The organism is Luteimonas sp. gir (genome assembly GCF_037198055.1).
Lineage (GTDB): Bacteria > Pseudomonadota > Gammaproteobacteria > Xanthomonadales > Xanthomonadaceae > Luteimonas > Luteimonas citri_A.
Window position 1 is genome coordinate 1 of sequence record NZ_JBBAXQ010000013.1, and the last position, 115,155, is coordinate 115,155.

General features: G+C 69.1%; 97 protein-coding genes, 2 tRNA genes, 1 other RNA gene and 1 riboswitch. Of the genes, 52 read left to right on the forward strand and 48 right to left on the reverse strand.

The window, feature by feature from the left end; translation table 11 throughout:
- Positions 1–151: 151 nt before the first annotated feature.
- The 9 genes from rlmD (at position 152) to WAF18_RS14745 (ending at position 7,580) form a co-directional block, all read left to right on the forward strand.
- Positions 152–1,489: a 23S rRNA (uracil(1939)-C(5))-methyltransferase RlmD gene (gene rlmD, locus WAF18_RS14705; RefSeq protein WP_337245768.1), complete on the forward strand. Its 1,338-nt coding sequence runs from the start codon at positions 152–154 to the stop codon at positions 1,487–1,489.
- Positions 1,490–1,493: 4 nt separating this feature from the next.
- Entirely contained in the window at positions 1,494–1,997 is a 504-nt protein-coding gene (locus tag WAF18_RS14710) for a CYTH domain-containing protein (RefSeq protein ID WP_337245769.1), read from the forward strand.
- A 38-nt stretch (positions 1,998–2,035) separates the two neighbouring features.
- Entirely contained in the window at positions 2,036–2,719 is a 684-nt protein-coding gene (locus tag WAF18_RS14715) for a DsbA family oxidoreductase (RefSeq protein WP_337245770.1), read from the forward strand.
- An 88-nt stretch (positions 2,720–2,807) separates the two neighbouring features.
- Positions 2,808–3,788, forward strand: coding sequence for a beta-N-acetylhexosaminidase (gene nagZ / locus WAF18_RS14720; RefSeq protein ID WP_337245844.1), 981 nt, complete (start codon positions 2,808–2,810; stop codon positions 3,786–3,788).
- Positions 3,785–4,345 (forward strand): hypoxanthine-guanine phosphoribosyltransferase, encoded by a 561-nt coding sequence (locus tag WAF18_RS14725; RefSeq protein WP_183426326.1) that lies wholly within the window; start codon positions 3,785–3,787, stop codon positions 4,343–4,345. The genes nagZ and WAF18_RS14725 overlap by 4 nt, the downstream gene beginning before the upstream one ends.
- A 111-nt stretch (positions 4,346–4,456) precedes the next feature.
- Positions 4,457–5,212 (forward strand): S-methyl-5'-thioinosine phosphorylase, encoded by a 756-nt coding sequence (locus WAF18_RS14730; protein ID WP_337245771.1) that lies wholly within the window; start codon positions 4,457–4,459, stop codon positions 5,210–5,212.
- Between the two features lie 93 nt (positions 5,213–5,305).
- On the forward strand, positions 5,306–5,512 hold the full coding sequence (locus WAF18_RS14735) for a cold-shock protein (RefSeq protein WP_241946029.1): 207 nt from the start codon (positions 5,306–5,308) through the stop codon (positions 5,510–5,512).
- Positions 5,513–5,690: 178 nt separating this feature from the next.
- Positions 5,691–6,614 carry a LysR substrate-binding domain-containing protein gene (locus WAF18_RS14740; RefSeq protein WP_337245772.1) on the forward strand — a complete coding sequence of 308 codons (924 nt, stop codon included), beginning with the start codon at positions 5,691–5,693 and terminating at the stop codon, positions 6,612–6,614.
- Between the two features lie 84 nt (positions 6,615–6,698).
- Positions 6,699–7,580: an SDR family NAD(P)-dependent oxidoreductase gene (locus WAF18_RS14745; protein WP_337245773.1), complete on the forward strand. Its 882-nt coding sequence runs from the start codon at positions 6,699–6,701 to the stop codon at positions 7,578–7,580.
- Positions 7,581–7,753: 173 nt separating this feature from the next.
- Here WAF18_RS14745 and lldD read toward each other — a convergent pair whose 3' ends face one another.
- From lldD to WAF18_RS14760, 3 genes are all read right to left on the reverse strand, one after another.
- Positions 7,754–8,896: an FMN-dependent L-lactate dehydrogenase LldD gene (gene lldD / locus WAF18_RS14750; RefSeq protein ID WP_337245774.1), complete on the reverse strand. Its 1,143-nt coding sequence runs from the start codon at positions 8,894–8,896 to the stop codon at positions 7,754–7,756.
- Between the two features lie 11 nt (positions 8,897–8,907).
- On the reverse strand, positions 8,908–9,711 hold the full coding sequence (gene lldR / locus WAF18_RS14755) for a transcriptional regulator LldR (protein WP_337245775.1): 804 nt from the start codon (positions 9,709–9,711) through the stop codon (positions 8,908–8,910).
- A 336-nt stretch (positions 9,712–10,047) separates the two neighbouring features.
- The gene (locus WAF18_RS14760; protein WP_337245776.1) at positions 10,048–10,944 is read right to left on the reverse strand and encodes a LysR family transcriptional regulator; all 897 of its coding nucleotides are present in this window, start codon (positions 10,942–10,944) and stop codon (positions 10,048–10,050) included.
- Between the two features lie 85 nt (positions 10,945–11,029).
- Between WAF18_RS14760 and WAF18_RS14765 the strand changes: the two genes are divergently transcribed.
- Entirely contained in the window at positions 11,030–11,833 is an 804-nt protein-coding gene (locus WAF18_RS14765) for an NAD(P)H-dependent oxidoreductase (protein ID WP_337245777.1), read from the forward strand.
- Between the two features lie 54 nt (positions 11,834–11,887).
- Here the strand turns inward: WAF18_RS14765 and WAF18_RS14770 are convergent, their stop codons facing one another.
- The 4 genes from WAF18_RS14770 to WAF18_RS14785 all read right to left on the reverse strand — a co-directional run bounded on the left by WAF18_RS14770 (position 11,888) and on the right by WAF18_RS14785 (position 15,704).
- A complete protein-coding gene (locus WAF18_RS14770) occupies positions 11,888–12,520 on the reverse strand; it encodes an NAD(P)H-binding protein (RefSeq protein ID WP_337245778.1) in 633 nt (210 codons plus the stop codon).
- 106 nt (positions 12,521–12,626) lie between these two features.
- Complete coding sequence (btuB, locus tag WAF18_RS14775; protein WP_337245779.1) at positions 12,627–14,498, reverse strand: TonB-dependent vitamin B12 receptor; 1,872 nt, start codon at positions 14,496–14,498, stop codon at positions 12,627–12,629.
- Between the two features lie 131 nt (positions 14,499–14,629).
- Positions 14,630–14,848, reverse strand: a riboswitch (cobalamin riboswitch).
- A 20-nt stretch (positions 14,849–14,868) separates the two neighbouring features.
- On the reverse strand, positions 14,869–15,225 hold the full coding sequence (locus WAF18_RS14780) for a TfoX/Sxy family protein (protein ID WP_337245780.1): 357 nt from the start codon (positions 15,223–15,225) through the stop codon (positions 14,869–14,871).
- Positions 15,222–15,704: a GAF domain-containing protein gene (locus tag WAF18_RS14785; protein ID WP_337245781.1), complete on the reverse strand. Its 483-nt coding sequence runs from the start codon at positions 15,702–15,704 to the stop codon at positions 15,222–15,224. The genes WAF18_RS14780 and WAF18_RS14785 overlap by 4 nt, the downstream gene beginning before the upstream one ends.
- A 72-nt stretch (positions 15,705–15,776) precedes the next feature.
- Between WAF18_RS14785 and bioD the strand changes: the two genes are divergently transcribed.
- Positions 15,777–16,478, forward strand: coding sequence for a dethiobiotin synthase (gene bioD, locus WAF18_RS14790; protein WP_337245782.1), 702 nt, complete (start codon positions 15,777–15,779; stop codon positions 16,476–16,478).
- Positions 16,479–16,524: 46 nt separating this feature from the next.
- Here bioD and WAF18_RS14795 read toward each other — a convergent pair whose 3' ends face one another.
- The 3 genes from WAF18_RS14795 to WAF18_RS14805 form a co-directional block, all read right to left on the reverse strand.
- Positions 16,525–19,704, reverse strand: a complete 3,180-nt coding sequence (locus WAF18_RS14795; protein WP_337245783.1) for an efflux RND transporter permease subunit — start codon at positions 19,702–19,704, stop codon at positions 16,525–16,527.
- A 64-nt stretch (positions 19,705–19,768) separates the two neighbouring features.
- Complete coding sequence (locus WAF18_RS14800; RefSeq protein WP_337245784.1) at positions 19,769–20,956, reverse strand: efflux RND transporter periplasmic adaptor subunit; 1,188 nt, start codon at positions 20,954–20,956, stop codon at positions 19,769–19,771.
- A gap of 11 nt (positions 20,957–20,967) precedes the next feature.
- Complete coding sequence (locus WAF18_RS14805) at positions 20,968–21,741, reverse strand: helix-turn-helix domain-containing protein (RefSeq protein ID WP_337245785.1); 774 nt, start codon at positions 21,739–21,741, stop codon at positions 20,968–20,970.
- 178 nt (positions 21,742–21,919) lie between these two features.
- Between WAF18_RS14805 and WAF18_RS14810 the strand changes: the two genes are divergently transcribed.
- From WAF18_RS14810 to WAF18_RS14835, 6 genes are all read left to right on the forward strand, one after another.
- Positions 21,920–23,128 carry an efflux RND transporter periplasmic adaptor subunit gene (locus WAF18_RS14810; RefSeq protein ID WP_337245786.1) on the forward strand — a complete coding sequence of 403 codons (1,209 nt, stop codon included), beginning with the start codon at positions 21,920–21,922 and terminating at the stop codon, positions 23,126–23,128.
- Positions 23,129–23,132: 4 nt separating this feature from the next.
- On the forward strand, positions 23,133–26,351 hold the full coding sequence (locus tag WAF18_RS14815; RefSeq protein WP_337245787.1) for a multidrug efflux RND transporter permease subunit: 3,219 nt from the start codon (positions 23,133–23,135) through the stop codon (positions 26,349–26,351).
- 633 nt (positions 26,352–26,984) lie between these two features.
- Positions 26,985–28,274 (forward strand): NAD(P)/FAD-dependent oxidoreductase, encoded by a 1,290-nt coding sequence (locus WAF18_RS14820; RefSeq protein ID WP_337245788.1) that lies wholly within the window; start codon positions 26,985–26,987, stop codon positions 28,272–28,274.
- A 57-nt stretch (positions 28,275–28,331) separates the two neighbouring features.
- Positions 28,332–29,972: an acyl-CoA dehydrogenase family protein gene (locus tag WAF18_RS14825; protein WP_337245789.1), complete on the forward strand. Its 1,641-nt coding sequence runs from the start codon at positions 28,332–28,334 to the stop codon at positions 29,970–29,972.
- Between the two features lie 186 nt (positions 29,973–30,158).
- Entirely contained in the window at positions 30,159–30,458 is a 300-nt protein-coding gene (locus WAF18_RS14830) for a metalloregulator ArsR/SmtB family transcription factor (protein WP_337245790.1), read from the forward strand.
- A gap of 26 nt (positions 30,459–30,484) precedes the next feature.
- Positions 30,485–31,960, forward strand: coding sequence for a DUF2867 domain-containing protein (locus WAF18_RS14835; protein WP_337245791.1), 1,476 nt, complete (start codon positions 30,485–30,487; stop codon positions 31,958–31,960).
- Here WAF18_RS14835 and WAF18_RS14840 read toward each other — a convergent pair.
- Genes WAF18_RS14840 through WAF18_RS14855 form a run of 4 tightly spaced genes read right to left on the reverse strand, consistent with a single transcriptional unit; the run spans position 31,924 to position 35,750 of the window.
- Complete coding sequence (locus WAF18_RS14840) at positions 31,924–33,678, reverse strand: ABC transporter transmembrane domain-containing protein (RefSeq protein ID WP_337245792.1); 1,755 nt, start codon at positions 33,676–33,678, stop codon at positions 31,924–31,926. The genes WAF18_RS14835 and WAF18_RS14840 overlap by 37 nt on opposite strands.
- 23 nt (positions 33,679–33,701) lie before the next feature.
- On the reverse strand, positions 33,702–34,292 hold the full coding sequence (locus WAF18_RS14845; protein WP_337245793.1) for a YigZ family protein: 591 nt from the start codon (positions 34,290–34,292) through the stop codon (positions 33,702–33,704).
- Positions 34,293–34,299: 7 nt separating this feature from the next.
- The gene (locus WAF18_RS14850; RefSeq protein WP_337245794.1) at positions 34,300–35,187 is read right to left on the reverse strand and encodes a hypothetical protein; all 888 of its coding nucleotides are present in this window, start codon (positions 35,185–35,187) and stop codon (positions 34,300–34,302) included.
- Positions 35,184–35,750, reverse strand: a complete 567-nt coding sequence (locus WAF18_RS14855; protein ID WP_337245795.1) for an RNA polymerase sigma factor — start codon at positions 35,748–35,750, stop codon at positions 35,184–35,186. The genes WAF18_RS14850 and WAF18_RS14855 overlap by 4 nt, the downstream gene beginning before the upstream one ends.
- Positions 35,751–35,943: 193 nt before the next feature.
- Between WAF18_RS14855 and WAF18_RS14860 the strand changes: the two genes are divergently transcribed.
- Entirely contained in the window at positions 35,944–38,823 is a 2,880-nt protein-coding gene (locus WAF18_RS14860) for an EAL domain-containing protein (RefSeq protein ID WP_337245796.1), read from the forward strand.
- A 16-nt stretch (positions 38,824–38,839) separates the two neighbouring features.
- Here WAF18_RS14860 and WAF18_RS14865 read toward each other — a convergent pair whose 3' ends face one another.
- Positions 38,840–40,093 (reverse strand): TIGR03862 family flavoprotein, encoded by a 1,254-nt coding sequence (locus WAF18_RS14865; protein WP_337245797.1) that lies wholly within the window; start codon positions 40,091–40,093, stop codon positions 38,840–38,842.
- A 92-nt stretch (positions 40,094–40,185) separates the two neighbouring features.
- Here WAF18_RS14865 and WAF18_RS14870 point away from each other — a divergent pair, with 92 nt between their 5' ends.
- Both WAF18_RS14870 and WAF18_RS14875 read left to right on the forward strand, forming a co-directional pair.
- Positions 40,186–40,449: a DksA/TraR family C4-type zinc finger protein gene (locus tag WAF18_RS14870; protein ID WP_337245798.1), complete on the forward strand. Its 264-nt coding sequence runs from the start codon at positions 40,186–40,188 to the stop codon at positions 40,447–40,449.
- Between the two features lie 80 nt (positions 40,450–40,529).
- Positions 40,530–40,877: a RidA family protein gene (locus WAF18_RS14875; RefSeq protein WP_183426299.1), complete on the forward strand. Its 348-nt coding sequence runs from the start codon at positions 40,530–40,532 to the stop codon at positions 40,875–40,877.
- A 100-nt stretch (positions 40,878–40,977) separates the two neighbouring features.
- On the opposite strand, the gene WAF18_RS14880 is transcribed toward WAF18_RS14875, so the two are convergent.
- The 3 genes from WAF18_RS14880 to WAF18_RS14890 form a co-directional block, all read right to left on the reverse strand.
- Positions 40,978–41,595 (reverse strand): mechanosensitive ion channel domain-containing protein, encoded by a 618-nt coding sequence (locus WAF18_RS14880; RefSeq protein ID WP_337245845.1) that lies wholly within the window; start codon positions 41,593–41,595, stop codon positions 40,978–40,980.
- 198 nt (positions 41,596–41,793) lie between these two features.
- A tRNA-Val gene (locus WAF18_RS14885) sits at positions 41,794–41,868 on the reverse strand.
- A gap of 156 nt (positions 41,869–42,024) precedes the next feature.
- Positions 42,025–42,297: a polyhydroxyalkanoic acid system family protein gene (locus WAF18_RS14890; protein WP_337245799.1), complete on the reverse strand. Its 273-nt coding sequence runs from the start codon at positions 42,295–42,297 to the stop codon at positions 42,025–42,027.
- A 104-nt stretch (positions 42,298–42,401) separates the two neighbouring features.
- Here WAF18_RS14890 and WAF18_RS14895 point away from each other — a divergent pair, with 104 nt between their 5' ends.
- Positions 42,402–43,205 (forward strand): FHA domain-containing protein, encoded by an 804-nt coding sequence (locus WAF18_RS14895; RefSeq protein WP_337245800.1) that lies wholly within the window; start codon positions 42,402–42,404, stop codon positions 43,203–43,205.
- Between the two features lie 32 nt (positions 43,206–43,237).
- Positions 43,238–43,471 carry a hypothetical protein gene (locus WAF18_RS14900; RefSeq protein ID WP_337245801.1) on the forward strand — a complete coding sequence of 78 codons (234 nt, stop codon included), beginning with the start codon at positions 43,238–43,240 and terminating at the stop codon, positions 43,469–43,471.
- Positions 43,472–43,493: 22 nt separating this feature from the next.
- Here WAF18_RS14900 and WAF18_RS14905 read toward each other — a convergent pair whose 3' ends face one another.
- Positions 43,494–44,099 carry a protein-methionine-sulfoxide reductase heme-binding subunit MsrQ gene (locus tag WAF18_RS14905; RefSeq protein ID WP_337245846.1) on the reverse strand — a complete coding sequence of 202 codons (606 nt, stop codon included), beginning with the start codon at positions 44,097–44,099 and terminating at the stop codon, positions 43,494–43,496.
- Positions 44,100–44,143: 44 nt separating this feature from the next.
- The gene (gene msrP, locus WAF18_RS14910; protein ID WP_337245802.1) at positions 44,144–45,109 is read right to left on the reverse strand and encodes a protein-methionine-sulfoxide reductase catalytic subunit MsrP; all 966 of its coding nucleotides are present in this window, start codon (positions 45,107–45,109) and stop codon (positions 44,144–44,146) included.
- Positions 45,110–45,240: 131 nt separating this feature from the next.
- On the opposite strand from msrP, the gene serC reads away from it, so the two are divergent.
- The 3 genes from serC (at position 45,241) to aroA (ending at position 48,953) form a co-directional block, all read left to right on the forward strand.
- Positions 45,241–46,341 (forward strand): phosphoserine transaminase, encoded by a 1,101-nt coding sequence (gene serC, locus WAF18_RS14915; RefSeq protein ID WP_337245803.1) that lies wholly within the window; start codon positions 45,241–45,243, stop codon positions 46,339–46,341.
- A gap of 171 nt (positions 46,342–46,512) precedes the next feature.
- On the forward strand, positions 46,513–47,634 hold the full coding sequence (gene pheA / locus WAF18_RS14920) for a prephenate dehydratase (protein ID WP_337245804.1): 1,122 nt from the start codon (positions 46,513–46,515) through the stop codon (positions 47,632–47,634).
- Complete coding sequence (aroA, locus tag WAF18_RS14925) at positions 47,631–48,953, forward strand: 3-phosphoshikimate 1-carboxyvinyltransferase (protein WP_337245805.1); 1,323 nt, start codon at positions 47,631–47,633, stop codon at positions 48,951–48,953. The genes pheA and aroA overlap by 4 nt, the downstream gene beginning before the upstream one ends.
- A 153-nt stretch (positions 48,954–49,106) precedes the next feature.
- On the opposite strand, the gene WAF18_RS14930 is transcribed toward aroA, so the two are convergent.
- Entirely contained in the window at positions 49,107–49,679 is a 573-nt protein-coding gene (locus WAF18_RS14930; RefSeq protein WP_337245806.1) for an energy transducer TonB, read from the reverse strand.
- A 76-nt stretch (positions 49,680–49,755) separates the two neighbouring features.
- Positions 49,756–50,406 (reverse strand): energy transducer TonB, encoded by a 651-nt coding sequence (locus WAF18_RS14935; RefSeq protein ID WP_337245807.1) that lies wholly within the window; start codon positions 50,404–50,406, stop codon positions 49,756–49,758.
- A gap of 118 nt (positions 50,407–50,524) precedes the next feature.
- Between WAF18_RS14935 and serS the strand changes: the two genes are divergently transcribed.
- From serS to WAF18_RS14950, 3 genes are all read left to right on the forward strand, one after another.
- On the forward strand, positions 50,525–51,805 hold the full coding sequence (gene serS, locus WAF18_RS14940; protein ID WP_337245808.1) for a serine--tRNA ligase: 1,281 nt from the start codon (positions 50,525–50,527) through the stop codon (positions 51,803–51,805).
- Between the two features lie 133 nt (positions 51,806–51,938).
- Positions 51,939–52,943, forward strand: coding sequence for a LysR family transcriptional regulator (locus WAF18_RS14945; protein WP_337245809.1), 1,005 nt, complete (start codon positions 51,939–51,941; stop codon positions 52,941–52,943).
- A gap of 505 nt (positions 52,944–53,448) precedes the next feature.
- Positions 53,449–53,538 (forward strand) — tRNA-Ser (locus WAF18_RS14950).
- A 10-nt stretch (positions 53,539–53,548) separates the two neighbouring features.
- Here WAF18_RS14950 and WAF18_RS14955 read toward each other — a convergent pair.
- Complete coding sequence (locus WAF18_RS14955; RefSeq protein ID WP_337245810.1) at positions 53,549–54,046, reverse strand: hypothetical protein; 498 nt, start codon at positions 54,044–54,046, stop codon at positions 53,549–53,551.
- Positions 54,047–54,153: 107 nt separating this feature from the next.
- Positions 54,154–54,741, reverse strand: a complete 588-nt coding sequence (gene mntP, locus WAF18_RS14960; RefSeq protein ID WP_337245811.1) for a manganese efflux pump MntP — start codon at positions 54,739–54,741, stop codon at positions 54,154–54,156.
- 380 nt (positions 54,742–55,121) lie between these two features.
- Between mntP and ssrA the strand changes: the two genes are divergently transcribed.
- Positions 55,122–55,474, forward strand: a transfer-messenger RNA (tmRNA) gene (ssrA, locus tag WAF18_RS14965).
- A 104-nt stretch (positions 55,475–55,578) separates the two neighbouring features.
- On the opposite strand, the gene WAF18_RS14970 is transcribed toward ssrA, so the two are convergent.
- A complete protein-coding gene (locus WAF18_RS14970) occupies positions 55,579–55,854 on the reverse strand; it encodes a hypothetical protein (protein ID WP_337245812.1) in 276 nt (91 codons plus the stop codon).
- A 283-nt stretch (positions 55,855–56,137) separates the two neighbouring features.
- Between WAF18_RS14970 and WAF18_RS14975 the strand changes: the two genes are divergently transcribed.
- Positions 56,138–58,291 carry a CHASE domain-containing protein gene (locus WAF18_RS14975; RefSeq protein WP_337245813.1) on the forward strand — a complete coding sequence of 718 codons (2,154 nt, stop codon included), beginning with the start codon at positions 56,138–56,140 and terminating at the stop codon, positions 58,289–58,291.
- A gap of 12 nt (positions 58,292–58,303) precedes the next feature.
- On the opposite strand, the gene smpB is transcribed toward WAF18_RS14975, so the two are convergent.
- On the reverse strand, positions 58,304–58,804 hold the full coding sequence (gene smpB / locus WAF18_RS14980) for an SsrA-binding protein SmpB (RefSeq protein ID WP_047135116.1): 501 nt from the start codon (positions 58,802–58,804) through the stop codon (positions 58,304–58,306).
- A gap of 38 nt (positions 58,805–58,842) precedes the next feature.
- Between smpB and WAF18_RS14985 the strand changes: the two genes are divergently transcribed.
- Both WAF18_RS14985 and WAF18_RS14990 read left to right on the forward strand, forming a co-directional pair.
- Entirely contained in the window at positions 58,843–59,277 is a 435-nt protein-coding gene (locus WAF18_RS14985) for an SRPBCC family protein (RefSeq protein ID WP_337245814.1), read from the forward strand.
- Positions 59,274–59,552: an RnfH family protein gene (locus WAF18_RS14990; RefSeq protein WP_337245847.1), complete on the forward strand. Its 279-nt coding sequence runs from the start codon at positions 59,274–59,276 to the stop codon at positions 59,550–59,552. The genes WAF18_RS14985 and WAF18_RS14990 overlap by 4 nt, the downstream gene beginning before the upstream one ends.
- A gap of 7 nt (positions 59,553–59,559) precedes the next feature.
- Here the strand turns inward: WAF18_RS14990 and bamE are convergent, their stop codons facing one another.
- Positions 59,560–59,943, reverse strand: a complete 384-nt coding sequence (gene bamE, locus WAF18_RS14995) for an outer membrane protein assembly factor BamE (RefSeq protein ID WP_183426828.1) — start codon at positions 59,941–59,943, stop codon at positions 59,560–59,562.
- A 128-nt stretch (positions 59,944–60,071) separates the two neighbouring features.
- Here bamE and fur point away from each other — a divergent pair, with 128 nt between their 5' ends.
- Positions 60,072–60,476, forward strand: a complete 405-nt coding sequence (fur, locus tag WAF18_RS15000) for a ferric iron uptake transcriptional regulator (protein WP_047135112.1) — start codon at positions 60,072–60,074, stop codon at positions 60,474–60,476.
- 60 nt (positions 60,477–60,536) lie between these two features.
- Here fur and recN read toward each other — a convergent pair whose 3' ends face one another.
- A complete protein-coding gene (recN, locus tag WAF18_RS15005) occupies positions 60,537–62,207 on the reverse strand; it encodes a DNA repair protein RecN (RefSeq protein ID WP_337245815.1) in 1,671 nt (556 codons plus the stop codon).
- Between the two features lie 117 nt (positions 62,208–62,324).
- Here recN and hrcA point away from each other — a divergent pair, with 117 nt between their 5' ends.
- The 16 genes from hrcA (at position 62,325) to WAF18_RS15085 (ending at position 85,903) form a co-directional block, all read left to right on the forward strand.
- On the forward strand, positions 62,325–63,410 hold the full coding sequence (gene hrcA, locus WAF18_RS15010) for a heat-inducible transcriptional repressor HrcA (protein ID WP_337245816.1): 1,086 nt from the start codon (positions 62,325–62,327) through the stop codon (positions 63,408–63,410).
- A 107-nt stretch (positions 63,411–63,517) separates the two neighbouring features.
- Entirely contained in the window at positions 63,518–64,048 is a 531-nt protein-coding gene (grpE, locus tag WAF18_RS15015) for a nucleotide exchange factor GrpE (RefSeq protein WP_337245817.1), read from the forward strand.
- A 132-nt stretch (positions 64,049–64,180) separates the two neighbouring features.
- Positions 64,181–66,106, forward strand: a complete 1,926-nt coding sequence (gene dnaK, locus WAF18_RS15020) for a molecular chaperone DnaK (RefSeq protein ID WP_183426832.1) — start codon at positions 64,181–64,183, stop codon at positions 66,104–66,106.
- A 114-nt stretch (positions 66,107–66,220) separates the two neighbouring features.
- Positions 66,221–67,348, forward strand: coding sequence for a molecular chaperone DnaJ (dnaJ, locus tag WAF18_RS15025; protein WP_337245818.1), 1,128 nt, complete (start codon positions 66,221–66,223; stop codon positions 67,346–67,348).
- A gap of 1,449 nt (positions 67,349–68,797) precedes the next feature.
- Positions 68,798–69,532, forward strand: coding sequence for a 4-hydroxy-tetrahydrodipicolinate reductase (gene dapB, locus WAF18_RS15030; protein ID WP_337245819.1), 735 nt, complete (start codon positions 68,798–68,800; stop codon positions 69,530–69,532).
- Positions 69,533–69,663: 131 nt separating this feature from the next.
- Positions 69,664–70,791 (forward strand): glutamine-hydrolyzing carbamoyl-phosphate synthase small subunit, encoded by a 1,128-nt coding sequence (gene carA / locus WAF18_RS15035; RefSeq protein ID WP_337245820.1) that lies wholly within the window; start codon positions 69,664–69,666, stop codon positions 70,789–70,791.
- Entirely contained in the window at positions 70,788–71,345 is a 558-nt protein-coding gene (locus tag WAF18_RS15040) for a hypothetical protein (RefSeq protein WP_337245821.1), read from the forward strand. Before carA ends, WAF18_RS15040 begins: the two co-directional genes overlap by 4 nt.
- Positions 71,346–71,525: 180 nt before the next feature.
- Positions 71,526–74,810 (forward strand): carbamoyl-phosphate synthase large subunit, encoded by a 3,285-nt coding sequence (gene carB, locus WAF18_RS15045; RefSeq protein ID WP_337245822.1) that lies wholly within the window; start codon positions 71,526–71,528, stop codon positions 74,808–74,810.
- On the forward strand, positions 74,807–75,283 hold the full coding sequence (greA, locus tag WAF18_RS15050) for a transcription elongation factor GreA (RefSeq protein WP_183426838.1): 477 nt from the start codon (positions 74,807–74,809) through the stop codon (positions 75,281–75,283). Before carB ends, greA begins: the two co-directional genes overlap by 4 nt.
- Positions 75,284–75,287: 4 nt before the next feature.
- A complete protein-coding gene (locus tag WAF18_RS15055) occupies positions 75,288–76,247 on the forward strand; it encodes a phosphoglycerate mutase (protein ID WP_337245823.1) in 960 nt (319 codons plus the stop codon).
- Positions 76,244–77,971, forward strand: a complete 1,728-nt coding sequence (gene recJ, locus WAF18_RS15060) for a single-stranded-DNA-specific exonuclease RecJ (protein ID WP_337245824.1) — start codon at positions 76,244–76,246, stop codon at positions 77,969–77,971. The genes WAF18_RS15055 and recJ overlap by 4 nt, the downstream gene beginning before the upstream one ends.
- A gap of 306 nt (positions 77,972–78,277) precedes the next feature.
- Complete coding sequence (locus WAF18_RS15065; RefSeq protein WP_337245825.1) at positions 78,278–79,612, forward strand: hypothetical protein; 1,335 nt, start codon at positions 78,278–78,280, stop codon at positions 79,610–79,612.
- 93 nt (positions 79,613–79,705) lie between these two features.
- Positions 79,706–80,834 (forward strand): peptide chain release factor 2 gene (prfB, locus tag WAF18_RS15070; protein WP_337245826.1). Its coding sequence is split into 2 segments (ribosomal slippage): positions 79,706–79,780 and positions 79,782–80,834, totalling 1,128 coding nucleotides; the frame shifts between segments, so codons are not numbered across the junction.
- 226 nt (positions 80,835–81,060) lie between these two features.
- Positions 81,061–82,581, forward strand: a complete 1,521-nt coding sequence (gene lysS / locus WAF18_RS15075) for a lysine--tRNA ligase (RefSeq protein ID WP_337245827.1) — start codon at positions 81,061–81,063, stop codon at positions 82,579–82,581.
- Between the two features lie 81 nt (positions 82,582–82,662).
- Entirely contained in the window at positions 82,663–83,769 is a 1,107-nt protein-coding gene (locus tag WAF18_RS15080) for a two-component system response regulator (RefSeq protein ID WP_337245848.1), read from the forward strand.
- Between the two features lies 1 nt (position 83,770).
- Positions 83,771–85,903, forward strand: a complete 2,133-nt coding sequence (locus WAF18_RS15085; RefSeq protein WP_337245828.1) for an ATP-binding protein — start codon at positions 83,771–83,773, stop codon at positions 85,901–85,903.
- 19 nt (positions 85,904–85,922) lie between these two features.
- Here the strand turns inward: WAF18_RS15085 and WAF18_RS15090 are convergent, their stop codons facing one another.
- The 3 genes from WAF18_RS15090 to acnA form a co-directional block, all read right to left on the reverse strand.
- Complete coding sequence (locus WAF18_RS15090) at positions 85,923–86,840, reverse strand: crotonase/enoyl-CoA hydratase family protein (protein ID WP_337245829.1); 918 nt, start codon at positions 86,838–86,840, stop codon at positions 85,923–85,925.
- A gap of 167 nt (positions 86,841–87,007) precedes the next feature.
- A complete protein-coding gene (locus WAF18_RS15095) occupies positions 87,008–88,687 on the reverse strand; it encodes a long-chain fatty acid--CoA ligase (protein WP_337245830.1) in 1,680 nt (559 codons plus the stop codon).
- A 189-nt stretch (positions 88,688–88,876) separates the two neighbouring features.
- The gene (gene acnA / locus WAF18_RS15100) at positions 88,877–91,636 is read right to left on the reverse strand and encodes an aconitate hydratase AcnA (protein WP_337245831.1); all 2,760 of its coding nucleotides are present in this window, start codon (positions 91,634–91,636) and stop codon (positions 88,877–88,879) included.
- A gap of 445 nt (positions 91,637–92,081) precedes the next feature.
- Between acnA and WAF18_RS15105 the strand changes: the two genes are divergently transcribed.
- The 3 genes from WAF18_RS15105 to acnB are packed head-to-tail and all read left to right on the forward strand — an operon-like array spanning position 92,082 to position 95,368.
- Entirely contained in the window at positions 92,082–92,336 is a 255-nt protein-coding gene (locus WAF18_RS15105) for an AbrB/MazE/SpoVT family DNA-binding domain-containing protein (protein ID WP_241946102.1), read from the forward strand.
- A complete protein-coding gene (locus WAF18_RS15110; RefSeq protein WP_047135088.1) occupies positions 92,333–92,734 on the forward strand; it encodes a type II toxin-antitoxin system VapC family toxin in 402 nt (133 codons plus the stop codon). The genes WAF18_RS15105 and WAF18_RS15110 overlap by 4 nt, the downstream gene beginning before the upstream one ends.
- Positions 92,735–92,776: 42 nt before the next feature.
- Positions 92,777–95,368 carry a bifunctional aconitate hydratase 2/2-methylisocitrate dehydratase gene (gene acnB / locus WAF18_RS15115; protein WP_337245832.1) on the forward strand — a complete coding sequence of 864 codons (2,592 nt, stop codon included), beginning with the start codon at positions 92,777–92,779 and terminating at the stop codon, positions 95,366–95,368.
- Between the two features lie 140 nt (positions 95,369–95,508).
- On the opposite strand, the gene WAF18_RS15120 is transcribed toward acnB, so the two are convergent.
- From WAF18_RS15120 to WAF18_RS15200, 17 genes are all read right to left on the reverse strand, one after another.
- Positions 95,509–96,588, reverse strand: a complete 1,080-nt coding sequence (locus WAF18_RS15120; protein WP_337245833.1) for a chemotaxis response regulator protein-glutamate methylesterase — start codon at positions 96,586–96,588, stop codon at positions 95,509–95,511.
- Entirely contained in the window at positions 96,585–97,178 is a 594-nt protein-coding gene (gene cheD / locus WAF18_RS15125) for a chemoreceptor glutamine deamidase CheD (protein WP_337245834.1), read from the reverse strand. The genes WAF18_RS15120 and cheD overlap by 4 nt, the downstream gene beginning before the upstream one ends.
- Positions 97,175–98,044 (reverse strand): CheR family methyltransferase, encoded by an 870-nt coding sequence (locus WAF18_RS15130; RefSeq protein ID WP_337245835.1) that lies wholly within the window; start codon positions 98,042–98,044, stop codon positions 97,175–97,177. The genes cheD and WAF18_RS15130 overlap by 4 nt, the downstream gene beginning before the upstream one ends.
- Positions 98,045–98,175: 131 nt before the next feature.
- Positions 98,176–100,539, reverse strand: a complete 2,364-nt coding sequence (locus WAF18_RS15135; RefSeq protein ID WP_337245836.1) for a methyl-accepting chemotaxis protein — start codon at positions 100,537–100,539, stop codon at positions 98,176–98,178.
- Between the two features lie 69 nt (positions 100,540–100,608).
- A complete protein-coding gene (locus WAF18_RS15140; protein ID WP_337245837.1) occupies positions 100,609–100,995 on the reverse strand; it encodes a hypothetical protein in 387 nt (128 codons plus the stop codon).
- Positions 100,996–101,110: 115 nt separating this feature from the next.
- The gene (locus WAF18_RS15145; RefSeq protein ID WP_183426863.1) at positions 101,111–101,578 is read right to left on the reverse strand and encodes a chemotaxis protein CheW; all 468 of its coding nucleotides are present in this window, start codon (positions 101,576–101,578) and stop codon (positions 101,111–101,113) included.
- A gap of 91 nt (positions 101,579–101,669) precedes the next feature.
- Positions 101,670–102,437, reverse strand: coding sequence for a flagellar regulator YcgR PilZN domain-containing protein (locus WAF18_RS15150; RefSeq protein WP_337245838.1), 768 nt, complete (start codon positions 102,435–102,437; stop codon positions 101,670–101,672).
- A gap of 36 nt (positions 102,438–102,473) precedes the next feature.
- Entirely contained in the window at positions 102,474–104,651 is a 2,178-nt protein-coding gene (locus WAF18_RS15155) for a methyl-accepting chemotaxis protein (protein ID WP_337245839.1), read from the reverse strand.
- A 130-nt stretch (positions 104,652–104,781) separates the two neighbouring features.
- A complete protein-coding gene (locus WAF18_RS15160) occupies positions 104,782–107,040 on the reverse strand; it encodes a methyl-accepting chemotaxis protein (RefSeq protein WP_337245840.1) in 2,259 nt (752 codons plus the stop codon).
- A gap of 242 nt (positions 107,041–107,282) precedes the next feature.
- Complete coding sequence (locus WAF18_RS15165; RefSeq protein ID WP_337245841.1) at positions 107,283–109,289, reverse strand: chemotaxis protein CheA; 2,007 nt, start codon at positions 109,287–109,289, stop codon at positions 107,283–107,285.
- 34 nt (positions 109,290–109,323) lie between these two features.
- Entirely contained in the window at positions 109,324–109,689 is a 366-nt protein-coding gene (locus WAF18_RS15170) for a response regulator (protein WP_183426868.1), read from the reverse strand.
- On the reverse strand, positions 109,686–110,003 hold the full coding sequence (locus WAF18_RS15175) for an STAS domain-containing protein (protein WP_183426869.1): 318 nt from the start codon (positions 110,001–110,003) through the stop codon (positions 109,686–109,688). The genes WAF18_RS15170 and WAF18_RS15175 overlap by 4 nt, the downstream gene beginning before the upstream one ends.
- Before the next feature lie 685 nt (positions 110,004–110,688).
- The gene (locus WAF18_RS15180) at positions 110,689–111,456 is read right to left on the reverse strand and encodes a chemotaxis protein CheW (RefSeq protein ID WP_183426870.1); all 768 of its coding nucleotides are present in this window, start codon (positions 111,454–111,456) and stop codon (positions 110,689–110,691) included.
- Positions 111,453–112,232 carry a ParA family protein gene (locus tag WAF18_RS15185; RefSeq protein WP_183426871.1) on the reverse strand — a complete coding sequence of 260 codons (780 nt, stop codon included), beginning with the start codon at positions 112,230–112,232 and terminating at the stop codon, positions 111,453–111,455. Before WAF18_RS15185 ends, WAF18_RS15180 begins: the two co-directional genes overlap by 4 nt.
- Complete coding sequence (gene motD, locus WAF18_RS15190) at positions 112,232–113,194, reverse strand: flagellar motor protein MotD (protein WP_337245842.1); 963 nt, start codon at positions 113,192–113,194, stop codon at positions 112,232–112,234. Before motD ends, WAF18_RS15185 begins: the two co-directional genes overlap by 1 nt.
- Positions 113,195–113,204: 10 nt before the next feature.
- Positions 113,205–113,945: a flagellar motor protein gene (locus WAF18_RS15195; protein ID WP_183426873.1), complete on the reverse strand. Its 741-nt coding sequence runs from the start codon at positions 113,943–113,945 to the stop codon at positions 113,205–113,207.
- Positions 113,946–113,995: 50 nt separating this feature from the next.
- The coding region (locus tag WAF18_RS15200) for a chemotaxis protein CheA (protein WP_337245843.1) at positions 113,996–115,155 on the reverse strand (1,160 nt) is incomplete at its 5' end.

Genomic DNA, 115,155 nt, shown 5'->3' on the forward strand with positions numbered 1-115,155 from the left:
TTCCGGCCGGCAGGCCGATGCCCCTCCGGAGTCCGACTCAACTCGTGAAAGTGGCTTGGACTTCTGCAGGCGATAAACGGTCCGGCTCCGCGACGATCTATCAGCCGCTTCTGCGACAATACGCGGCCTTTCCGCCCACAGCCTTCGCCACGTGGCCCGCAAACGCCTCGATCAGACTCCTTTCCAGGTCGACATCCTCGATCTGACCCACGATGGCCGCGGTGTCGCGCGGCTGCCCGACGGCAAGGCCGTATTCGTCGCCGGGGCGCTGCCGGGCGAGCAGGTCGTCGCCCAGCGCACCGCGCGCTCGCGCAGCTTTGACGAGGCGGTGACGCTCGAGGTGCTGCGGCCTTCCGAACACCGGATTGCGCCGCGCTGCGCGCATTTCGGCGTCTGCGGCGGCTGCGTATTGCAGCATCTCGACGCCGAGCAGCAGATCCAGGCCAAGCAACGCGTGCTGCGCGAGAACTTCGAGCGCATCGGTCACGTCACGCCGCAGCGCTGGATGGCACCGCTGGTCGACCGCGCCTGGGGCTACCGCCGCAAGGGCCGCTTCTCGGTGCGGCGTGTGGAGAAGAAGGACAAGACGTTGGTGGGCTTCCGCGAGCGCGATCCGCGCTTCGTCGCCGACCTGCACGAATGCCACACCGTGATCCCGCCGATCGGCGCCGCGATCCCGGCGCTGTGCGCGCTGGTCGACGGCCTCGATGGCCGCGGCGACATTCCGCAGATCGAATTCATCGCTGGCGACCCGACCCCGGAGTTCGACGGCGTGGCGCTGGTGTTCCGCCACCTTCAGCCGCTGGGCGAGCGCGATCTGGCGGCGCTGACCGACTTCGGCCAGCAGCAGCGGATGGCGATTTTCCTGCAGCCGGGCGGCAACGACAGCGTGCATCCGCTGTGGCCGCAGGCGCCGGCGCTGTCGTTCCGGCTCGAGGCCTGGGACGTGGAGCTGAAGTTCCGGCCGCTGGATTTCATCCAGGTCAACGCCGGCCTCAATGGCACGATGATCGCGCGCACGCTCGAACTGCTGGACGTGCAGCCCGACGACCGTGTGCTCGATCTGTTCTGCGGTCTGGGCAACTTCACGCTGCCGCTGGCGCGTCGCGTGCGCGAGGTCGTTGGTGTCGAGGGCGAAGCCGGGCTGGTTGCGCGCGCGCGGGAGAATGCCGCGCACAACGGCCTGGGCAACGCGCAGTTCCATGCCGCCGACCTGACCCAGGACCAGCGCGGCGCGCCGTGGATGCGCCAGGGCTTCGACAAGCTGCTGCTCGACCCGCCGCGCTCGGGTGCGATCGACGTGCTGCGCCAACTGCCGCTCGAACGTTTCGCCCGCATCGTGTACGTCAGCTGCCACCCCGCGTCGCTGGCGCGCGATGCCGGCTATCTGGTCAACGAGCGCGGCTGGCGGCTCATCGACGCCGGGGTGATGGACATGTTCCCGCAAACCGCGCATGTGGAATCGATCGCGGTGTTCGAGAAGACGTAGCGCCATGGCGGTCGAAATCGAACGCAAGTTCCTGGTGACGTCCGACGCGTGGCGAAATGCCGCGCACGCGGTTGTGCCGATGGCGCAGGGCTACCTCAATGACATGGCCGCGCTCGACAGTGGGGCGCAGAAGGCCTCGGTGCGGGTGCGCATCGAGGGCGAGGCGGCGTTCGTGAACATCAAGTCGCGCGCGATCGGCCATACCCGACAGGAGTTCGAGCTGCCGCTGCCGATCGCCGATGCGCACGCGCTGCTGACGCTATGCGTCGGCGGCCGGGTCGAGAAGCGCCGACATCTGGTGCAACACGGCGATCACCTGTGGGAGATCGACGAGTTCCTCGGCGACAACGCCGGGCTGGTCGTGGCCGAGATCGAGCTGGACGACGCCGACGAGGCCTTCGCGCGTCCCGACTGGCTGGGCGAGGAGGTCACCGACCACAGGCGTTACTACAACCTGGCGCTCGCCGCGCATCCGTTCTCCCGCTGGGACGCTGCGGAACGCGGTTGAGGCGCGCGCGCGGCCGGGGACCGGCGCATGATGCGCGCATGAGAATCGACATCTGGTCCGACGTGGTCTGTCCCTGGTGCTGGATCGGCAAGCGCCGCCTGCAACGCGCCATCGCGCTGCTCGGCGACGAGGCGCCGGCGATCGACATCCACTGGCATCCTTTCCTGCTCGACCCCGACGCGGACGCCACACCGGTGCCGCTGCGCGAGGCCTATGCCCGCAAGTTCGGCGGCGCCGAGCGCACGGCGCAGTTGCTGGCGCAGACGCAGGCCACTGCCCGCGCCGAGGGCCTGCCGTTCGATTTCGACCGCGGCCAGGTCCGGGTGACCACGTTGCCGGCGCACCGGCTGCTGGCGCTGGCCGCGCGCGAGGGCGACCCCGACGCCGTCGGCGAGGCGCTGTTCCATGCCCACTTTGCGCAAGGTCGCAACCTGGCCGATGTCGAGGTGCTGGTGGAGGCGGGCGCAGCGGGCGGGCTCGCCCCGGCGCGCGTGCGGGCGTTGCTAGCCGGCGATGAAGGCGAGGCGGAGGTGCGGGCGCAGATCGCTCAGGCCCAGGCGATGGGCATCCGCGCCGTCCCGACCTTCGTCATCGACGGGCGGTTGGCGGTGCAGGGCGCGCAGCCGCCCGAACAACTGGTCGAGATCTTGCGCCAGGCGCTGGCCGCCGCAGCACCTGCGTCGGCAACCGGTGCCGCTTGCGGGCCGGACGGCTGCGCCTGAACACCGCGCTGCGCACGCCCGGCGCGATGCGTGCATCTGCGACAATGCCCGTCTGCGCCGCCCGGCGCGCTCGATGGAGATGTCCGCAATGCTCGTGATCGGCGTGGCCGGCACCGAACTCACCGCGCAGGAGCGCGACTGGCTGCAGCACGATGCCTGCGCCGGCGTGATCCTGTTCAAGCGCAACGTTGCTTCGCGTGCGCAGATCGCCGAACTGGCCGCTGCGATCCGCGAGGCCGCGCCGCGGCCGCAGCTGGTCTGTGTCGACCAGGAGGGCGGCCGCGTGCAGCGCTTCGTGGACGGCTACACGGCGCTGCCGCCGCTGGCCGGTTTCGGTGTGCAGTATTTGAGCGACCCCGATGCGGCGCTCGCCCAGGCGCGCGCGCATGCGCGGCGGATGGCCGAGGAGGTGCGTGGTAGCGGCGTCGACCTGAGTTTCGCGCCGGTGGTCGATGTCGGCCACGGCAACCTCGCGATCGGCGACCGGGCCTTCTCGGACGACCCGCAGATCGTCGCTGCGCTGACGCGCGCCTACGTCGACGGCATGCACGAGGCGGGCATGGCGGCCACGCTTAAGCACTTCCCCGGCCACGGCTCGGTCCGTGAGGACACCCACTTCGACCAGGCGGTCGATCGTCGCAGCCTCGAGGAAATTCGCGCGCACGACCTGGTGCCGTTCGTCGCCGGCATCGACGCCGGTGCCGATGCGGTGATGCTCGCGCATGTGACCTATCCGCAGGTCGCACCGGAGCCGGCGGGCTACTCGCCGCGCTGGATCGAGACCATCCTGCGCGGTGAGCTGGGCTTCCGCGGGGTCGTGTTCTCCGACGACATCGGCATGGCCGCCGCATTCTCGGCCGGTGGCATCAAGGCGCGCGTCGATGCGCACCTCGATGCCGGATGCGACGTGGTGCTGGTCTGCCATCCCGAACTCGTCGCCGAATCGCTCGCCGCCGTCGAAGGCCGCGCGCTCAACACCATGGCGCTGACCGGCCTGATCGGTCGCGGCCCCCTCGGCTGGGACGGCGCGCTCGCCGCAACTGCCCATCGCAACGGAGACATCGCATGAACATCCCCCGGCTCGACGACGTGCTCGACAGCGCGGACCTGCTGTTCGACCGCGACGTGCTCGACGAGGCGATCGAGGCGATGGCCGACGGCATCGCCGACGACTACGGCGACGACGAGGTGCCGCCGCTGTTCATCACGGTGATGCACGGCGGCATGCCGTTCGCCGCGCAGCTGGCGTTCGCGCTGGGCGAGCGCGAACTGGACCTGCAGTTCGACTATCTGCACGCCACCCGCTACCGCGGCGCGACCACGGGCTCGGGTCTGGCCTGGCTGCACCGTCCGGCCACGCCGCTGCAGGGCCGGCGGGTGTTGCTGGTCGATGACATTCTCGACGAAGGCCATACGCTCAAGGCCGTGCGGCACTGGTGCGAGGACCAGGGGGCGAGCGAGGTCCGCGTCGCGGTGCTCGCGGTCAAGGTGCACGATCGCTGCGTCGAGGGTGTGGAAGCCGACTACGTCGGCGTCGAAGTGCCCGACCGCTACGTGTTCGGCTACGGCATGGATTTCCACGAGCAGGGACGCAACCTGCCGGGGATCTACGCGCTGGCCGACTGAACACGTCGGACTGGCGCGGTCGTGTCCGCACGCCTGTGCGGTAGCGGGACGACGGCGGCCAGGCGCTATCATCCCGGTCCCGCGTCGCCCGGCGCCTGACGAGATATCGCGATGACCGCATCCATCGACCTGGCCGTGATCGGCGGTACCGGGCTCTACGCGCTGGCCGAGCTGCAGGATGTCGAGGCGCACCAACCGGTGACGCGCTACGGCGGCCTGTCCGGTCCGGTGCGGATCGGCACCCTGGACGGCCGCCGCGTCGCATTCCTGGCGCGCCACGGTGAGGGCCACTCGCTGCCGCCGCACCGCATCAACTACCGCGCCAATCTCGCCGCGCTGCAGGCGCTGGGTGCCTCGCGCGTGCTCGCGCTCAATACCGTGGGCGGCATCACCGAGCGATTCGGACCGCGCGTGCTGGCCTGCCCCGACCAATTGATCGACTACACCTGGGGCCGGGTGTCGACCTACTGCGAGGAAGAGGGCAGCGAGGTGCTGCACGTCGATTTCGGCGATCCGTACACGCCGGCGCTGCGGCGGGCGGTCGTCGATGCGGCCGCGCGCGCCGGCGTGGCGCTGGTCGACGGCGGCTGCTATGGGGCCACCCAGGGCCCGCGACTGGAGACACGGGCCGAGATCGCGCGCATGCGCCGCGACGGCTGCGACCTGGTCGGCATGACCGGCATGCCCGAGGCGGGTCTGGCGCGCGAGCTCGGCCTGGACTATGCGTGCCTGGCCATCGTCGCCAACTGGGCGGCCGGCGCCGGCCCCGAAGTCGACGAGGTCATCACCTTCGAGGACGTGCTGGCCAACGTCGCTGCGGCCTCGTCCGGCATTCCGACCCTGTTGCGGGCGCTGCTCGCGCCCTGATTGCCACGGCGGTTGCATGCTTTGCATACTCGACCCGCCGGCCGCCCCTTGCAGGCAGGCCGGTATCACGTATCCAGACGAGGTCAGACGTTCATGCAATACGGCACAGTGAAGTGGTTCAACGATGCGAAGGGATTCGGGTTCATTGCGCCTGAGGACGGCAGTGCGGACGTGTTCGTCCATTTCTCGGCGATCAACTCGAGCGGCTTCCGCTCGCTGCAGGAGGGGCAGCGGGTGAGCTACGAGGTGACGCAGGGACCGAAGGGGGCGCAGGCCTCGGGTGTTGCGCCGGTCGCCTGACCGCGCTCGCACGCAGTCACAGAAAAGCCCCGCACCCGCGGGGCTTTTTTGTGGATCGCGCGCGGCGCACCGGCGCAGTCCCGGTCGGCAGTTGCGATCCTGCGTGGCCCAGACGGGGGCGCGATCGTGACCGGTCCCCTATCATGCGCACACTCCGCGCGAGGCTGGTGCTGTTGCCATGATCGAAACCCGGCTGCTTCGCCAATTCATCGCAGTGGCCGAGGAGTTGCACTTCAATCGCGCCGCGCAACGGCTCCACATGGCCCAGCCGCCGCTGAGCCAGGCCATTCGGCGGCTCGAGCAGGCGATTGGCGCGCCCTTGTTTGAACGCAACAACCGCAGTGTGTCGCTGACGCCGGCCGGGACCGCGTTTCTGGCATCGGCCCGGCAGATGCTGCATCTGATGGACGCGGGTGTCGAACAGGCCCGCCGCGTTGCGCAGGGCGTCGAGGGGCATCTGGTACTGACCTTCATCAACATCGCGCCCTATGGTGAATTGCTGCGTGCGCTGCGCCGATTTCGCCTGGCGTATCCGGGCGTTGCGTTCACGATGCACGAGGCCTCGACGCAGGACCAAGTCGAGGCATTGGAACAGGGGCGCGCGGACCTGGGCTTCATGCGCGCGCCGGGCCGCACCACGCCCGGCTTGCGATTGTTGCCCATTTGGCACGAGCCGCTCGTGGTGGCATTGCCGGCAAGGCACCCCTTGGCAGGCAGCGCGCGTATACCGCTGACTGCGCTTCGGGACGAGGCCTTCGTTTCGTCGCCTCGGTATCTGGGTCAAGGCTTCCACGATCAACTTGCGCAGCTGTGCCAAGTCGCGGGCTTCGCGCCGCGCATCGTGCAACAGGCGCGGCAACTGCAGACGCTGGTGGCCCTGGTGGCAAGTGACTTCGGCGTTGCGCTGCTGCCGGCCTCGTTGGCCGACGACAGGCGCTGCGACGTGACGTTCCGGCCGATCGAGGTGGCGGCGCCCGAGGCGCTGCGCCAGGTGACGCTGCTGATGGCGTGGCGGGAGCACGCGCCCTGTGCAATCCGGGATCGGCTGATCGACGAGGTCTGCCGGACGCTGGCATTGCCACGCCACAGTGAGACGTTCTGAGTCTCACTGTGCGCGCCATCGAGTATTTTACCGGCGGGCGCACCGCTTCCATCATCGTGGCATCCAGTTCGCGCGAGGTGCCAAGTGGGAGAAGACGAGAATCGCAATGCGGCATTGTTCCAGGGCAAGGTCGCCATCGTGACCGGCGCGGCCCAGGGGCTGGGCCGCGCCTATGTGCAGGCATTGCTCGATCGGGGGGCGTACGTGGTCGCCAGCGACCTGGGCACTGACCGGGTCGGCAGCGCCGCCGACGACAGCGTGATCGTCGAGGCCGCACGGACCTTGCGCGCCAGGGAGGGCCAACTGATCACGCACAGTGGCCGCCTGGATCATGAGGCCGGTTGCCGGCAGTTGGTGGATCTGGCCATCGCGCAGTTCGGCGCGCTGGATATCCTGATCCACAACGCCGGGTGGGTCGGCTATCAGGCCATCGAGGCGCAGGAAGAGGCGTTTCTTGAACGCGCCCTCGGCATCCATGTGCGCGCGCCGATCTGGTTGAGCAAGTACGCCTGGGCGCACCTCCAACGGTCGCTATCGGCGCGCATCGTGCTCACGACTTCCGACCGCGCCCTGTATCCGCAGTACGCGCAGCCGGGATTGACGGCCTACGCGGCCGGCAAGATGGCCCAGGTGGGCATCATGCATGCCTTGAGCATGGAAGGGGCGCCGCACGGCATTCTGGTCAATGCGGTGTCGCCGGTCGCCAAGACTCGCATGTGGGGCATCACCCAGCCGCCCGACACCCTCAAGCCCGAATGGGTGGCGTCTGGCGTGCTGTACCTGGCGAGTCCGCTGTGCCAGGACACGGGCTTCATTCTGCGCGCCAGCAACGGGCAGTTCGCTGGTCTCCGCCTGAGCGAGCATCCCGGGGTCGTCTATCCGACCGATCTGGCGCGCGTGCAGTGCGACAGCCTCGAGGACGTCGCCCGCCACTGGCGGCGCATCGTGGCGTCCGACGCTGCGTGACGCGGCAGCGACGGGTCGCTCCCTCGGTCGAGAAGCGCCCACATCGCATGTGCGATCGCCAGCGGGTCGTGGCTTGCCTCGACGATCTGGCATCGTTGTACCTCGCGCCTGTGGCCAGCGCAGCGGCCATCGCGCGCGTCTGGTCGGCCAGCGCCGGGGGCGCCCCGGCGGGGTCAGCGCAACGGGGCGACCAGGGTGTCGCGGCCGATGTCGGCGACGGTGCGGGCACCGGTCAGCGTCATCGCCACGCGCATCTCCTGCTGCAGCAGGTCGAGCAGGTGTGCCACCCCGGCCTGGCCGGCCGCGGCCAGCGCATAGACGAATGCACGTCCCAGCAGCACCGCGTCGGCGCCCAGCGCCAGCATCCGCACGATGTCCAGCCCGCTGCGCACGCCCGAATCGGCGAGGATCTTCAGCGAGCCGCCGACCGCATCGGCGATCGCCGGCAGTGCGTGCGCGGTCGAGAGCACACCATCGAGCTGACGCCCGCCGTGGTTGGAGACGACGATGCCGTCGGCGCCGAAGCGCACCGCGTCGCGCGCATCGTCGGGGTCGAGGATGCCCTTGATGACCATCGGTCCGCGCCAGAACGCGCGGATCCATTCCAGGTCCTTCCACGCAATCGACGGGTCGAAGTTCGCGCCCAGCCAGCCGATGTAGTCGGCCAGTCCGGTCACAGCGCCGCGGTAGGCGGAGATGTTGCCCAGATCGTGCGGCCGTCCACGCAGGCCGACGTCCCAGGCCCAGCGCGGATGCGTGGCCGCTTGCCACAGGCGCCGCAGCGCGGCATTGGGGCCGCTCATACCTGAGTGCGCGTCGCGGTAGCGCGCGCCGGGCGTGGGCATGTCGACGGTGAACACCAGCGTGGTGCAACCGGCGGCCTGTGCGCGTTCGAGCGCGGCGCGCATGAAGCCGCGGTCGCGCAGCACGTACAACTGGAACCACATCGGCCGGTCGATCGCGGGGGCGACTTCCTCGATCGCGCAGACCGACACCGTCGACAGCGTGAACGGGATGCCACGCGAAGCCGCTGCGCGGGCCGCCTGGACTTCGCCGCGGCGCGCATACATGCCACTCAGTCCAACCGGCGCGAGCGCGGCGGGGAAGGCCAGGCGCTCGCCGAACAGTTCGGTCGACAGGTCCAGGTCGGCGACATCGCGCAGCACGCGCTGGCGCAGGGCGATGCCTTCCAGGTCGGCGACGTTGCGACGCAGGGTCTGTTCGGCATACGCGCCGCCGTCGATGTAGTGGAACAGGAACGGCGGCAGCCGTCGCCGGGCGGCGGCGCGGTAGTCGGTCGAGGCGGCGATGATCATGGCGGCAGCCTTCAGCTGTGCGACGGCGGCAGGCGGGAGGCACGTGCGCGGCGCGCCTCGTTCTCGTCGAGTTCGCGCAGTGAGGTGTGCACGAATGCAAGATGGGTGTGCGCGGCGGCGCGGGCGCCCTCGGGATCGCCCGACAGGACGGCGTCGCGCATCGCCCGGTGCTGCAGCAACAGCGGTTCGCACGTGCGCGCCGAGACGTAGAGCATTTCCCGGCTCTGCGAGATGTTGGTCTGCAACAGGTCGAACATCCCGCGCATCACCTGCAGCAGCACCAGGTTGTGCGAGGCCTCGGCGATCGACAGATGGAACGCGGCATCGGCCCGTGCTTCGCCGGCCGGATCGTTGCGGCCATGCAAAGCCAGCATCGCGTCGAAGGCATCGGCGATCCGCGCGCGGTCCTCGGCGGTCGCGCGTAGCGCAGCGTGCCAGGCGGCCATGCCCTCCAGTCCGTGCCGGATCTCCAGGACGTCGTAGCGGTACTCCGGATCGCTCCGGAACACGCCGAGGAATGGCTGCAGCGGTGCGATGCGCGGGAACGCGGGTGCGTCGTGCGCACACAGATAGGTACCGCCACCCTGGCGCGCATGCAGCACGCCTTGGCTCGCCAGCCGGGCGATCGCCTCACGCAAGACAGTGCGCGACACGCCCAGTTCGAGCGCGAGTGCGCGTTCGGCCGGCAGGCGGTCCCCGGGGCGCAGTGCGCGTGCATCGATCAGTGCCAGCACGCGGTCTGCGACCTGGTCAGACAAACGCAAGCGACGCGCGCCGATGGTGCCGGGGCGGGTGACGGGGGCGGGAATGGGCATCCGGGACTCTTCCATGTCGGTTCACCTGCGAAGTGGGGAGGGCGCCGGACATCGCCGCGGGGACGCAGTACGCCGTGATGGTGCTTCGCGTCCTCCCCACACGTGCTGACCAACCCGCGCCTGCGATTCCAGGTCAAATTGGTCGGGCCAATCTGGGCGGTGCTCTGACGATATGGAGCGAGTGTAGCGAAACCGGCCCATTCATCGTCAAGACGACCAGGTCGCAGGTGTATTGGTCATACCAATAATTCCGGGTCGATACGCGAACGTGCTGGGCCCGCCGGCATGACGTGACTCGGCTGCCGTGCGGCAGACGGCCGCTGCGCGCGGACAGCGTCAGCCCGCGCCGGCGATGTGGGCCCGCAGCCACTGGTGCGCTGGATCGCGATGGACGCGCTCGGGCCAGAGCATCAGCAGGTCGAAGCCGGGAATGTCGATCGGCGGGGCGACCACACGGAGCGCGGGGTTCGCCTGGACCAGGCGCGAGGGCAGCATGGCCACCAGGTCGCTGGTTTCCAGCACCGCCGGCATCGCCAGAAACTGCGGCACCGACAGTACGACGCGACGGGCCATGCCGCGCGCAGCGAGCGCGCGGTCGGTGGCACCCTCGAAGCCGCCGCCGTCCGGCGAGACGATCGCATGGTCGAGTTTGCAGAACTGCGCCAGCGTGGGGCGGCGTTTCAATCCGGGATGGCCGGCGCGCCCGGCCAGCAGGTAGCGCTCGGTGAAGATGCGGCGCCAGCGCAGCGTGGGGGGCGCCTCGGCATCGGTCAGGAACGCGAGGTCGATCTCATCCTGCGCCGCACTGCCGGCCATCTGACCCGGCGGCCGTTGCACGACCGCCAGGCGCATGCCGGGCGCGGCGGTCCGCAAGGTGGCCAGCGCCGGGCGCAGCACCGTCAGCATGCTGTAGTCGAAGGCGGCGATGCGCCAGGTCTGGCGGGCGAGGGCCGGCGCGAAGGGCGGGGCGGGCGCGACCGCTTGGGCCAACGCCGCCAGGGCCTGCCGCAGCGGTTCGCGCAGCGCGTCGGCACGGGCCGTCGGGCGCATGCCCCGCGGTCCCGGCAACAGCAACGGATCGTCAAAGAAGTCCCGCAACCGTGCGAGCTGCGCACTGATGGTCGGCTGCGCCAGATGCAACCGCTGCGCGGCGCGGGTCACGTTGTGCTCGACCAGCAACGCGTCGAGCGTGCGCAGCAGGTTGAGGTCGAGCCCTTGCAAGGTATTGCGCATGACGATACCTGGAATGGCGAGAATCCATTTCAACTATAAGACGTCGCTGGCTACCTTGCGTGCATTCCCCCTGTGAGCCGCGCCGATGCACGTCCTGCTGGTCCATGCTCATCCCGAACCCACCTCGACGACCCGTCGCCTGGTCGATATCTCGACCGACGTCCTGTCCGCGCAAGGTCACACGGTGATGCACTCCGATCTGTATGCGGCCAACTGGAAGGCGGTGTTCGATGCCGACGACTTTCCCGATCGCGTCGATCCCGAGCGCTTGTCGTTCGTGGCCGAGTCGCGCCATGCCTTCGCCCACGATGGTCAGACGCCGGACGTGGTGGCCGAACAGCGCAAGCTGATGGCGGCCGATGCGGTGATCCTGCATTTCCCCCTGTGGTGGTTCGGCATGCCGGCGATCATGAAGGGCTGGATCGACCGGGTCTGGGCCTACGGGCTGGCCTACGGCTATCGCGACGCCGGCAACGCCTACCGCTACGGAGAGGGTGGGTTTGCGGGCAAGCGTGCATTGCTCGCGGTGTCGGTCGGCGGCCCTGAGGTCGACTACTCGCCCCGGGGCATCAATGGCCCGCTGGAGCAGTTGCTGTTTCCGATCACCCACGGCGCCCTGTTCTTTCCGGGCATGCAGGTGCTGCCCACGTTCGCGGTCTACGGCGCGGGTGCCCTCGATGCAGAGGGCCTGGCGTCGGCGTCGCAGGCATGGCGGATGCGGCTGGCCGGATTGTTCGAGCAGGCGCCGATCGCGTTCCGTGCGCAGAACGGCGGCGACTATCCCGACCGCCACGTGCTGGCCGCCGAGGTCGCGCCCGGCCGCAGCGGGCTGATGGCGCATATCGCCGAGGCGGCGATCGCGGATAGGGACACCGAGGCGGGGCACTGATCTGCGGCGCGCTGCGCTCGATCCGGTCGCGCAGCGCGCACGCCTGCCTTGAGCTCAGTGCGATCGCCCGATGAACGGCGTGAAGTGGAGGAAGTCGCCGGATTCGAGGCAATCGATCACGAAACCGGCGACCTCGTCCCGGGTGACCGAGCGCAGTTGCAGCGACGGCGGCACGGACAGCGCGACCTGCCAGTCGCCGCGTCCGCGGCGCGCGGTGAACGGCGCGGGCCGCACCAGCGTCCAGTCCAGCCCGGACGCCTGGATCAACGCCTCCTGGCGATCCTTGTCGGCATAGCGGTGGCGGGTGACGAGCGGAAAGATGAGGCGGTTGTACAGCCAGCCGCCATGCCCGCGCGTTTCGCCCGCGCCCACGCCGGTGATCGCGACCAGGCGCCGCACGCCGGTGTCGCGCATCGCGGCGATCGCTGCCCGCGTCGCGTCGGAGAACACCGTCGTCGGCCCGGGGCTGCCGACGCCCAAGCTCATCACGACCGCGTCGTGCGCGGCCATGCGTTCGGCCAGGAAGCGGGCGTCGTCGGGGCGGCCGACGGCGATGTCGACGCCCGGCGTGGCGGTGAGCCGGTCCGCCGAGCGCGTCTGTGCGGTGACCCGGTGGCCGCGCGCCACCGCCTGCACGACCAGCCGTGTGCCCACGCCGCCCGACGCGCCCATGACGAATACGCGCATTGCTGTCCCTGCGAAAATGGTGCCGGCCGACAGTCTCGCCGATGCCGGGGCGATGCGGCCAGGTCGCGGTCGGCGTCGATGCGCGCCGACCGCGACCGGCGGCGCGTCAGCGCGCGAGCGGCTGCCAGCGCAGCGCCAGCCCGTACTCGCGCCCGGGCTGGCGATACCACGCTACGGTCTCGTAGTCCTTGTCGAGCAGATTGGTCGCCCGCGCCTCGAGCGTCCACGCGGGTGCGAACATCCAGGCCGCGCGCAGGTCGAGGGTGCCATAGCCGCCGACGCGCAGCGTGTTGGCGGGATTGTCGTAGCGACTGCCGGCCCCGCGCAGCGTGGTGCCGATGCGCAAGTCGCCGAAGCTGCGGTCGATGTCGAGCCGGCCACTGTTGCGCGCGCGCCGGGCGAGCAGGTTGTCGCGATAGGCGCCTTCGCTGCGGTCGCGCGGGTCGACGTGGCTCAACTCGGTCGACAGGTCCCAACCGGCGAGGGTGGTCGCGAACGTCAGCTCGGCGCCACGGATGCGGGCTTCGTCGATGTTGCTGCCGCGACCGACGTAGTCAGGCGGCGGATAGACGAACACGATCAGATCGTCGATGCGGCTTTCGAAGACATCGAACGACCAGCGCCACTGGGCTGCGTGCTGCGAGAGCCCCAAGTTCACGCTCTTGGCGCGTTCCGGCTTCAGGTCCGGACTCTCGGAGCCGGGGTAATACAGGTCGTTGAAGGTCGGGGCCTTGAAGCCGGTGCCGGCGCTGGCGGTGAGGCGGAGGCCATGGGCCAGGTCCATGCCCCAGCCCAGACTGCCGGTGCCGTGACCGCCGAACTGCTCGTTGTCGTCGTGGCGCAGGCTCGCCTGCAGGCGATGCGCCCCGAAGCGGCCGCGGTACTCGACGAACGTGGCGTAGTTGTCGCGCGCGGTCACCGCGTAGCGGGTGTCGCTGTCGAGGTTGTCGGCCTGCCAGTCGAAGCCCAGGCTCAGGCCCTGGGTCGGCGCCAGGCCGAAGTCGGCCTGCACCGAGGCGGTGTCGCGGCGGGTGTCGATGCGGCCCACATCGCTGCGCGTGCCGGTGTCGGCATCGCGGAAGTAGGTGCTCGACTTGTCATAGGCGCGGCCCGCCTGCGCGGTCAGGCGCACGATGTCCGAAGGCGCATAGGTCAGCGTCCCGCCCGCCACCTGCTGCACGGTGTCGGCCTCGTTGCCCCCGAAGAGGCTGCCGTCGAACTGGTTGAATGCATCGGCATGCAGCGCGTGGCCTTCCAGGCGCAGCGCGTCGGTCAGCTGGACGCCGGCGCGCAGGTTCAACGAGCGGTTGCGGTAGCCGTCGCGGTCGGGCTCTTCGACGAAGCACCCCTGGAGCAAGGCCGACGAGCCGCGGCAGGCATCGATGCCGTCGGTGCGCTGGAACGCCGCGTCGACGCCGAACCAGCCCCGGCCGCTGCGGCCGCCGATGCCGGCGCTGGCTTCGCGCAGGCCGTGGCTGCCGGCGCCGATCCGTGCATGCGGCGAGATCGCGCCGTCGTGGCGGCGGGTGAAGATCTGGATGACGCCACCGATCGCCTCCGAGCCGTAGAGGCTCGAGCGCGGGCCGCGCACGATCTCCACGCGCTCGATCTGGTCGACCGGCAGGTCCTGGATCGCCGGCATGCCGGCAGTCGCGCTACCGATACGCACGCCGTCGACGAGGACCAGCACATGGTCGGATTCGGCGCCGCGCAGGAAGATCGAGCTCAGCTTGCCCGGGCCGCCGCTGTTGCCGATCTGGATGCCGGCGCGGCCACGCAGCAATTCGGGCAGGTCGCGCGCCTGGCTGCGCTCGATGGCCTCGCGGTCGATGACCTGTGCCGGCACGAGGGTGTCGGCCAGCGCGGTCTGGGTCCGGTTGGCGGTGACGAGCACGGCGTCGAGTTCGCCGGGGGCGGCGAGCGCCGACGGGGCGAGCAGGGCAGTGGCGATCGCCACGGTCAGGGTGCGGAACGGCATTGCGGTCTCCTTGCGCGCGCGCATCGAGCGCGCGGCGGGCGGGCGGGCGAAGATCGCGGGAACGGGCGCGCACGGACCGCCGTCCAGGCGCAGAGGCGCCCGGAACGTCGTCGCAATGCCCGCCGCATCGCAATCAGGTGGAACTTCGAGGCCGGTCTCCGGACTTGCGTGTGGGCGTTCCAGGCCCGGGCGTCGCGCCTTCCCGTGCACAGGGCACAGTGGCGAGAAGCGACGCTTGCACACGCTTACCGTTGCGGGGGCAGTGCCGGAATGGGGCGCCTCGCGACGCCCGTCACCGGCTTCCCGTTTCAACCCGGGCAGGCCGGGTCACCGCGAAGCAGGCGCGATTGTACGCCAGCGTTTCGCCGGCTCAGCGCTCGGTGTCGCCTGGCATCGCGTCGTCGCGATCGGCCGCGTCGTGCACGATCGTGGTGACCGGGCCGGCCGCGGTCCGTGCGCGCGGGTCGGGCAGTTGTGCGGTCGCCGCTTCGGCGGCCTCGGCCAGTTGCAGACGACGCGCCTCTGGGACCTCCTGCCAGTGGCAGTCCAGCAGCGCGCCCTCGATCGAGTACAGCAGGTTGAGGCTGGGCCGAAAGCCCGCCCGTCGCACGCGCACGAAGGCCTCGACCGCGCCCGCTGCCTCGAGATCCTCGCGCGTGCGCAGCCCCACCTGCCGCAGCCACGCCGCCGACCTCGGTCCCAGGTTGCGCAGCTTCGGCGTGCTCAACGCGCGTGCTCGACGTAGAGCTGTGCGAGCGCTTCGAGCCCGGCCTGATCGTCGGCGTCGAACCGAGCCGGCAGCGGGCTGTCGAGATCGAAGACGCCAATCAGACGGTCGCCGTCGACCAGCGGCACGACGACTTCCGATCGCGACGCGGCATCGCAGGCGATGTGGCCCGGAAACGCATGCACGTCGTCGATGCGCTGGGTCTGCCGGGTGCGCGCCGCGGCACCGCACACGCCCTTGTCGAGCGGAATGCGCACACAGGCCGGCAGGCCCTGGAACGGCCCGACGACCAGTTCGGCCCCATCGTAGAAATAGAAGCCGACCCAGTTGAGGTCCGGCAGGGCGTGGTAGACCAGCGCCGAGAGGTTCGCGGCATTGGCGATGGGATCGGATTCGCCGTGCAGCAGGGCGCGGGCCTGCGCGGCGAGCGCGGCATACTGGTCGGCCTTGCTGCCGCTCAGAGGTGTGGAAGTGAACATGTCGCGCAGTGTAGCAGCGGGGTCGCACCCGCCCGGCCGCGCCGTCGCAGGCGTCCCGATAGGCGCACCGGTATGAGCGCGCGCACGTGCCTGGTCACCGGGACCGATACCGGCATCGGCAAGACCCACGCCAGCGTGGCGCTGCTGCAGGCCTTGCGTGCCGATGGTCGCCGCGCGGTCGGGATGAAACCGGTCGCCAGCGGCTGCGATTGGCAGGACGGTGGCTGGCGCAATGAGGATGCGCTGGCGCTGCAGGCCGCCAGCCGGCCCCGTCCGGCATACGCCGACGTCAACCCGGTGGCACTGCCCGAAGCGACTGCGCCGACCCTGGCCGCACGCGCGGCCGGCGTGGTCGTCGAGGCCGAGGTGCTGCACGCCGCGCACGCACGGCTCGCCGCCACGGCCGACGTGGTGCTGGTCGAGGGCGCCGGCGGCTGGGCGGCGCCGCTGGCCGAGGACCTCGAGCATGCGGACCTGGCGCGGTGGCTGGGGGGCGCAGTGGTGCTGGTGGTCGGGCTCCGGCTCGGCTGCCTGAGCCATGCCCGCCTGACCGCACGCGCGATCGCGGCCGACGGCTGTCGGCTCGTGGGCTGGGTCGGCAACCGGATCGATCCGGAGTTCTCGCGCGCCGACGACTATCTGGGGCTGCTCGCCGACGCATTGCCTGCGCCGTGTCTGGGTGTGCTGCCGTTTGTCGGCGACGGGGGCAGCGCCGAGGCGGGCGCGCTGGTGCTCGATCCGGCCTGGATCGACGCACTGCCGCGCCGCCCCTGATCGGTGGCGTGGCATCCGCGGCATGCGCCGCGGATGCCCGACGTGCTCAGTGCCCCTGGGGCACCGGCGTCGCTGGGTTCCCGTCGTGCCCGTCGGCGTCCGTGGTGGCCACTGTGCCCGGGTCGTGGCTATGGTCGCGCGCCAGCAGTAGGTAGAACGCCGGCAGCACGAACAGTGTGAACGCGGTGCCGATCGACATGCCGGCGGCGATCACCAGGCCCATCGAGAAGCGCGCCGCCGCGCCCGGACCGCTGGCGATCAGCAACGGCACCATCGCGAACACCAGCGCGGCGGTCGTCATCAGCACCGGCCGCAAGCGGATCGCGGCGGCCTGCTCGATCGCCTCGGCCTTGCTCAGGCCCTCGTTGATCTGCAGCTTGTTGGCGAACTCCACGATCAGGATGCCGTGCTTGGAGATCACGCCCACCAGGGTGACCAGGCCCACCTGCGTGTAGATGTTGATCGACATGCCGGGGAAGGCCTCGATGCCGGCAAATTGCAGAATGCCCGACACCAGGCCCAGCGCGTTGAGCACCAGCAGCGCGCCGCTGATCGCCATCGGCACGGTGATCAGCATGATCAGCGCGTCGCGGAAGCTCTCGAACTGCGCGGCTAGCACCAGGAAGATGATCACCAGCGCGAACGCCAGCGTGATCAGCATCGTCGTGCCTTCCTGCTTGAACTGTCGCGACTCGCCGGCGTAGTCGACGCTGTAGCCCTGCGGCAGCACGTCGGCGGCGATTTCGTCGAGCACCCGCAATGCCTCGCCCTTGGTCACGCCCGGACGCGGCGCGAAGGTGATGCCCACCGCATTGAGCTGCTGGAAGCGCTTGAGTGACTGCGGCTGCGCGCTCTCCTTGAACGAGACCACCGTCGAGAGCGGGATCAGTTCGCCGCTGCGGGTGCGGGTGTAGTAGTTGCCGAGCTGTTCGGCGTTGAGCCGGTCGGCGCGCTGCACCTGTGGAATCACGCGGTAGGAGCGGTTCTGCATCGCGAAGCGGTTGACGTAGCCGCCGGCGAGCAATGCGCTCATGTCGGCCGCCAGCGTGCGCATGTCGATGCCCAACAGCGCCGCCTTGTCACGGTCGATCTGCACTTCCACGCGCGGCTTGTCGATCTTCAGGTCCTTGTCCAGGAAGATGAAACGCCGGCTTTCCTGGGCGCGCGCGACGACTTCGTCGGCGATCTCCGACAACTGCGTCAGCGAGCCGATGCCGCCGATCAGGAACTCGCCGCCACCGTCGCCGCCGGCAGACGGCAGCGACGGTGGCACCAGCGCGAAGATGTTCAGGCCGGTGATTTCGGCGAGCTTGGGCTGCAGGTCCTGCTGCAGCACCTGGTTGGTGGAGCGGTCGCGCTGGCTCCAGGGCTTGAGCACGAAGCCGCCCATCGCGCTGTTGCTGCCGCCCATGCCGCCCATGCCGCCGTTGAACAGGAAGAAGTCGTTGATCTCCGGGATCTGCTTCACCACGTCGGACATTTCTTCGGTGTAGCGCTCGACGTAGTCCAGCGTGCTCGCCGCATCCGCGCTGCCGATCGCGAACACGAAGCCTTCGTCCTCCATCGGCGCCGGCTCCTTGGGCGCGCCGATGTACAGAAATGCGCACGACACCAGCACCACCGCGCCAAAGGCCAGGATCACCCCGCGGGTCTCCAGCGCGCCGTGCAGGCGGCGCTGGTAACCGTGCTGGAGCTTGTCGAAGCGCTGATCGAGCCATTGCTCCAGCCGGCTCTTGCTGGACTCGCCGTGCGGCTTGAGGATCTTGGCGCACATCATCGGCGTGAGCGTCAGCGCGATCACGCCCGACAGCAGCACCGAGCCGGCCAGCGTGAACGCGAACTCGGTGAACAGCACGCCGGTCAGCCCGCCCTGGAAGCCGATCGGCAGATACACCGCCACCAGCGTCGTGGTCATGGCCACGACCGGCCACGCCAGCTCGCGCGCGCCTCGGATCGAGGCATCGAACGGCGTCATGCCTTCCTCGATATGGCGGTGGATGTTCTCCAGCACGATGATCGCATCGTCGACCACGATGCCGATCGCCAGCACCATCGCCAGCAGTGTCAGCAGGTTGATCGTGAAGCCCATCAGCAGCATCAGAAACAGTGCGCCGACCAGCGACAGCGGCACGGTGATCGCCGGGATCAGCACGCTGCGCAGCGAGCCCAGGAACAGGTAGATGACCACGATCACGATGATCACCGCCTCGATGATCGTACGGATGACCTCGTTGATGCCGTCCTGGATCGACTCGGTGCTGTCGTAGGGGATCGACGCCTCGATGCCTTCGGGCAATTGCGGCACGATCTCGTTGTCCCACGCCCGGCGCACGTCGGCGATCACATCCAGTGCATTGGCATCGGGGGAGACATAGATGCCCATGAACGTCGCCGAGGCGCCGTTGATGCGCACCGACGAGCCGTAGTTCTCCGACCCCAGCGCGACATCGGCGATGTCGCCCAGGCGCACGATCGCGCCGTCGGCCTCGCGCACCACCAGCGCCCGGAACTCCTCGGGCGTGCGCAGATCGGTGCGCGCGGTAAGATCGACCGCCACCATCTGACCCTTGGTCGAGCCCAGCGCCGAGAGCACGTTGTTGGCCTGCAGCGCGGCGTGCACATCGCTGGCAGTGACGCCCAGCGCGGTCATGCGGTCGGGCTTGAGCCACACACGCATCGCGAATGCGCCCGGGCCCATGATCTCGGCGCGCTGCACGCCCGGGATCGTCGCGATCTTCGGCTCGACTGCACGCGTGAGGTAGTCGGTGATCTGGTTGTCGTTGAGCGTGGCGCTGGCGAACGAGACATACATCGCCGCGACCTGCTGGCCCTGCTGCAGGTCGATGACCGGGTCCTCGGACTCGGCCGGCAGCTCGCTGCGCAGCTTGTTGACCTTGGCCGCGATCTGGGTGAGCGCTTCGTTGGGGTCGTAGTCCAGGCGGATGTAGGCCTGGATCACGCTCACGCCGGCCGAACTGGTCGAGGTGAGGTAGTCGATACCTTCGGCGCTGGCGACCTCGCGCTCGAGCGGCGTGGTGATGAAGCCCTGGATCAGGTCGGCGTCGGCACCGAAGTAGGTCGTGCTGATGTTGACGACCGCGTTCTGCAGCTCCGGATACTGACGCACGTTGAGTTCGGAGAACGCGCGCAGGCCGAACAGCAGGATGAACAGGCTGACGACCATCGCCAGCACCGGTTTGCGGATGAAGATGTCGGTGAATGTCATCTCGGTCTCCCCCGCGCATCGCGGCGCGGGCCAGGGAGCGGGGCGGGCCGGAGCCCGCGCGGCGTCAGCGGTTCTCGGGGGTCGGCGCTTCGTCGGCGGACGGCTGGACGCGGTTGTTGATCGTCACCACGGCATCGTTGCGCAGCTTCAGCAGGCCGCTGGTGGCCACGCGCTCACCGGGCTTCAGGCCCTCGGTCACTGCGATCATGTCGCCGCGCGTGGGGCCAGTGGTCACGAAGCGCTGGCGCACCGTCAGCGTTGGTCCCTGTTCGCCGTCCTTGGGCGCGTCCGCCTTCGCGTCGCCGCGCTGCTCCGAGACTACGTAGACCGCGTTGCCGTAGGGGTTGAAGCTGACCGCCGTCTGCGGGATCACGACCACCTTCTGTGCACCGCCGACTGCCAGGCCGACGCGCGCGAATGCGCCCGGGCGCAGTTGGCCGTCCGGATTGGCCAGGGTCGCCTGCACCTGGAAGTTGCGCGTGTTCGGGTCGACCGCCGGTTCGATCGCAGTGATCGTGCCGGTAAAGCGCATGTCCGGCAGCGCATCGACCCGCGCCTCGATGGTCGCGCCTTCCTGGATGCGCGTGAGCTGCTGCTCGGGCAGGGCGAAGTTCAGGAAGATCGGATCGAGCTGCTGCAGGCTGACGATCGCCGCCCCCGGCGCGAGGTATTGGCCCAGGTTGACCTTGCGGATGCCCAGTACGCCGTCGAACGGCGCGCGGATGGTCTTCTGCGCGATCAGCGCCCGCTGCGCGTCGACCTGGGCCTGCGCAGTCGCCGCCTCGGTGCTGCGCTGCTCGACTTCCGCCTGCGAGACCAGTTGATCGCTGCCGAGCTGGCGCCAGCGGTCGCGCTGCACCGCCGCCAGCTTGGCGGCCGCCTCGCTCGAGCGCAGCACCGCCAGCTCGTTGTCGGTGTTGAGCTCGACCAGCACCGTACCGGCCTTGACCGGCTGGCCGGGTTCGAACGACAGCCGGCGGACCACGCCGCCGGCCTCGGTGGTGACATCGGTGCCGTTGACCGCGACCAGGGTGCCGACCGCTTCGAGCGGCGTCGTCCATTCCTGCTCGGCGGCATCGAACGTGGTGATCGCGACCGGCGGCTGCGGCATGTCGTCGAAGAACGCGTTGACCGCGCGTCCCGACAGGAACTTGGCGAGGAAGACGCCACCGAACACCAGCAAGGTGATCAGCAGCACGACGAACATGCGGAGGCGGGGACGCGGGGCGCGTCGGGGCTCGGTCCTGGACATGGGGCGTTCCGTCAGGCGTAGGAAGGAGGGCAGGGCAATGCGGGGGCGATGCTGGACCAGTCGGTATCGAAGACCTCGCGGCTGACCCGGTCGATCAGCGCGTCGAGCGCAGCGTCGTCACCGGCGTCGACCAGCGGCTGCCAGCCGTAGCCGTTGAACAGGTACTGCAGGTGCCGGATCAGCAGCCGGTAGGGATGGCCGATCACGGCCGGGTCCACCAGGTCGCGCTGCTGGACCAGCGCCTGCAGGCCGACCGACATCATCCACGGCCCCATCGTCAGCGCCGGGATCGGCAGCGTGGAGGCCGGCAGTTCACCGTTCGCGCGGGCCTCGGCGGCGATGCCGTCGATCAGATCGCTCAGGGGCGCGAAGGCCTCCAGTGCCCGACGTCGACTTTCGGCCGAGGCCGCGCCCCACACCATGTCGGTCCAGACGAACTGCGCCAGGCGGAAATGCTCGGGCTGCTCGCGCATGATCAGAAGGTCGGCCAGCACCACGGCCAGCATCCGCTCCCGGGTGGGGCCGGACCACTGTGCCGCGCGCTCGAACAGTTCCACCCGGCTCATGCAGTTGCGTGTGGCCAGCGCCACCAGCAGGTCTTCCTTGCTGGCGAAGTGCCGGTACAGCGTGCCGATCGCATAGCCGCATTCCTCGGCCACGCGCGCCATCTGCAACGACATCAGCCCGTCGCGCTGGATCTGTGCCTGGGCGACATCGAGCAGCGCGACCTCGCGCTCGGCGATCTCGCGCTGACGTCGGGCGATGGTGGGGCTGGGAACGGACATCGGGATCTGAATCGCGGTGGCGGCGCATTGTGAATCAGGTTCATTCCGTGAGCAAGGTTCACGCGTACCGAAGGTCATCGTCCGGTGAATGACTTCCTGCACGGTGCGAACGGGACATGGAATTAGCTATACTGGCCGGTATAGTAAATCCCGTTCGACTCCTCCCCCAGGGCTTCCCATGCGCCGAATCCTGTCTATTGCCGTGCTCGCCGCGGCGCTCTCCGCCTGTGGCAATCAACAGGAGCAGGCCGCTCCGCCGCCCCCCGAGGTCGAAGTGCTGACCGTCCAGCCCGGTGCGCAGCCGCTGCGCCAGGACCTGGTCGGCCGACTCGCGCCGTTCCGCAGCGCCGACGTCCGCGCCCGGGTGCCCGGCGTGCTCGAGCGCCGCGTCTACACCGAAGGCAGCGACGTGAAGGAAGGCGACGTGCTGTTCGTGATCGATCCGGCGCAGTTGCAGGCCGCGCTCGGCAATGCGCAGGCGGCCGAAGCTCAGGCGCAGGCGCAGTACACCAATGCCAAGACCGCTGCCGACCGCGCCCGCCAGCTCGCGCCCACGGACTTCATCTCCAAGTCCGACCTCGACAACGCCCTGGCGACCGAGCGCAGCGCGCAGGCCTCGCTGGAAGCGGCTCGGGCTTCGGTGCGCAGCGCGCAGATCAATCTCGGTTACGCCACCGTGCGCGCGCCGATCTCCGGCCGCGCCGGCAAGCAGCAGGTCACCGAAGGCGCACTGGTCGGGCAGGGCGATGTGACGCTGCTGACCACGGTCGACCAGATCGACCCGCTGTATGTGAACTTCTCGATGAGCGTGTCGGACATGCAGGCGCTGCGCGCCAAGCAGGTCGATCGCAACGACCAGGCCTCGGTGCAGGTCCGTCTGCAGGACGGCACGATCTACGAGCACACCGGCACCCTGGATTTCTCGGCCGATGTCGTCGATCCGGCCACCGGCGCGATCGCGCTGCGTGCGACCGTGCCCAATCCCGATCGCCGGCTGCTGCCGGGCACCTATGTGACCCTGGTCGCCGACATGGGCCGCCAGGATGGCATCTATGTGGTGCCGCAGGCCGCGGTGCAGCGCGACGCGACCAGCGCCTTCGTGCTGGTCGCCGGCCCCGACGACAAGGTCGTACGCAAGGACATCAATGTGGTGCGCGCCGATGGCGGCAACTGGATCGTCGATGCCGGCCTGTCGGCGGGCGACCGGGTGATCACCGTGGGCCTGCAGCGCGCCCAGGTCGGTGCGCCGGTGAGCCCGAAGCCGGCCGAGGCCGCTGCGGCCAAGCCGGACAACGCCGCCACGCCGCCGGCGGGCGCGCAGGCCCCGGCGCCTGCAGCGCCGCCGGCCGCCGATGCGCCGGCCGCGGACGCCGCCGACCAGGACTGATCCCATGCCCAAGTTTTTCATCAACCACCCGGTCTTCGCCTGGGTCGTCTCGATCCTGATCTCGCTCAGCGGCCTGATCGCGCTGCTGAACATGGGCGTCGAGTCGTATCCATCGGTGGCACCGCCCCAGGTGACCATCTCGGCGACCTATCCCGGCGCGGACGCGCAGACGACCGAGCAGGCGGTGACCCAGGTCATCGAGCAGCAGCTCACCGGTATCGACAACCTGCTGTACTTCAGTTCCACGTCCAGCGCCAATGGCCGGGCCAGCGTCACGCTGACGTTTGAGACCGGCACCGACAGCGACATCGCCCAGGTCCAGGTCCAGAACAAGGTCGCCCTGGCCACGCCGAGACTGCCCAGCGAGGTGGTCCAGCAGGGCGTGGTCGTCGCCAAGGAGAACACCGGCTTTCTGATGGTCGTGGGTCTGCGTTCGAGCGATCCGTCGATGGACCGCAATGCGATCAACGACCTGATCGCAGCCCGCGTGCTCGAGCAACTCGCGCGTGTGCCGGGCGTCGGCAATACCCAGCACTTCGGTGCCGAGTATGCGATGAACATCTGGCTCAACCCCGACAAGCTGCAGGGCTACGGCCTGTCGGCGACCGAAGTGCTGGCGGCGGTCCGCGGGCAGAACGTGCAGTTCGCGGCCGGCTCGATCGGCTCCGATCCCGCCCCCGAAGGCGTGGGCTTCAGCGCGACGGTGTCGGGCGAAGGCCGCTTCAGTACGCCCGAACAGTTCCGCGACATCATCCTGCGCACCGATGCCAACGGCGCGGTGGTGCGCCTGGGCGATGTGGCGCGGGTCGACTTCGGCCCGTCGAGCTACGGCTTCGATACCAAGTACAACGGCCAGCCGACCGGTGCGGTCGCGATCATGCTCCAGCCCGGCGCGAACGCGCTCGGCGTGGCCGAGGCGGTGACCGCGCGGCTTGACGAACTGTCGGCGACGTTCCCGCCCGGCGTCGAATGGTTCAAGCCGTTCGACAGCACCACGTTCGTGACGATCTCGATCAAGGAAGTGGTCAAGACGCTGATCGAGGCGGTCATCCTGGTGTTCCTGGTGATGCTGCTGTTCCTACAGAACCTGCGCGCGACGATCATCCCGACGCTCGTGATTCCGGTCGCGTTGCTGGGCACGTTCCTGGGCCTGAGTGCGCTGGGCTTTACGGTCAACCAGCTGACCTTGTTCGCGATGGTGCTGTCGATCGGCATCGTGGTCGACGATGCGATCGTGGTGATCGAGAATGTCGAGCGCATCATGGCCGAGGAGCACCTGCCGCCGCGCGAGGCGACGATCAAGGCGATGAGCCAGATCACCGGCGCGGTGGTCGCGATCACGGTCGTATTGGCCGCGGTGTTCATCCCCAGCGCGCTGCAGGGCGGCGCCTCGGGCGAGATCTACAAGCAGTTCGCGATCACTATTGCGGTGTCGATGGGTTTCTCGGCGTTTCTCGCCCTGGGCTTCACCCCGGCGCTGTGTGCGACGTTCCTCAAGCAGCACGAGCCGCACGGCAACAAGCGCGAGAACGTGGTGTTCCGGGTTTTCAACAAGTACTACGACCGTGTCAACGACACCTACGTCGGCCACATCACCAGCGTCGTCAAGCATTCGCCGCGTTGGATGATGCTGTTCGTGTTGCTGGCGCTGATCTGCGGCCTGCTGTACGCACGGCTGCCGAGCAGCTTCGTGCCCGAGGAGGACCAGGGCTACGCGATGGTGATCGTGCAGTTGCCCCCCGGCGCCAGCCTGCAACGTACGCAGGCGGTGATGGAGCGCGTCTACCAGACCTTCCGCGGTCAGGAGAACCCGGAGACCGGCGAGCGGACGGGCGGCGTGCCCGGCTTCAAGAACATCCTGCAGGTCTCGGGCTTCAGCTTCGTGGGCATGGGTGAGAACGTCGGCATGGCGTTCGTCGAGCTCGAGCACTGGGACGAGCGCGATGTCAGCATCGACGAGTTCGTCAACCAGGCCAACGGCATGCTTTACGGCGCAGTGCCTGAAGCGCAGATCTTCGTCGTCAACCTGCCGACGATCCAGGGCCTGGGCCAGTTCGGCGGTTTCGACATGTATCTGCAGGACCGCACCGGCCAGGGCCAGGCGGCACTGACCGAAGCCCGCAACAAGCTGCTGGCCAGCGCCGCGGGCAAGTCCGACACCGTGGTCGGCGTGCGTCCGAACACGCTCGAGGCCGCGCCGCAGTTGGGCCTGCACGTCGATCGCGTCCAGGCGCAGGCGATGGGCCTGTCGGTACAGGACGTCTACAACGCGATCCAGCTGATGCTCGCGCCGGTGTACGTCAACGACTACTTCTCGGAAGGACGCATCAAGCGGGTGAACATCCGCGCCGACGCGCCGTACCGTACGGGGCCGGAGTCGTTCGAGCGCTTCTACACCCCGGCGCCGGGCACGGCGGCCAACGGACAGCCGGCGATGGTGCCGCTGAGCAACGTGGTCTCGGCCGACTGGGGCACCGCCTCGCCGTCGCTGAGCCGCTACAACGGCTACTCGGCGGTCAACATCGTCGGCGCCCAGGCGCCCGGTCGCAGTACCGGCGAGGCGATGGCGGCGATGGAGGGCATCGTCAACGACGAGTTGCCGCCGGGCTTCGGCTTCGACTGGGCGGGCATGTCCTACCAGGAGATCATCGCCGGCAACACGCAAACGTTGCTGCTGGTGCTGTCGGTGGTCGTGGTGTTCCTGTGTCTGGCCGCGCTCTACGAGAGCTGGTCGATCCCGGTGGCGGTGCTGTTGGTGGTGCCGCTGGGCATCCTCGGCGCGGTGGTGTTCACGATGCTGCGTCCGGGGCTGTCGAACGACCTGTTCTTCCAGATCGGCATGATCACCGTGATCGGTCTGGCGGCAAAGAACGCAATCCTGATCGTGGAGTTCGCGGTCCAGCAACGGGCAGAGGGCAAGACCCTGCGCGACGCCACGGTCGAGGCCGCGCGGCTGCGCCTGCGGCCGATTCTGATGACCTCGTTCGCGTTCATCCTGGGCGTCACGCCGATGGCGCTGTCGACTGGCGCCGGCTCCAACGCACGTCACGCACTGGGCACCGGCGTGATCGGCGGCATGCTGTTCGCGACGTTCCTGGGCCTGCTGCTGATCCCGGTGTTCTTCGTGATCGTCCGGCGCGTGCTGGGCGACAAGATGGACGAGCCCGATCCCAAGGCGATCGCCGCGCACCAGGCGCGCAACGAGACACCGCAGGCGCACTGAAGCAGGCGGTGGCATGACCCAAGGGCCGTCCCGTTCGCGGGGCGGCTCTTTTTTTGTTCGTAACCCGACGTCATGGGAGCCTGTGTCTGCTTGCTCCATCAGGCGGCTCGTCTTCGGGGTCGGCGTCGCGCCGGACGGAGACTGCTCCCCGGCTCGGTTCGGCCCGGCAATGCATGCCGGGCGCTCGCGAAGTCGCGCGGCAGTGCCGCGCAAGCGACCTTCGCTTACCCATAGCCCGCGATCGCAATCGCCTCGAACCGAAGTCGGGCTGCCAATGTCTGCAGCAGCGGACTGGCGGTCCGCAAGATCGCGACAGAATCAAAACCGGGGTCAGAGTGCAATTTCGCCTCGCGAAATTGCACTCTGACCCCGGTTCTAGGGGGGGTGTGCACGGCACTGCCGCGCATCCATGCGGGCGCTACGCGTGCTTCGCGGCCGGACCCCGAAGCCGCCTTGATTGTGGGGAAAGCGGTCTCCGGCCGGCAGGCCGCTGCGCATCCCGAAGCGAGCTGCCCCACCGGGTTTGTAAGACAAGCACTTCGTGTGGGCGCTCACGTCAGGCAGCCCACGGGGCGCGTGGTCTGTGAGCCCATCGGTCGTATGCTGTCGCGCCGCGATCGCCCCAGTCGTGTCATGACCGTGATCTCCGTATCCCCGCGCCGACCACTGCGCATCGCCATCGTTGGCTACGGCACCGCCGGCCAGGCGTCTGCTGTGCTGCTCGCACGCGATGGCCACCGGGTCGAGGTCTATGAGCGCGCGCCGGCGCCCGGGCCGGTGGGCGCCGGCTTCCTGCTGCAGCCCAGCGGCCTGCAGGTGCTCTGGCGCATGGGCCTGTTGCCGCAGGTGCTCGGCCATGGCGCACGCGTGGATCGCCTGTTCGGCGAAACGCCCTGCGGCCGCGCGGTCATGGACATGCGCTACGCCGGACTCGATGCGCGCCTGTATGGCCTGGGCATGCAGCGTGGCGCGCTGTTCGAACTGCTCGACCACGCCTGGAACGACCGCAAATCCCTGCATGCCGGCGTCACCGTGACCGGCCCCGACACCACCGACGACCGTTGGCTGGTCGACGAGGCCGGCCAGCGCCATGGCCCCTTCGACCTGGTGGTCGTCGCCGACGGTGCGGCCTCCCGGCTACGTGCCCGGATCGGCGGCGTGCGTCACGACCGGGTTTATCCGTGGGGCGCCTTGTGGTGCCTGCTGGCCGCACGCGACTGGCCGTTCGCCGCCGAACTGCGCCAGCGCTACGTCGCCGCGCGCCGAATGGTCGGCCTGCTGCCGGTCGGCGGCAGGCCGGGCGATCCCGAACCGCGGCTGAGTTTCTTCTGGAGCCTGCCGATCGCCGGATTCGACGCTTGGCAGGCGAGCGCGCTCGACCGTTGGCACGACGAGGTCGCGGCGATCTGGCCCGAGGCGGCGGCCTTGCTCGATACGACCACAACGCATGCCCAACTGGCGCGCGCCAGCTATCGCGACGTCGCACTGCGACGCTGGCACCGGGGTCGCTGGGTGCTGCTCGGCGACGCGGCGCATGCGATGAGCCCGCAGTTGGGGCAGGGCGTGAACATGGCGCTGCTCGACGCCGAGGCGCTGCGCGACGCGCTGCGCTCGCACGCCCCCGCCGACGCACTGCCGGCCTACCAGCAACTGCGCGCGCGGCACGTCGGGATCTACCAGTTCTGGAGCCGATGGCTGACTCCGATCTTCCAGTCCGACCGCGATTTCATCGCGCGGGCGCGCGATGTGGCGTTCCTGCCGATGGGGCGCATGCCCGGCGGGCGTGGGCACATGCTGCGTGTGCTCAGCGGCACCCAGCGCGGCGCCTTCGGCGCGCTTGCGCTGGCGCCGGACTTCGTCGAGGCATTGCAGCGCCCGGTTGACGCGATTGCCGGAGCTGGGGTCGCGTCGTCGATGGCCTGACCGGCACGCCTGGCATGCGCCAGAATCGGCGCAGGTCCGAGGATGGAGACGCGCGCCATGGCCACAGATGCCACCCATGAGGTCGACAACCAGCCACCAGAGTTCGCGCCGCGCGACCTCTGGCACGACGATGTCGCGCTGCGCGAGGCCGTGGCCCGCGAAGGTGGCGACGCCTTTGCCGATCGACTGGCGGGATATGGCGTCCTCGCCGGCGATGCGCTCTACGCCGCAGGCTTCGACGCCAACCGCGATCGCCCGCGGCTGCGCACGCACGACCGCTTCGGCCACCGCGTCGACCGCGTCGAATTCCACCCCGCGTACCACCAGCTGATGGAGGCTGCGATCGGTCATGGCGTCGCCGGCCTGTCGTGGGCGCAACCGGTACCCGGCGCGCACGTGGCACGCGCGGCGCTGGCGTATCTGCATCACCAGGCCGATGCCGGCACCAGTTGCCCGCTGACGATGACCCACGCCGCGGTCCCGGTGCTGCGCCGCGAGCCCCGCCTGCGCGCCTGGGCCGACAAGGTCGCGACGATGCGCTACGACGCCCGCGATGTGCCGATCGAGGACAAGGCGGGCGTCACGCTGGGCATGGGCATGACCGAGAAGCAGGGCGGCAGCGATGTGCGCAGCAACACCACGCGGGCGACGCCGACGAACGACGAGGGCGCCTACACCCTGCGCGGCCACAAGTGGTTCTTCTCGGCGCCGATGTCCGACGGCTTTCTGGTGCTGGCGCAGGCCGACGCCGGGCCGAGCTGTTTCCTCATGCCCAGACGCCTGCCGGGCGGCAAGCGCAACGATTTCCGGCTGATGCGGCTCAAGGACAAGCTCGGCGATTGGAGCAACGCCTCGGCCGAGATCGAGTTCGATCGTGCCTGGGCGCTGCGGGTGGGCGAGGAGGGCCGCGGCGTGGCGACGATCCTGGAAATGGTGATGCTGACCCGGCTCGATTGCATGCTCGCCGCCGCTGCGCAGATGCGCATGGCGCTGGCCCAGGCGCTGCACCATGCCCGTCACCGGCGCGCGTTCGGCCGCGCGCTCGTCCAGCAGCCGCTGATGCGCAACGTGCTCGCCGATCTCGCGATCGAAGCCGAGGCGGCGGTCGTCCTGGCGCTGCGTGTGGCCGGCGCGGTCGATGCCGCAGACCGCGATCCGGCGCAGGCGGCCTTCGCGCGGGTGGCCACGGCGATCGGCAAATACTGGCTGTGCCGACGCGCGCCGGCGTTCGTCAACGAGGCGCAGGAATGCCTCGGTGGTGCGGGCTACATCGAGGAATCGATCCTGCCGCGCCTGTACCGGCAGGCACCGCTGAACTCGATCTGGGAGGGCAGCGGCAACCTGCAATGCCTGGACGTGCTGCGTGCGCTGACGCGCGAACCAGGCGTGGCTGCGGCGCTGCAGGTGCAGATCGAGGCCGCGCGGGGCATGGATGCGGGGTTCGACGCGGCCGCCGACCGGCTTGCGGACCTGCTCGCCGACGCGGCGCGTGCGCCGCAGGACGCCGAGCCGCAGGCACGGCGGCTGGTCGAGTCGACCGCGCTGGTTCTGCAGGGGGCGGTGTTGCTGCGCGCGAACAGTCCAGTCGCCCCGACGTTCTGCGCCAGCCGGCTGGCCAGCGCTCATGCGCTGGCGCTCGGCACGCTCGAGCGCGGGATCGATCTCGACGCCCCGCTGGCGCGCGTGCTGCCGGCCTGACGCGGGACGGGCGTCGCCAAGGTCAAGTGGGGACGCGGCGCGGGTGCTCGCGCGTCTCATGGCGTCGTCGGCCGTGACGGGATGGGGCGTGTTCGCGGGCGGGGCCACCCTGGGGCACACGCCGGGGTTGACGACGGTCGTCGATTGGTTCATTAATTAAGTAATTCGTTAACTGATTGAGTCGCTATGGACCGTGTCTTCGAAGCACTGGCCTCGACGCCGCGCCGACAAATCCTTGCCTACCTCCACGCTGGCGAGCTGACCGCCGGCGAGATCGCAGAGCGGTTCGACTTCAGCAAGCCCGCGCTGTCGGGGCATCTGCGCATCCTTGAGCAGGCCGGGCTGATCGCCCGCGAGAAACGTGGCCAGTTCGTGCATTTCCGGCTCGTGCCCGAGCGCCTGGCCAACACCGTCTTCGCCTGGGCGTCGGAGCTGTGTCCGGTGGCGCGTCCGCTCAAGCGCGAGCGCCGCAAGGCCGCGGACTGACGCATCTACCCGACAGGAACCCGACGATGCTGCATACGACCGAGGTCTCCGAGACGTTTCCTGGCGTCCGCCTGCCGTCGCATAGCGGCGGCCTGCCGGTCGAGGTCACGCTGATCGCGCAGTTGGCACCCGGCCAGGGCGATCCGCTGATCGCCGATGCCGCCCGGCGCCAGCGCGGGCATCCAGGCTTCGTCGATGCGCACGACGAACCCTCGTCGCGGATCGGCGCGATGGATCTGGCGCGCGGCGATCCGTCCTCGCTCTACACCTTCAGCGTCGGCCCGGGCGGCCATCCCTTCCATCGTCACGCCGGCAACCGCATGTTCACCGCGGTCTCGGGCAGCGCCGGTGCGCAACTGCGGTTCTCGACCGCATCGCAGGCGCAGCTTGATGCCGATCCGGCCGCGTTCGTGCGTGCGTTGCATCTGGTCGACATTCCGCCGGACTGCCTGTTCACCGTGCGCTTCGGCGGCGGCACCTGGCACCAGTTCGTCTCGCGCAGTCCGGCGCTGCCGCACCCGGCGCTGTTCGCGCTGTCCTGCCATCCCGATGAGCTGTCGGGCGAACTGCCGGCCGACGTGCGCCGGCGCGTGCTCGACAACGCCGCCGATATTCCCTCGCTGACCGAACTGCTGCCGCCGGCCGTGCAGGCGCTGCTCGACGCGGCGTTGCGCGCGCCGGCGCGCATCGCGACGACCTCGTTGTCGCTGCACATGCCGCCGATGTCGCTGGCGGCGCGTGTGTGCGCTGGGGTCCGGGCGTGGACGGGCCGCCTGCGTCGGCGGCTGCCGGCAAGGCGCGCCAGTGGGTTCCGGACCGAGAACGTCGGCCGCCGCCAGGTCGACCGAATCGTCCCGCCGCCCGGTTCGCTGCTGCAGGTGCAGTTGCCGGGCGCCGGGCACGAGGACGCGGTGGCGGTCTGCCTGGAGGCGGCAGAGTGCGCCGGCGCGCGGCCGGCGACGGCGATGGCTGCGCTGCTCGAAGGATTCGTCGCCAATCCGCCGTCCGGTGTGACGCGTCTGATGGCGCTGCGCAACGTGCTCGTGCGACCGTTCGGCCTGCGGACCTCGCCGCTGGGCTGCCCGGCGTCGTCACTGCTGTCGGACGAGGCGCCGGGCCACTTCGCCGGGCGTTTCCCGGTACTGGCCGAACGCGCATCCGCCGACGGCGACTGCGTGGAGGTAGTGCTCGGTGCCGACGACCGGCACCTTGCGTTCCGCAGCTGCATTCGCGTCGAGGCGTTGCCCGGCGGTGGCCTGCGCTGCGCGATGGCGACCCGTGTGCGTACGCGCAACCGGTTCGGGCGCTTCTACCTGGCGACGATCCGGCACGTGCACATGGCCTACATCGCGCCGGCGATGCTGCAACTGGCGGTCGATCACGCGGTCCGGGCGCTCGGCGTTGGTGCCGCGGCGGGGAGCGCGAGTGCGCGGCCCCGCGGGCCGGGCACAGTCGCCGCGCAGCCTCAGTCGATGAACTGCAGCTTGGCCAACTCCGCGTAGAGGCCACCCTGGGCCAGCAGTTCGGCATGCGTGCCCTGGGCGACGATCCGCCCGCGGTCGAGCACGACGATGCGATCGGCCTTGAGGATGGTCGCCAGCCGATGCGCGATGACCAGCGTGGTGCGGCCCTGCATCAGGCGAGCGAGCGCGTGCTGCACCGCGTGTTCGCTTTGCGCATCGAGTGCCGAGGTCGCCTCGTCGAGCAGCAGGATCGGCGCATCGCGCAGCAACGCGCGTGCAATCGCGATCCGCTGTTGCTGACCGCCCGACAGTCGCGCGCCGCGCTCGCCCAACTGGGCGTCATAGCCTTCCGGCAGGTCGACGATGAACTCGTGCGCCTCGGCCGCGCGCGCCGCCGCCTCGACCTCGGCGTCGGTCGCGTCGAGCCGGCCGTAGCGGATGTTGTCGCGGGCACTGGCGGCGAAGATCGTCGGGTGCTGGGGGACCATCGCGATCAGTTCGCGCAGCGCGGCGGGATCGAGCGTGCGCAGGTCCGCGCCATCGATCGACAGCGCGCCGGTCTCCGGGTCGTGGAAGCGCAACAGCAGCGACAGCACCGTGCTCTTGCCTGCGCCGGACGGGCCCACGAGCGCCACCGTCTCGCCCGGCGCGACGTGCAGCGTGAAGCCGTCGAGCGCCGCCGTGTCGGGCCGGCTCGGGTAATGGAAGGTGACGCCGTCGAAGCGCAGCGCGCCACGCGCCGGCTGGACGATCGCGGCGGGCGTGGCCGGTGCCCGGATCGACGGCGATTCGTCGAGCAGCTCGGAGATCCGGCCCATGCCACCGGCAGCACGCTGCAAGTCGTTCCAGACCTCGGCCAGCGCACCGACCGAGCCGGCGCCGAACAGCGCGTAGAGCACGAACTGGCCCAGCGTGCCGGCGCTCATCCGCCCGGCCACCACGTCGTGCGCGCCCGACCACAACACCACGGTGACCGCACCGAAAATCAGGGTGATCGCGATCGCGGTGATGATCGCCTGCAAGCCGATGCGCCGGCGCGCGGTCGCGACCGAGGTGCGCACGGCATCGCCGAAACGACCGCGCTCATAGGGTTCGCGTGCATGCGCCTGCACGGTGCGGATCGCGCCCAGCGTTTCGTTGGCCAGCGCGTTCGCATCTGCGATGCGGTCCTGGCTCTGCCGCGAGACCTTCTCCAGCTTGCGCCCGCCCAGCACCAGCGGCAGCACGAACAGCGGAATGCCCACCAGCGTGTAGGCCGCCAGGCGGGGACTGGTGACCACCAGCATCGTCAGGCTGCCCAGCACCATCACCACGCTGCGCAGTGCGACCGACATGGTCGTGCCGACGACCGAGCGCAGCAGTTCGGTGTCCGCGCTCAGCCGCGAGACCAGGTCGCCACTGCGGTTCTGCTCGAAGAACGCCTGGTCCAGATCCAACAGGTGCCCGTAGAAGCGGTTGCGCAGGTCGGCGACGACGCGCTCGCCCAGCAGTGAGACGAAGAAGAACCGCGCCGCGGTCGCCAATGCCAGCGCGACTGCGACGACCAGCAGCAGCGCGAACGCGGTGTCGATCTGATCGCCGCCGGTGAAGCCGTGGTCGATCATGCGTCGCACCGCCAGCGGCAGGCTCAGCGTCGCCAGCGACGAGGCCGCCAGCGCGATCAGCCAGGCGACGAACAGGCCGCGCTGGCGCATGACGAACGGCCACAAGGTCTTCAGTGCACCGATGCGCACCTTCGGTTTGCCGGGCTCAGCCACGGTGGATCGGGATCGGAAGGCCATCAGGCATTGTCGTCGATGCGGATACGGTTTCGGGTGGCATCGCGCAGCCGGGTTTTCAAGTCGGCGACGCGGTCGAGCGGCAATTCGACGCGCAACAGCGCGCCGTCGGCATCGAAATGCTCGTCGAGCTTGTGTGCGGCGGCGGCCGGCAGCGCGGCATGCAACGCGCCCAGGGTATCGAAGGGCGCTCGCAACTGCAGGATGCAGGTGTCGATCAGCGGCATCCGTGCCGCGGTCCGCAGGCATTCGGCCGCGCAACCGCCGTAAGCGCGGACCAGGCCGCCGGCGCCGAGCTTGATGCCGCCGAACCAGCGCACCACGACCACGACCACCCGGTCGAATCCCTGGCCGTCGATCGCCGCCAGGATCGGGCGTCCGGCGGTGCCGGCCGGCTCGCCGTCGTCGCTGGAGCGATACTGATCGCCCAGCCGCCAGGCCCAGCAGTTGTGGGTGGCGTCGGGCACGGCCACCTGCTGCAGGAACGCCGCCGCATCGTCGGCGCCGGTGATCGGCGCGGCATGGGCAACGAAGCGGCTGTGCTTGACCTCGAGGACATGGCTGGCGGTCGCGGCCAGAGTGTCGAGCGGCATCGCGATCTCAGTCCAGCAATGCGCGCAGGTCGGGCGGCAGTTCGGCCTGCGGATGGCGACGATGGAACTCGGCCAGGCTGGCACGGGCGGCGTCGATGTCGCCGGCATCGAGCAGTTCGCGCACGCGTGCCAGCCAGGCCTCGCGCACTTCCGGCGCGTCGGCAGACGCGGGCGGCGCGTCGTCCGGCAGGTCCTCAATGATCGCCATCGCCTGGGGCTGGGCACGTGCAGCCATCGGCCGGGTCGCCGATGCCCGGTCGGCTTCGGCGGCCGCATCGCGCTGCGCCGATGGCTCTGGCGTCGTCACGCGGTTGCCGTAGGCGGTGGCGGCGGATTCGGCGCCGCGCGCCGGGCCCCAACCGGCAGCCTGGCGCGCGTCAGGCAGCGGCAGGCCGGCGACCGGCGTCTGCGCCTCGCGAGCAGCGACGGCGGGCGCCTCGACGGCGGCCGAGGCTGCTGGCTGTTGCGGCGCGTCCTGCGCGGGCATCGCCGCCGCTGTCTCGTGTGACGGGGCCGGCACTCGCGCCACGGCAGGGGCCGGGGCGCTGCGTACCGCCGCCGGTACGGCGTCATGCGCGTCGTCCGTCCGCTCGGCCCAGGGCGCATGCGGTGTTTCTGGCGCTGGCCGCAGTTGCCACGCAACGCCGACCGCCATCGCCAGCGACGCGGCTGCACCGAACGCCACCGGCCAGCGACGGCGTCGGCGCGAGGGCGTGCGTGCGGGCGCCGTGGAGGCGACAGCATGCGCAGGTCCGGTCGCCTCCTGCGCGGCGTGGCGCGCTGCGGCCAGGATCGCGGCATCGACCGCCGGAGACGGCGCGGCCGGGCCCGAGACCAGCCGGTCGGCCAGCCACTGTTCCTCGGGCGTCAGCGGTTCGCGGTCGGGGCTGTTCATGGGGTCAAGGTCGCGCGCAGTTTGTCCATCGCATAGCGCAGCCGCGATTTCACCGTCTCGCGGCCGACGCCGGTGATCCGGCCGATCTCTTCGAGCGTGAGCTCGTGTTCGAGCCGCAGCAGCACGACCTCGCGCTGCTCGTCGGGCAGCGCATCGAGTGCGAGCTGCAGGCCGCGCCGCTGCTCGAACTGCGACAACTGCCGCTCCGGATCGTCCGGGTCGACGATGCGCGCCGTCCGCAGCTCGGCGTCTTCAGGCGGCGGCGGGCGATGCTGCGCGGCGCGCCAGTGGTCGGTCAGGCGATTGTGGGCGATGCGATAGAGCCAGGTGGCGAACAGCGCATCGGGTCGCCAGCCTTCGCGCGCCGCAATGACCCGCTGCCAGACATCCTGGAAGATTTCTTCGGCCAGCGCGGGGTTGCGCACCTGGCGCACCAGGAAGCGGTAGAGCTTGTCGCGATGGCGCCGGTACAGGGTTTCGAACGCGGCGACGTCGCCCGCGGTCCATGCCAGCATCAGGGCGTCGTCGCCGGGGGGCTCCTGCTGGCTGGCGACATCGTGCATGCATCGCAGAGTACGTGGCGCGGCGCCGGGCGTGAAGCCCGTATGAGCCGTGCGACAGGGGCGGGCAAGGGCGGCCATGCCCTGGACAACGCGTGGAGGCGGCCAATGGGGTTGCGTCCGCGGCAATGGTCGCGCTTTTGGGTATGCTGCCGCGGGATCAGAATCGTCGAGCACCGTGCCTGTCTGCCATCGCATGAACGCGGCCGTTGCCGCCGACGACGCCGAAGCGCCGCTCCGCGCCGTCATCGCGACGGCGCCCGTGGGTGCGGCGGTGGCCGTGACCTGGGCATCGCACGCGTCCGGCGCCGGTGTGCTGACCTCCGACCATGCGCCCGACGACCTGGCTGCACTGGCGGATGCGACCCTGCGCGCCGGCACCGAGGGTGATACGACGGCGCCGGCGGGCCTGCGGCGTTACGCTCGCGCCATGGTGCAGGACGACGGCCGACTCGCGATCGCGATTCAGGTCGCCGCGGGCGACGCCGCCGCCGCCGCGGCCTGGTTGCCCGCGGCCCTGCACGGTATGGCCGGTGCGCTGGCGTTGGCGCGCGCCGAGCGCCGGCTCGAATCGATGCGCCGGGCCGAACGGCTGCAGCAGGCGCTTTATGAGATCGCCGAGCTGGCCAGTTCCACACTGGACATGGACGAGGTGCTGGCGCGCATCCATGCCGTCGTCGGCCGGCTGACCACGGCCGAGAACTTCTACATCGTGCTCTACGACGATCTGCGCGAGACGCTGCGCTTCCTGTACTTCGTCGACGAACGCGATCCCTGGCAGGCCGATCCGCAGCAGGAGCTGTCCATCGCGCAGATGCCCGACAGCCTGACCACGGTGCTGCTGCGCGAGGGGCAGCCGATGCTGGGCCCGTCGGCCGCATTGCGCGCGCAGTACGGCCTCCCCGACAGCGACACGCTGCACGGCCCCGACAGCGCCGATTGGCTCGGCGTGCCGCTGCGCCGCGACGGGCGCATCTGTGGGGCGCTCGTGGTGCAGAGTTACGACCAGCCCGACCGCTACCGCGATGAGGACCGAGCGCTGCTGGAGTTCGTCGCCCAGCACATTCTGACTGCGCTCGATCGCAAGCGCGCCCAGGCCGAGCTCGAGCGGCGGGTCGCCTCGCGCACGCAGGAACTGCAGACCGCCAACCGCGGCCTGCAGGCGCAGATCGTCGAGCGCGAACGCGCCGGCACCTTGCAGCGTGCGCTGTATCGGATCAGCGAATTATCGGCAGCCCCCGGCAGCCTGGAGCGTTTCTACGCGGACCTGCACGCGATCGTCGGCGAACTGCTGTACGCGCGCAATTTCTACATCGCCATGCTCAGCCCCGACGGCACCCGGCTGGAGTTTCCGTACTCGATCGACGAGCGCGATGCGGTCCGCCGGGCGCGGCCGCGCGGCGACGGCCTGACCGAGTATGTGATCGCAACCGGCGCGCCGTTGTTGGCCATGCACGAGGACATCCGGCGGCTGGAAGCGGCCGGGGCGCTGCGCAGTCACGGCAGCCACGCGCAATGCTGGCTGGGTGTGCCGCTCGGTCGCGATGGCCGGCCGGTTGGGGTGATTGCAGTGCAGAGCTACGATCCGCAGATCGCGTTCTCGCCCAATGACCAGGCGCTGCTGACCTTTGTCGCCCATCACATCGACAGCGCGATGGACCGCAAGCGCGCGCAGGAACAGCTCAAGGCCGCGCACACGGAACTGGAGTTCCGCGTCGAGGCGCGCACCCGCGAACTGGAACGCGCCAACCGCGAGTTGCGCGCGCAGATCGGCGAGCGCATCCGCGCCCAGCAACGCCTGGTCCATCAGGCGCGCCACGATCCGTTGACGGGCTTACCCAACCGCGTGCAGCTGCTCGAACGCCTGGATGCCGCGCTGTCGCCGCTGCGCGAGGGCGGGCGGGCTGCGTTCGCGGTGCTGTTCCTCGACCTGGACCGCTTCAAGCTGGTCAACGACAGCGTCGGCCATGCGGCCGGCGACGCGATGCTGGTCGAGATCGCTCAGCGCATCACCGCCTGGCTGGGGCCTGACGACATCGCCGCGCGGCTGGGCGGCGATGAGTTTGCGATCCTGCTCGGCGGTGTCGACGATCCGGGAATCGCCGATCGGAGGGCGAGTGCGCTGCTGGCGGCTCTGGCCAAGCCGGTGTGGGTGGCCGGACGCGAGTTGTTCCCGTCGGCGAGCATCGGCATCGCGATGTCCCATCCCGAGTACGTGGACGGTGACGGCGTGCTGCGCGACGCGGACGCGGCGATGTACCGGGCCAAGGCTTGCGGGCGCGACCGCAGCGAGCGCTTCGACGAGGCGATGCGGGCCGAGGCCATGCGCCTGCTGGATCTGGAGGCCGACCTGCGCCGGGCGATTCTGCAGGACGCGTTCGAGCCGCACTTCCAGCCGATCGTGCGCCTGGCCGATGGCGCGGTCGTCGGACACGAGGCCTTGCTGCGCTGGCGGCACGAGGTGCACGGCCTGCTGTCGCCGGCCGAGTTCATCGGGGTCGGTGAGGACAGCGGGCTGATCGAGCAGGTCGACTGGTTGATGTATCGCCAGGTCTTCCGGCGCATGGCGGCCGACGCCGGCACCGGCTATGTCTCGATCAACGTCTCGCCGCGACACTTCCGCTCCGAGGACTTCGTCGAGCGGCTGCTGCGGCTGATCGACGAGGCCGGCGCCGACCCGCGCCGGCTGCGGATCGAGATTACCGAGGTCGCGCTGCTCGACGATGCGCCGCGTGCGCTGCGCATGCTGAATGTGCTGCGCAGTCATGGCGTGCTGGCGCTGCTCGACGACTTCGGAACCGGCTTCTCGGCGTTGTCGTATCTGCACCGCTTTCCGATCCAGGCGCTGAAGATCGACCAGAGCTTCGTGCTCGGGCTGGGGGGAGAGATGCACGCCGAAAGCCTGGCGCTGGTGCGCGCGATCCTGGCACTGGCGGCGACGCTGGGCATCGACACCATCGCCGAAGGCATCGAGACCGCGCAGCAACGCGATCTGCTCGCAGCGCTGGGCTGCCAGTACGGCCAGGGGTTCCTCTACGGGCGTCCGGCCGCCGAACGCGCAACCGGCATCGGCTGAGCCGGGCTTGCGACGCTCAGCGCGTGCGCTGCAGCCAGTCCAGCGCCCCCTGCGCGGCACGCCGGCCGCTGGCAAAGCATGCGGTCAGCAGATAGCCGCCGGTCGGCGCTTCCCAGTCGATCATCTCGCCGGCGACGAACGTGCCCGGCAACGCGCGCAGCATCAGCGCGTCGTCGAGCGCCTCGAAACGGACGCCACCCGCGCTGGAGATGGCCTCGGCCAGCGGGCGCGGGGCGCGCAGGATCAGCGGCAGCCGCTTGATCGCCGCCGCCACGCGCGCGGCATCGCCCAGCGCATCGCGATCGAGCCGCTCGAACAGCAGCGCGGTCTTGGCGGCATCCAGGCCGGTCGCCCGGCGCAGGTGCTCGCCGACGCTGCGGCGCCCGCGCGGGCGTTCGAGATCGCGCTGCAGACGCGCTGCATCGCGTCCCGGCGCGAGGTCGATCTCGAGCCGGGCGTGGCCGTCGCGCGCGATCGTGTCGCGCAGCGCACTCGAGATCGCGTAGATGGCGCTGCCTTCGATGCCGGTCGTCGTGAGCACGCACTCGCCCTGCAACGCCTGCGGCGTGCCGTCGGCCGCGCGCCAGTGCAGGATCACCGGCTTGAGCGGTGCACCGGCATGGCGCTGCGCCAGGTGGGCGCTCCAGCCGATATCGAACCCGCAATTGGCCGGCACCAGCGGCGCGACCTCGATGCCGCGCGCGGCGAGCAGAGCCTGCCAGGCACCATCGGAGCCGAGTTCGGGCCAACTACCGCCGCCCAGCGCCAGCAGCACGGCGTCGGCCGCGTGCGTATGCGGCCCCTGCGGTGTCTCGAAAGCCAGGCGATCGTCGGCATCCCAGCCGGTCCAGCGATGCTGGACATGGAAGCGCACGCCGTCTTCGCGCAGTTGCCGCACCCAGCCGCGTAGCAACGGCGCGGCTTTCAGGTCCTCCGGGAACACCCGGCCCGAACTGCCGACGAAGGTCGGCACGCCGCGTGCCTTCGCCCAATCCCGTAGCGCCTGCGCATCGAAGGTGTCGAGCCAGCGTCCGACCGCGTCTGCTCGCGCGCCGTAGCGCGCATCGAATGCAGGCCGCGGCTCGGCATGGGTCAGGTTCAGTCCGCCCTTGCCGGCAATCAGGAACTTGCGCCCGACCGAGCCCTTGGCATCGAACAGGTCGACCTCCACGCCGGCGGCGCGGGCGACCTCTGCCGCGAACAGTCCTGCAGGACCGCCGCCGACGATCGTCAGGCGGGAAGGGGCAGGGGAGCGGGGCGCATCGGACATCGCGCCATTATGCCGGCCGCCGGCACTCATCCCCCAGCCACAGGCGCACTGCTAGGCTCTTGGGCAGACGTTGCGAACAGCAGGAGTCGGCCATGGCGACCGGATGGGCAGGCGACGGTGCGGTGCAGGACCAGATCGATGCGACCGTCAAGGACGCGATCGAGCGCGCGCGCAGCCAGCTGCGCCGCGGTCCTGGCCTGCGTCATTGCGAGGAATGCGACGCGCCGATCCCCGAAGCGCGTCGCATTGCCGTGCCCGGCGTGCGGCTGTGCGTCGAATGCCAGGCGCAGCATGACGAGGACCGTGCCTCAGCCGGCTACAACCGCCGCGGCAGCAAGGACAGCCAGTTGCGCTGAGCGCGATACCTCATGCGCCGCGCTTGCGGCGAGCCGCCCGCGATCGCTACCGTGGGCGGCCTTCACGTCAGGAACGCTCCATGATCCAGCGCATCGACGCCGGCCCGCGCATGTCCGAGGCCAGCATCCACAACGGCATCGTCTACTGTGCGGGGCAGGTGCCCGAGACCGCCGGCGCCGATATCGGCGTCCAGACCCGCGAGGTATTGGCCGCAATCGACACGCTGCTGGCGCAGGCCGGCAGCGACAAGACCCGCATCCTGCAGGCGCAGATCTACCTGGCCGACATCGCGGATTTTGCCGGCATGAACGCCGAATGGGACCGCTGGGTGGTCGCCGGCCAAGCGCCGTCGCGCGCGACCGTCGAGGCCCGGCTGGCCGACCCGGGCTGGCGCATCGAGATCGTCGTTTCGGCCGTCGTCGGCTGACACCCGGCACGCGGGGCGGAAACCGGGGTCAGAGTGCAATTTCATCTCGCGGAATTGCACTCTGACCCCGGTTTCCGCGGTTTGCGTCTGGCGCACCGGGTCACACGTCGAGCGGATCGCCCCGCTTGGCGCCCACGCCCTTGGGCTCGGGCAGCGCACCGCCGCGCCAGCGCCGCAGCGCACGCTGGAAGAACAGGCTATTAGGCACCTGCAGCACGGTGCCCGCGCCGTCGCCGTCGTCGGTCTCGCGCAAGGTCGTGTAGACCAGATTGATGTCCACGACCTGGCCGCGCAGGCCCGGCTTCTCGCCGTTCTCCAGCAGCTCGACATGATCGTAGAGCCGGAACGGTCGCGTGGTCAGGATCAACATCGTGCAGAAGATGTTCGACAGCACGCTCCAGGCTGCGAAGAACGCCACTGCGCCCACCGCCGCAAAGCCCGTGAATGCGGTCCATAGCACGGTGCCCGACACACCCATGCGTTCGAGCGCCAGCAGCAGCGCGGCCGCGTAGATCAGGAAGGTCATGACCCGACGCGCGCCGACCACCGCTTCGGGTGGCAGCGTGTAGCGGCGTCCGACGCGGTCGAGCAGGCGCCGCCCGAGCAGACGCAACAGCCAGGCCGCGAGCAGGATCAGCAGGATCTGGCCGCCCGGCACGACGATGTCGAGCCACTCATGCAGCCAGGGAGGAAGACGATCGATCAAGCGCACACCCACTTCGCACAAGGCGCCCACAGCGCCGTCTGGGGAATTCTACGCGCGGCATCGCTAAGCCGCGGCGCACGCGAGGCACGGCACTGGTCGCGGTTGCCGATCATCAATTCGACGTGCTCGACGCGCTGGGCATCGACAGGCGATGCAACGCGTGCGCCGGATACGAAAAAGCCGGCACTGGGCCGGCTTGTCCGATGCTGTTGGTGGGCGGTGCAGGGTTCGAACCTGCGACCCTTGCCGTGTGAAGGCAATGCTCTACCGCTGAGCTAACCGCCCGAAACGCTGTCGCCAGGACTGGGGAACGTGGCCGTTCCGCTGTCCGTATCGCCGGGGCCCCAAGGCTGCCGGTGCGATCGGGACGCGCATTCTACGGTCGAATCGACGCGCCGACAAGCCATGCGTGCAGGCGTGTCGAAGGCACCGCCAATGCGCTCAGAATCGCTCCGAGAGCACGCGGCGGATCTCGGCTTCGATCGGGCCGCGCATCGCCGAGAGCAGGAAGCCCAGCTTGGCGGTCACGTGCAGGCTGTCGGGCAGCAGGGCGATCGCGCCGTCGACGCCGGAGCGGTTGAAGTTGAGCGTGTCGCCGTTCCACGTGGACTTCATGTCGAAACGCTCGGCCAGCAGGCGCGCGACGTCTTCGACGGCGCTGCGTGCCTCGGCCTGCGGCAGGGAGTGGGGGTGGGTGATGTCGATACCGGACATGTCGGTCGCTTTGTCTGCATTGGGCGCTCATTCTGCGGCGCCGCGGCGCATCGACCAAGTGACGGATGCGGCGCGCGGCGCGGCTCGTGCTAGATTTCCGCCGCATGACTGCGCTCAAGCTGCGTTTTCCCGGGTCCTCGACCGATGATCTGCCCCTCGAAGCGGGCGAGCTCGGGCTGGGCCTGCGCGCCGACGGCGCCGGGCTTGCTCCCGTGGCGACCGAGGCCGCCTGCGTGCGCGTGTGTGTCGACCGCCGCGGCGTCTGGCTGACGGTCGGCGAGGCCGCCGGCGGCGTCCACGTCAACGGGCGACGCATCCAGCGTGTGGCGATGCTGCGCACCGGCGATGCGATCTTCGTCGCTGGGCACGAGCTGCGCCTGCTTCCCCAGCAGCCGCCCGCGCCCCCGTCCGCGGAGGACGTGCCGCAGGGCGATGCGGCCGATCCCGATCCGCGCATGGTGCTGCGGGGCCTGGGCGGTCGCTACCACGGGCGCTGCTTCACGCTCGACCGCGCGCGACTGATCGGTCGTCAGTCCGATGCCGACATCCGCATCGACGACCCCGGCTTCGCCGATCGCCATGCGCGCCTGGAGCGGGTGGGCGATCGGGTGCGGCTGATCGACCTGGGCTCGGCGGAAGGCAGCGTGGTCAATGGCCAGACGGTGCGCGACGCGCTGTTGCAGCCCGGCGACCAGATCGTGTTCGACGCCCACCATCGCTTCGTCGTCGAAGCGCCGTCTCGCGGCGGCATGATCACGTTCGGCCATGGCCCTGCGGACGAATTCGACGATGGGCCCGATCCATTCGATGTTCCGGCGACCGGGCGGCTGCGGTTGCCCTGGCTGTTGCTCGCGGCGGTGCTGCTGGCCGCGGCGCTGGGCGCGTTGTTCCTGTTCGGCGCCAGCTGAGCCGATACGCAGTTTTTTGGAGGCGCGATCCGATGGGCACCCTCAGCATCTGGCACCTGATCATCCTGTTGGTCCTGGTTGCGATCTTTGCCGGCGTGGTCGGACTCGTCGTCTGGGCGATCGTGCGCAGCCAGCGCGAACCGCCACCCCGCCTGGATGAGGGGCTGGTGGCGCAGGTGGCCGCGCTCGACCGCCTGCAACGCGAGGGCGCGATCGATGCGGACGAGCATGCGCGCCGCCGTGCCGCCTTGCTGTCGGGCCGCTGACGCCTTCGGCTGCGGATGACCGTCAGCGCACCGCAGCGCGTCGTCGCGCCAGCGCCTTCCACACCCGCCAGCCCAGCAGCAGCGCCAGCAGCCCGGCATAGAGCGCGGGCTCGCGCCAGTCGGATTTCACGATCCACCAGAAGTGCAGCACCGCCAGCGCGGCGATCGCGTAGACCAGGCGGTGCAGGCGGCCCCAGTTGCGACCCAGCCGGCGCATCCAGCCGAGCGTTGAGGTCACGGCCAACGGCACCAGCAGCAGCCAGGCCAGAAAGCCCACGGTGATGTAGGGCCGGCGCGCGATCTCCGTGGCGACCTGCGACACGTCGCCCACCAGGTCCAGCGCCAGCCAGGCCGCGAAATGCAGGCTGGCGTAGGCAAAGGCGTACAGCCCGAGCATCCGCCGAAAACGCAGCGGCGCGGTCCATCCACTGAGCTGACGCAATGGCGTGATCGCCAGCGTGATCAACAACAGGCGCAGGGCGCCGATGCCCAGTTCGTGCTCGATCGCCACCACCGGCTCAGCGCCGAGCGCATCGATGTTGCCACCGCCAAGCACGCCCCACACGCGCCAGCCGAGCCAGGCCAGCGGCGCGAGGGCCAATGCGTGCACCAATGCCTTGCTGACCACAGTGCCGGTCGGCGTTGCGCGGCGCCTGGGCGCACGTGCCTGGCTCAATACCACTTGCGCAGATCCATGCCGGCGTAGAGCGAGGCGACCTGGTCGGCATAGCCGTTGAACGGACGGGTGTCGATCCGGTTGGCGAGCAGCCGGTTGCTGCCGGCGATCCGGCGCTCGGTCTTCTGGCTCCAGCGCGGGTGGTCGACCGCAGGATTGACGTTGCTGAAGAACCCATATTCCGAGGGCTGCAGGTCGTTCCACGCCGTGCTGGGCATGCGTTCGACGAAGCGGATCTGCACGATCGACTTGATGCTCTTGAAGCCGTACTTCCACGGCACCACCAGCCGCAGCGGCGCCCCGTTCTGCTGCGGCAAGGCCTTGCCGTATAGACCGGTGGCCAGGAACGCGAGCGGGTGCATGGCCTCGTCGATGCGCAGGCCCTCGCGATATGGCCAGCGGATCGAGCGGAAGCGCAGGCCCGGCATCTGCTCGCGGTCGGCCAGCGTGGTGAAGGCCACGTACTTGGCCTTGGCCGTAGGCTCGAATCGGCGCAGCACCGCCGCCAGCGGCACGCCGGTCCACGGGATCACCATCGACCAGCCTTCCACGCAGCGCAGGCGATAGATGCGCTCCTCGCTGGCGATGCCGCGCAGCAGGTCTTCGAGTGCAATGCGCCCGGGCTTGGCGCATTCGCCGGCCACCTCCACGCTCCAGGGCGTGGTGCGCAGGGTCTTGGCCGCGCGCGAGGGGTCGGCCTTGCCGGTGCCGAACTCGTAGAAGTTGTTGTACGAGGTGATGTCCTCGTAGCGGGTCAGCGGCTCGTCGGTGCGAAAGCCGCTGCGCGCTTGTGCCGGGGTGACCGGGGCCGTGCTGGGCGGCGGGGGCTCGGCATCCGCGCAGCCGGCCAGGCTGAGCGCCGGGGTCGCGGCCAGCAGGGCGAGCAGGCGACGGCGGTCGCGATAGACCGCCTCATCGGTGATGTCGGACTCGGGGATCCGCAAGGCGTCGCGCAAGGACATCGCTGGCTCCTGGCGCGTGCGCGCCGTAGATGGGGCAACGCGGAATACGTTGCCATCGCAACCATTGGCCGCGCGTCAAGGCTGCTGCACTGCGGCATACTTGCCGGCCTGCGAACGAGCGGAGTCGAGCGATGGCGCGAGCCTACAACTTTGCCCCTGGACCTGCGGCATTGCCTGAAAGCGTGCTGAAACAGGCCCAGGCCGACATGCTGGAGTGGGGCGACGCCGGTGCCTCGATCGTCGAGATGAGCCACCGCGGGCCGGAGTTCATGGCCGTGGCCACGCGCGCCGAGGCCGATCTGCGCACGCTGCTCGCGGTGCCCGACGAGTACGCGGTGCTGTTCCTGCAGGGCGGGGCGACCACCCAGCAGGCGCTGATTGCGCTGAACTTCGCGGCGCCCGGTGACACCGTCGACTATGTCGTCAGCGGCCATTGGGGCCGCACGGCGCTGCGTCAGCTCACCCCGGCGGTCGCGGTCAACGTTGCTGCCAGCGGCGAGGCCGATGGCTTCCGCACGATCCCGGCGCGCGAAACCTGGCGCCTGACCCCGGGCGCGGCCTACGTGCACATCACCGCCAACGAGACCATCCACGGCGTTGAGTTCCGGCCAGCCTGGGGGGCACCCGCCCCCGACACCGGCGATGTCCCGTTGTTCGCCGACTTCAGCTCCAGCATCGCGTCCGAGCCGATCGACATCAGCCGCTACGGACTGATCTACGCCGGCGCGCAGAAAAACCTGGGCCCGGTGGGGCTTTCGGTCGTGGTCGTGCGGCGCGACCTGCTCGAGCGCGCGGGCCAGCCGCGCGCCGACATCTTCAACTATGCCTCGCATCTGGCCAACGACTCGATGCTCAACACCCCGCCGACCTGGAACTGGTACCTGGCCGGGCTGGTGTTCCGCTGGATGCTCGACCAGGGCGGCACCTCCGAGTTCGACCGCCGCAGCGACGAGAAGGCCGGGCTGCTGTATGCCGCCATCGATGGCTCGGGCGGCTTCTACCGCAACGATGTCGCACACGAGGTGCGCTCGCGCATGAACGTGCCGTTCTTCCTTACCGACCCCGCGCTCGACGCCGACTTCCTGGCCGGCGCACGCGAGGCGGGGCTGATCGGCCTCAAGGGCCACCGGGTGCTCGGCGGCATGCGCGCGTCGATCTACAACGCGATGCCGGTCGAGGGCGTCCGCGCGCTCGTCGCCTACATGCAGGATTTCCAGCAGCGGCGGGGATGAGCGGTCCGCCATGCCGATGCCGCCTGGCATCGACGGTGACCGCGAAACGCCCGGCGATGGAGGGTCGGGCAGAGGCCCAAGCGTGCGTCATTGCGGCATCAGGGACGGCGTCGGTGTGTCGGCGCCAGCGTTGTGCGACCGTAACCCAGCATCGATTCTGAGAGACCATTGATGGCCGCCAAGCCGAAGAAAAAAACCGCCGACAAGCCCGCACCACCGCCCGATCTGGCCGCGGTGCGCGCACAGATCGACGGCATCGACCACCAGATCCAGACCCTGATCGCCGAACGTGCGCAGTTCGCGCGCCAGGTCGGCAAGGCCAAGGGAAAGCTCGCCGCCGCTGTCGACTACTACCGGCCCGAGCGCGAAGCTCAGGTGCTGCGCCGCGTGGTCGACCGCAACGACGGTCCGCTGTCGGATACCGAACTGGTGCGCCTGTTCCGCGAGATCATGTCGGCCTGCCTGGCCCAGCAGGAGCCGCTGAAGATCGGCTACCTGGGCCCGGAAGGTACGTTCTCTCAGCAGGCGGTGCACAAACAGTTCGGTCACTCGGCGATGGGTCTGCCGCTGGCGAGCATCGAGGAGGTGTTCGACGAAGTCGCCGCCGGCCATGCCGATTTCGGCGTGGTGCCGGTCGAAAACTCCGGGCAGGGCACGATCCAGTCCACGCTCGACCTGTTTCTGACCTCGCCCCTGCGCATCTGCGGCGAGGTCGAGCTGCGCGTGCATCAGTACCTGCTCTCGCGCACCGGCCGGCTCGACGAGATCGAGCGGGTGTATTCGCACGGCTTGTCGCTGGCGCAGTGCAAGGGCTGGCTGCGCCAGAACCTGCCCCAGGCCGAGAAGCACGCGGTGGTCAGCAACGCCGAGGGCGTGCGCCGGGCGCGGAAATCCGACGATGCCGCGGCCATTGCCGGTGAGAACGCCGCGCACGTCTACGGCATGAAAGTCATCGCGGGGCCCATCGAGGACCGCAGCGACAACACCACGCGCTTTCTGGTCATCGGCCGCGGCGCCTTCCCGCCGTCGGGCAACGACCGCACCTCGCTGATGGTGTTCATCCGCGACCAGCCCGGCGCGCTCTACCGCATCCTCGAGCCGCTGGCGCGGCGCGGCATCAGCATGAACCGGATCGAATCGCGGCCCGCGCATGGCGCGCTGTGGCAGTACGCCTTCTTCATCGACGTCGCCGGCCATGTCGACGAGTCCCCGCTCAAGGACGCGCTCGACGAGATCGACGCCTTCGCCGGCGATGTCCGTGTGCTGGGCTCCTACCCGGTGGCCGTGCCATGAGCGCCGCACGCTGGATCGCCACTGCCGGCGCGCCGCTGCGCGGCGAACTCGACGTGCCGGGCGACAAGTCGGTCTCGCACCGGGCGATCATGCTCGCCTCGCTGGCCGACGGTACCTCGCGCATCGCCGGCTTTCTCGAGGGCGAGGATGCCCGCGCCACCGAGGCGATCTTCCGCCGTATGGGCGTGTCCATCGAGACACCCGCAACCGGCGAGCGCGTCGTCCGCGGCGTCGGCATCGATGGTCTGCGCGCCGCCGACGGCCCGCTCGACTGTGGCAACGCCGGCACCGGCATGCGCCTGCTGGCCGGCTTGCTCGCCGGCCAGGCGTTCGACAGCGAACTGGTCGGCGATGCGTCGCTGTCCAAGCGGCCGATGCGGCGCGTCACCGAGCCCTTGGCGCGCATGGGCGCCCGCATCGACACCGGCGAAGGTGGGCTGCCGCCGCTGCGCGTGCATGGCCGGCAGCGCCTGGCCGGCATCGAGTACGAGAACGCGCTGGCCAGCGCCCAGGTCAAATCGGCGCTGTTGCTCGCCGGCCTGTATGCCGACGGCGAGACCGTCATCCATGAGCCGCGGCCCACCCGCGACTACACCGAGCGCATGCTCGCCGCGTTCGGCTGGCCGATCGACTTCTCGCCGGGGCTCGCACGGCTGTCGGGCGGCCATCGCCTGCGCGCGACTGACGTGCACGTGCCGGCCGACTTCTCGTCGGCGGCGTTCTTCCTGGTCGCCGCGTCGATCGTGCCCGGCTCCGATCTGCTGCTGCGCCGGGTCGGCATGAACCCGCGCCGCACCGGCCTGCTGCACGTGCTGCGGCTGATGGGCGCGGACATTGAGGCCTCGAATGCCGGCGAGCAGGGCGGCGAGCCGGTGGCCGACCTGCGCGTGCGCCACGCACCGCTGCGCGGTATCGAGGTGCCGGAAATCCACGTGCCGGACATGATCGACGAGTTCCCGGCGCTGTTCGTCGCCGCCGCCTGCGCCGACGGGCCGACCCGCGTGACCGGCGCCGCCGAACTGCGGGTCAAGGAGTCGGACCGCATCGCAGTGATGGCCACAGGACTGCGCACGCTGGGTATCGCGATCGACGAAACGCCCGATGGCGCGACGATTCCCGGCAGCCCTGGGGTAGGGGCGGTCTTTGGCGATGGTGAGGTTGAGAGTCATGGCGACCATCGCATCGCGATGGCGTTCGCGGTGGCTGCCCAGCGCGCGGCCGGTGAAGTCGTGATCTGCGATACCGCCAACGTCGCGACCTCGTTCCCCGGGTTCGTGCCGCTGGCACGCGGGGCTGGGTTCGGCCTGCAGGGCGACTGAGGGGGCTCAGCGGCGTTCCGCCGTCGTGCAAGGCCACGCCCGCTGTTTCAGGCCCGCGGCAGCGCCACGATCCCCAGACGCGTTCGCAGTGCTGATGCTGAAGCCTGCTCCCCATGACGGGGAGCAGGCGATGACGTCGACGTATCGATGCGCTCAGTTGCGCGCGGTCGCGCCCGGCTGGTCTTCGAGGGTGAAGTCGACGGGGACACGGACCGAACTCGCCTCTGGCTTGCCGTTGCGGATCGCCGGTTCGAAGGTCCAGCTCCGCGCCGCCTCCATCGCGGCTCGATCGAGATCGCGCGAGCGGCTGCGCTGCTCGACGCTGATATCGGTCGGCTTGCCGGCAGCGTCCACTTGCACGAGCAGCGTGACCGAGCCCTCTTCACGATTGCGCAGTGCCGCGGCCGGATAGTCAGGACGTGGCTGGTCCACCACGCGAGCCGGGCGATCCGCAGGCGCGGTGGTCGCAGACGGGCGTGAGGCCCGTTCGGGCGTCCGCGCGGGCTCGCGCTCGGCCGGCGGCGTGACCCCGTCGCCGATCGTCGGTGGTGGCGGCAGCGGCTCGGTCTGCGGCATGTCGCGCTTGCTTAGGAAGTACCAGCCCAGCGCCACCAGCGCCACCAGCAGCAGGATCCAGATCAGCGGGCTGGAGCCCTTGCGCGGCGGCTCCGGAGGCGGGGCGGCCGGAGGGGGCACGTCGTCGGGACGCCGCATCGGATCGCTCATCGTTGTAGCTCCACGCCGGAAGATGCGCCGAGCCTCCCACCGCCGATGTGGAGACCTTGTCAGCGCCGGGCGGGGCTCAGGAATCGTCTGCCGGGGAGAATGCGATCGGCACGCGCACCTCGCCAGGGACCGGCTGACCGGCGCGCATCGCCGGCTCGAAGCGCCAGCGCCGGACCGCGCTGACGGCGGCGCGGTCCAGGCGCGCGTGTCCGCTGCTGGCGATCACATCGATGCCCTCGACCCGGCCATCGGCCCCGACCTGCACCCGCAACATGACATCGCCGGTCTCGCCCCGCCGCAGCGATGCGCGGGGGTAACGCGGCTGCGGCGTGGACAGCGGCCGCGGCGTGCTGTCGTCGGCCTGCGTGGTCGTCTCGGGCGGTGGCGCTGCCGGCGCCGGCGCCGGTCCACTGGCGACGGGCGGCGAGATCGTGGCAGGCGGCCCCTGGGGCGCGCTGTCAGAGGGGCCGAAGCGTCCGCTGGCCCCGTCCACACTGGCCGGCAGCGGGGCCGGCAACGGTGTGGCCGTTCGATCGGATGCATCCGGCGGACCACCGATCGCGATGTCGCCGGCCGACGTGCGCGTGTCGCGCTGCTGCCACCACAGCCCGGCGAACAGCAGGCCGCCCAGCGCGCAGGCTGCCGCGATCATCAGCCACGCGCGCCGGGTCGGCAGCCACTGCCGAAGCGCGTGGCGGGGGCGCGAGGCGGGCGAGGGTGCGGACACGGCGGGCTCCAGCGGGCAGGGCGCCCGATTCTGTCATACGTCCGCCGCGCGGCCGTCGCTTCGGCGTATCGCCGATCCGGGCGATAATGCCGCTCCCGCTTTCGATGACGACGCCCCGATGCTCGATCCCAGCCTGCTGCGCCAACACCTCGCCGACACCGCCGCGCGCCTGCGCGACAGCCGCGGGTACGACCTGCCGGTGTCGCGCATCGAGTCGCTGGAGGTCGAGCGCAAGCAGATCCAGGTCCGCACCCAGGAGCTGCAGAACCTGCGCAACACGCGCAGCAAGGCGATCGGCCAGGCCAAGGCGCGCGGCGAGGACGTCGCCCCGTTGCTGGCCGAGGTCGCCGGCTTCGGCGACGAACTCAAGGCCAGCGAGTCGCGCCTGGACGGCATCAAGGCCGAACTCGAGGCGCTGACCTTGAGCGTGCCGAACCTGCCCGACGCCAGCGTGCCGGTGGGACGCGACGAGGCCGATAACGTCGAGCAGGCGCGCTGGGGCACGCCGCGCAGCTTCGAGTTCCCGGTCCGCGACCACGTCGAGCTCGGCGCCCGCGATGGCTGGCTCGATGCCGAAGCCGCCGCCAAGCTCAGCGGCGCCCGCTTCACCGTGCTGCGCGGCCAACTCGCGCGCCTGCACCGCGCGCTCGCCCAGTTCATGCTCGACCTGCATACCGGCGAACACGGCTACGAGGAGACCAGCGTGCCGGTGATCGTTAACGCCGACAGCCTCTACGGCACCGGCCAACTGCCCAAGTTCGAGGAAGACATGTTCGCCACCGAGTTGGGCGAACAGAAGCGCTATCTGATCTCCACCTCCGAGATCTCGCTGACCAACCTGGTCCGCGACGAGATCGTCGAGGCCGAGCGGCTGCCATTGCGCATGAGCGCGCATTCGCTGTGCTTCCGCTCCGAGGCCGGCAGCCATGGCCGCGACACCCGCGGCATGATCCGCCAGCACCAGTTCGAAAAGGTGGAAATGGTCTCGGTGGTGCGCCCGGCCGACAGCGACGCCGAACTCGAACGCATGACCCGGTGCGCCGAGACCGTGCTCGAGCGCCTCGGGCTGCCGTACCGCCGCATGCTGCTGTGCAGTGGCGACATGGGCTTCGCCGCGCGTCGCACCTATGACCTCGAGGTCTGGCTGCCCTCGCAGCAGACCTACCGCGAGATCTCTTCCTGCTCGAACTGCGGCGACTTCCAGGCCCGCCGCATGCAGGCGCGCTGGCGCAATCCCGAGACCGGCAAGCCTGAACTCGTGCACACCCTCAACGGTTCGGGCCTGGCGGTCGGCCGCACGTTGATCGCGGTCATGGAGAACTTCCAGAACGCCGATGGCACGGTCGAGGTCCCCGAGGTGCTGCACCCGTACATGGGTGGCGTGACCCGCCTGGGCTGACGGGCATCAGGGCAGGGCGCCGTCGCGACAGGGCGCGATGAACCGCCGGGAAGCCGCCCGGCGGAATTCGTTGTGGAAATAGGATAGAAGTGGTCCAATATCGCCTATTGTCCTGATTGCAAGGCGGCTCCCCATGCAGGATCTCAACGATCTCTATTACTTCGCCATGGTGGTCGAGCATGGCGGCTTCGCTGCGGCCGAACGGGCGCTCGGGATCCCGAAGTCCCGGCTGAGCCGGCGCATCAGCCAGTTGGAAACCGAACTGGGCGTGCGTCTGCTGCAGCGCTCGACCCGCCGGTTCGCCGTCACCGACGTCGGCCAGAGCGTGTTCCGCCACGCGCAATCGATGCTGGCCGAGGCCACCGCCGCGCGCGAGGTCGTCGACCGGCTCAGCGCCGAGCCGCGCGGCCTGGTGCGCGTGAGCGTGCCGGTAAGCATTGCCCAGCAGTCGATCCCGCAGATGCTGCCCGAGTTCCTGGCCCGCTACCCGCAGGTGCGCGTGCAGTTGCACGTGAGCAACCGCCGCGTGGACGTCATCAACGAGGGCTTCGACGTTGCCGTGCGCGTGCGCGCCAAGCTCGACGATGACGGCAGCCTGGTCATGCGCAGCTTCGGCCAGATCCAGGAACTGCTGGTCGCCAGCCCCGGCTATCTCGATCGCATGGGCCGCCCGAAGGACCCGGACGAACTCAGCCAGCACACCACGATGAGCATGGGCGAGGACGAGGTGAAGCAGCGCTGGGACCTGCAGGCCGCCGACGGCACCACCCGTCGCGTCGAGCTCAAGCCCCGCGTCGCCGGCTTCGACTTCCCGATGCTGATGGCGCTGGCCAAGCAGGGCCTGGGCATCACGATGCTGCCTGAGACCCTGTGCGCCGAAGCCGTGCGCAATGGCGAACTGGAAGTCGTGCTGCCCGACTGGCACCTGCCCCAGGGCATCGCCCACGCCGTATTCGCCTCGCGCCGTGGCCTACTGCCGGCGGTCCGCGTGTTCATCGACTTCCTGGCCGAGAAGCTGCCCCCACTGATCGAAGCCTCAAGCCTGGATTGCCGCAATTGCGACCGCAAAGCCCGCGATTGCGCCCCGGCGCCCGCACCGCGCATCGCGCAAGGCGCGGCGCGTGCGACAATGTCCTGAGGCGGGGCTGGACCGCAGGTCAAGCACTGATCCACCCGCACCGCGCAACGTGCGGTATCGGGTGACATACGGTGTAATGTGCGCGCCGAAGTAGCAACGGAGAGATGACCGGTGGTTTAAGGCAGCGGTCTTGATCCGGGGGCCGCAGGCCGTAGGAAACATCGACCGCAAGTCGATGGTCAAACCGCCGGCACCGCGCGAAGCGCGGTGTAGTGTGGGAGCGCAGTAACAACGGAGAGATGGCCGAGTGGTTTAAGGCAGCGGTCTTGATCCGGAGGCCGCAGGCCGGAGGAAACATCGACCGCAGGTCGATGGTCAAACCGCCGGCACCGCGCGAAGCGCGGTGTAGTGTGGGAGCGCAGTAACAACGGAGAGATGGCCGAGTGGTTTAAGGCAGCGGTCTTGATCCGGAGGCCGGGGGCCGGAGGAAACATCGACCGCAGGTCGATGGTCAAACCGCCGGCACCGCGCGAAGCGCGGTGTAGTGTAGGAGCGCAGCAACATCGGAGAGATGGCCGAGTGGTTTAAGGCAGCGGTCTTGAAAACCGCCGAAGGGTCAAACCTTCCGTGGGTTCGAATCCCACTCTCTCCGCCAATCTCCTGCTTCAACTCAACGCCGACGCATCCTCATACGGCAGATGCCGCGCACCTGCGGCCTGAAGCGCAGCCTCGGCACCCGCCAACGCATCGTCTTCGCCGTCGATGACGATCAGGATGCGGCCCGCTTCGATTTCATCTTCGAACGTGCGCCGCACCGGGTCGGGCAGGGAAGCGCCAACCAACGACGACGCCCAGGTGCCGACGGCTGCACCGCCCAGTGTCGTCAAGGCGACGCCGGCGAGAGTCAGTCCAAGTGGCGGCACCGCCACCGCCACCAGACCTGCGATCAGGCCTGTCGCCCCACCCAAGCCGGCGCCACGCATCGCGGCGTGCTTGAAGTCGGTGGGGGCTTCTTTCTGATGCTCGGGCACGCTTTCGAGTTCGATGTCTGACCGGGCGATCACCGAAATGGCATCGTCTTCAATGCCTGCATCGCGCACCTCACGGATGGCGGTCTGTGCGGCGGGCAGGGAATCGGTGCTGTAGACGCGGCGGACTTTCATCGAGGACGCTCCGGCTGACGATCTGTCGAGCTTCGTGGAGCCCTCGTGTGTCTGCCGTGAACCGCGGGAATCGTGGCGGCTACCACCGCGCACGCATGGCGCACCGGTTACAGCGTAGGCAAACCGCCTCCGCCGCCGAGGTGCTCATAGAGGATGGCCGCGCCGATGCCGATCAGGATCAATCCGCCGATGATCTCGGCACGCTTGCCGGCGAGCGCGCCCAACACGCGTCCGAGCATGATGCCGGTGGTCACCATGACCAGGGTGCAGATACCAATGACGGTCGCCACCACGACAATGTTGACGTCGAGAAAAGCCAGCCCTACGCCCACCGCCATCGCGTCGATGCTGGTGGCAAAGCCGGTTGCAGCAAGATTCCAAAAGCCGTGCCGGGCAGGGGTCGCGTCGTCGTCTTCGGGTGTTTTGCGCAGGCCCGCGTGGATCATCCGCGCGCCGAGTAGGCCCAGCAGGACGAACGCGATCCAGTGATCCCAGGCGCTGACATAGGCGGCCGCCGCTAGACCCAGGGCCCATCCGATGACGGGCGTGAGCGCCTCGATCGTGCCGAAGATCACACCGGCACGCAGCGCCTGGAGAAAGTGGGGCCGTCGCATCGCCGCGCCCTTGCCGACAGCCGCGGCGAAGGCGTCGGTCGACATGGCGAAGCCGATCAGGAGGATGGAACCCAGGGACATCGTGCGCATCAATCGGGATCGGGCAAGCGCGACAACGGCATGCCGGCACGCCCAATCCGCGTGATGCCGGTACACCGCTGGTCTCGCCAACCTGGACTGGTCGCACGCGCCACGATCGCAATGGATCGAGTGTGTTGACGCGGGCGCTTCCGCGATGCGGAAGCCGGCTACTCCCCAAGGGGACGCGCATGCTAGCAGCACCGATCGAACGATGCGACGTTATAGCCGATGGCATTTCTCATAGTTGGAACGATTGCACTCCGGCACCAGGCGTGGGGCCGGCTCCGCCGATGAACCTGCGCTCGCATGCCGTCGTCGCCCGCTTGCATCGCATCAGGCCGCCCCTATACTGCGTGCATCAGCGTAAGTTCTGATTTCCCGGGGGTGCCATGGCTTCGACGGGGGTCGCGAAATTACCTGGTGCATGCCGAGGGGGCAGCTTTCCTCGTAAATCCAGCGGCAAACTTTTAGTTGCCAACGACGACAACTACGCTCTCGCCGCTTAAGGCGTAAGCCCCGAACCCACTTGTGCCTGTGCTCGTGGATGTAGGGTCATCATCACAGGAACCAGCCGCGGCGGCCGCCTGTCTGCCGTGGTTGAACTGACAGGCTGGTCCCGGGATGCGCTTTGCGCACCGTGCTGTTCCGGGGCGAGATCCAACGGTGTGCTAAGCATGTAGTGCCGGGGATGGAGTGCCTTCGGACGCGGGTTCGACTCCCGCCACCTCCACCAAACATTGGTCCCACACGAAAGGCCGGAGAATCTCTCCGGCCTTTTCGTTTCGTGTGCCGCGTGTGTGTCCGCGGCGAGGCGGGGCGGGGCGGTCGAGACCAGATCTATGGCTCGCGCCGCCCACGTGCATCGAGCACACCGCGCGCGGCGCTGTCGGAGGAGACCCGCAGGTTCAGCGATTTGCAGCGCTCGATGCCGGCGAGGGTCAGCGCCAGTTCACCATCGGGCGTTCGATCGACCAGGCCGCCGTCGACGAGTCGGTCGACCAGTGGCAAGGCCTCGGGATCCAGAGGTTGCTGCAAGTCGATGCGGGTCAGGCATTCGAGCAGATCCGACTCCTGGGTGCCGATGGCATCGATTTCGATGGAGAAGCGGCGCATGGGTGCTCTTGCGGCCAGGGCTACATCCAGCGCCCCTTGGGGCCGCCAGGCTAGCAGCCTGTGGCCAGTCGGTCGGTGCGGTTCCGCGCTCAGCGCGTCTGTGACCAAGTGGCCGTGCAGCTAGCTATTTCAGCGGATCCGACAGCTGGGGCGCTGCGCGGAGCCGTCCAGTTCCTGTCCATTCCGGGTTGGCGGCGCTGGGGGCGGTGTCTTCGTGTCGCCAGGCCGTTATCCTGTCGCGATGGCTGGACCCTCGCCTTTTCAACGCCTTACGCCCGCGTCCTTGCGGGCGCGCCTGCGCCGAGGGTATGGGCTCGCAGTGCTGGTACTGGTCGGTGCGCTGTCGATGGTCGCGCTGTACGCGCACAACGCGAGCGAGCGTGAGCAGCGGTTGGCCGAGGGCAGCTTCGTGGCCGAGGCCGAGCGCCTGGCCGATGCGGTCCGTCAGCGTCTGCTGCAGTACGAGCTGAGCATCCGCGGCGGGGTGGCGTTGCATAGCGCGGCGGCGGACATGCCGACCACCCGGCAATGGCGCGGGTATGTCGAGGGTCTGGACATCGCCCGGCAGTTGCCGGGCATGGTTGGGCTGGGCTATGTCGCTTACGTGGATCCGCGTGGCCTGGCCGAGTTGCAGTTGCGGCGCCGGGCGCAGGGCGAGGGTCTGTTTTCGGTCACGCCGCGCGGCGCGCGCGAGCACTACGGCGCGATCGTGTACTTCGAGCCGGAGACACTGGGATCGCGCGCGACGATCGGCTACGACCAGCTCAGTGATCCGGTGCGCCGCGCGGCAATGGAGGCCGCGCGCGATACCGGGCAGGTGCGCCTGAGTGCGCCGGTGACCTTGCGTCCCATGGTCGCCGATGGCGAGCCGGGGGTGCTGATGTTCGGGCCGGTCTACCGCACGGCGCGGTTTCCCGAGACGCCGGTCGCGCGCGAGAACGCGTTGATGGGCTGGGTGTTCGCGCCGTTCCGCTCCGAGGAGTTCATCGACCGTTCGGGCGTCGGTGCCGGCGCGCAGACGGCCTTCCGCGTCGTGGATGTGACCGATGGCGGGGATGCGCCGGTGTTGCAGACGCGCAACTTCGACGCCGATCCCTCGGGGCGGGTGCTCCATTCGTTGACCCAGACGGTCTACGGCCGCACCTGGCGTTACGACTTCCAGCACATCGGGCCGCTGACCTCAGGCGGCATGCGCGAGCTGCAGACCACGCTGGTGACCGGGGTGCTGGCGTCGTTGCTGCTGTTCGCGGTGGTGCTCACCCTGGCCAGGACGCAGTCACGCGCGGAGTTCCTGGCGCGCCGGCTCAGTGATTCCTACCGCCGCAGCGAGCAGCGATTCCGCAATGCGATGCGTTACTCGGCCATCGGCATGGTGCTGCTGGACCGCAACGGCGCCATCGTCGAGACCAATCCGGCGATGGCGCAGATCGCGGGTCTGGAGCAGGCGGCGATGACCGGCACGCGGCTGAGCGACTACTTCGTCGACGCGCAGGATCAGGTCACACGGACACAGGAAATGCAGGCCCTGCGCGAGGGGGTGCACCGCAGCACCCGGCGCTTGCGCCGCTGCGATGGCGACATCCGCCAAGTGCATCTGGCCTCGACCTTGGTGCTGGGCGAGGCCGACAGCGAGGTCACGCGCCTGGTGCAGGTCGACGATGTGACCGAGCGCCTACGCGCCGAGGCGCAGGTGCATGCGCTCAATCGCACGCTCGAATCGCGCGTGGAGCAGCGGACCCGCGAACTCACCCAGGCCAATCACGAACTGGAGTCGTTCGCCTACATCGTCTCGCACGACCTGCGCGCGCCGCTGCGCAGCATCGACGGCTTCGGACGGATACTGGCTGAGCGCTACGGCGATGCGATCGACGCACAGGGACAGGACTATCTGGCACGGGTGCGCAATGCGGCCGCGCGGATGGATGCGTTAATCGACGCCTTGCTGAAGATGTCGCGCATCAGCCGCGGCGAGTTCAAGCGCAGCCCGCTGGATCTGAGTCGGCTGGCGGAGGAGGTGGTGGCCGAGTTGCGCCATGCCGAGCCGGCGCGGCAGGTCGAGATCGTCGTCGCACCGGGGCTGACCGCCGAGGGCGACACGGCGCTGGTGCGCAATCTGCTGCAGAACCTGCTCGGCAACGCCTGGAAGTTCACCGCCGATACCGCCGAGGCCAGGATCGAGTTCGGCCGCGGCGCCGATGGGGCGTTCTTTGTGCGCGACAACGGCGCGGGGTTCAATGCCGATTACGCGGGCAAGCTATTCCGTCCGTTTCAGCGGCTGCACCGTGAGGACGAGTACAAGGGCCACGGGGTGGGGCTGGCGTCGGTCAAGCGCATCGTCGAACGCCACGGCGGCACGATCTTGGCCGAAGGCGCGCCGGGGCAGGGCGCGACGTTCCGCTTCACGCTGGCGCGCAAACCGGAACCGTCGCGGCCCTGAGGTATCCGGCGGTCAGGCGTCCTTGTTGTGCCGGCGCAGCAGCCGCTGCTTGTCGCGGGCCCAGTCGCGTTCGCGCTCGGTCTCGCGCTTGTCGTGCTTCTGCTTGCCCTTGGCGAGCGCGATCTCGGCCTTGATCTTGTTGCCCTTCCAGTACAGCGCGGTCGGCACGACGGTGTAGCCGTCGCGCTGCACGCGGCCGACGAGCACGTCGATCTCACGCCGATGCAGCAGCAGCTTGCGCGTGCGGTGGGCATCGGCCACGACGTGCGTGGAGGCCTGGATCAGCGGGGTGATCTGGGCGCCGAACAGGAACAGTTCACCGTGGCGGATGACGGCGTAACTCTCGCCGATGTTGGCGCGCCCGGCGCGGATGGCCTTGAGCTCCCAGCCCTGCAGCGCCAGGCCGGCCTCGTAGCGGTCCTCGAGGTGGTATTCGTGGCGCGCGCGCTTGTTCAGCGCGATGGTGCCGGTGCTGTTTGCTTTATCCTTGGCCTTGCCGCTTTTCTTGCTCATTTCCCCATTGTCCTCGAAGCACGTCCTCCAGGCGAGTCATGCCCAAGATCGAACGTAGCGCCCTTGTCGGGCAACCGGCCGAGCGCATGTTCGCGCTGGTCAATGATGTGCCTGCTTATCCGCGCCGGTTCGCCTGGTGCGATTCGGCGCAGGTCCTCGAATCGGGCGGCGACCGCATCGTCGCCCGGCTGGATCTGGGCCTGGGCGCTTTGCGGACGTGGTTCACGACCGAGAACACGCTCTCTCCACCCGATACCATCGACATGCAGTTGCGGGACGGCCCGTTCAAGTCGCTGCACGGGCGCTGGACGTTCCGTGCGCTGGATCCGAGCTCGTGCAAGGTGTCGCTGTCGCTGGAGTTCGAGCCCAGCAGCCGCCTGATGCTGCCGGCGCTCACCCTCGGGTTCCGCGGGCTTGCCGATCGCATGGTCAACGATTTCATCCGGGTCGCCGAGCGCGAGCCGGCCGGCTGAGCGCGACGATGCGGATCGAGGTCGTTGACGCGCAGCCCCGGGCGCACCGCAGCTGGACGCTCGCGCTGCCCGATGGCGCCGATGTCGCGATGGCGTTGGCGGCGTTGCCCGATCCGGCGGTGCTGGTCGGCATTGCCGGCTATGCGGTGTACGGCGTACGCGTGGAGGCCGCTGCGAAACTGCTTGACGGCGACCGCCTGGAGCTGTTGCGCCCGTTGCAGCTCGACCCCAAAGAAGCGCGCAGGCGCCGCGCGGCGAAGCGCGACGCGGACTGACGCGCCGTCAGCGGCGCTTGCCGCGCTCCTTGGGCAGGTTGCCGAACTTGCGCATCTGCTCGGCCAGTTCCTGATCGCGGTTGGGGAAGTAGTCGCCTTCCCAGCGCGCGAGCTGGTCGTTCTCGAAGTAGACCGTGAAGTTCTTCACCTCGGTCTGGCCGCTGCGGCCGACCCGCTGGGTGGCGGTGTAATCCCAGCGCTGGTGATGGAACGGGTCGGCAATCGCGGGCGAGCCCAGCAGCGCCTCGACCTGCGGCTTGCCCATGCCCACCTGCAGTTGTTCGACCGCGGACTGCTCGATCAGGTTGCCCTGATAGATCGGCTGCTTGTAGACCAGGGCGCAGCCGCTGGTGGCCAGGACGAGGGCCGAGACGAGAATGACTTTCTGCATGGCGGAGGGCAGGGGCCGGGGGCTGCGGAGACCGGGCCGATGATACACTGCGCGTCACGCCGCCACCGCGATTCAGGCAGCCGGCGTTCAACCGCCAGTGAATGCCGGCCTGTACTCGGAGACACTTCATGGAATCGCTCGACCTGCGCAAGGCAGGACTGAAAGTCACCCACCCGCGCATGCGGATCCTGGACCTGCTGGAGCAGCGCACGCCGCGGCAGCATCTCACCGCCGAGGACATCTACCGGCAGTTGCTCGAGCAGGGCGACGAGATCGGGCTGGCGACGGTGTACCGGGTGCTCACCCAGTTCGAGGCCGCGGGTCTGGTGCTCAAGCACAATTTCGAGGGTGGGCACGCGGTCTACGAGCTCGACCGTGGCGGCCACCACGACCACATGGTCGACGTGGACACCGGCAAGATCATCGAGTTCGAAAGCGCCGAGATCGAGAAGCTGCAGCACGAGATCGCCGAACGCTACGGCTACCACCTCGAGGATCACTCGCTGGTGCTGTACGTGCGCAAGCGCCGCTGAACGAAGCGGCCAGCGGCCGAGTGGGAGATCTGCAGGCGCGGCCCGAGGCCGCGCCTGCGTTCAGGGGCCGGCAGTCTCCAGCAGCTTCCGGGCCGCGGCGCGGGCCTCGCTGCTGACTTCGACCCCGCCGAGCATCCGCGCCAGCTCTTCGGTCCGGGCCTCGGCATCGAGCAGGCTGACCCGGCTTTCGGTCGCACCGCCGCTCGCGGCCTTGTGCACGCGATAGTGCGCATGCCCCTTGGAGGCGACCTGGGGCAGGTGGGTCACGCACAGCACCTGGCGGCTGGCGCCCAGCGCGCGCAGCTTGCGGCCGACGATGTCGGCGACCGCGCCACCGATGCCCGAGTCGACCTCGTCGAAGACCATCGTCGGCACCGCGTCGTGGCCCAGTGCTGCGACCTCGATCGCCAGCGAGATACGCGACAGTTCACCACCCGATGCCACCCGGCGCAGCGGTCGAGGTGGCTGACCGGCATTCGCCGACACCATGAACTCGATGCGCTCGGCGCCCTGCGGATCGGGCCGGTCGTGCTCGACCGGCTCGAACGCGATCTCGAAGGTCCCGCCACCCATGCCGAGCTCGTGGATCAGCGCGGTCGTTGCCTTCGACAGCGCCTTGCCGGCCTTGCGGCGGGCGGTGCCCAAACGGTCAGCGGCGCTGCGCCAGCGCGCGAATGCTGCGTCGATCTCGCCGTCCAGGCGCGCCAGGCGCTCGCCGGCGCCGTCGAGCTGTTCGAGCTCGGCGGCCAGCCGCTGCTGAACCTCGCTCAGTTCTTCGGGCGTGACACGGTGTTTGCGCGCCAGTTCGTGCAGCCGGCCCAGGCGTTGCTCGAGCAGTTCGAGTTCGGCCGGGTCGATGTCGAGGTCGTCGCGGACCTGGCCGAGCAGGCGGGTGGCCTCGTCGAGCTGGATCGTGGCGGCGTCGAGCATCGCGTCCACCTCGCCCAGCCGCGGTTCGTGCGCACGCATCCGACCCAGTTCGTGGCGCAGCGCGTGCAGCGCCTGCGGCAGGCCGACGGCGTCCTCGCCACTCATCCGGGCCAGCGCGGCGTCGCAGGTCTGGATCAGACCGGCAGCGTTGGCATGGCGCCGGTGCGCGACGTGCAGTTCGGCGATTGCTTCGGGCTCCAACCGCTCGCCTTCCAGCTCGTCGAGCTGGTGGCGCAGCCAGTCGCGGCGCTCGCCGACATCGCCGATGCCGATCAGCGCCTCGCGCTCGCCCTGTAATGTGCGCCAGTCCTGCGCTGCGCTGCGGACCGCGGCCAGCAACGCGCCATTGCCGGCTTGGGCATCGAGCAGCGCCAACTGGCTGCCACGTGCCAGCAGGGCTTGGTGTTCGTGCTGGCCGTGGATCTCAACCAGGCGTCCGGCGAGCTCGGACAGTTGGGCGATCGTCGCCGGCCGCCCATTGATCCAGGCCCGCGAGCCGCCGTCGGCGCGCAGCGTGCGCCGCAACTGGCAGGTCACACCTTCGTCGAGCTCGTTGTCGCGCAGCCAGCGCAGCGCCGGTGCGGCGTCGTCCAGCGTGAATTCGGCGTGCAGCTCGGCGCGCTCGGCGCCGTGGCGGACGATGCCGCTGTCGGCGCGCTGGCCGGACAGAAAACCCAGCGCATCGACCAGCAGCGACTTGCCGGCGCCGGTCTCGCCGGAAATGACGGTCAGCCCCGGACCGAACTCGAGGTCGGTGGCGGTGGCGACGGCGAAGTTGCGAATGGCGAGGTGGGTGAGCATCGGTGGAATTGTGCCTTGGCGGCCTGCGGTCGTGTAGCGGCGGCTTGATAGCCCGCGCACGTCTCACCGGTGGAGACCGCGCTTGCATCGGTGGCGGCGGCGCCGTATACCGCCCGCATGTCGTCCGACACCCGCCATCCGCTCGACCCGCGCGCCCGCCAACTGTTGCGCACGCTGATCGGGCGGCACATCCGCGACGGCGAGCCGGTCGGGTCGCAGACGCTCGCCCGGCATGCCGGTCTGGATGTGAGCCCGGCGACCATCCGCAACATCCTGGCCGACCTGGAAGAAGCCGGGCTGTTGAGCTCCCCGCACACCTCGGCCGGGCGCGTGCCCACCGCGCAGGGCTACCGGGTGTTCGTCGATTCGCTGCTGCAGGTCAAGCCGCTGCGCGAGCAGGAGCTGGTGCGGCTGCGCGGGGAGCTGACCGGGGCCGGCGGGCACCAGTCGCTGCTGGGCAGTGCGTCGGAGCTGGTCTCGGCGATGACGCGCTTCGTCGGCGTGGTCTCGGTGCCGCGACGCGAGCAACTGGCGTTCCGGCACATCGATTTCGTGCCGCTCGACGGCCAGCGGGTCATGGCGATCATCGTGTTCGCCGACCACGAGGTGCAGAACCGGATTTTCCAGACCCGGCGCAGCTTCGACGCCGCCGAGCTCGAGCGCGTGGCCAACTACCTGAACCAACATTGCGCGGGCCGGCCCATGGCGGTGGTGCGGGCGACGCTGGTCGAGGAACTTCGCCACGCCCGCGACGAGATGGAGGCGCTTCTGGCGCAGACGATGGAGTTGGCCGAACAGGCGCTGGTGCCGGCCGACGAAGACATGGTGCTGGCCGGGCAGAATCGGCTGATCGGGGTGCAGGACCTGTCGGATCTGGACCGGCTGCGCGAACTGTTCGAGGCGTTTTCCCGCAAGCGCGAAATCCTGCAGTTGCTCGAACGCACACTGCACGCGCCGGGCGTGCGCATCTTCATTGGCGAGGAAACCGGCCTGGCGCCGCTGGAGGGCGTGTCGCTGGTCACCGCGCCCTATGCCGCGGGCGGGCGGACGCTGGGCGTGTTGGGGGTGATCGGCCCGACCCGCATGGCCTATGACCGGGTGATCCCGGTGGTGCAGGCGACCGCCGATCTGTTGGGCGCGGCGCTCGGCGGCCATCCTGCGGCAGGCGAGGGCGCGCCGGGCCGCACACCAGACGCGGCCTAAAGTCACCAGGCGCGGCGGCGTCGAGTTCCCGGCCGCGGCTTGAAACCGCGGCGGCCAGCCCCATAGCTGGGCGGGTCGGCGGCCAGACGCCCGCCCCGGAACCAGACATGACCCAGGAACAGCACGAGACGCAGCACCCCGAAACCCACGAGTCCAACGACCAGGCCACGCCGGTCGAGGCCCAGCTGACCGAGCAGGTCGAGCTGCTGAAGGCCGAGCTCGAACAGGTGCGCGCCCAGAGCCTGCTCGAGCGCGCCGACCTAGAGAACCAGCGCAAGCGCCTGGCGCGCGAGATCGAGACCGCGCGCCGGTTCGCCAACGAGCGCCTGCTCTCGTCGCTGGTGCCGGTGTTCGACGCGCTCGAGGCGGGGCTGGCGAGCGCACCGGAGAACGATCCGCTGCGCGCCGGCGTCGAACTGACGCTGCGCGAACTGGTCAAGGCGACCGAGAGCAACGGTCTGCGCGTGGTCGCGCCGGCGGCTGGCGACCCCTTCGACCCTGAACACCATCAGGCGATGAGCATCGTCGAGGTGCCGGGCGTGCCGCCGGGCGCGGTCGCCCAGGTCTTCCAGAAGGGCTACCTGCTCAATGAGCGCCTGCTGCGCCCGGCGATGGTGGTCGTGGCCAAGGCCGACTGAGCGCGACCGGCGCCGACTGGCGCCCTTGCGCATCACACCGCTTGAACGCTGTGTTGCGCGTCCCCAGATACCCCGCATCGACGGCCTCGCCGCCGTCCCCGCACAACGACATTTCCTAGAGGAAGCACTGCAATGGCAAAGATCATCGGCATCGATCTCGGCACGACCAATTCGTGCGTGGCGATCATGGACGGCGGCAAGGCCAAGGTCATCGAGAACAGCGAGGGCGACCGCACCACGCCGTCGATCGTCGCCTACACCAAGGACGGCGAGGTGCTGGTCGGCGCCTCGGCCAAGCGCCAGGCCGTCACCAACCCCAACAACACGTTCTTCGCGGTCAAGCGCCTGATCGGCCGCAAGTTCAAGGACGCCGAGGTCCAGAAGGACATCGGCCTGGTCCCCTACAAGATCCTCGAGCACGACAACGGCGATGCCTGGGTCGCGACCAGCGACGGCAAGAAGCTGTCGGCGCAGGAAGTCTCGGCGCGCATCCTCGAGAAGATGAAGAAGACCGCCGAGGACTACCTGGGCGAGAAGGTCACCGAGGCGGTGATCACGGTGCCGGCGTACTTCAACGACAGCCAGCGCCAGGCGACCAAGGACGCCGGCCGCATCGCCGGCCTCGACGTCAAGCGCATCATCAACGAGCCGACCGCGGCCGCGCTGGCCTATGGCCTGGACAAGAGCGGCGGCGACCGCAAGGTTGCGGTCTACGACCTGGGCGGCGGCACCTTCGACGTGTCGATCATCGAGATCGCGGAAGTCGACGGCGAGAAGCAGTTCGAGGTGCTGGCCACCAATGGCGACACCTTCCTCGGCGGTGAGGACTTCGACGCACGCGTCATCGACTACCTCGTCGAGGAGTTCCAGAAGGATCAGGGCATCGACCTGCGCAAGGACCCGCTGGCGCTGCAGCGCCTGAAGGATGCGGCCGAGCGCGCCAAGATCGAGCTGTCGTCGTCGCAGCAGACCGAGGTCAATCTGCCGTACGTCACTGCCGACGCCTCGGGTCCGAAACACCTGAACATCAAGCTGACCCGTGCCAAGCTCGAAGCGCTGGTCGAGGATCTGATCAAGCGCTCGATCGAGCCCTGCCGCATCGCGCTCAACGATGCCGGCCTGCGCGCGTCCGACGTCAACGAGGTCATCCTCGTCGGCGGCCAGACCCGCATGCCCAAGGTCCAGCAGGCCGTTGCCGACTTCTTCGGCAAGGAGCCGCGCAAGGACGTGAACCCCGACGAAGCGGTCGCGATCGGTGCGGCGGTGCAGGGTGGCGTGCTGGCCGGTGACGTCAAGGACGTGCTGCTGCTCGACGTGACCCCGCTGAGCCTGGGCATCGAGACCCTGGGCGGTGTGTTCACCAAGATCATCGAGAAGAACACCACGATCCCGACCAAGGCCTCGCAGACCTTCTCCACTGCCGATGACAACCAGTCGGCCGTGACCGTGCATGTGCTGCAGGGCGAGCGCGAGCAGGCCCGCTTCAACAAGTCGCTGGCGCGCTTCGACCTGACCGGCATCGACCCGGCGCCGCGCGGCATGCCGCAGGTGGAGGTGTCGTTCGACATCGACGCCAACGGCATCCTGCACGTGTCGGCCAAGGACAAGAAGACCGGCAAGGAGCAGAAGGTCGAGATCAAGGCCGGTTCGGGTCTGTCGGATGACGAGATCCAGCGAATGGTCGCCGACGCCGAGGCGCACCGTGAGGACGACCGCAAGTTCCAGGAGCTCGTCGCCGCGCGCAACCAGGCCGATGCGCTGGTGCACGCGACCCGCAGCGCGATCAAGGACAACGGCGACAAGGTGCCCGGCGATGTGATCGGCAATGCCGAGGCGGCGATCGCCGAGGTCGAGACCGCGATGAAGGGTGACGACAAGGCGCAGATCGAGGCCAAGTCCAAGAAGCTCGAGGAAGTCTCGCAGCAGCTGTTCGCCGCCGCGGCCGCGGCCGGCCAGCAGGGCGGTGGCGACGTCGGCGGGCAGGGCGATGCGCCCAAGTCCGACGACGTGGTCGATGCCGAGTTCACCGAGGTCAAGGACGACGAGAAGAAGGCGTAATCGGCGCAGTCGTGATGCGCGACGGAAAGAAGCGGAGCTCAGCTCCGCTTCTTTCTCGCGTGGTCACACTCTAGCGCTTGGCCTCCCCCATCCCGCATTACGAATCACGGCCTCATGAGCAAACGCGATTACTACGAAGTCCTTGGCGTCTCCCGCACCGCCAGCGAAGACGAGCTGAAGAAGGCGTATCGCCGTTGCGCGATGAAGCACCACCCGGACCGCAACCCAGGCGATGCCGCCGCCGAGGCCGCGTTTAAGGAGTGCAAGGAGGCCTACGAGGTGCTGTCGGACGGCGGCAAGCGTCGGATGTACGACCAGCACGGGCATGCCGCGTTCGAGCACGGCATGGGCGGGGGCAATGCCGGACCGGGCTTCGGTCCGGACATGGGCGATATCTTTGGCGACATCTTCGGCAACATCTTCGGCGGCGGCGGACGCAGCGGCCCGCGTCGCGGCGCCGACGTGGGCTATGTGATGGAGCTCGATCTCGAGGAAGCGGTCGCTGGTGTCGAGAAGCGCATCGAGCTACCGACGCTGACCGGCTGCGACGACTGCAATGGCAGCGGCTCGGAGGATGGCAAGCGCGAGACCTGTTCGACCTGCGCCGGTCGCGGCCAGGTGCGCATGCAGCGCGGGCCCTTCACGATGCAGCAGGCCTGTCCGCATTGCGGCGGGCATGGCCAGGTGATCGCCAATCCCTGCAAGACGTGTCATGGCGCGGGCCGGGTCGAGGACGAAAAGGTGCTATCGGTGAAGATTCCCGCCGGCGTCGATTCGGGCGATCGCATCCGCTTGTCGGGCGAAGGCGAGGCCGGTCCGGCCGGTGCGCCGCCTGGCGATCTCTATGTCGAGGTACGGGTGCGCCCGCACGACATCTTCGTGCGCGACGGCGACGACCTGCATTGCGAGGTGCCGATCCGCATCTCGCAGGCCGCGCTCGGCGACACGGTGCGCGTGCCCACGCTGGGCGGCGAGGCGGAGATCCGCATTCCGGCCGAGACCCAGACCGGTAAGGTGTTCCGCTTGCGCGACAAGGGCGTCAAGTCGGTGCGCAGCCGCTCGGTCGGCGACCTGTATTGCAAGATCTTCGTCGAGACGCCGGTCAATCTGACGGCCGACCAGCGCGATCTGCTGCAGCGCTTCGAGGCGACGTTCACCACCGAGAACGCACGCCGGCATTCGCCCAAGTCGAGCACCTTCATGGATGGCGTCAAGGGCTTCTGGGAACGCATGACGTCCTGAGCCCGCGCGCGCCGCTCCGCAGGGCGCTTGTCGGCGCGCGCGATGCAGATGCGGTGAAGGCGTCGACCGCCTTCTGCCGACAGGCTCCAACCATATGCTTGTGCCGCAGTGCTGACCCCACGGCGTCGGGCAAGCCGTGCCCGAGCGGGCGCATCGTCACTTGCCGCTCCTGAAGCAAACAAGGCGAGCCGCAGACACGGCGCGGGCGTCCATGGACGGTCCATGCGTGGACGACAGGCCGCTTCCTGCACCTGCCCGCCCGGCGCATCGCACCGAAAGTACCGCCCACCCACGTCGTCGCTGAGACGATGGGATCGACGTTTTCGACCTGGGCGCCGGTCGCGCACCGACTGGGCGCTCCGCAGTCGCGCTGCGAACGGCTGACGCGGTACGTCTCGCGATGCCAGCGCCGCCAATGGGCCGCGCCCGGTGCGGCGATTGTGGCCTGCAGGTCGTTGGCCGCATCCGCATTACGGACGATCATCAGTGCGATTCGAAACGCGCGATGGGCACGGCGCGTCGATTCCGCGACCGGACTACTTGACGGACGGACACATCGCCCATCGCGCGATCGGTATCCACAGCCGGTGTGGATGTCATGACGACAAACATGTGGATAAGCCGCGCCGGCCCGCTTGCGATCAGGCGTGCTTTGGGCTGGTCATTTTTTCGCCAGCCGCTGATTCGCAGCCCAACGCAGGGCTTGCTTTGCGCACTCGGTTCTGCGTGCGCGCGGCGCGTGCAGGGTCTGCACGCCCAACGACGTGGGCGATGGCATTGCAGGCATGGTGTTGCGGTCGAACCCCAGGCGGGGAGAGCGCTCCGCGGCCGCTTGACGACGTCGCGATCGCGGCCTCCACGTCGGTCATCCACAAGCGATGTGGATGGTCTGGTCACAAAGGTGTGGATAAGCATCGCGCGGCCGCTTCGCAAGCGGGTGCATTTTGCGTGGTGAAATTTTCGCCATCCGGCTGGGCAACCGGAGAATCCGGACTTGACCTGCGCAACGGGGGATGCATCACATGCTGTCGCCTCCGGGGCCGGCGAGGACGGAGGTCAGGTTGCGACTTGACGGCTGCGCCGCGCCGCCTCCGGCCGCGGTCGTCCACAGCCGGTGTGGATGGCCTGGTCACAAAGATGTGGATAAGCGGGGGCGGCCCTTCATTGGCGCGGCACGCTCGTGGTGGCGAAAAAATCGCCATGCGTCGCCCGGATGCAACGAGGCTGTGCTTGACCCGCGCAGCGGATTGCGCCGCGCCCGCCGCGGGCGATATGAGATGCGTGGATCTGCGTTCGTTGTTGGAACGCTCAGTCCTGAAAGTGACGCGATGCAATCTGCACGTGAGGCGGCCGGCCACGCTTCCACCTCGAGGCTAGAATGCGCGACATGACGATCCGACCCGATGGCGTTGCCGTTTCGATCCCACTGCTGCGATTGGCGGTGGCCCAATGAGCGCGCCTGTCCGGGTACTGGTGCACGGAGCATCCGGCCGGATGGGGCAGGCTGTGCTGCGCTTGGCAGTGTCGTGCGACGGCTTGGCGGTCGTGGCGGCGGTGTCGGGCAGTGCGCCGCGCCAGCGGGTGATCGGCGGGGTGCCGTATTTCGGCGCCGCCGAGCTCGGCGGTGCACCGCCTTTCGACGTCGCCATCGACTTCAGCCTGCCGGCGGGCTTCGACGCCTTGCTTGCGCTGTGCGAGCGGCGTGGCGCGGCGCTGGTTTCGGGCACCACCGGCCTGTCCGAGGCGCAGAACGCGGCCCTCGACGCCGCAGCGGCGCGGATTCCGGTGTTGTGGGCCTCGAACTTCAGCCTCGGCGTCGCGGTCCTGCAGGACCTGGTGGCGCGCGCGGCGGCAATGTTGCCGGGATGGGACTGCGACATCGTCGAGTCGCATCACACGCGCAAGCTCGACGCGCCATCGGGGACCGCGTTGACGCTGGGCGCGGCCGCCGAGGGGCAGGGCGCTCGTCCGCGCTACGCCTCGCTCCGCGCCGGCGATATCGTCGGCGAGCATCTGGTGCAGTTCACGACCCGCGGCGAGCGCATCGAGCTCGTTCACCGGGCCGGCGATCGCGACATCTTCGCGGCCGGGGCGTTGCACGTCGCGGCGCGGCTGGCCGGGCGCGCGCCGCGCCGTTACGCGATCGCCGAGCTGCTCGGCGCAGGCGACGCGCCGGTTGCGTGACCGGTCGCGTGCGCCGCGCTGGCGCAGCGGGGCCGGCGTCGGTACAATTCTCGCTCGCCTGAACCTCTCGCCTCCGGACCGGCTGCCGCCGCTCTGGCGGTTTCCTGCAACCTGACGTAGGCGAAGACCACGTGACAGATTCCGCAATTCTCGTCCTTGAAGACGGCACCGTGTTCGAGGGCGTTTCCGTGGGCGCTCCTGGCTTGTCGGTCGGTGAAACGGTGTTCAACACCGCGATGACCGGCTACCAGGAAGTGCTCACCGATCCGTCGTATGCGCGCCAGCTGGTGACGCTGACCTATCTGCATATCGGCAACACCGGGTGTACCGACCAGGATGACGAGGCTGGACGGGTATGGGCCTCGGGGCTGATCGTGCGCGATGTGCCGCGCCGTCCGAGCAGTTGGCGCAGCCAGATCGCACTCCCCGAATGGCTGCGTGCGCGCGGGATCGTCGCGATCGCCGGCATCGACACCCGCAAGCTGACGCGCCTGCTGCGCGACCGTGGCGCGATGAACGGTGCGCTTATGGCCGGCGAGGTGAATGTGGACCAGGCGCTCGAGGCCGCGCGCAAGTTCCCGGGCCTGAAGGGCATGGATCTGGCGAAGGTGGTCAGCACGACCGAGCGCTACAGCTGGTCGGACGGCCAGCTGGATTTGGACGCGAACGCCTTCGTGTCGGCGCCGGCCAAGTTCAAGGTCGTGGCCTACGACTACGGCGTCAAGCGCAACATCCTGCGCATGCTCGCAGAGCGCGGCTGCGAACTGACGGTGGTGCCGGCGCAGACGCCGGCCAGTGACGTGCTCGCGCTGAAGCCCGACGGTGTATTCCTGTCCAATGGCCCCGGCGATCCGGCGCCGTGCGATTACGCGATCGAGGCGATCCGCACCTTCATCGAGAACAAGGTCCCGACCTTCGGCATCTGCCTGGGCCACCAGCTGCTGGCGCTGGCGGCCGGCGCGCAGACGATGAAGATGCCGCACGGCCACCACGGCGCGAACCATCCGGTGCAGGCCGTCGATGGCGGTCGGGTGATGATCACCTCGCAGAACCACGGCTTCGCGGTCGACGAAGCGACGCTGCCGGCCAATGTCCGCGTGACCCATCGCTCGCTGTTCGATGGCACCAACCAGGGCATCGCGCTGACCGATGCGCCGGCCTTTTCGTTCCAGGGCCATCCCGAGGCGTCACCGGGGCCGCATGATGTGGCGCCGCTGTTCGACCAGTTCGTGGCGCTGATGGCGACCGGCCGGGCATGACCGCCGCACGCCTGCTCTTGCTCGCCGCGCTCTGCGTCGCCATGCCTGTGGCGGCCGTGCCCGCGTCCGAGACCAGCGTCGCGGCGCTGCTTCAACGTCTTGGCATCGAGCGTTTCGGTGAGGAGATCGCCCGGGACATCGTGCAGGCCGTGCCGCCGTTCGTGGAGATGGAGGCGAGCGAACGCGACTGCGCGCAGGGCCCGATGCGGACGCTGGTGATCGGCCATATGCGGCAGATCTTCACCGAGGCATTGGGTGAGCAGGGCGCCGAGCATCTGGCGACGTGGAACGCGTTCATCGACACGCCGGCCGGGGCGGTCGCCGCCGACATGGTGCTCGCCAACATGCGGACCGGCAGGATGCAGCCACCGCCCGACACCCTCTCGCGCGAGCAACTGGCGCAGATCGAGGCCTTCACCCAGGGGCAAGCCTTCTGGGCGCTCGTGAGCGGATTCGATCAGGTCCACAGCTTTGCGCCCAAGCGCGTGAAGGCGGCAAGCGACGAGATGGCGCGCACCTGCGGCATCCAGGTTCCGGTCGAGGCGCTGTCGTGATCGCGGCCTGGCCCCGATGGCCCGCGTCCACCGTTCGCCCGGGCGCATGGCGCGCCACGTCACGCAGGCCGTTGCCCGGGCCCATCCCAGCATGCGCGCCGTCGTCCCCTTTCGAGCCCGCGTCCTGATCGACACTGGGCGATCGCTCCCCGATACGCGGTACCGACCTTAGAGAAAGCCATGCCAAAGCGCACCGACATTCAGACCATTCTCATCATCGGGGCCGGACCGATCGTCATCGGCCAGGCCTGCGAGTTCGACTACTCCGGCGCCCAGGCCTGCAAGGCGCTGCGCGAGGAGGGTTACCGCGTGGTGCTGGTGAACTCCAACCCGGCCACGATCATGACCGACCCGGAGACCGCGGATGCGGTCTACATCGAGCCGATCAACTGGCAGACGGTCGAGAAGATCATCGCCAAGGAGAAGCCCGACGCGCTGCTGCCGACGATGGGCGGGCAGACTGCGCTCAACTGCGCGCTCGACCTGGCCGACAACGGTGTGCTCGACAAGTACGGCGTGGAGCTGATCGGTGCCAAGCGCGAGGCCATCCGCATGGCCGAGGATCGCGAGCTGTTCCGCGTGGCGATGCAGGAGATCGGCCTGGAGTGCCCGAAGGCCGAGGTCGCGCGCACGTTTGAGCAGGCGATCGAGATCCAGGCCAAGGTCGGCTATCCAACGATCATCCGGCCCAGTTTCACCCTCGGCGGCTCGGGCGGCGGCATCGCCTACAACCGCGAGGAGTTCGAGGAGATCATCAAGCGCGGCCTCGAGCTGTCGCCGGTCGGCGAGGTGCTGGTCGAGGAATCGGTGCTGGGCTGGAAAGAGTTCGAGATGGAAGTGGTCCGCGACACCGCGGACAACTGCATCATCGTGTGCTCGATCGAGAATCTCGACCCGATGGGCGTGCACACCGGCGACAGCATCACCGTCGCGCCGGCGCAGACGCTCACCGACAAGGAGTACCAGCGCCTGCGCAATGCGTCGATCGCGGTGCTGCGCAAGATCGGCGTCGACACCGGCGGTTCGAACGTGCAGTTCGGCATCAGCCCGACCACCGGTCGCGTGGTGGTGATCGAGATGAACCCGCGCGTGTCGCGCTCCTCGGCGCTGGCCTCCAAGGCGACTGGCTTCCCGATCGCCAAGGTCGCGGCCAAGCTGGCGATCGGCTACACGCTCGACGAACTGAAGAATGAGATCACCGGCGGCAAGACTCCGGCCTCGTTCGAGCCGTCGATCGACTACGTGGTCACCAAGATCCCGCGCTTTGCGTTCGAGAAGTTCCCCACCGCCGACGCCCGCCTGACGACGCAGATGAAGTCGGTCGGCGAGGTCATGGCGATGGGCCGCACGTTCCAGGAATCGATGCACAAGGCGCTGCGCGGCCTGGAGACCGGCAAGGTCGGTTTCGACCCGACCGGCCTGGACCTGACCGACGACGGCGACCTGGCGACGCTGCGCCGCGAGGTCCGCGAGCCGGGTCCCGAGCGCCTGTTCTACCTGGCCGACGCGTTCCGCGCCGGCTTGTCGGTCGAGGACGTGCACGGCCTGTCGTATGTCGATCCGTGGTTCCTCGATCAGATCGAAGAGATCATCGCGACCGAACGCGAGGTCGCGGCGAACGGCATCGATGCGCTCGACCAGGCGCGGCTGCGTGCGCTCAAGCGCATGGGCTTCTCCGACGCGCGCCTGGCGCAGTTGCTGGGTACCGACGAGCAGGCCGTGCGCGCACTGCGCCGTGCCTTCGGCGTGCGCCCGGTCTACAAGCGCGTCGACTCGTGCGCGGCCGAGTTTGCGACCGACACCGCCTATCTGTACTCGACCTACGAGGACGAGTGCGAGGCCAATCCCAGCGGCCGCGAGAAGATCATCGTGCTCGGCGGTGGGCCGAACCGGATCGGGCAGGGCATCGAGTTCGACTACTGCTGCGTCCATGCCGCCCTCGCACTGCGCGAGGACGGCTTTGAGACCATCATGGTCAACTGCAATCCCGAGACGGTCTCGACCGACTACGACACCTCCGATCGTCTGTACTTCGAGCCGCTGACGCTCGAGGACGTGCTGGAGATCGTCGAGATCGAGAAGCCCAAGGGCGTGATCGTGCAGTACGGCGGCCAGACGCCGCTCAAGCTGGCGCGCGCGCTCGAGGCCAACGGGGTGCCGATCATCGGCACCTCGCCCGACTCGATCGACCTGGCCGAGGACCGCGAGCGCTTCCAGAAGCTGGTCGACGAGCTCGGCCTCAAGCAACCGCCCAACCGCACCGCACGCAACCCCGAGGAAGCGCTGGTGCTGGCGCGCGAGATCGGCTATCCGCTGGTCGTGCGGCCGAGCTACGTGCTCGGCGGCCGGGCGATGGAAGTGGTGCACGCCGATGCCGACCTGGCGCGCTACATGCGCGACGCGGTCAAGGTCTCCAACGACTCGCCGGTGCTGCTCGACCGCTTCCTCGACAACGCGGTCGAGGTCGACATCGACGTGATTGCCGACAAGGACGGCAACGTGCTGATCGGTGGCGTCATGGAGCACATCGAGGAAGCCGGCGTGCATTCGGGCGATTCCTCGTGCTCGCTGCCGCCGTATTCGCTGTCGAGCGATGTGCAGGCGCGCCTGCGCGAGCAGGTCGCGGCGCTGGCCCGCAAGCTGAAGGTCGTCGGCCTGATGAACACCCAGTTCGCGGTGCAGACCGACGACGCGGGCGTGGAGACGATCTTCCTGCTCGAGGTCAATCCGCGCGCGTCGCGCACGGTGCCGTTCGTGTCCAAGGCGATCGGGCTGCCGCTGGCCAAGATCTCGGCGCGCTGCATGGCCGGCAAGACGCTGGCCGAGCAGGGTGCGACGACCGAGATCGTGCCGTCGTACTACTCGGTCAAGGAAGCGATCTTCCCGTTCGCCAAGTTCCAGAACGTCGACCCGATCCTCGGGCCGGAGATGCGTTCGACCGGCGAGGTCATGGGCGTGGGCGAGAGCTTCGGCGCGGCGTTCGCGCGCGCGCAGGAGGCGGCGAGCATCCGCACCCCGCCCACCAGCGGCAAGGTCTTCGTCTCGGTGCGCGACCCGGACAAGAAGCGCGTGCTGCCGGTTGCGCGTGATCTGGCGGCCAAGGGCTATGCGATCGTCGCCACCTCCGGCACCGCCAAGTGGCTGCGCGAGCACGACATCGCTTGCGAGCAGGTCAACAAGGTGGTCGAGGGCCGACCGCACATCGTCGACCTGATCAAGAACGGCGAGATCGCGTACATCGTCAACACCACCGAGGGCAAGCAGGCGATCTCCGACTCGTTCTCGATCCGTCGCGAAGCGCTGCAGCACCGGGTCACGTACTCGACCACGGTGGCTGGCGCCCGCGCATTGCTGCATTCGCTGGACTATCGCGGCAGCGGCCCGGTCTGGGCCCTGCAGGAACTGCACGCGCAGCTCGACGGCGGCGCGTCGCCATCCAACTCACACACAGGAGGGACGCCATGAGGGCACCCATGACCACGCGCGGCGCGCAGCGCCTGCGCGAGGAGCTCGAGGAACTGAAGTCGGTCAAGCGGCCGGCGGTCATCGATGCGATCGCCGAGGCGCGTGCGCACGGCGATCTGAAGGAGAACGCCGAGTACCACGCTGCGCGTGAGCAGCAGAGCTTCATCGAGGGCCGGATCAAGCAGCTCGAGAGCGAGCTGTCGCATGCCGATGTCATCGATGTCGCCAAGCTCAATGCCGGCGACAAGGTGGTATTCGGCGCGACAGTGGTGATCGCCGATGCGCAGACCGACGAAGAGAAGCGCTACCAGATCGTCGGCGACCTGGAGGCCGACATCAAGCAGGGTCTGATTGCGATCTCCTCGCCGGTGGCGCGTGCGCTGATCGGCAAGCATGAGGGCGACAGCATCAGCATCGATGCGCCGGGCGGCACCCGCGACTACGACATCGTCAGCGTCGAGTATCTCGGCTGAGCCGATGACCTCGGCGACGTTCCTGCTGCCCGCCGCCGCGCGTTTCGGTGCGCAGCGCTGGCAGCCGGACATCGTGCGGGCACTGGGCCGTGCCGATCGCACGATGGCCGCGCCTGGGCGTCGACCCCAGCTTGCGCGGCACGTCGTGATGCCCGAAGGCGGCTGGCCGCTGGCGGCGTTGTCGCGCCAGGTCGATGTTGGCGATGCCGATGCACCGGACAGTGCCTGGCTGCGCGCCGACCCGGCCTGGCTGCGGCCGGACATCAATGGCGTGCGTCTGATGGGCCACGGCGAGACGCTGGGCCTGGCGCAGGCCGATGTCGACGCGCTGCTGCCGGTCTTGCAGCCGGTGTTCGCCGAGGCCGGCTTCGCGCTCGACGCGCCGTCGCCATCGCGCTGGTATCTGCGGCTGCCGCGGGAGACTCCGCTGCCGGCGTTCGTCGACCCGTCCGATGCGCTCGGCACCGATCTGGCCGATCACGATGATGGCGGCGCCGAGGCCCGGCGCTGGCGGGCGCTGGCGAACGAGGCGCAGATCCTCCTGCACACGCATCCCTGGAACACCGCGAGGACGGCGGCCGGACAGCCGCCGGTCAATGCGCTGTGGTTCTGGGGCGGCGGGGCGCTGCCCGCGGACTCTGGGGTGGCCCGCGGCGCACAGGCGCGCGTGCTCACCGACGATGCGACGCTGCGCGCGCTCGCGGCGATCGCGACCGAAGTTGAATCGCTGCCGTCGGGCTGGCCCGCGCTGCGCGACGCGCTGCTGATCGACCTGGGGGGGCTGCGCGACCTGCGCCAACTGCAGGCCGACTGGCTGCGGCCCGCCCTCGCAGCGCTGGCCGATGGCCGGCTCGACACCCTGGTTCTCGACGACGAGGATGGCCGGGTGCTGACCTTGCGCCGTTGGCACCGCCTGCGCATCTGGCGCCGGGCTCTTGTGCCGGCGACGGCGGCGCGGCCATGACGCGTCCGTCGCCGACGATCCGACGTCGCGACAGCGCGCCCGGCGGCGATTGGCCGGCGACGGTGCCGGCGCTGCTGCGGCGCATCTATGCGGCGCGCGGTGCGCACGACCTGCAGGCCGCCCAGCCACGCCTGGCCGGGCTGCTGCCGCCCGACGGGTTGTCGAACATCGATGCGGCGGCCACCCTGCTCGCCGATGCCATCGCCCAGCGCAGGCGGATCCTGGTCGTCGGCGACTTCGATTGCGACGGCGCCACCGCCTGCGCGGTCGCGGTGCGCGGGCTGCGCATGCTGGGTGCGCGGGATGTCGTGCACGCCGTGCCCAATCGCATCGTCCACGGCTACGGGCTGTCGCCCGGCCTGGTCGATGCGCTGGCGCCGCTGGATCCCGCGCTGCTGGTGACCGTCGACCACGGCATCGCCTGCCACGCCGGCGTCGCCGCGGCGAAAGCGCGGGGCTGGCAGGTGCTGGTGACCGATCACCATCTGCCGGGCGAGGCGCTGCCGCCGGCCGATGCGATCGTCAACCCGAACCTGCCCGGCGACCGCTTCCAGAGCAAGGCGCTGGCCGGCGTCGGGGTGATCTTCTACGTGCTGCTGGCGCTACGCCGGCGGCTGCGCGAGACCGGCGCCTTCGCAGGTCCAGCGCCGGACCTGTCGACGCTGCTCGATCTGGTCGCGGTCGGCACCGTCGCTGATCTCGTGCCGCTGGACGTCAACAACCGGGCGCTGGTCGCGGCCGGGCTGCGCCGGCTGCGCAGCGGGCAGGGCTGCGCCGGCCTGCAGGCCTTGATCGACGTGTCGGGGCGACAGGCGGCGCGCTTGACCACCGGCGACATCGGCTTTGGCATCGCGCCGCGCATCAACGCCGCCGGTCGCCTGGAGGACATGGCGATCGGGATCGAATGCCTGCTCACCGACGACGCGACCCAGGCGCAGACGCTCGCGGCGACGCTGCACGCGATCAATGCCGAGCGCCGCGCAGTGCAGCAGTCGATGCTCGATGACGCCGAGGCCGCGGTCGCCGGCCGACCGCCGGTCGATCCCGCGGCCATCGGGGTCTGCCTGCACGATCCGCAATGGCATCCGGGGGTCGTCGGTCTTGTGGCTTCGAAGATGAAGGATGCGCTGCATCGGCCGGTGATCGCCTTCGCACCGGCCGAGCCCGGCAGCGACCAGCTGCGCGGCTCGGCGCGCTCGATTCCCGGCCTGCATATCCGCGACGTGCTGGCCGCGGTCGACGTGGCGCATCCTGGCCTGATCGAGCGCTTCGGCGGCCATGCGATGGCGGCCGGCCTGAGCCTGCGGCGCGAGGCCTTGCCGGCGTTCGAGCGCGCCTTCGGGCAGGCGGTCGCGACCCTGCTCGATCCAGCGCTGCTGCGGGCGGAGATCGTTACCGATGGTCCGCTCGGGCCCGGCGAATTCGACATCGTGCACGCCGCGCACCTGCGCGACGCCGGCCCCTGGGGGCAGGGCTTCCCCGAGCCGTTGTTCGACGGCGAGTTCACGATCGTCGACTGGCGGGTGGTCGGTGGGCGGCACCTCAAGCTCAGCTTGCGGCTCGATGGCCGTCCGGCGACCGTCGATGCGATCCATTTCGGCGCCTGGCGCGAGGTCGCGCCGGCCCCTCGCGAGCGTATCGTCTACCGGCTCGCGCCCGACGACTATCGCGGCGGGGATGCAGTGCAGTTGCTGGTCGAGCACCGGGAGCCGATGGCGGGCTGAGGGGACGGCGTCGGCGGTGCGGGCGTCCGAGCCGGCCTGTCGCCTCCCCCCCCCAAAAAAAACCGGGGTCAGAGTGCAATTTCGCGGGACGAAATTGCACTCTGACCCCGGTTTTGACGCCGGTTCTGGTTCGGCGAGTGGCCGGATGGGCCCATCTTCGAAGCGGAGGGTTCATCGGCAGCCGGGGAGGTGGCTTCCTTTCGCTCCGCGCGAGACCGTGATCCCTTTTTCCCTGAACGGGTGCGAGAATGCGCGCGCCGCGTCCGCGACTGCGCAGGACGCCTCTACTGTCGAAGGGAGATTCGCTTGAAAACCGTCCATACGCTTTCGCTGGCGATCGCGCTCGCCATCGCGCCTGCTTTGGTGCAGGCCCAGGCCACCGATCCCGCACCGCTGTCGATCGGCGGCGAGGTGCGCGGCGAGATCACCAGCCGCTCCAGCCTCAACCACCAGGACGGCTCGCGCAGCCAGCTCTACCGCGTCGACCTGCGCGAGGGCGAGGTCGCGACCTTCAAGGTCACCGGCGCGCTGCGCGCGCGGCTGGCGGCCTTCCTGGACAACGAACTGATCGGTTCGTCGACCGATCGGGGCGAGGCGTCGTCGCTGACGATCCGGGCTCGGCGCGCGGGCCGCTACACGATTGCCGTCAGCGGCACCGACGCCTCGTCGTATGGCCCCTACACCCTGATCTCCTCGCGTGTGGACACCTACAACGGCCAGGCACTGCGCGTCGGTTCGACCATCGGCGACTGGACCGATGGCGAGCGGGAGCTGCCGTTGCAGATCGACCGCGACGGGATCTACACGATCGACATGATGTCCGATGACTTCGATGCGGTCCTGGCATTGGATGGACCGGGCGTCTCGGTCAGCAACGACGACGGCGGCGAGGGCAGCAACGCGCGTCTGACGCTGCGCCTGGCCCCGGGCCGCTATCGCCTGACTGCCAAGCGCTACGGCAGCGAAGGCGCCAGTGGTGCGTACCGGATCAGTGTCACCGCGTCGAGCTTCGAGACCGGCGACCTGCGCGAAGGCGGTGAGCTGGCGATCGGGTCGACGGTCACCGGCCTGTACGCTGGGCGCGCGCACACCTACCGCTTCACGCTGCCCGAGCGCCGGGTGGTCCGCCTGGACATGCGCAGCGACGAGATCGATCCGCTGATGCGACTGTCCGGCCAGGGCGTGCAGAAGGAGGACGACGATGGCGGCGAACGCCTCAACGCGCGCATCGGCATGCTGCTCGAAGCCGGCACCTACACGCTCGAGGCCGACAGCGCGACGCCCGGTGCAGGCCCCTACACGCTGTCGCTGACTGCGACCGAAGTGCCTGAAGGCGCCGGCGGCGGTGCGCTGACGATCGGCCGGCCGGTCGAGACCGCGCTGCTGCCCGGCATGACCGACCGCTGGTCGTTCGAGGTCCGCAGCGCAGGCGACTACGCGATCGAGATGCGCTCCAGCCAGATCGACAGCTACCTGTCGCTGACCAAGGACGGCAACGAGGTGGCCAGCGACGACGACGGCGCCGGCGGGCTCGATGCCCGGATCGTCCAGCGGCTCCAGCCCGGTCGCTACGTGGTCGAGGCTTCCGCCCTCGATGGCGACGCCGGCGGCCCGTACCGCATCCTGCTCGAACGCCGTTGAGGCGACCTCCCGGCCGGCGCCGTGCGCCGGCCGGGACTGCCGGGTGCGCGGCTTGTTAGAATCACCGGCTCTTTACGCGAGTCCCACCGCACCATGATCGAACTCAATCCTGTTCGCCAGCGCATCGCCGACCTTCGCGGTCGGCTGGATGCGCTGAGGGGGTATCTTTGACTACGACGCCCGTCGCGAGCGTCTAGAAGAAGTCGAGCGCGAGCTCGAAGACCCGAATATCTGGAACGATCCCGAGCGCGCGCAGGCGCTGGGTCGCGAGCGTGCCACGCTCGACAAGACCGTCAATGGCATCCGCACGCTGACCGAGGGCCTGGACGGCGCGGCCGAACTGCTGGAACTGGCCGAATCGGAGAACGACGAGGACACCGCGCAGGCGGTCGTCGCCGATGTCGAGGGCTACGCCAGCCAGGTCGACAAGCTGGAGTTCCAGCGCATGTTCTCCGGCGAGATGGACTCGGCCGCCGCCTTCGTCGATATCCAGGCCGGTGCCGGCGGCACCGAAGCCCAGGACTGGGCCGAGATGCTGCTGCGCATGTATCTGCGCTGGGCCGAGAGCCGCGGCTGGAAGGCCGAGCTGATGGAAGTCTCGGGCGGTGAAGTGGCTGGCATCAAGTCGGCGACGTTCCGCGTCGAGGGCGACTTCGCCTATGGCTGGCTCAAGACCGAGATCGGCGTGCATCGGCTGGTGCGCAAGTCGCCGTTCGATTCCGACAATCGCCGGCACACCTCGTTCACCTCGGTGTTCGTGTCCCCGGAGGTCGACGACAAGATCGACATCGAGATCAACCCGGCCGACCTGCGGACCGATGTCTACCGCTCGTCCGGTGCCGGCGGTCAGCACGTCAACAAGACCGAGTCGGCGGTGCGCATCACCCACGTGCCGACCAACACCGTCGTCGCCTGCCAGACCGAACGCAGCCAGCACGCCAACCGCGACCGCGCGATGAAGATGCTCGCCGCCAAGCTCTACGAACTGGAACTGCAGAAGCGCAATGCCGAGAAGGACGCGCTGGAAGCGACCAAGTCCGATATCGGCTGGGGCAGCCAGATCCGCAACTACGTGCTCGACCAGAGCCGCATCAAGGATCTGCGCACGGGCGTGGAGCGTAGCGACACCCAGAAGGTGCTCGACGGCGATCTGGACGAGTTCGTCGAGGCCGCGCTCAAATCCGGCCTGGAGGCCGGCGCCAAGCGCTTGGATGCCAACTGAGTGCTGCGCTGCGAATCGGTGCGATGACCGCCGATCCGTCGGTACGCCGCACGGCCCTGCCGGGCGCATGCCCAGCGCAGGGACGGCGCGATGGCCGCGTCCGACCGGTCCATGCCCTTGGGGCCCGCGCCTGCGGGCATGATCGAACGCAGCCGCACGTCGTTTCATTCTGATCCGTTCTCTCCGCGTCGATCCGCGGCCAATACCTGATCTTTCCGAGACCCTCATGAGCCACCAGCCCGACAGCCCCCAGCCCGCCGACGACAACGCCCTGATCGCCGAGCGTCGCGGCAAACTGGCCGCGCTGCGTGGGCAGGGCGTGGCGTTCCCCAATGATTTCCGTCGCCGTGACGAGGCCGGCGCGCTGCAGGCGACGTACGCCGATGCCGAGCGCTGGACAGGCGAGGCGTTGGAGGCCGAAGACCGGCGGGTCGCGGTGGCCGGCCGGCTGATGGCCAAGCGGGTCATGGGCAAGGCCGCGTTCGCGCAGATCCAGGACGTGAGCGGCCGGATCCAGTTGTTCCTGCAATCGACCACGCTGGGCGAGCGCTACGACGCGTTCAAGGGCTGGGATGTGGGCGACATCGTCGCGGCCGAAGGCACGCTGATGCGCACCAAGACCGGCGAACTGTCGATCAAGGCCGAGACCTTGCGCTTGCTGACCAAGTCGCTGCGGCCGTTGCCCGACAAGTGGCACGGACTGTCGGATGTCGAGCAGCGCTATCGCCAGCGTTATGTCGATCTGATCGTCTCGCCCGAAGCGCGCGCGGTGTTCGTCAAGCGCTCGCGCATCGTCGCGGCGATCCGCCAGTGGCTCGACGCGCGCGATTTCCTCGAAGTCGAGACGCCGATGATGCACTACCTGGCCGGCGGCGCGGCGGCCAAGCCGTTCACGACGCACCACAATGCGCTGGACCTGGATCTCTACCTGCGCGTCGCACCCGAGCTCTACCTCAAGCGTCTGGTCGTGGGTGGCTTCGAGCGCGTTTACGAGATCAACCGCAACTTCCGCAACGAGGGCGTGTCGACGCGGCACAACCCCGAGTTCACGATGCTCGAGCTCTACGAGGCCTATGTCGCCTACGAAGAGGTCATGGACCTGACCGAGGCGCTGATCCGCGACGTGGCGGTGCAGGCGGTCGGCACCACCGCGCTGGAGTGGGACGGCCATGCGATCGACGTCGGCCCGGCGTTCCGGCGCTGGAAGCTCGAGGAGGCGGTGCGCGAGCTCAACCCGCAGATCAGCGTTGCCGACTGTCGCGACCGCGACGCGCTGGCCGCCCACTGCGCGCGCCTGGGCGTGCACGTCAAGCCGGGCTACGGCTGGGGCAAGCTGCTGCTGGAGATCTTCGAAAAGACCGTCGAGACCGGCCTGATCCAGCCGACGTTCATCACCCATTATCCGGTCGAGGTCTCGCCCCTGGCCCGCGAATCGGACACCGAGGCGGGCATCACCGACCGCTTCGAACTGTTCATCGGTGGCAAGGAGATCGCCAACGGCTTCTCCGAGCTGAACGATCCCGAGGACCAGGCCGCGCGTTTCCGCGCCCAGGTCGACGCTCGCGAAGGGGGCGACGACGAGGCGATGCACTTCGATGCCGACTACATCCGCGCGCTCGAGGTCGGCCTGCCGCCGACCGGCGGCCTGGGCATCGGCATCGATCGGCTGGTCATGTTGCTGACCGGGTCATCGTCCATCCGCGACGTGCTGCTTTTCCCGTACATGCGCCCGCAGACCGAGGCCTGAGACCGGCGTCGACCCGGCCGCCGCCGGCACTTGGATGCATTGCTGAATAGGATTCCCCTGTGACTGGCGGGTCGCGCTAAGATCGGCCAAGCGCGATGCCACCGGTATTTCGCGCATCGTCAGAAGGGGCCTGCGTTGAACATCGTGATCGTCGACGACCAGACGTCCGCGCGAACCATGTTGCGGCATATCCTCGAGGACATCAGCCCGGAGCTCGATGTCTTCGACTTCGAGGATCCGGAGCAGGCGCTGGGCTGGTGCGACAGCCACCGCGCCGACCTGTTGCTGCTCGACTACCGGATGCCGGGCATGGACGGGCTGGAGTTCGCCCGCCGCTTCCGCAAGCTGCCGCCGCATCGGGATGTGCCGGTCGTGCTGGTCACTGTGGTCGGCGACGAGCCGATTCGCCAGGCTGCGCTCGATGCCGGCGTCATCGACTTCCTGGTCAAGCCGGTGCGCCCACGCGAGCTGCGTGCCCGCTGCCGCAATCTGCTGCAGCTACGTCAGCAGGCCGAATCGGTCAAGCAGCGGGCACTGTCGCTCGAGCAGCGGCTGCTGCGCAGCATGCACGAGGTCGAGGAGCGCGAGCGCGAGACTCTGACCCGGCTGGCCCGCGCGATCGCCTATCGCGATGCCAGCACCAGCGCCAACCTCGAGCGCGTGGCCGCGGTCGCCGGCATGGTCGCCGAGGCGATGGGGTTGTTCGAGGACGAGGTGCGGATGATCGAACTGGCCGCGCCGCTGCACGACATCGGCAAGATCGCGATGCCCGATGCGATCTTGATGAAGCCCGGACCGTTGGACGAGGCCGAACTGGACGTGATGCGGCAACATCCGCGGATCGGTTACGAACTGTTGAGCGACAGCCACAACCGGTTCGTCCAGCTCAGCGCCACCATCGCGTTGCGCCATCAAGAACGCTTCGATGGCAGCGGCTACCCCGATGGGCTGTCGGGCGAGCAGATCCCGCTCGAGGCGCGCATCGTCGCGGTGGCCGACGTGTTCGATGCGCTGGTCTCGCGTCGCCCCTACAAACGCGCCTGGTCGATGGACGAGGCACTCGAGTACATCGGGCACAACAGTGGACGCGCGTTCGATCCGCGCTGCGTGGAGGCGCTGCTGTCGAACCGGGCGCGGCTGGAGGAGATCTGCGCACGCCTGGACCGGACCGCGACCCGGCTGCAATGACGTGAAAGGCGTCGTGCGCTGGATCGGCAGCCGCCTGGCAGGGCGGCCCGACAGCGAGCATGGCCAGGCTGCCGTGCGCCTGGTCATGCTGTGCGTGATCTATGCCTACCTGCAGCTCGTGGTGGGCCGCCACCCCGCGGTCGCCCGCGAGCTGCGCCTGTCGGAGGCTTATCTCGCGGTCGAGGTCGCGGTCGCATTGGGCATCGCCGGTTGGCTGCTGTGGCGCCCTGGCGTCTCGCATCCGCGCCGGGTGCTGGGCATGTTGGCCGACTACAGCCTCATGGGCGTGGGCCTGTACTTGCTCGGCGACCTGCTGGCCTGGCTGTACGTGGTGATCATGTGGGTCACGGTCGGCAACGGCCTGCGGTTCGGGCCGCGCTACCTGTACGCGGCGATCGGGTTTGCGGTGATCACGTTCGGGATCGCGATCGCGACCACCCCGTACTGGCACCAGCACAACCTGCCGCTGGCGCTGGGCCTACTCGCCGGGTTGGTCGCGGTCCCGCTCTACCTGAGCTCGCTGCTGCGTGCGCTCACCGACGCCACCGCCGCCGCGCGGGCCGCCAGCGAGGCCAAGAGCCGGTTCCTGGCCAACATGAGCCATGAGTTCCGGACCCCGCTCAACGGCATCGTGGGCATGTCCGAACTGCTGGTGACCACGCCGCTGAGTGCGGAGCAGCGCGAAAGCGCGCTGGTCATCCAGACCTCGGCCAAGGCCCTGCAGGCGCTGGTCGACGATGTGCTGGACCTGTTCAAGATCGAGGCCGGCAAGTTCCAGCGCAACGACAGCGCCTTCGCGCTCCACGACCTGGTGCGCGGCATCGAGGTCATGCTGGGACCAAGCGCGCAGGCCAAGGGCCTGGCGCTGGCCTCGTCGATCGCCGACGACGTGCCCGCTACGCTGTATGGCGACAGCAACCGCCTGCGGCAGATCCTGGTCAATCTGTTGTCGAATGCGATCAAGTTCACCGAGCGCGGCGAGGTCACGCTCGCGATTTCCACCGTCGATGCGGGTGCTGAGCGGGTGCGGGTGCGGTTCTCGGTCCGCGACACCGGCATCGGCATCGCCCCCGATGCCCTGGTCCGCATCTTCGACGCCTTCGAGCAGGTCGATTCCGGGCTCGGGCGGCGCTATGGCGGCACGGGTCTGGGGACCACGATCGCCAAGGGCCTGGCCGAACAGATGGAAGGCAGCATCCAGGCCGAAAGCCAGCCGGGGCAGGGGTCGCACTTCTGGGTAGAGTTGCCGTTCGGCCGCGTGACCGGCGATGCGCCGGCGCGTCGGGCGGGGGAGGGCAACGTGATCGCGTTCGCCGATCCTTTCGTGCGCCATCGGGCCCGGGTCGCGCCGCTGCGCGTGCTGGTTGCCGACGACCAGTCGGCCAATCTGATGGTGCTGCGCCGCCTGCTCGAGCGTGCCGGGCATCGCCCGCTGCTCGTCGACGATGGCGAAGCGGTGCTCGATGCGCTCGAGCGCGAGCACTTCGATGCGGTGATCACCGATCTGCACATGCCCGGCGCCGACGGACTGGATGTCCTCCGGCAGACCCGCGTCATCGAGGCGGGCAGCGGCCGGCGCACACCGTTCATCGTGCTGACCGCCGACGCCACCGCCGAGGCGCAGGAAAGCTGTCGACGCGCGGGCGCGTTCGCCTACCTCACCAAGCCAGTGGTCATCGAGCGCTTGCTCGAAACGCTGGCCGAGATCGCGCCGGGTGTGGAGGCCGGGCGACGCGCGTCCGACCTGCGGCCGCGAGTGGACCGGCTGTCGACGCCGGTGATCGACGAGATGCGCGACATGGGCTTCGACGAGGCGTTCATCCGGCGCTTCCTGTCGGAATGCGCACGCGACGCGCACAAGTGCCTGGTCGATCTGGCGGGCGCATCGGACGCGGGACGATGGGACGAAGTCCGCGACCTGTGTCACGCGCTCAAGGGCACGGCCGCCAACCTCGGCGCCTCGGAGCTCGAGGCGCAGGCCTTGCGGGGCATGCGAATGCCGTCCGACCGTCTGGCCATCGAATGGCGGCTGCTGTTGCAAGGGCTGGGCCGGGCGCTCGACGAGGCGCTGGAGGCGCTGCGGGTGCGCGGTGATCTGCCACGGATCGGCCTGCCCGGGTCAGACGCCGTCTGACCCGGGGGCCGTGGTGCGCTCAGCCGCCTACGGCGGTGCGCCCGACCTCAGCCGGTGCGGGCTGCAGCCGCTGCTGCGCGCGGACCAGGCGTTCCATCGTCCGCAGATGCCGCGCCTCGAGCTGCAGGGCGGTATCGACCCAGATGTCGGTGATGCGCACCAGCTCGGCGAGCGGGATCGGATGGGCGCCGTCGCGGACGCGATGGAGCGCCAGGCGCGCGGTGGCGATCCGCCGATGCTTGCGAATCTGCTCGTGGACCGCAGGCACGCCTTCGCCGGGCTCGACCAGTACATCGACCAGGCCGAGCCGGTGCAGGTCTTCGCTGCTGTACATGGTCCCGCCCAGCATCATTTCCTCGGCGACGTGCGGGCTTACCCGCTGGGCCAGCAACGAGTAGGCGCCCATCCCCGGGAACAGTCCAAACAACACCTCGGGGAAGCCCATCTGGACCCCGCGTTCGGCGACGATGGTGCGGCAGGCCAGGGCGAGTTCCAGACCACCGCCCAGCGCATCGCCCTGGACAAGCGCGATGGTGTGGGCATTGGGGTGCAACCGGGTCTGCAGCAGGTGGATGTTGTCGACGCATTGCCGCGCGTAACGGGTCAGGGCTTCGCGGTCGCGCAGTCGGATCAGGTCCACGAACAGCTGCAGGTCGCCGCCGAGGTTGTACACCGGGGCATCGGAGGCCAAGACGATGTGCGACAGATGCGCAGGCGCGACCCGGGCGCGCTCGGAGATCTGCTCGATGCTCGCCTGGGCGAACAGCCGCAGTTCGCGAAGCAGCCCGGGCGAGAAACAAGGGCGGTAGTCAGGCTGCGCACTGGCCGGCTGCGCATGCATAAAGCACCAGTGCGCGTCGCTGGAGGCGTCGTGGTGCAGGCGGAGGAGTGACGGCGCGGCCGCGCCTTCGCGACGAATGGGTTCGATGGTGTGCATTGAAAATCCCCTGAAACGGGGGCCGCACCGTCGGGCGCCGGTGCAAACCCGCGTGGATGCTGAATCGCCCGATGCGCGCTCTATGCGCGCATCGGGGCGTCAGGGCAATGGCTTCAATGGCTTGCAGGCACTTTGGGACGAGTATCGTCTCCAAAATGTGATCGATATCACGATTCCGGGGCGGCTTCGCGGAGTTCGCGGCGCAGGATCTTGCCGACGTTGGTCTTGGGCAACTCGCTGCGGAACTCCACGATGCGCGGGTGCTTGTAACCGGTCAGGTGCTCGCGGGCATGGGCCTTGACCTGGTCGGCGGTCAGGCTGGGGTCCTTGCGCACGATGACGACCTTGACCACCTCGCCCGAGCGCTCGTCGGGCACGCCGATCGCCGCGACCTCGAGCACGCCGGGCATCATCGCGATCACATCCTCGATCTCGTTGGGATAGACGTTGAACCCCGAGACCAGAATCATGTCCTTCTTGCGGTCGACGATGTAGAAGTAGCCGCCGGCATCCATCCGCGCCATGTCGCCGGTGTGCAGCCAGCCCTCGGCATCGATCGCTTCTGCGGTGTCGCCCGGGCGCTGCCAGTAGCCCTTCATGACCTGCGGCCCGCGGATACACAGTTCGCCGACTTCGTCGACCGCCAACTGCGCGCCGTTCTCGTCCTTGATGCAGGCCTCGGTGGAGGGCACCGGCAGGCCGATCGAGCCGTTGTAGTCGGCCAGCGTCATCGGATTGATACAGGCCGCAGGCGAGGTCTCGGTCAGGCCGTAGGCCTCCACCAACGTGGTCCCGGTCACTGTCTTCCAGCGGTCGGCCACCGCGCGCTGGACGGCCATGCCGCCGCCCAGGCTCAGGTGCAAGCGGGAGAAGTCCACCTGGTCGAATCCGGGTGTATTGAGCAGGCCGTTGAACAGCGTATTGACGCCGGTGATGGCGGTCATGCGGATGCCCTTGAGCTCCTTGACGAAGCCAGGCATGTCGCGAGGATTGGTGATCAGGTGGTTGTGGCCGCCGAACTCCATGAACACCAGGCAGTTCGCGGTCAGGGCGAAGATGTGATAGAGCGGCAGCGCGGTGACGATCAGTTCCTCACCGCGCTTGGCATTGGTGCCGAGCCACGCTGCCGCCTGCTGCATGTTGGCGACCATGTTGCGATGGGTGAGCATCGCGCCCTTGGCCACGCCAGTCGTGCCGCCGGTGTACTGCAGGAAGGCGATGTCCTCGTGCGCGATCGCAACCTCGGGCAGCGTGTGCTTGCGGCCGCGCGCGAGCGCTTCGCGGAAGCGGATCGCGCCATGGATCGTGTAGTCGGGCACCATCTTCTTGACGTGCTTGACCACCAGATTGACGATCGCGCCCTTCGGAAAGCCCAGCAGGTCGCCAAGGCCCGTGGTCACGACCTGCTTGATCTGGGTGTCGGCGATGACGTCCTGCACCGTCTTGCCGAAGTTGTCCATCACCAGGATTGCCGCCGCGCCGGAGTCGACCAGTTGGTGGCGCAGTTCGCGGGCGGTGTACATCGGATTGGTGTTCACCACCGTCAGCCCGGCGCGCAGGACGCCGAAGATGGCGATCGGGTACTGCAGACAGTTGGGCATCATGATCGCGACGCGATCACCTTTCTTGAGCTTGAGCTCGCCCAGCAGGTAGGCTGCGAACTGCTGGCTGTAGGTGTCGAGCTCGCCGTAGGTGAGCGTCTTGCCCATGTTGGAGAACGCGGGCTTGTCGCGGTACTTCGCGATTGCCTCGTCGAGGACCGCGGGGACCGAGGGGTACTCGTTGGGATCGATCTCGGCGGGGATGCCCGCAGGGTAGTTCGCCAGCCACGGGCGTTGGTCGGTCATTCGGTCTTCTCCCTGATGAAGGCCGTCACTCGAAGCGGTGAGCGTACCTGCGCAATCGCGTTCGATTGGAGCACAGGCTTTCCGGGCGAGGCAAGGCGCGGCGCGGCAGTCGCGCCGCGTACACGGCGCGCGTGCCATTGACTGCCCGCCGCGCTGCGGCGGCGGGCAGGGTGCCTGTCCGATCCGGGATCAGGCTGCCTGCTTGCTGGCCAGCTGACGCAGCACGTAGTGCAGCAGCCCGCCGTGGCGAAAGTACTCCACTTCCTTCGGGGTCAGCAGCAGCACGTGGACCTCGAAGCGGATCTGGCGGCCGTCGGCCTTGGTCGCCACCACCTGCGCGCGCTTGGCGCGGCCGTCGTCGAGGCCGGTGATGTCGATCGTCTCGGTGCCATCCAAGCCCAGCGTCTGCGCGTTCTCGCCATCCTGGAACCGGCACGGCAACACGCCCATACCGACCAGGTTGGAGCGGTGGATGCGCTCGAAGCTTTCGGCGATCACCGCTTTGACGCCGAGCAGGTTGGTGCCCTTTGCCGCCCAGTCGCGTGAGGAGCCCGTGCCGTACTCCTTGCCGGCAAACACCACCAGCGGCACGCCGTCGGCGCGGTACTTCATCGCCGCGTCGTAGATCGCCAGCTTTTCCGGCTCGCCCTTGCCGAAGTACAGCGTGTTGCCGCCTTCCTCACCGCCGAAGAACAGATTCTTGATGCGGATGTTGGCGAAGGTGCCGCGGACCATCACATCGTCGTTGCCGCGGCGCGAGCCGTAGCTGTTGAAGTCCGCCGGCTGCACGCCGCGCGACTGCAGGAAACGCCCGGCAGGCGAGTCCTTCTTGATGTTGCCGGCCGGGGAGATGTGGTCGGTGGTGATCGAGTCGCCGAACAGGCCCATCACACGGGCGCCGTGGATGTCGTCGATGCTGCCCACGTCCATCGTCATGCCCTCGAAGTAGGGCGGGTTCTTGATGTACGTCGAGCCCTCGTCCCAGGCATAGAGCTCGCCGTCTGGCGACTCGATGGTGTTCCAGCGCGTGTCGCCCTTGAACACGTCGGCGTAGTTCTTGGCGAACATCTCCGGGCCGATCGTGCGTGCGATGAAATCACCGATCTCCTTGTTCGACGGCCAGATGTCGCGCAGATAGACCGGGTTGCCGTCTTGGTCCTTGCCCAGCGGATCGCGGGACAGGTCGATGTCGACCGTGCCGGCGATCGCGTAAGCGACCACCAGCGGCGGCGAAGCGAGGTAGTTCATCTTGACCTCGCCGTGGATGCGGCCCTCGAAGTTCCGGTTGCCCGACAGCACCGACGCGACCGCGAGGTCGTTCTCGGCGATGCCCTTGGACACCGCATCGGGCAGCGGGCCCGAGTTGCCGATGCAGGTCGTGCAGCCGTAACCCACGACATAGAAACCGAGCTTCTGCAGGTCGTCCATGACGCCCGCCTTCTCGAGGTAGTCGGTGACCACCAACGAGCCGGGGCCCAGCGAGGTCTTGACCCATGGGGCCGCCTTCAGTCCCCTGGCCGCCGCATTGCGTGCGAGCAGACCGGCGCCGAGCATCACTGCCGGGTTGGAGGTGTTGGTACACGAGGTGATCGCGGCAATGACTACCGAGCCGTCGGTCAGCTCATGCTCGCCGTCTTCGAGCGTGATCTTCGACACCGGCCGGGCGGCCAGGCGCTCGGCTTGCGGCTGGTCGCCGCCTTCCTTTTCGAAGCGGTCGATCTGCGGGTCGTTGGTCGCATCGCGGCGGGCGGTGAGCGCACCGACGTTGTCGCGGAAATTCTGCTGCACGTCCTCCAGCAACACACGGTCCTGCGGGCGCTTGGGGCCGGCCAGCGACGGCCGCACGTCGCCCATGTCGAGCGTGAGCACGCTGCTGTACTCGGCTTCGGGGGCGCCCGGCTCGTGCCACAGCTGCTGCGCCTTGGCGTAGGCCTCGACCAGGGCGATCTGCGCTTCGCTGCGACCCGACAGGCGCAGATAGCTCAGCGATTCGGCGTCGATCGGGAAGATGCCGCAGGTCGCGCCGTACTCGGGCGCCATGTTGCCGATCGTCGCGCGGTCGGCGAGCGGCAGGTGCTGCAGCCCGTCACCGAAGAATTCGACGAACTTGCCCACCACGCCGTGCTTGCGCAGCATCTCGGTCACGGTCAGCACCAGGTCGGTGGCGGTCGCGCCCTCGGGCAGACGGCCGGTCAGCTTGAAGCCGACAACCTGGGGGATCAGCATCGACGACGGCTGGCCGAGCATCGCGGCCTCGGCCTCGATGCCGCCCACCCCCCAGCCCAGCACGCCGATGCCGTTGATCATCGTGGTGTGCGAGTCGGTCCCGAACACAGTGTCGGGGTAGGCCCAGCGCGTGCCGTCCTCGCGCTCTGCGGTCATGACCACGCGCGCCAGGTGCTCGAGATTGACCTGGTGGACGATGCCGGTATTGGGCGGGACCACCTTGAAGTTGTCGAACGCCTTCTGGCCCCACCGCAGGAAGCCATAGCGCTCCTTGTTGCGCTCGAACTCGATCTTGCCGTTGAGGTCGAGCGCGTCGGGGCGGCCGAACACATCGACCTGCACCGAGTGGTCGATGACCAGTTCGGAGGGAATCAGCGGATTGATCTGCTCGGGCCGCCCGCCCAGGCGCACGACCGCGTCGCGCATCGCCGCCAGGTCGACCACGCAGGGCACGCCGGTGAAGTCCTGCAGCACCACGCGGGCCGGCATGAACGCGATCTCGGTATCGGGCTCGGCCGTCGGCTGCCAGCGTGCGACCGCCTCGATGTGCCGTGCGGTCACCGTTTCGCCGTCCTCGTGGCGCAGCAGGTTCTCCAGCAGGATCTTCATCGAGTAGGGCAGGCGGGCGATGTCGAACTTCGCCGCCAGCGCCGGAAGGCTGGCATAGGTGTAGCGCTGGCCGGCGACGTCGAGATCGGCGCGCGTGGAAAAGGAATCGGTCATGGAGGAGCTCCTGTCGCGGTTGCTGGCGGTGACACAGCCTGGCTGGTCGTGGCGTGCTGGCATGCGCCGTGGTCCGGCATCTTGAGGGTTGCGGGTGTCACCGGTCGATCCATTCAGTCTAGAGCGCGTGGCGTGGCGGAGGTGTCATCGCCGGTGGCGTGACCGGATCTGCGGGCGCGCTCACGCATCGCATGCCGCCGCCATCGACCGCGGTATCGCCGCGCAGCTGCACGGTGCCGATCGTACGTGACATCACGTTGGGGCGATCTCGGGGATGGCCGGGACGGAGTGTTCCTGCCCCAAGGCGGTCGCCTGTGGCAGAGCCTGGGCGGTGGGGTCAGTCCGGCCCCCCCTTGCCTTGGCAGCAGCGGCAATGCACCGCACGCGAGCTGGAGTATGCGCAGTCAGGTATGTATAATGCGCGCATACTTTCCGGGAGTCCGCCATGGAAGCCACCGTCGCCGAGCGCGGCCAGATCACCCTGCCCAAGCCGGTGCGCGATGCGCTCGGGCTGAGCAAGGGCACGATCCTGAAGGTTGAGCTGGAAGGCAGCCGGATCGTGTTGCGCAAGAGCGTCGACGACGCGGTGTCGCGTGCGCGCGGTCGTTTCAAGCTCGAAGGCTTCGGTGACACCGACGCGGCGATGCGCGCAGTCCGCGGCCAGGCGGCCGACACCCCTGATGGCGACGCCACGCCGTGATTGCAGTCGACGCGCCGGTGCTGGTGGACCTGCTGGCCGATGGCCCGCAGGCCGACGCCGCCGAGGCCTGCCTGCGCCAGTACCTGAGCGCCGGCCCGGTGGTGGTCTGCGATGTGGCGCTGGCCGAGATCTGCGGCGCACTGCGTGACGGCGCCGAGACCATGGCGGTGCTCGAGGACATGGGCGTGCGCTTTTCCGCAATCGAGGCCAAGTCGGCGCTGCGTGCCGGCGAGATGCAGCGCCGCTCCTGGCAGCGTGGTGACACTTGCGGCCGGGCGGCGCGCGACTTTTTGGTGGGGGCGCACGCACTGCTTCAGTGCAATGGCCTGATCACGCGCGATGACGCGTTTTTCCGCACTTATTTCAAGGGTCTCAAGCTGATCGTACCGTCGGCCTGAGACCGGTTCTCCCGGTACCGCAAGACTTTTGGAGTTGCCCGCATGTTGGAAGCCTACCGCCACCACGTTGCCGAGCGTCAAGCGCTGGGCATTCCGCCGCTGCCGCTCAACGCGCAGCAGACCGCCGAGGTAGTCGAACTGCTCAAGAACCCGCCGGCCGGCGAGGCTGAGTTCCTGTTGGATCTGCTCACCCACCGCGTGCCGGCCGGCGTCGACGACGCCGCCAAGGTCAAGGCCTCGTATCTGGCCGCGATTGCGCTGGGCACCGAGCACAACCCGCTGATCGACCGCGCGCGCGCGACCGAACTGCTGGGCACCATGCTCGGCGGCTACAACGTCCATCCGCTGGTCGAATTGCTTGACGACGACGCGGTCGGCGCGATCGCCGCCGATGGCCTCAAGCACACGCTGCTGGTGTTCGATGCCTTCCACGATGTCGAGGACAAGGCCAAGGCCGGCAATGCCAACGCCCAGGCCGTGCTGCGCAGCTGGGCCGAGGCGGAGTGGTTCACCAGCAAGCCCGAAGTGCCGGCGTCGATGACGCTGACCGTGTTCAAGGTGCCGGGCGAGACCAACACCGACGATCTGTCGCCGGCACCCGATGCGACCACGCGGCCCGACATTCCGATGCACGCGCTGGCGATGCTCAAGAACAAGCGCGACGACGCACCGTTCGTGCCGGAAGAAGACGGCAAGCGCGGGCCGATTCAGCTCATCGCCGACCTCAAGCAGAAGGGCCATCTGGTCGCTTACGTCGGCGACGTGGTCGGCACCGGCTCCTCGCGCAAGTCGGCGACCAACAGCGTGCTGTGGTGGACCGGCGACGACATCCCCTACATCCCCAACAAGCGTGCCGGCGGCGTGTGCCTGGGCGCGAAGATCGCGCCGATCTTCTACAACACGATGGAAGACGCCGGTGCGCTGCCGATCGAGCTCGACGTCTCGAAGATGGAGATGGGCGATGTGATCGAGCTGCGCCCCTACGAGGGCCGCGCGCTGAAGAACGGCGAGACGATCGCCGAGTTCGAGGTCAAGTCCCAGGTGCTGTTCGACGAGGTGCGCGCCGGTGGCCGCATCCCGCTGATCGTCGGCCGCGGCCTGACCGCCAAGGCGCGCGAGTCGCTGGGCTTGGCCCCGACCGACCTGTTCCGCCTGCCGCAGCAGCCGGCCGACAGCGGCAAGGGCTTCTCGCTGGCGCAGAAGATGGTCGGCCGTGCGATCGGTCTGCCCGAAGGGCAGGGCGTGCGTCCGGGGACGTACTGCGAACCGAAGATGACCTCGGTCGGCTCGCAGGACACCACCGGCCCGATGACCCGCGACGAGCTCAAGGACCTGGCATGCCTGGGCTTCTCGGCCGACCTGGTGATGCAGTCGTTCTGCCACACCGCGGCGTACCCCAAGCCGGTCGACGTCAAGACCCATCACACGCTGCCGGAGTTCATCTCCACCCGCGGCGGCATCTCGCTGCGTCCCGGCGACGGCGTGATCCACAGCTGGCTCAACCGCATGCTGCTGCCCGACACCGTCGGCACCGGCGGCGATTCGCACACCCGCTTCCCGGTCGGCATCTCGTTCCCGGCCGGCAGCGGCCTGGTCGCGTTCGCCGCGGCCACCGGCGTGATGCCGCTGGACATGCCCGAGTCGGTGCTGGTGCGCTTCAAGGGCGAGATGCAGCCGGGCGTGACCCTGCGTGATCTGGTCAACGCGATCCCGCTCTACGCGATCAAGGCCGGTCTGCTGACCGTCGCCAAGCAGGGCAAGAAGAACGTGTTCTCCGGCCGCATCCTCGAGATCGAGGGCCTGCCGGACCTGAAGGTCGAGCAGGCGTTCGAGCTGTCGGACGCCTCGGCCGAACGGTCGGCCGCGGGCTGCACGGTGCACCTGAACAAGGAGCCGATCATCGAGTACATCACCAGCAACATCACGTTGCTCAAGTGGATGATCGCCCAGGGCTACCAGGACGCGCGCTCGATCCAGCGCCGGATCGAGAAGATGGAGCAGTGGCTGGCCGATCCGCAGCTGTTGCAGGGCGATGCCGACGCCGAGTACGCAGCGGTGATCGAGATCGATCTGGCCGAGATCGATGAGCCGATCCTCGCCTGCCCGAACGACCCGGACGACGTGAAGACGCTGTCGGAGGTCGCCGGTGTGGCGATCGATGAGGTGTTCATCGGCTCGTGCATGACCAACATCGGTCACTTCCGTGCAGCGTCCAAGCTGCTGGAAGGCAAGCGCGACATCCCGACCAAGCTGTGGGTCGCGCCGCCGACCAAGATGGACGCCGCCGAGCTGACCAAGGAAGGCCACTACGGCACGTTCGGCGCCGCAGGTGCGCGGATGGAAATGCCGGGCTGCTCGCTGTGCATGGGCAACCAGGCGCAGGTGCGCGAGGGCGCGACGGTGTTCTCGACCTCGACCCGCAATTTCCCCAACCGCCTGGGCCGCAACTCCAACGTGTATCTGGGCTCGGCGGAACTGGCCGCGATCTGCTCGCGCCTGGGTCGGATCCCGACCCGCGAGGAGTACATGGCGGGCGTCGGCGTGATCAACACGCAGAGCGCGGAGATCTACCGTTACATGAACTTCGACCAGATCGAGGAGTACCGCGACACAGCGTCGTCGGTCGCTGCCTGATCGCGCCGATCGCCAGACCAGAACGCCCGGCATTGCCGGGCGTTCTTTTGTTTAAAGAACCGGGGTCAGAGTGCAATTTGCTTTGCGAAATTGCACTCTGACCCCGGTTTTGGCGTTGGCGGCAAGCGTCGCAGGTGGCGTCAGTCCACCGACTCGCGCCGGGCCAATGTCAGCAGGCGCTGGGCGATGCGGTCCAGCGGCAGGCATTCTTGCGCGGCGCCCAGCTTCCAGGCGGCGCCGGGCATGCCCCAGACGACGCTGCTGGCCTCGTCCTGCACCAGCGTCGCAGCCCCGGCCTCGCGCAGTTCGAGCAGTCCGCGGGCGCCATCGTCGCCCATGCCGGTGAGGATCGCCGCAACCGCGTTGGCGCCCGCCGCCTGCGCGACCGAGCGGAACAGGACGTCGACCGCGGGCCGGTGCCGGTTGACCGGTGGGCCGGGGTCGAGCCGGCAACGCCAGCGAGCGCCGTCGCGCAGCACGCGCAGGTGGTGGTCGCCCGGCGGCAGGTAGACATGCCCGGGCAGGATGGTCTCGCCGTCGCGCGCCTCGCGCACCAGCATCGCGCAATGCCGGTCCAGGCGTTCGGCGAACGGTGCGCTGAAACTGGCGGGAATGTGCTGGGTCAGCACGATGGCCGGTGCATCGGGCGGCATCGCTTCGAGCACGACGCGGATCGCTTCGGTACCGCCCGCGGACGCGCCGATCGCGATCAGCCGGTCGGTCGTGCGGTAGCGCAACGCGACCGGTGTGGCGGTCGTCTCGGTCGCAGCAGCGGGCCCGGCCGCCGGACGCGATGTCGGGCGCGGTGCGGCGCGGACCTGCGCGCGCGCCGCGGCCTTGACCTTCGCAGTGATCTCCTGCGCGTAGCTTTCCAGGCCGTGGGCGACATTGATGCGTGGCTTGGCGACAAAGTCCACCGCGCCCAGCGCCAAGGCCTGCAGGGTGATGTCGGCGCCGCGCTCGGTCAGCGAGGACACCATCACCACCGGCATCGGTCGCAGTCGCATCAGATTGTCGAGAAACACCAGGCCGTCCATGCGCGGCATCTCGACATCGAGGGTCAGCACATCGGGATGCAGGCGCTTGATCTTCTCGCGGGCGAGCAAGGGGTCGGCGGCGCTGCCCACGACCTCGATCTGGGGATCGGCGGACAGCACTTCGGTCAGCAACTGACGCACGACCGCCGAGTCGTCGACGATGAGCACGCGCACCGGCGTCATTCGAACAGCTCCACATCGCCGGCGACCGGCGCGCGCGCCAAGCGGGCACGGACGGCCGATTCGGCGGCCGCCACCTCGGCGCCGTGTGCGTGCGGCAGCCGGTAGACCATCACCTTGCCGGTCTGCGGGAAGAACCACACCTTGCGCGGATGGATGCCCTGCAGATCCTCGGCCACGACCGGGATGTTCTCCGCGTCCAGATAGCCGCGCACGAACTCGGCGTTACGCGTGCCCACCGGGTTGCTGGTGAAGCCCTTGAGCACGTTGGCGCCACCGAACACCTTGGCCTCGAGGCGACGGCGGCTGGCGCCGCGCTTGAGCAGCTCGTTGATCAGCACTTCCATCGCATAGCTGCCGTAGCGGGCCGGCGCGCCGTCGCCATTGCCACCGTCGGGCAACAGGAAGTGGTTCATGCCGCCCAGGTGCAGCAGCGGGTCGCGAATGCACGCGGCCACGCATGAGCCCAGCACGGTGACCAGCGCGGTGCCGTCGTTGACCACCAGGTACTGGGTCGGCAGCAGCTTGGCGGCCGGCACCTGGAACTGCGGGTCGCGGTAGCGCATCACCGTGTCGCTGGGCGGCGCGCTCACGGGGCAGTCGCTGCGAAGTGGCGGCGGTACAGCGTGCGGCCGCAGGGCTGGATCAGGTCGGCGGCGTGCAGGTAGTTTTCCGAGTGCCCGGTATAGAGCAGGCTGGCCGCGTCCATGTGCGTGATCAGCCGCGACAGGATGCCGCGCTGGGTCGGCTTGTCAAAGTAGATCATCACATTGCGGCAGAAGATCGCATCGAACGGACCGCCGACATCGTAACGGCCGGCCAGCAGATTCAAGGGACGGAACTCGATCAGCGCCTGCAGCGCCGGATGCACGCGGCACTTGCCGGCATTGGGGCCGGTGCCGCGCTGGAAGAAGCGGCGCCGCAGGTCCGCGTCGAGCGCGGCGACGCGTTCGATCGGATAGACGCCCTGACGCGCGGTCGCCAGGACCTGGGTGTCGATGTCGGTCGCGACGATGCGCACCGGCGGCTGCAGCGTGTCGAAGGCCTCGCAGGCGGTGATGGCCATCGAGTACGGTTCCTCGCCGGTCGAGGCTGCGCACGACCACAGCGTCAACGGCTTGCGGCCCGACCCGGCGCGCTGCAACTGGGTGCGCAGCGTCTCGAAGTGGTGCGGCTCGCGGAAGAACGAGGTCAGATTGGTGGTCAGCGCATTGGTGAACGCCTGCCATTCATCGCCGTCAGGATCGCCTTCCAGCAACGCCAGATAGTCACTGAAGTCGTCGAGGCCGAGCGCGCGCAGCCGCCGCGACAGCCGGCCGTAGACCATGTCGCGCTTGCTGGCGACCAGCGCGATGCCCGCCCGGTCGTGGATCAGTTGGCACACGCGACGGAAATCGCGGTCGGCGAACACGAACTGGCGGGCGTCGCCGGGCGGGTGGGGCAGGGAAGCGGCACTCATGGCGACCGGCGCGTCAGGGAGACTCGATGGTTATCGGCGCGATGCCGGCGAAGTTGACCGCGATCGTCGCGTCACGCGCAAGGCCCGGCACTGGGCCGGGCCTTGTCGGTGCCCCGTATCGGCGGCAACGATCAGAACTCCGCCCAGTCCGCCTCGGCCAGGGCGGGCGCGGCGGGAGCGCGTGTCGCCGGACGTGGCGCGGCGGGTGCCGGCTTGCGAGACGGTGGCGGCGCTGCCCGGGTCGGCTGCGCGGCGGGTGCGGCCACGGCCTGTCCTTCGATCCGCAGCATCGAGATCGCGTCGGCCAGGCCCGTGGCCTGCTCCTCCATCGCCCGCGCGGCGGCCGAGGCTTCTTCGACCAGTGCGGCGTTCTGCTGAGTGGTCTCGTCCATCTGCACGATGGTCTGGTTGACCTGCTCGATACCCGCCGCCTGTTCCTGCGAGGCGGCGGAGATCTCGGCCATGATGTCGGTCACCCGCTGCACCGAGGCGACCATCTCGGCCATGGTCTTGCCAGCCTGTCCAGCGAGCGCGGCACCGCTGGCGACCTTGCTGGTGGAGTCGTCGATCAGGCCCTTGATCTCCTTGGCGGCATTGGCACTGCGCTGGGCAAGCGTACGGACCTCGGAGGCCACGACCGCAAAGCCGCGGCCCTGTTCGCCGGCCCGCGCGGCCTCGACCGCGGCGTTGAGCGCGAGGATGTTGGTCTGGAACGCGATGCCGTCGATGACCGAGATGATGTCGGCGATCTTGCGCGAGGAGGCCTCGATGTCGGCCATCGTGGAAACGACCTGACCGACGACCTCGCCGCCCTGGGAGGCGACGGTGGCCGCGCCCTGGGCGAGCTGGTTGGCCTGGCGGGCGTGGTCGGCGTTCTGGCGGACGGTGGAGGTCAGTTCCTCCATCGAGGCGGCGGTTTCTTCCAGATTGGCCGCCTGCTGCTCGGTGCGGCGCGAGAGGTCGTCGTTGCCCGAGGCGATCTCGGTCGACGCGGTGCCAATCGCAGCCGACGCGCCCTGGATGCGGGCGACGATGGCGGTGAGCTGGGCGACGGTGGCGTTGGCGTCGTCGCGCATGCGGGCGAACACGCCTTGGAAATCGCCTTCCATGCGCGCGGTCAGATCGCCCGAGGCGAGCGCATTGAGCACGTGCGAGACCTGCGCCAGGCTGACCGCGTTGGCGTCGAGCAGGCTGTTGAGCTGCTGCGCCAGCTGCAGGATGAAGCCGTGCTTGCCGTCCAGCGAGACGCGATGGTCGAGATCACCGGCCGCGGCCGCGGACACGATGCGGGCGACTTCGGCTTCGACCCGGACTTCACCGGTGCGGTCGCGCCATTCGGCGATCAGGCCGATATCGCGGCCCTGCGCGTCGCGGATCGGCGAGATGATCTGCGCGATGCAGGCGTCTTGGTAATGTATCTCGCGGTGCGCGATGCCGCGCTCCTTGAGACTGGTCAGCACGCGCTGGTCCGGCTTGCCGTCCAGCTCGAACGTCGCCAGCGAGGCCCCCAGCAGCGGCTGGGCCGGATCGTAGTGCGGCAGCTCGGCTGCGATCGCCTCGGCGTTGTCGCGCATCACGGTCTCCAGCGCCGGATTGACGTAGAGGATGTCGAACTTCTCGTCGGTGACGATCATGCCGGTCGAGGCACTGTCGAGCGCGGTGCGGATGCGCAGATTCTCGCTGGCGATCTTTTGATCGCGCTCGATCCGCTCGCGCAGGTCGTGCTGCATCCGCTGCATGGCCTTGAGCAGGTCGCCGATCTCGTCGCGGCGGCTGGCATCGATGCGGGTGTCGAGCTTGCCGCTGGCCACGTCATTGGCGACCGCGACTGCCGAGCGGGTGGCGCCGGTGAGGTTGCGTGCCATCAGCCAGGCGATGACCATGCCGCCGGTGATGCCGGCCAGCAGCATGACCACCATCAGAATGCTCGACCCGGTCTGCACCGAGCGCGCCTCCTCACGGGCCGCGGTGGCCTGACGGTCGGCCTCGGCCTGCAGCGCCTGCAACGCGTTGCCGGCGGCCATGTGCAGGTCGCGGGTGCGGCCGATGAAGGTGTCGGTGGCGTCGTCGGGCAGGTCGAGCTCGATCAGTTCGTTGACCTCGTGGTAGGAGGCCTTGGCATCGGTCCAAGCGGTCACGAAGCCGTCGTAGAGCTTGCGCTCTTCCGGCGAGACGATCAGCGGCGCGTACGCTGCCATGGCTGCGTCGATCTGCTGTTCCATCGCAGCGGTGCGCTCGCGCGCATCGCGCTTGACCTGATCGCTGGCGCGCACCAAACCCAGGTATGACGCGGCGCGATACTCGCCGAGCAGGGCGCGCGTTTCGCCGACCGTGGTCAGCGTCGGCAGGGTGTTGTCAGCGAGGTGGTCGGTCACGCTGTCGAGCGAGCGCAGGCCGATGAAGCCACCCACGCCCTGGGCGATCATCAGGATCAGGACGACGCCGAATGCCAGCATCAGTTTCGGTGCGAGCTTGAGATTCGAGAACCAGTGCATGCGGCAATCCCCCGTAGGCGGCCGGATGGAAAAACGGCCCGGATGCGGTCTGCAATCCGGGCGCGGGGCTTACTTGATGGTGGCGAGCTTGATGTCGCTGGGCGAGCTGACTGCGATCTCGGCGCGGCTGGCGTCGCGCTGGATGGTGCCCACGACGCACACATCGCGGCCTTCCAGCTCCTCGGGCGAGGGACGGAACCGGTCACGCTGCTCGTTGGGGATGCGCGCCGAGAAGGTGTGGCGCGGGAACGCGCCGCCCATGTACAGGAAGGTCGGCTGGCCTTCGGTGTTCTCCGCATAGCGGGTCTTTTCGACCTTGCCGCAGACCATGCCGCTCTTGCCGACGAAGCGCACGGCCTGTTCGGGACGGATGGCCTCCTGGGCGAAGGCGGTCGAGGCGCCCCCGACCAGCAGCAGCGCGGCCAGCAGGGAAGACGTCTTGCAGTGGATGGTCATGGTCTGCTCCTTGATCGATGGACGGCAGGCGCGAAAGCGCCTGTGTCCGCCTCTATCGGCCGTGTGCGGCCGGGCCTTGAGTGAAAGCTGTGTGACGGCGGTCCCAGATCGGGGATCACGCTGCCTGGGGAACCGCCAGTTCGGCGCTGTCGAGCAGGGTCTCGATGTCGAGCAGGATCAGCATGCGGTCGTCGAACGTGCCGATGCCGGAGATGCAGCGGGTGTCGATCGCCGCACCGAACTCGGGCGTCGGGCGGATCTGCTCGGCAGAAAGCGGCACCACGTCCGACACACCGTCGACGACGATCCCCACGACACGGTCCTCGACATTGAGCACGATCATCACCGTGAAACTGTCATAGCGCGCCTGCGCCAGGCGCAGCTTCAGGCGCAGGTCGATCACCGGCACGATCGTGCCGCGCAGGTTGATCACGCCTTTGATGTAGTCCGGCGCGTCGGGCAGGCGGGTGACTGCGTCGTAGCCTCGGATCTCCTGCACCTTGAGGATGTCGACGCCGTAGTGCTCGTCGCCCAGGGTGAAGGTGAGGTACTCGCCGGCGTTCTGGGGATCTGGACTGCTCATCGGTGCGCTCCTGCAGGCATGCCGCGCTCGCGCGCGTGTCGGGTGTCCCGTGCGACATCGGCCGCGCGGCGGGCAACTTTAGGCGCCGGCGCTACACGGCGCGGCGGAGCCGGGCGTTGCGCTGGCGCTCGATCTGGAAGATGGACTGCAGGATGCGCCGCTGCGCGGCCGGTGCCAGCGCGACGAAGCGGCAGCCCGCACGCCAGCGCACCCGCGGGCCGGTCTGCTCGCAGAAGCGGTGCGCGACAGTGACGGCCACCGGAATCGGAGTGGCGTCCGGCAGCTGCAACAGGCAGCGATCGAGCGTGCGCCCGGGTGCGAAACGCGGATCCTCGCCGTCATCCATCGCCACCGCGAGCCCGCCGCCGCTCAGGTCCAGCACCCGCAGGCCGTCGTCCGATGACGCCGCCGGGGTGTCGCCATGCCCCGGGTGCAGCGTCACGCCGGCATCGAGCGGTGGCACGACACGATAAAGATCGCGTCGCTGCAGGCGCAGCAGCGCCTCGGGCCAGGATGCGACGAACGCCTGGCGCCCCTCGTGCAGCATCGGCAATGGCGTCGAGAGTCGGAAACGGATCTGCACCGCGTCGAGCCGGGTATCGCAGACGAGTTGGGTGCAGGTCGCAATCCTGCGATTGAGGGCGTCCTGCCGGCTGGCGTCGAGTACCAGCGTGCCGTCGTCGCCGACCGCGAGCAGTGCGGTCGGGCAAGACAGGTCGCCTGGCATCAGGCTGCCGCTGATCAATGCCTTGGTCTCGACCAGGCTGCGCAGCACCCGGCCCATGTCGGCACTGTCGCGCAGCATGTAGCGCGACAGCGCTTCGTCGTCCAGCGGATGGAGCGGGTCTGCAGGCGCCATCGTCCTTGCCGTCATGCGTGGGGTGGGCCTGGACGATCAGGGCAGCGCGTGGCCTGGGGCCGGCGGGCGGGCCGCGTCCACCACTGCCTGCAGCAACGCGGTGGCGGTATCGACACGGAACACCGCGATCGCATTGGCAAGCCCGGCGGCCTGTTCCTCCATCGCCCGCGCAGCAGCCGAGGCTTCTTCGACCAAGGCCGCGTTCTGCTGGGTGGTCTCGTCCATCTGCACGATGGTCTGGTTGACCTGTTCGATACCCGCCGCCTGCTCCTGCGAGGCGGCGGAGATCTCGGCCATGATGTCGGTCACGCGCTGCACCGAGGCGACCATCTCGGCCATCGTGGTGCCGGCCTGTCCTGCGAGCGCTGCGCCGCTGGCAACCTTGCTGGTGGAGTCCTCGATCAGGCCCTTGATCTCCTTGGCAGCGTTGGCGCTGCGCTGGGCAAGCGTGCGGACCTCGGAGGCGACGACCGCAAAGCCACGACCCTGTTCGCCGGCCCGTGCGGCCTCGACCGCGGCATTGAGCGCCAGGATGTTGGTCTGGAACGCGATGCCGTCGATGACCGAGATGATGTCGGCGATCTTGCGTGACGAGGCCTCGATGTCGGCCATCGTGCACACGACCTGACCGACGACCTCGCCGCCCTGGGAGGCGACGGTGGCCGCGCCCTGGGCGAGCTGATTGGCCTGGCGGGCGTGGTCGGCGTTCTGGCGCACGGTGGAGGTCAGTTCCTCCATCGAGGCGGCGGTTTCTTCCAGATTGGCCGCCTGCTGCTCGGTGCGGCGCGAGAGGTCGTCGTTGCCCGAGGCGATCTCGGTGGAGGCGGTGCCGATCGCAGCCGACGCGTCCTGGATACGGGCGACGATGGCGGTGAGCTGGGCGACGGTGGCATTGGCGTCGTCGCGCATGCGGGCGAACACGCCGTGGAAGTCGCCGTCCATACGCGCGGTCAGGTCGCCGGCGGCGATCGATTGCAGCAGCCGCGAGAGCTCGCTCAGGCTGCGATCGCTGGCCGCCATCATCGCGTTGAGGCTCTGGATCATGCGCCCGAAATCGTCGCGGAACCGGCTCTCGTCGCCGCGGACCGAGAAGTCGCCGGCGGCGGCCGCGGCGGCCAGCCGGTTGATCTCGCCGTTGATCGCCATGAGGCTGGCCTTGGCGGCGTCCATCGCCTCGTGCAGCACCGCGCGGCTGGCAGGCAGGCGGCGCGCGTCGCGCGACAGGTCGCCGTTGGCGTACTCGTTGAGGATCTCGATTGCCTCGACGAATGCGTCCAAGTGCTCGAACATCATGGTGTTGATGCCCGACGCCAGTTCGCCGTAGACGCCCGGGAAGTCGACCGGCATCCGGTGACGCATGTCGTCGCCCGCATGCTGGCGGATCATCTCGCGCGTCTGTTCGGAGAACCGCTCGAGCATGTGCACCATCTCGTCGGTCGAGCGCAGCATCTGGCCGATCTCGTCGCGGCCCTGGTGGCCGGTGCGGATGCTCAGGTCGCCGTGGGCCACGCCGCGGATCGCGTTCACCGCCCGCCCCAGCGGCTCGAGCACCGAGCGGCCGATCAGCCAGCCGATCCCGGCGTTGAGCAGCACCAGCAGGCCGCCGACGACGGTCATGATCGCGGTGAATGTCAGCGCCTGGGACTGGGTATCGTCGAGATAGACGCCGGTGGTCACGACCCAGCCCCACGGCGCATACAACGCCGAGTAGGAGGTCTTGTGCACCGGTTCGTCCTCGCCCGGCTTGGCCCAGACGTAGTCGACGTTGCCGCCGCCGGCGCGCGCGACTTCGACAAAGCGGCTGTAGATGGCCGTGCCATCGGTATCGGTGATCCCGGACACGTCCTTGCCGATCAGGTCCGCGCGCATCGGGTGCATCAGCACGGTGGGGCGTTCGTCGGTGACGAAGAAGTAGTCGACGTCGTTGTCCGAGCGCATCGCCGCCAGCGTGCGCAGGGCGCGGTCCTTGGCCTGCTCAAGGGTCAGCTCGCCATGTTCGGCGCGGCTGGCGTACTCCTCTACGACACCCAGCGCCAGTTTGACCTGCGATGCGACACCGTCCTTGCGGGACTGGTTGAGGTCCACGAATTGGACCCGGGCCGCGACGACGGCCAGCAGGATGATGCCGGTCGCGACGAGCGCGGTCTGGAGCAGGAACTTGCGCTGCATCGAAAGATCGGACAGCGCACGGAGCACGGCGGCGACGGAATTCATGAGGGTGGCAGGAGTGGGCCTGCCACCGGTATCGGCCGCGCTGCGTCGAGATTGAGGCGTGTGTGCCGACAGGCGCGTGCCCGGCCGCCCCGACCCCAGTGCGACGGGGTGGGCCGGCCGGGCCTGGCGATCAGAACTCTGCCCAGTCGGTCTCCAGCACCGCCGCTGGCGCCTTGCGGGTGGGCACAGGGGCAGGGCGCTTGGCGGGCGCGGCAGGCGGCGCTGGGCGGGGGGCGGCCAGAGCGCTCGGCGCCGCCGCGGCGGCAGGTCGGCGGGTGGCTGCGCTGACGTGAGCGGACTCGATATGGAACACCGCGATCGCATCGGCCAGGCCCGCGGCCTGCTCCTCCATCGCCCGCGCGGCGGCCGAGGCTTCTTCGACGAGGGCCGCGTTCTGCTGGGTGGTCTCGTCCATCTGCACGATGGTCTGGTTGACCTGTTCGATACCCGCCGCTTGCTCCTGCGAGGCGGCAGAGATCTCGGCCATGATGTCGGTCACGCGCTGCACCGAGGCGACCATCTCGGCCATCGTGGTGCCGGCCTGTCCTGCGAGCGCGGCGCCGCTGGCGACCTTGCCGGTGGAGTCCTCGATCAGGCCCTTGATCTCCTTGGCGGCATTGGCACTGCGCTGGGCAAGCGTGCGGACCTCGGAGGCCACGACCGCAAAGCCGCGGCCCTGTTCGCCGGCCCGTGCGGCCTCGACCGCGGCGTTGAGCGCGAGGATATTGGTCTGGAACGCGATGCCGTCGATGACCGAGATGATGTCGGCGATCTTGCGCGACGAGGCTTCGATCTCAGCCATGGTGGAGACGACCTGGCCGACGACCTCGCCGCCCTGGGAGGCGACGGTGGCGGCGCCCTGGGCGAGCTGGTTGGCCTGGCGGGCATGGTCGGCGTTCTGGCGGACGGTGGAGGTGAGCTCCTCCATGGAGGCGGCGGTCTCCTCCAGGTTGGCGGCCTGCTGCTCGGTGCGGCGCGAGAGGTCGTCGTTGCCCGAGGCGATCTCGGTGGACGCGGTGCCGATCGCAGCCGACGCGCCCTGGATGCGGGCGACGATGCTGGTGAGTTGGGCGACGGTGGCATTGGCGTCGTCGCGCATGCGGGCGAACACGCCGTGGAAGTCGCCGTCCATGCGCGCGGTGAGGTCACCGGCCGCGATCGACTGCAGCAGCCGCGATAGCTGGTCGAGGTTGCCGTCGGCGGCATCCATCAGCCGGTTGAGGTCCTCGATCATGCCGCGGAAATCGTGCTGGAACCGGGCCGCATCGCCGCGGACGCTGAAGTCGCCGCGTGCGGCCGCGCCGGCCAGCGCCTTGACCTCGGCATTGATCGCGCCGAGGTTGGCCTTCACGGTGGCCATGGTTTCGGTCAGCACCGCCTTCTCGCCCGGGTACTGCTCCAGGTCCGGCGTCAGGTCGCCGATCGCATACTGGCGCATGACCTCGATCAGGTGCATCTTTACTGCGACGTGGGAGCCGACCAGCGCATTGGTCTCACGTACCATCATGCCGTAGTCGCCGGGAAAGGCACTTTCGTCCATGCGATAGCTGATCGCGCCGTCCTCATGCGCACGTGCCATGCCGCGCTGGGCATCGATCACGGCGCGCAGCTGACCCTGCATGCGCTGCATGGCGCCGAGCAATTGCCCGACCTCATCGTTGCGGTCGACGACGATCTGGGTATCCAGGCGACCGTCCGACACGTCGTTGGCGACCTTGACCGCACTGCCGACCGAGCGCGACAGCGTCCGCGAGATCGCGATCGCCATCGCCGCGGCCAGCAGCACGATGATCACGATGCCAGCGATCATCGCCAGCAGGCTGCTGCGGTAGACGGCGTTGGCCTGGGCGATGTCGCTGCTCAAGCGCTGGTCGTTGAACTGGGCCAGGGCGGCCATCGACTCGAACAGGTCGCGGCGCAGCGGACGCGACTTCGCGTCGGATACTGTCTGCGCGGTCTCGCCGTCGCCAACGGCCAGCGCCTGCTCGATCTCACGCCGCGCGGCGAAGTACGCCGCCAGGCGCGCCGTCATCGCGTCGTACAGGCCGCGCTCGTCGTCGACCAGCGGCAGCGCTTCGTACAGGGCGCGCTGCTCGGCAATGATCTTCTCGATCTCAGCCAGGCGCTGATCGTAATCGCGCACCGCATCGGGCTCGTCCAGGCGGCTGAGCTGCGCCAGCTCGTACATCCGGTACTCGCCCAGCTGCGAACGGATCTCGCCCAGGTGCTGCACCGCCGGCATGTCATCGAGGCTGACCTTCTGCAGTTCGGCATTGATGCTGCCCAGCCGGTTCAGAGCGAACCCGCCCAGCCCCGCGGCCAACAGCACGATCAGAGTGAAGGCGACCGCCAGCTTCCGGGCGATCGACAGGTTGTTCAACCATCTCATGGGAGGTCTCCGGATACGACAAAGGACGCGGGCAGGTGTTGGTCAACACCTGGAGCGCGTCCTTCGCCTGACGACTAGCGGCCGGAAACGGAACGACTTGAACGTTGAAACCGATATTTTTTCAAGTGCTGCCGGCGTGATTCACGTCGCGGAAATGAATGTGCAAATGAGGTGAAATCCGGTGATCGCAGGCGATGTGGCGCTGCGGCCGCGAATAGCGGCGCGATCGCACATCGTCGGTGTCACGCCGCCTGCGGCAGACGCAGTGACCGGGCCAGACCGCCGACGTCGACGATCAGCGCCACCCGGCCATCACCCAGGATCGTCGCGCCGGAGATGCCGTCGACGCGGCGATAGTTGTTCTCCAGGTTCTTGACCACGACCTGCTGTTGACCAATCAGTTCGTCGACCTCGAGCGCCAGCTTCTGGCCGTCGCCCTCGACCACGACGACAAGCGGATCGACGCCTTGCGGCTGGCCGTAGCGGTAGTGATCGTTGAGCGAGACCAGCGGCAGATACTCGCCGCGCACGCGCAACACGCGGCCCTCGCCGGCGAGGCTGCGGATGTCCTCGGCTTGGGGCTGCAGGGCTTCGATCACATAGGTCAACGGCAGGATCAGGGTCTCCTCGCCGACCGCCACGCTCATGCCGTCGAGGATGGCGAGGGTCAGCGGCAGGCGGATCACCACGCGGGTGCCGTGACCGGTGCGGCTTTCGAGCTGCACCTCGCCACCAAGTGCCTGGATGTTGCGTCGGACCACGTCCATGCCGACGCCGCGTCCTGACAGGTCGGTGACTGCGTCGGCGGTCGAGAAGCCGGCCTGGAAGATCAGGTCCCAGATCTGCGCGTCGGTCGGCGACTCCGGCACGGCCAGGCCGCGCTCGGCGGCCTTGGCCAGAATGCGTTCGCGGTCCAGGCCGCGGCCGTCGTCGGCGACCTCGATGACGATATGGCCCCCCTGGTGCGAGGCGGCAAGCGTGATCGTGCCGGCTTCGTCCTTGCCCGCGGCGCGGCGCGCGTCGGGCAGCTCCAGGCCGTGGTCGATCGCATTGCGGACCAGGTGCACCAGCGGATCGGCGATCTTCTCGATCAGCCCCTTGTCCAGCTCGGTGCCTTCGCCGAGCGTGCGCAGGCGCACCTGCTTGCCCAGCCGCGTGGACAGGTCGCGCACCAGACGCGGGAAGCGCCGGAACACCGCGTCGACCGGCAGCATGCGCACGCCGATGACCGCTTCCTGCAGATCGCGGGTGTTGCGTTCGAGCAGGTCCAGTCCGGCGAACAGGCGTTCGCTCAGCGCAGGGTCGAGGGCGGCGGACACCTGCTTGAGCATCGCCTGGGTGATCACCAGTTCGCCGACCAGGTTGATCAGGCCATCGATCTTGTCGGTACTGACCCGGATCGAGCTTTCGGCCTCGTGGCCATTCGCCGCCGGGGCGGCGGTGCCGGTCGCAGCTGCGCCCGTGGCGGGGGCGGGTGTCGGATCCGCGCTGGGCGCGGATGCCGGCGCAGGCGCTGCCGCGGCGGCTGCCGTCGGGCGGATGTCGAGCGTGCAATCGTCCTCGACCCACGCGAACACGTCGTCGATCGCGCTGCGCGGCACCGCGCCGATCAGGCCCAGGTCCCAGGCCAGATACGCTTCGAGCGGATCGAGCTGGCCGAAGCCGGGCAGGCGGTCCATCCGGCAGGCGACAGCGAGCGGCGCCAACTGGTCGAGCTCGCGGATGATGCGCAGCGGATCGTTGCCGCTCATGAACATCGACGGCGCCGGCGTGAATCCGATCTGCCAGCCGGTCGGCTCGGCGGTGGGGTCGGCCGCAGGCGTGGCCGGCGCGGCGGCCGCGACCGGTGCGGGTGCGGCAGTACCGGCGAGCACGGCCTCGAGCCTGGCCTGCACGGCGATCGCGGCGGCCGGGTCGGCGGGCTGGCCGGTTTCGGCTTCGGCCAGCAGTGCGCGCAGGACGTCGACCGAGGCCAGCATCGCGTCCGTCGCGGCGGCATCGACGCTGCGCTTGCCGGCGCGCAGTTCGTCGAGCAGCGTCTCGAGCACGTGGGTCAGTGCGGCAACCGCATCGAATCCGAATGTCGCGGCGCCGCCCTTGATCGAGTGCGCGGCGCGGAAGATCGAGTTCACCAGCTCCGGGTCCTGGTCGCCCTGCTCGAGTTGCAGCAGGCCGGCTTCCATCGCTTCCAGGCCTTCCCGGCTTTCCTCGAAGAAAGTGGCGTGGAAGCGCTGCATGTCCATGTTCATGGGGTGACCTGGATTCGGAGGCGGAAGGCGGGCGTCAGCCCAGGACTTTCTGGACGGTGGCGACGAGCTGGTCGGGGTTGAACGGCTTGACCAGCCAGCCGGTCGCGCCCGCGGCCTTGCCTTCGGCCTTCTTGTCGGACGCCGACTCGGTGGTGAGCATCAGCATCGGGACGAATTTGTAATCGGGCAGGCCGCGCAGGGCGCGGATCAGGGCGATGCCGTCCATGTTGGGCATGTTGACGTCGGTCACCACGGCGTTGAACCGCTGGCCCTGGGCGCGCCCCAGCGCGACCTGGCCATCTTCGGCTTCTTCGACCGAGAAGCCGGCCGAGGTCAGGGCGAAGGAGACCATCTGGCGCATCGAGGCCGAGTCGTCCACTACCAGAATGCGTGCGCTCATGCGGCGTTCTCCACTGTGCTTGCGTTCGAATGGGTGCGAGGGGGGCTGGGCAGTCCCAGCGTGTGGCCGATCCCCAGCAGGCGGATGGCGTCGAGCAGGGCGGCGCTGCTGTCGTGCAGTGCGGTGGTCCGGCCCGAGGCGCTGCGGCTGGCGAAGAACGCGCACAGCACCTGGAGGCCGGCGGTGTGCACGCGTCGCACTTGGGCGCCGTCCAGCAGCACGTCCTGGTCGTGGGCCAGGTGGGGCTCGAGCCGTGCCTTGAGTGCGGCGCTGGTCTCGATGCCGAGATCCTCGCCCAGGTCCACGGTGGTCATCGCGTCTCCGCAAAGTCGGGGGTACGACGGGTTAGCGGCAGGGATGCGGCGAGCTTTAGGGTGGGCTTTTTGCGTGCGGCGATGAGGGGTGACTTCGAATGGGCATCGGCCTGCCGGCCGGAAGCCGCTTCCCCCTCGGCAGGACATCCTGTCCTGACTCGGGCGCGCGCCATCCATGGCGCGCTTGGCGCGGCCACCGGCCGTCAGTCCGCTGCCTCGTGCGTTTGCATTCCGCCTTCGGGTCGGTGCAACGCCGCATGCTGGGGGCACGCTGCTAGAAGCGCGGTGATTTCGTTGGAGACCTGTCTCGCTGAGCGTATCCGTCGCCGAACGCGAGGCTCAACGAGCGGTATAGAGCGGCATTGGCAGCAGTCGCGAGGGGTCGAGCAGCAGCGTGACCGTGCCGACGAGGCGCACGATGCCGAACCGGGGTCAGGGTGCAATTTCGCAACGCGAGAACTGAACTCTGACCTTGGTCTTGCAAACAGGCGACTTCTCCTCGAACCGAAGTCGGGCTGCCAATGTTCGCGGCAGCGGACTGACGGTCGGTGGCCGCGTCGAGCGCGCCACGGATGGCGCGCGCCCGAGTCAAGGCAGGATGCCTTGCCGAGGGAAGAGCGGCTTCCGGCCGGCAGGCCGCTTTCCATCCGAAGTGAGCAAGCGCGTCTGGATGGACGCGTGAGGTTCAGCGGGCGGTGTAGAGCGGCATCGACAGCAGTCGGGAGGCGTCGAGCAGCAGCATGACCGCGCCGCCGAGGCGCGCGATGCCTCGGATGCGGTGGTCGCCGACCGGGGCGAGGCGAGAGGTGTGGGCGCCTTCGATCTGGGCGTCGGAGACCACGGCCACGTCCTCGACCGTGGACACGCGCAGGCCGAGGGTGTCGCCATGTTCTTCAAGCACGACGATCCGCGTCGCCGGCGTGTCCTCGACCGCGGTGTCGCCCAACTGCAGCCCCAGATCGATCACCGGCACGACTTGGCCGCGCAGATTCATCAGGCCGGCCAGGCACGGTGAGGCGCCGCGTACCGGCAGCAGCGGGGCGGGCAGCACGACCTCGCGGATCTTCAGCAGTTCCAGGCCGTAAATCTGACTGCCGCAGCGTAGCCGCAGCCAGCGGGCCTGACGCTCGCCGCTGCGGCGCGGTGGTGGAATGTCGGCGCGGGCCGCGGCGCTGGCGACCCGCGGTGCGGCTGGCGCAGGGGCTGGCGTCGCGGGGGGCGCCGGCTGCGCGCGCACCGCAGGCGCGGGTGCAGGCGGGCGTGGCCGCGTCGCGGGGGGAGCTGGCGGGGGCGGCGCGGTCTGTGCTGGTGCCGGCGTCGGGCCCGGTGGGGCGGTCACGGGCGTGGCGGCGACCGCGGGAGGCGGCGCGGGTGCGGCGGCTGCCGGCGCCGACGTCGGCGCCGCCGACAGCAGCACGCCGAGGTAGTCGTCGACGACCTCGGCGGCGTTCATGCGGCGTGCTCCAGCGCCTGATCTTCGGCCAGCAGCCAATCGAGCGCGCGGCCGTAGGCCGAGAAGGCGCGGCCCGGCGGATGGCCGTTGACCACCTGCTGGGCGAGCGCGTCGGCGTTGCTGAGCTGGGTGTCGACCGGGACCGCCTCGTCCCAGATCTTGCCCGCGTACTCGTCCTGCAACTGCGCCAGGGTCTCGCGCCCGATGCGGGTGCGGCGGTCGTACATGGTCGGCACGACCGAGACCGGCAACGGGCGCTGCCGGGAGCGTTCGACCATTTCGGCGGTGCGCACCATGCCGGCCAGGCCGTAGAGCGCCAGCGGTTCGCATTGCGTGGGCACGATCACCCGGTCGGCGGCCGCCAGGGCGTTGACCATCAACAGGCCGAGCGTGGGCGGGCAGTCGAGCAGGATTGCATCGTGGCCGCCGGTGTGTCGGGTGATCGCCTGCGACAGCGCCAGGCCGAGGCCGGGCTGGGTCGCGCTGCGGCGCTCGAGTGTCGCCAACGCAGTCTGCGCGCAGACGTAGTCCAGGCCTTCGGTCGGCGAGGCGCGCATCAGCGCGGCCAGGCTCGAGGGCGGGGTGGCGAACAGGTCGGCCACGCCGGCAGGCGGTGGGTCGGTCGGGATGCCGAACGCACGGGTGAGCGAGGCATGCGGGTCGAGATCGACCAGCAGCACGCGCAGTCCGCGCGCGACCATCGCACGGCCGAGGGCCAGCGTGGTCGTGGTCTTGCCGACGCCGCCTTTCTGGTTGGCGATCGCCCAGACGCGCATCAGGTCTCTCCTCGGGGATGGGGGGGCAGGGAATCGGGGGCGTGGTCAGTGGCGACCGCGGGAATGGCATCGATCGCCACCGGCTGCGAAGGCGCCGGCCCGCCGATCGGCTGGCCCTGGGTCGACTCGGGCTCGGCCAGCACCATCAGCACCACGCGCCGGTTGGCGTTGCGGCCGGCCTCGCTGGCGTTGTCGGCCTTGGGCCGCTGTTCGCCGTAGCCGACCATCACCAGCCGCTCGGGCGCCAGGCCCTCGCGCACGAACAGGTGCACCACGCTGGCCGCGCGCGCGGCCGACAATTCCCAGTTCGACGGGAACTGCGCGGTGCGGATCGGGCGGTCGTCGGTGTAGCCCTCGATCCGGATCGGATTGGGCAGCCCGCGCAGCACTGCGGCCAGTCGACCGAGCAGCGATTGCGCGCCGAAGTCGAGCGTCGCCGAGCCGCTGGGAAACAGGATGTCGCTGTTGATCTCGACCTCCAGCCAGAGGTCGGCGCGGCGCACGGTGATCAGCCGCGCATGCACCATTTCCGACAGCGCGTCCTCAAGCTGCAGCGCGATGCGCGCCAGTTGCTGGCGCGAGGCGGCACGCGCCGCGCCGTCGGCGCCGTCGTCGATGCGGTCGCTGCGCATCTTCGATTCGAGCATCGGCTGCAGCGGCGAGTCGAGCACCGGCGACGAACTTCCCGGACCGCGCCGCGCGCCGCCGGGAATCGGCACCGGCGCCTTGAGGCTGGCATCGCGGTAGACATTGTCGCCGACTTGGATCGGGTCGATCGTCCGCGGCGTGCCGCTGAAGGCATTCGCCAGCGAACTGGCCATCACCCGGTACTTGCCCTCGTTGAGCGAGGACACCGCGTACATGACGACGAAGAACGCCAACAGCAGCGTCATCAGGTCGGCGTAGGGAATCGCCCAGGCCTCGTGGTTGGCGTGTTCTTCGTGGTGGACGCGTCGTGCCATCGTCGCCGGCTCAGTGCAGGAAGCCGGCCAGACGGGCCTCGATGTTGCGCGGATTCTCGCCTTGGGCGATCGCGATCAGGCCCTCGATCGCCAGTTCGCGCTCGCCGCTGCGGCGGCCGATCACGCTCTTGAGCTTGGAGGCGACGGGCAGGAAGAACAGATTGGCCGAGGCGATGCCGTAGATGGTGGCCGTGAACGCCGCGGCGATGCCGTGGCCGAGCTTGGACGGATCGGCCAGGTTCTTCATCACTGCGATCAGTCCGAGCACCGCGCCGACGATGCCGAGCGTGGGCGCGTAGATGCCCATGCTCTCGAACACTTTCGCCGCGGCCAGGTCCTGCTGTTCCTCGCCGTGCAGTTCGATCTCGAGCATGTGCCGGATGGCCTCCGGTTCGACACCATCAACCAGCATCTGCAGGCCTTTGCGCAGGAACGGGTCGCTCTGCGACTCGACATAGGCTTCCAGGCCCAGCAGGCCCTGCTTGCGCGAGACGTTGCTCCACTCCAGCAGTTGCGCAATCAGTGCGCCGCGGTCGGCGGTCGGCGGTCGGATCGTCCAGCGCAGGATGCGCATCGCGCGCTTGAACACGCTCGGCGGGGTGTGCAGCAGGATCGAGGCGAGCGTGCCGACGATCACGATCACGAAGGCAGCCGGCGACCACAGCGCGCCGAGCCCGGCACCCTTGAGGATGCTGCCACCCACCAGGGCGGCGAGGGCGAGCACGAGTCCGACGACGCTGAAAAGGTCCATGATCGCGATATCGGCGTCGGGCGCGGCGACTTGAGCCGTGCCCCGAGGGCTCAGGGGCCGCGCAGCGCGTCCACGTCGAGGATCAGTGCAAGCCGTCCATCGCCGATCAGGGTCGCGCCGGCATAGCCGGGCAGGCCGCGCAACGCGCGCGGCAGTGGCTTGATGACCACCTCTTCGCGCCCGCGCACTTCGTCGACCACCAGGCCGAAGCGACTGTCGCCCCGCTGCAGCACCACGATGGTCAGCAACGCGGTATCGAGCGCCGGCCGGTCGAGCCAGTGCCGCAGGTCGAGCAGCGAGAGCGTATGCGAGCGGCGGTCGAGCGCGGCGCGGCCATCGAACCAGTTGACCGTGCGTGCCGGTGCATGCAGCACTTCCTGCACCCGCGCCAGCGGCAAGGCGTAGGCATCGCCTGCGGCATGGACCAGCAGGGTCGGCAGGATCGCCAGCGTCAGCGGCACGCGCAGCGTGAAGCGGCTGCCGCGACCGAGTTCGGATTGCACCTGGATCTGCCCGCCGAGCTCGCGGATCCGTGACTGCACCACGTCCATGCCGACGCCGCGGCCGGAGATGTCGCTGACCTCGGTGCGCGTCGACAGGCCGGCCAGGAAGATCAGATGCAGACATTCCTCGGCGTTCAGACGTGCGGCCGATTCGGCGTCGATCAGGCCCTTCTCGCGCGCCTTGGCGCGCAGCCGCTCGGGGTCGATGCCGGCGCCGTCGTCCTGGACCTCGATGCCGACGTAATCGCCTTGCTGCTGGGCGATCAGCCGGACCTTGCCGGCGCGCGGCTTGCCGGTCGCCTCGCGCAGGTCCGGCGTCTCCACGCCATGGTCGATCGCGTTGCGGACCAGGTGGATCAGCGGATCGGCCAGCGCTTCGACCAGGTTGCGGTCGAGCTCGGTGTCGGCGCCGACCAGTTCCAGGTCCACTTCCTTGTCGAGCGCGCGGGCGACATCGCGAGCGACCTTCGGAAACCGCGAGAACACCTTGCCGACCGGCTGCATGCGCGTGCGCATCACCGCGCCCTGCAGGCGCGCAGTGGCGTTGTCCAGGGTGGCGACGGCGCGGTCGAGGTCCTCGTCGCGCAATCGAGCGCGCAGTGTCTTGAGGCGGTTGCGGGCCAGCACCAGTTCGCCGACCAGGTCGACGATCGCATCGAGCCGCCGAGTGTCGACGCGGACGGTCTGCTCGCGCTCGGCCGGTGCCT

What these genes read in the sequence shown, in the direction of transcription:
- WAF18_RS15040 (WP_337245821.1), top strand. Translation starts at nt 70,788, where the DNA reads ATGACCGCCGCACGCCTGCTCTTGCTCGCCGCGCTCTGCGTCGCCATG.
- recJ (WP_337245824.1), top strand. Translation starts at nt 76,244, where the DNA reads ATGACGCGTCCGTCGCCGACGATCCGACGTCGCGACAGCGCGCCCGGC.
- WAF18_RS14800 (WP_337245784.1), bottom strand. Translation starts at nt 20,956, where the DNA reads ATGTCCAGGACCGAGCCCCGACGCGCCCCGCGTCCCCGCCTCCGCATG.
- recN (WP_337245815.1), bottom strand. Translation starts at nt 62,207, where the DNA reads ATGCTCACCCACCTCGCCATTCGCAACTTCGCCGTCGCCACCGCCACC.
- WAF18_RS14955 (WP_337245810.1), bottom strand. Translation starts at nt 54,046, where the DNA reads ATGAAAGTCCGCCGCGTCTACAGCACCGATTCCCTGCCCGCCGCACAG.
- WAF18_RS14835 (WP_337245791.1), top strand. Translation starts at nt 30,485, where the DNA reads ATGCTGCATACGACCGAGGTCTCCGAGACGTTTCCTGGCGTCCGCCTG.
- lysS (WP_337245827.1), top strand. Translation starts at nt 81,061, where the DNA reads ATGAGCCACCAGCCCGACAGCCCCCAGCCCGCCGACGACAACGCCCTG.
- pheA (WP_337245804.1), top strand. Translation starts at nt 46,513, where the DNA reads ATGGCCGCCAAGCCGAAGAAAAAAACCGCCGACAAGCCCGCACCACCG.
- WAF18_RS15140 (WP_337245837.1), bottom strand. Translation starts at nt 100,995, where the DNA reads ATGACCATCCACTGCAAGACGTCTTCCCTGCTGGCCGCGCTGCTGCTG.
- WAF18_RS14875 (WP_183426299.1), top strand. Translation starts at nt 40,530, where the DNA reads ATGATCCAGCGCATCGACGCCGGCCCGCGCATGTCCGAGGCCAGCATC.
- smpB (WP_047135116.1), bottom strand. Translation starts at nt 58,804, where the DNA reads ATGAGCAAGAAAAGCGGCAAGGCCAAGGATAAAGCAAACAGCACCGGC.
- hrcA (WP_337245816.1), top strand. Translation starts at nt 62,325, where the DNA reads ATGTCGTCCGACACCCGCCATCCGCTCGACCCGCGCGCCCGCCAACTG.
- WAF18_RS14725 (WP_183426326.1), top strand. Translation starts at nt 3,785, where the DNA reads ATGAACATCCCCCGGCTCGACGACGTGCTCGACAGCGCGGACCTGCTG.
- WAF18_RS14815 (WP_337245787.1), top strand. Translation starts at nt 23,133, where the DNA reads ATGCCCAAGTTTTTCATCAACCACCCGGTCTTCGCCTGGGTCGTCTCG.
- WAF18_RS15180 (WP_183426870.1), bottom strand. Translation starts at nt 111,456, where the DNA reads ATGAACGCCGCCGAGGTCGTCGACGACTACCTCGGCGTGCTGCTGTCG.
- WAF18_RS15095 (WP_337245830.1), bottom strand. Translation starts at nt 88,687, where the DNA reads ATGACCGACCAACGCCCGTGGCTGGCGAACTACCCTGCGGGCATCCCC.
- acnA (WP_337245831.1), bottom strand. Translation starts at nt 91,636, where the DNA reads ATGACCGATTCCTTTTCCACGCGCGCCGATCTCGACGTCGCCGGCCAG.
- grpE (WP_337245817.1), top strand. Translation starts at nt 63,518, where the DNA reads ATGACCCAGGAACAGCACGAGACGCAGCACCCCGAAACCCACGAGTCC.
- WAF18_RS14740 (WP_337245772.1), top strand. Translation starts at nt 5,691, where the DNA reads ATGATCGAAACCCGGCTGCTTCGCCAATTCATCGCAGTGGCCGAGGAG.
- carB (WP_337245822.1), top strand. Translation starts at nt 71,526, where the DNA reads ATGCCAAAGCGCACCGACATTCAGACCATTCTCATCATCGGGGCCGGA.
- WAF18_RS15185 (WP_183426871.1), bottom strand. Translation starts at nt 112,232, where the DNA reads ATGCGCGTCTGGGCGATCGCCAACCAGAAAGGCGGCGTCGGCAAGACC.
- WAF18_RS14765 (WP_337245777.1), top strand. Translation starts at nt 11,030, where the DNA reads ATGCACGTCCTGCTGGTCCATGCTCATCCCGAACCCACCTCGACGACC.
- fur (WP_047135112.1), top strand. Translation starts at nt 60,072, where the DNA reads ATGGAATCGCTCGACCTGCGCAAGGCAGGACTGAAAGTCACCCACCCG.
- WAF18_RS14820 (WP_337245788.1), top strand. Translation starts at nt 26,985, where the DNA reads ATGACCGTGATCTCCGTATCCCCGCGCCGACCACTGCGCATCGCCATC.
- WAF18_RS14945 (WP_337245809.1), top strand. Translation starts at nt 51,939, where the DNA reads ATGCAGGATCTCAACGATCTCTATTACTTCGCCATGGTGGTCGAGCAT.
- WAF18_RS14850 (WP_337245794.1), bottom strand. Translation starts at nt 35,187, where the DNA reads ATGAACAGCCCCGACCGCGAACCGCTGACGCCCGAGGAACAGTGGCTG.
- motD (WP_337245842.1), bottom strand. Translation starts at nt 113,194, where the DNA reads ATGGCACGACGCGTCCACCACGAAGAACACGCCAACCACGAGGCCTGG.
- WAF18_RS14830 (WP_337245790.1), top strand. Translation starts at nt 30,159, where the DNA reads ATGGACCGTGTCTTCGAAGCACTGGCCTCGACGCCGCGCCGACAAATC.
- aroA (WP_337245805.1), top strand. Translation starts at nt 47,631, where the DNA reads ATGAGCGCCGCACGCTGGATCGCCACTGCCGGCGCGCCGCTGCGCGGC.
- WAF18_RS14860 (WP_337245796.1), top strand. Translation starts at nt 35,944, where the DNA reads ATGAACGCGGCCGTTGCCGCCGACGACGCCGAAGCGCCGCTCCGCGCC.
- WAF18_RS14970 (WP_337245812.1), bottom strand. Translation starts at nt 55,854, where the DNA reads ATGCGCCGCTTCTCCATCGAAATCGATGCCATCGGCACCCAGGAGTCG.
- dnaJ (WP_337245818.1), top strand. Translation starts at nt 66,221, where the DNA reads ATGAGCAAACGCGATTACTACGAAGTCCTTGGCGTCTCCCGCACCGCC.
- nagZ (WP_337245844.1), top strand. Translation starts at nt 2,808, where the DNA reads ATGCTCGTGATCGGCGTGGCCGGCACCGAACTCACCGCGCAGGAGCGC.
- WAF18_RS14735 (WP_241946029.1), top strand. Translation starts at nt 5,306, where the DNA reads ATGCAATACGGCACAGTGAAGTGGTTCAACGATGCGAAGGGATTCGGG.
- WAF18_RS14810 (WP_337245786.1), top strand. Translation starts at nt 21,920, where the DNA reads ATGCGCCGAATCCTGTCTATTGCCGTGCTCGCCGCGGCGCTCTCCGCC.
- acnB (WP_337245832.1), top strand. Translation starts at nt 92,777, where the DNA reads ATGTTGGAAGCCTACCGCCACCACGTTGCCGAGCGTCAAGCGCTGGGC.
- WAF18_RS15055 (WP_337245823.1), top strand. Translation starts at nt 75,288, where the DNA reads ATGACCTCGGCGACGTTCCTGCTGCCCGCCGCCGCGCGTTTCGGTGCG.
- WAF18_RS15130 (WP_337245835.1), bottom strand. Translation starts at nt 98,044, where the DNA reads ATGAGTGCCGCTTCCCTGCCCCACCCGCCCGGCGACGCCCGCCAGTTC.
- btuB (WP_337245779.1), bottom strand. Translation starts at nt 14,498, where the DNA reads ATGCCGTTCCGCACCCTGACCGTGGCGATCGCCACTGCCCTGCTCGCC.
- WAF18_RS15160 (WP_337245840.1), bottom strand. Translation starts at nt 107,040, where the DNA reads ATGAGATGGTTGAACAACCTGTCGATCGCCCGGAAGCTGGCGGTCGCC.
- serS (WP_337245808.1), top strand. Translation starts at nt 50,525, where the DNA reads ATGCTCGATCCCAGCCTGCTGCGCCAACACCTCGCCGACACCGCCGCG.
- WAF18_RS14855 (WP_337245795.1), bottom strand. Translation starts at nt 35,750, where the DNA reads ATGCACGATGTCGCCAGCCAGCAGGAGCCCCCCGGCGACGACGCCCTG.
- bamE (WP_183426828.1), bottom strand. Translation starts at nt 59,943, where the DNA reads ATGCAGAAAGTCATTCTCGTCTCGGCCCTCGTCCTGGCCACCAGCGGC.
- WAF18_RS15105 (WP_241946102.1), top strand. Translation starts at nt 92,082, where the DNA reads ATGGAAGCCACCGTCGCCGAGCGCGGCCAGATCACCCTGCCCAAGCCG.
- WAF18_RS14770 (WP_337245778.1), bottom strand. Translation starts at nt 12,520, where the DNA reads ATGCGCGTATTCGTCATGGGCGCGTCGGGCGGCGTGGGCACACGGCTG.
- WAF18_RS14785 (WP_337245781.1), bottom strand. Translation starts at nt 15,704, where the DNA reads ATGTTCACTTCCACACCTCTGAGCGGCAGCAAGGCCGACCAGTATGCC.
- WAF18_RS14715 (WP_337245770.1), top strand. Translation starts at nt 2,036, where the DNA reads ATGAGAATCGACATCTGGTCCGACGTGGTCTGTCCCTGGTGCTGGATC.
- WAF18_RS14895 (WP_337245800.1), top strand. Translation starts at nt 42,402, where the DNA reads ATGACTGCGCTCAAGCTGCGTTTTCCCGGGTCCTCGACCGATGATCTG.
- WAF18_RS15195 (WP_183426873.1), bottom strand. Translation starts at nt 113,945, where the DNA reads ATGGACCTTTTCAGCGTCGTCGGACTCGTGCTCGCCCTCGCCGCCCTG.
- bioD (WP_337245782.1), top strand. Translation starts at nt 15,777, where the DNA reads ATGAGCGCGCGCACGTGCCTGGTCACCGGGACCGATACCGGCATCGGC.
- WAF18_RS15150 (WP_337245838.1), bottom strand. Translation starts at nt 102,437, where the DNA reads ATGGCGCCTGCAGACCCGCTCCATCCGCTGGACGACGAAGCGCTGTCG.
- greA (WP_183426838.1), top strand. Translation starts at nt 74,807, where the DNA reads ATGAGGGCACCCATGACCACGCGCGGCGCGCAGCGCCTGCGCGAGGAG.
- WAF18_RS15145 (WP_183426863.1), bottom strand. Translation starts at nt 101,578, where the DNA reads ATGAGCAGTCCAGATCCCCAGAACGCCGGCGAGTACCTCACCTTCACC.
- msrP (WP_337245802.1), bottom strand. Translation starts at nt 45,109, where the DNA reads ATGTCCTTGCGCGACGCCTTGCGGATCCCCGAGTCCGACATCACCGAT.
- WAF18_RS14985 (WP_337245814.1), top strand. Translation starts at nt 58,843, where the DNA reads ATGCCCAAGATCGAACGTAGCGCCCTTGTCGGGCAACCGGCCGAGCGC.
- WAF18_RS14865 (WP_337245797.1), bottom strand. Translation starts at nt 40,093, where the DNA reads ATGTCCGATGCGCCCCGCTCCCCTGCCCCTTCCCGCCTGACGATCGTC.
- WAF18_RS14890 (WP_337245799.1), bottom strand. Translation starts at nt 42,297, where the DNA reads ATGTCCGGTATCGACATCACCCACCCCCACTCCCTGCCGCAGGCCGAG.
- dapB (WP_337245819.1), top strand. Translation starts at nt 68,798, where the DNA reads ATGAGCGCGCCTGTCCGGGTACTGGTGCACGGAGCATCCGGCCGGATG.
- WAF18_RS15135 (WP_337245836.1), bottom strand. Translation starts at nt 100,539, where the DNA reads ATGCACTGGTTCTCGAATCTCAAGCTCGCACCGAAACTGATGCTGGCA.
- mntP (WP_337245811.1), bottom strand. Translation starts at nt 54,741, where the DNA reads ATGTCCCTGGGTTCCATCCTCCTGATCGGCTTCGCCATGTCGACCGAC.
- lldR (WP_337245775.1), bottom strand. Translation starts at nt 9,711, where the DNA reads ATGCCCATTCCCGCCCCCGTCACCCGCCCCGGCACCATCGGCGCGCGT.
- WAF18_RS14805 (WP_337245785.1), bottom strand. Translation starts at nt 21,741, where the DNA reads ATGTCCGTTCCCAGCCCCACCATCGCCCGACGTCAGCGCGAGATCGCC.
- WAF18_RS14845 (WP_337245793.1), bottom strand. Translation starts at nt 34,292, where the DNA reads ATGCCGCTCGACACTCTGGCCGCGACCGCCAGCCATGTCCTCGAGGTC.
- WAF18_RS15175 (WP_183426869.1), bottom strand. Translation starts at nt 110,003, where the DNA reads ATGACCACCGTGGACCTGGGCGAGGATCTCGGCATCGAGACCAGCGCC.
- WAF18_RS14795 (WP_337245783.1), bottom strand. Translation starts at nt 19,704, where the DNA reads ATGACATTCACCGACATCTTCATCCGCAAACCGGTGCTGGCGATGGTC.
- WAF18_RS14710 (WP_337245769.1), top strand. Translation starts at nt 1,494, where the DNA reads ATGGCGGTCGAAATCGAACGCAAGTTCCTGGTGACGTCCGACGCGTGG.
- WAF18_RS15120 (WP_337245833.1), bottom strand. Translation starts at nt 96,588, where the DNA reads ATGACGCCGGTGCGCGTGCTCATCGTCGACGACTCGGCGGTCGTGCGT.
- WAF18_RS14870 (WP_337245798.1), top strand. Translation starts at nt 40,186, where the DNA reads ATGGCGACCGGATGGGCAGGCGACGGTGCGGTGCAGGACCAGATCGAT.
- serC (WP_337245803.1), top strand. Translation starts at nt 45,241, where the DNA reads ATGGCGCGAGCCTACAACTTTGCCCCTGGACCTGCGGCATTGCCTGAA.
- WAF18_RS14825 (WP_337245789.1), top strand. Translation starts at nt 28,332, where the DNA reads ATGGCCACAGATGCCACCCATGAGGTCGACAACCAGCCACCAGAGTTC.
- WAF18_RS14900 (WP_337245801.1), top strand. Translation starts at nt 43,238, where the DNA reads ATGGGCACCCTCAGCATCTGGCACCTGATCATCCTGTTGGTCCTGGTT.
- dnaK (WP_183426832.1), top strand. Translation starts at nt 64,181, where the DNA reads ATGGCAAAGATCATCGGCATCGATCTCGGCACGACCAATTCGTGCGTG.
- WAF18_RS15155 (WP_337245839.1), bottom strand. Translation starts at nt 104,651, where the DNA reads ATGAATTCCGTCGCCGCCGTGCTCCGTGCGCTGTCCGATCTTTCGATG.
- WAF18_RS15090 (WP_337245829.1), bottom strand. Translation starts at nt 86,840, where the DNA reads ATGCACACCATCGAACCCATTCGTCGCGAAGGCGCGGCCGCGCCGTCA.
- WAF18_RS15165 (WP_337245841.1), bottom strand. Translation starts at nt 109,289, where the DNA reads ATGAACATGGACATGCAGCGCTTCCACGCCACTTTCTTCGAGGAAAGC.
- WAF18_RS14730 (WP_337245771.1), top strand. Translation starts at nt 4,457, where the DNA reads ATGACCGCATCCATCGACCTGGCCGTGATCGGCGGTACCGGGCTCTAC.
- WAF18_RS14930 (WP_337245806.1), bottom strand. Translation starts at nt 49,679, where the DNA reads ATGAGCGATCCGATGCGGCGTCCCGACGACGTGCCCCCTCCGGCCGCC.
- WAF18_RS14760 (WP_337245776.1), bottom strand. Translation starts at nt 10,944, where the DNA reads ATGCGCAATACCTTGCAAGGGCTCGACCTCAACCTGCTGCGCACGCTC.
- WAF18_RS15170 (WP_183426868.1), bottom strand. Translation starts at nt 109,689, where the DNA reads ATGAGCGCACGCATTCTGGTAGTGGACGACTCGGCCTCGATGCGCCAG.
- lldD (WP_337245774.1), bottom strand. Translation starts at nt 8,896, where the DNA reads ATGATCATCGCCGCCTCGACCGACTACCGCGCCGCCGCCCGGCGACGG.